Source organism: Paractinoplanes toevensis (assembly GCF_018332695.1).
GTDB lineage: Bacteria > Actinomycetota > Actinomycetes > Mycobacteriales > Micromonosporaceae > Actinoplanes > Actinoplanes toevensis.
Genome location: NZ_BOQN01000085.1, coordinates 1 through 101,808, shown reverse-complemented (window position 1 = coordinate 101,808; position 101,808 = coordinate 1). Strand labels below are relative to the sequence as shown.

The following is a 101,808-nucleotide window of genomic DNA, read 5'->3' as shown; positions in this document are numbered from 1 at the left end:
CGCCCGAGGCCGGGACGCCCGGCCGCAGTTGTGTACAGCGCGCCGCGACCCGGCGAGCAACCAGAGGTGCGCGAGGCGCTCACGTTCCGCATCCCCGGCCGATCGATGGACTTCTAAGCGCAGCCTTGCAACATTTCTGAAATCTCTTCCAAAGCATGCAAGGTGTTGCTACGGTCCTCGTCAATATGAACGTGGGGTTACGCCCGTGTCACCGGCTCCGACGCGTGGTGGCACGAGTCTCGCGCTCTTCGGCCCCGCGTCAATCCTTCGATCGAAACGCCCCCTGAGGTCGTTGGAGGAGTCCCCGTGTCCACAAAGCGTCCCTGGTGGCTCGTCGCGGCGCTGGTCGCCGTTCCCCTGCTGGTCGCGCCGGCCTTCGCGGCCTCGGCCAACACCGTGCAGGTCTTCTACCGGCCGTCGTCGGCCTGGAGCAGCGTCAACATCCACTACGCGCCGAGCGGCGGATCGTGGACCGCCGTGCCCGGCGTGGCCATGAGCGCCGCATCGTGCGCCGGCTGGTACACGAAAGACCTCGGCACCGCCGGCGGCATGCAGGCCGCCTTCACCGACGGCTCCGGCACCTGGGACAACAACTCGGGGCGCAACTACAGCGTCGGCACCGGGATCGTCACGATCACCGGTGGCGTGGTCACCGCGACCGACCCGTGCTCCGGCACCGTGGTCGACCAGCCGGCCGGGGACAACACGGCCACCGTCTTCTACCAGCCGTCGTCCGCGTGGAACAGCACCTATCTGCACTACGCGCCGACCGGTGAGGCCTGGACGACCGTGCCGGGGGTCGCCATGAACGAGGCCGCCTGCACCGGCTGGGTGAAGAGGACCGTCGTGCTGGGTGCGGCGACGACGCTCGCGGCCACGTTCAACAACGGCAGCGGCACCTGGGACAACAACTCCGGGCGCAACTACGGCCTCACCGCGGGCACCTCCAGGGTGGCCGGCGGCGTGGTCACCGCCGATGCCACCGACCCGTGCACCGCGGTGCCGGCCGACACCACCGCGCCGACCGCGCCGGGCGCGCTGACCGCCACCGTCGACCATGTCACCGTGACGCTCGGCTGGACCGCCTCCACCGATGACCGCGGGGTCACCGGCTACCAGATCACCCGTTCCGGGAGCACGGTTCTGACCAGCGGCTATGCCTCGTACATCGACGGCTCGCTCGCCGCGCGGACGGCGTACACCTATGTTGTCCGGGCCGTTGATGCCGCCGGGAACCTTTCCGCGCCCAGCGCGACCGTCTCCGTCACCACCGGGGACGCGCCGCCGCAGGCGGCCGGCGGGTCCATGCTCGGCGGGGACCCGCGCAAGGAAAGCATCTATTTCGCGATGACCGCCCGGTTCTACGACGGCGACACCTCCAACGACCGGGGTGGCAGCCAGGACCTCACGAGCGGGAACGCGGCCGGCCACGACCCGATGTTCCGCGGCGATTTCAAGGGCCTGATCGACAAGCTCGACTACATCAAGGGGCTCGGCTTCTCGGCGCTGTGGATCACCCCGGTCGTGCTGAACCGGTCGGATTACGACTACCACGGTTACCACGGCTGGGATTTCTACCGCGTCGACACCCGGCTCGAATCGCCGGGCTCGACCTATCCGGATCTGATCGAAAAGGCGCACGCCAAGGGCCTGAAAATCTTCCAGGACGTGGTCTACAACCACAGTTCCCGGTGGGGTGCGAACGGGCTGTTCGTGCCAAAGGCGTGGGGCGCCAAGGACGGACCGTGGGACTGGATGTATTCGACCAAGGCCGACGGTCGGTCCTATGACCCGATGGCCGAGTTCCACGGCACTGATCCGACGGTGACCGCCGCGCAGAATCAGATGGCCCAGGGCCGTGCCTACAACGGCGACCTGTGGAGCACCACCGAACCGGCCGGCAACACCTGCCGCAACTGGGGCACGCTCACCGGGCAGTACAACCCGCAGGGGTACGCCATTCACAACTGCCAATGGCCGTCGCCGACCTCGGGGATGTTCCCGTCGACGCTCTACCACCAGTGCTGGATCGGCAACTGGGAAGGTGAGGACGCGCGATCGTGCTGGCTGCACGAGGACCTCGCCGACTTCAACACCGAGAACCCGGTGGTCCAGAAATACCTGATCGACGCGTACAACAAGTACATCGACATGGGCGTCGACGGATTCCGGATCGACACCGCCGTGCACATCCCGCGGGTCACCTGGAACCGGCGCTTCCTGCCGGCCATGCAACAACATCTGATCCAGAAGTACGGCGCCACGAAGGCCCAGGACTTCTACGTCTTCGGTGAGGTCGCCGCGTTCGTCAACGACAAGTGGAACCGCGGGTCGGTCAACCACTCGTCGCAGTTCTTCACCTGGAAGGAGCGGAAGACCTACTCCGACGACGACGCCACGGCCGCCCTCGAACAATTCGACTACGAGAACAATTTGGGTACGGGCAATCAGCCGACCAGCAGCAACGCGTTCCTGAACGGCAACACCTACCACGCACCCGACCACAGCCAGTTCTCCGGCATGAACATCATCGACATGCGGATGCACATGAATTTCTCGGACGCGTCCAACGCCTTCTACAACGGCAAGGACTCGGACGACTCGGTGAACGACGCGACCTACAACGCGGTGTATGTCGACTCGCACGACTACGGGCCGAACAAGTCGTCGTTCCGCTACTCCGGCGGCACCGACGCGTGGGCCGAGAACATGTCGATGATGTGGACGTTCCGCGGCATCCCGACCCTCTACTACGGGTCGGAGATCGAGTTCCAGGCCGGCAAGCAGATCGACTGCGGGGCCTCCTGCCCGCTCGCCACGACCGGCCGCGCCTACTACGGCGACAGGGTCGACGGCACGGTCGCCGCCGCCGACTACGGCGTGGTGTCGAGCGCTAGCGGGGCGGTCGCCACCACGCTGGCCCAGCCGCTGGTCAAGCACCTGCAGCGGCTCAACCAGATCCGCCGGGCCATCCCCGCCCTGCAGATGGGGCAGTATTCGACCGAGGGCGTCGGCGGGAACATCGCCTACAAGCGCCGCTACACGTCCGGGTCGGTGGACAGCTTCGCGCTCGTCACGGTGTCCACCAGTGCCACCTTCAGCAAGATTCCGAACGGCACGTACACCGACGCCGTATCCGGTGACGTCAAGACCGTCACGAACGGGACGCTGACCGCATCGGTCAGCGTCAAGGGCGACATGCGGGTGTACGTGCTCGCCCTGCCCGGCAACCCGGCGCCCGGGAAGGTGGGCACCGATGGGCCGTACCTTCGCTGAGCTCCCGCCCGTACGCCCGGCTCCTCGTCCGTTGCCGTTGACCTTTGTTCTTCCGCAGCCACCCGCCTATCGTCCTTTCTCCCCCATCGCAGGTCTGGCGGCGTCCGCGCCGCCGGTCCCGCGACTGTCCCGTCCCCTATCCGGTCCCCGACCGGCGGTCCCCACGGAGGTGCCCGATGACACGAACCACCCGGCGCTGGGTCATACCTGGCGTGATGTTGCTGATGCTGGCTACCGCACTGGTCGCGATCGGGCGGCCGCATAACGCCGACGCGAAGGCCGACGCCAATCCGGGCGCCCGAGACGTCATCGTACACCTGTTCGAATGGCCGTGGGCGTCGATCGCCTCCGAGTGCACCAACGTGCTCGGGCCGAAGGGGTTCGGCGGGGTACAGGTGTCGCCGCCGCAGGAACACGTCGTGTTGCCGTCCTCCGGTTACCCGTGGTGGCAGGACTACCAGCCGGTCAGCTATCAGCTGGTCTCCCGGCGCGGTGACCGGGCGGCCTTCGCGTCGATGGTCTCCACCTGCCACGCGGCCGGCGTGAAAATCTACGTCGACGCGGTCATCAACCACATGGCGGGCGGAGCCTCGAACGGCACCGGCACCAACGGGAACACCTACAGTCACTACTCGTACCCGGCGGTCGCATACGGCAACAACGACTTCCACCACTGCGGCAAGAACGGCAACGACGACATCGTCAACTGGGCCGACCGGTGGGAGGTGCAGAACTGCGAGTTGGTCGACCTGTCCGACCTGGCCACCGAGTCGTCCTACGTGCGCAGCAAGATCGTCGGGTTCCTCAACGACCTGATCTCGCTCGGGGTCGACGGCTTCCGGGTCGACGCGGCCAAGCACATCCCCGCGTCCGACCTCTCCGCGATCTACGGCGCACTCAGCGGTACGCCGTACATCTACCAGGAGACGATCGAGGGCGGGTCGGGTGAGGTCAGCCCGACCGAGTACACCGGGCTCGGCGACGTGACCGAATTCCGCTACGGCGACGTGGTCGGCAACGCCTTCCGCGACGGCAACCTGTCCGGGCTGTCCTCGGTGGGAAGCCAGATGCTCGTCGCCTCCGGCGACGGCGTCGCCTTCATCGACAACCACGACACCCAGCGCAACGGGCGGGCCAAGCTGACCTACAAGGACGGTACGACCTACGCGCTGGCCGAGGCGTTCATGCTGGCCTATCCGTACGGCACGCCCGCGGTGATGTCGTCGTTCACGTTCTCCGACGCCGACGCCGGCCCGCCGACCGCGTCCAACGGCACCACCAGCGCGGTCAACTGCTCGTCCGGCTGGGCCTGCGAGCACCGCTGGCGCACCACCGCCAACATGGTCGCGTTCCACAACGCGGCCGCCGGGACGTCGCTGACCAACTGGTGGTCCAACGGCGGCAACCAGGCCGCGTTCGGCCGGGGCTCGAACGCCTACGCGGTCTTCAACCGGGGCGCTTCGCTGAACCGTACGTTCCAGACGTCGCTGCCAGCCGGCACCTACTGCGACGTCGCGAACGGCGACTTCAGCAACGGGACGTGCAGCGGAACCAGCTACACGGTCGGCTCGTCGGGCACCTTCACCGCGACGGTGGCCGCGAACAGCATGCTGGCCCTGCACATCAACGCCCGCACCGCCGGCGGCGCCACCACCTCCCCCGGCGCGTGCACGACGGTCGCCGTCTCCTTCGGCGTCAACGCCACCACGGTGTGGGGCGAGAACGTCTACGTGCTCGGCAACCAGGCCGCCCTCGGCAACTGGAACACGTCCGGCGGGGTGGCCCTGTCGTCGGCCTCCTACCCCGTCTGGACCGGCACGGTGAACCTGCCACCCAACACCACGATCGAATACAAGTACGTCAAGAAGAACGGTTCCGCGGTGACGTGGGAGTCCGGCGCGAACCGCACGCTGACCACCGGCTCGTCCTGCACCACGTCGGTGAGCGACACCTGGAGATAGACGCTCCCCCGCCGGGCCCGGCACACCCCGGGCCCGGCGTTGTCTACAGTCACGCGGTGAGTTCGGAACACGTGCGGGACGCGTATTCGTCCGCCTCGACGCTGTACATCGACCTGTACCGGGACTGGCAGGGCCATCCCGACGACATGGACATCATCGACCGGCACCTGTCCGGCACGGTTCTCGACGCGGGCTGCGGGCCGGGCCACTACACCGGTTACCTCCGGTCGCGCGGCGTCGACGCGAGCGGCATCGACATGGTTCCCGAGTTCATCGCACACGCCGAGGCGAACCACCCCGGCATTTCCTTCCGGCTGGGCTCGATGGACGACCTCGGCGTCCCCGACCACTCGGTCACCGGCATCCTGGCCTGGTATTCGCTGATCCACCGGCCACCGGCCGATCTGGGCGGCGTGCTGGCCGAGTTCCGGCGGGCCCTGGCACCGGGCGGAGCCCTGGTCATCGGTTTCTTCGACGGCGACCGGGTCGAACCGTTCGACCACCGGGTCGTCACCGCCTACCGCTGGCCGGTCGACGAGATGTCCCGGCAGCTGGCCACCGCCGGTTTCACCGAGGTGCAGCGAACCCAGCGCGACACCGACCGCCCCGACCGCAAGCTGGCGGCAATCGCGGCAATCGCTCTTTAGGCGATCCGCCCGCGCCGCGCTCAGACCGGCGAAGGCCGGAGATCCGCCCGGATCAGGCTGTAGACGGCCAGGTCCATGCGGCTGCCGTCGCGGGCCGGGACGACGCTGCGCTGCACCCCCTCGAAGTGAAAGCCGGCCGCGTCGGCCACCCGGCGCGACGCGGTGTTGTGCACGTCGGCCTGCAAACTGATCCGCTCGAAGGCCACGTCCCGCAGGGCCCACTCGGCGACCGCCCGGGCCGCCTCCCCGGCGTAGCCGTGGCCGCGCGCCCACGGTGCCGTCCAGTAGTGGATCTCGGCGATCCGCAACGACCACCGGACACTGAACAGCGCCACATGGCCCAGCAGGCGCCCACCGCCGCGCGGCTCCACCGCCAGCTCCGCGCCGAGGCCGTCCTGGCGCCGCTTCTCCGTGCCGTTACACCACTCGGCTGCGGTCGCCAGGTCGGCGCCGGCATAGGGATAGCCGACCGGGGCGGTACGCATGAACTGCTCATCCTGCCAAGCCGCGTGCACGTCGCCGGCATCCGACGCCGCGAACGACCGCAGACGAAGCCGCCGGGTCTCGACGTCAACCCGCGGAAACACATGATCGGCCATGCGGCGAACCTACGTGAACGGCGCGGCCCACGGCACCCGTGCGACGATCACCGGATGCCGGCTCGCCTCTGCCTCTTCCTGATCATGACGGGTGCTTCGTTGGCGGCGTGCTCGTCCGGCGGCGAGAAGGACACGCCGACGCCGGCCGGTACGGCATCGGCCGCCTCCATCGGGCCGGCGCGCGACATCGAATGCACCCAGGGCGAGGCGCACGTGCTGACCACCTTCGCCCCCGGCGCGGACGACCTGACGATCGGATCGATCAGCTGGCCGGGCCTGCTGACCTGGGCGAGCACCGACCCGGCAAGCCCGGACGGCAACCACAAGATCGGCCCGGTGGTCCGGGCGGGAAAGGTGGTCACGGTGTCCGCCGCGGACGGCGAGGCCATTCTCAGGTACGGGCAGGGCTGGGGCTATTCGCCGGCCCCGGCCGTGACCTTCCACGCCTGCGCCGACGCCGACACCGCCTACATCGGCGGCTTCCACGTGCCCGGCCGCCGCTGCGTGCCGCTGACCGTGACCGAGCCCGGCAAGCCACCGACCCGGGTCACCGTCTCGTTCTTCGCGGGCGCCTGCTGAACGGGAGCGTCCTCTGCCCTGGGCGGCCGGGGCGATCTCGGCTGGTTCGGGTTCGCGGCTTTCACGGCTCGCTACGACGGAGTCATTAGCTGGCTCAATCCCTTAGCGGCCGCCAGTTGTTGCGGCGGAGTCGTCCTGGCCGTGCTCGCGCTGCTGGTGTGGCACCTCCTCGGCCGTTCCACTCATCGCGGCCGTGATTGAACGCCGGGACCCGGCCGGCGCGGGGGATGGCGTGTGCTGCCTAGACTCCGGCTGTGCGGATCGGTCGACGGCGTCTGGGCTTTGCTGTGGCGGGGCTTGTGCTGGTTGTCGTCATCGCCCTGGCGGCGATAGCTCTACTGCGATGGAAAGCCGCCGGCGTCGCGCATTCGATCTCTCCGCCCGCGGGAGCAACCGCGCCGTCCTTCCGCACCCCGAAGTACGAACGGGATGTCGGCGACCGCGCCGCCATCATCGCCCGCCGGCTGCGCAACGATCGCGGAAGGGCGACGGTGCGCAGCTATGCGATGCCACCCGGCTCGCCTTGGATGCAGGCACAAAAGGTCGTCGCTACCCAGCTCGATCACTGGGAGCAGGTCGGCGACTGCGCCGACAACCCCGAGGCCACGATCGTCGAGTGCACCTGGCGGGAGCCGACCCGGTGGTGGCCACGCGAGGTCGCGCTCACCATGTTGCGCCTGCCGTCGGCGGGCGAGGCCCGCAGCGACCGGACCGGCGCCACCTTCGTGATCATCGGCTCCGGCGTGGGTGCGTAGTACGGCGATAGACCTGTTCCTCGACGATGTCGCCGTTGGCAGAAACGGCGTCGAGGAAGTGACGGAAGACCGGCCAAGGAAACGCACCGCGCGAGGACCGTCGTCAGGTGTCGCCACGGACGCGGAAGGAGTGGGTGCGGGTGAGGCCGATCGCGAGCACCACCGTTGTCAGGAGCGCGGTAGCGGTCAGGTACCAGCCGATGCCAAGGTGGCTGGCCGCCTCCGGCTCGATCAGGTTTCCGGCGCTGTCCATGCCGATGGCGCGTACCCGCTCGCCGGTAATCCGGATGCCGTACCAACCGACCATGCCCAGCGTGGTCAGAGCGCCGAGGATCGCCGCCCGCGCGTACTTTCTCCGGGGGAACCTCATGGTGGCCACGACAGCGGCGATCGTCAGCAGCAGCGCGCCGACGAGGATCAGGACGGGTAGCGCCGAGGCTCGATCGCCGAACATCACGAGCAGCCCGCTGCGCTCGCCACCCAACGGATTGCTTTCCCACGTCAGTCCGGCCCCGGCAGCGGCTGTCACTACCGACGCGGCAAGCGGCAACCATGATCTCCATCGCATAGCGCTCTGACGGGTGTGCGGACCGCTCGGTTCCGACCGGGATCGATTGTGGATCTAGGCGATCCGGTCGATCAGCATTTTGAGCAGTTCATCGCCGGTCACCTGCCACTTCTCGACGGTGAGCTGACCGCTGTTCTCCATCGCGACGATGCCGTGCACGCTGGACATCAGCAGCGCGCCGATCGGCCTGGCCCGCTGCGGGTCGCCGATGACGTCCGCGACGATGGCGAGGAACTGATCGTTCGTGCGCGACACCGCGGCCAGCGCGCCCGGGTGCTCGTCGTTCGGTGCGGAGAACATCAACGCGTACGTGTGCGGGCGCCGCCGGCCGACCTCCAGGAGTACGGACAGGGCCCGCTCGAGGCGCTCGGCCGGGGACGGGCGCTCGTCGGCGATCAGGTCGTCGAGCTGGTCGCCCAACGTCACCCAGCTCTCCGCCGCGACCGCGGCGAGCAGGTGCTCCTTGTCCGGGAAATGCCCGTACGGCGCGCCGCGGGACACCCCGGCACGGGCGCTCACCGCACGCAGGGTCACCGCGTCGGGGCCGCCCTCGGCGAGCAGCTCGGCCGCGGCGTCGAGCACCGTGCGGCGAGTCGCCGCCGCACTTTCCATTCTGCTGACCACACCGACAATCTACCTGACAATGTCAGCCGACTCACTTGACATTGTCACACGAGTCGCTAACGTACTTCATATGACAACGTCACATGAAGAACTGGTCCTGATCAGCGGAGCCTCCACCGGCATGGGCGCCGCCACCGCCCGCGAGCTGGCCCGGCGCGGCTACCACGTGCTCGCCGGTGTCCGGCGCGAATCCGACGCCGACGCGCTGCGCGCCACCAACCTGGAGCCGGTCATCCTCGACATCACCGACCCGGCCCAGATCGAGGCGGTCGCCGCCCGCATAGCCGGTGACCCGGCCGGGCGGCCGTTGCGGGCCGTGATCAACAACGCCGGCATCGCCATCAACGCCCCGGTCGAGCTGCTCGCGATGGCGGAGTGGCGGCACCAGTTCGAGGTCAACTTCTTCGGGCACGTCGCGGTCACCAAGGCCGTCCTGCCCGCACTGCACGCCAGCTCCGGCCGGGTGGTGAACATCAGCTCCGTCGGCGGCCGGATCGCGATGCCGACCTACGGAGCGTACGCGGGAGCGAAGTTCGCCATGGAAGCGATGAGCGACGCCCTCCGACGCGAGCTCGCCCCGCACGGCGTGCAGGTGGTGGTCGTCGAGCCCGGCGGCGTGCGCACCGAGATGACCGGCCAGGGCGTCGAACGAGCCACCGAAACCCTCGCCGCGCTGTCGCCGGCCGCCCGCGCCCGATACGGCCCGCTGCTGCAGGCGATCATCAACCACGCCACCTCGTTCACCGCGTCGGGAGTTTCCGCCGAGGCGGCCGGCCGCATCATCGCCGATGCCGCGACGACTCATCGGCCGCGCACCCGCTACACCATCGGCCGCGACGCGGCGGTCCTCACCCGCCTGGCCCGCATCCTCTCCGACCGGGTGCTCGACCGCGTCCTCGCCGCCGACCTGCGCCCGCACTTCCCGAAGGAACAGCACGCCAACACCGCTGTCTAGGCGACAAGCCAGAACGACACAGCCCGCAAGTCACCGTGCGGGCGTCAGCCCAGGAGCTCCAGGCACGACTGCATTCTGTGGGTTATAGGTCTCTGAGATGGAGCAGAGAGCGTAGACGCAGCTCTCGCCGCATCTGTGAGTTGTCGAGCGCGTCCACGATGCAGGCGAACCCGGTCCAGGTGGCACCGATGCTGTCGACCATCGCCCGGACGGTTCGCCGGCGTCCGATCCTTCCGTACCTCCACGAAGCCGACCCCGAGATGCAGGGCGACCAGGGGGCCGATGAGAGAGCCTCGCGAGTCCGGGCCGAGCACTACGGTCGGGGCGGCTTCTGGGAACAGCTGGGCCAATGCCGGTCCGAGTCGGCGCAAAAGCCTGGCGTCACGCCACCAGCCGGTGAGATCGGCGTACTGATCGCCTTGGTCTCCCCGCCAGGCAAAAGCGCTGCGAAGCCCGGCCCGAAGATCGCCTTGGCCCACCACGTCCATGATCAAAGAGTAGGTGATCAGGTGCGGCTCTTCGCCGGTGCGGTAGCTGCACTGAGCGCCGGCACGGCGCGACCGGGCGTCGCACGAGATGATCAAGGTCAGGATGATGCGGCGGCGCGTTACGGAGTTGCTGTCGTGGGATCGGAACTCCGGGCGAGTCGCCGAACAGCCCTGACGTAGCAGTCGGTGGCGTACTGCTGGATCATGCGGCTGAACGGTCCGCCGGCCCGTGCGAGCAGCGCTGCGGGGCGGCTGAACGCACGGATCTGGAATCGCACATCGCCGGTGCCGGTCTTCACGATCATGAAGGCTTCCTCGCCCTGCTCCGGGTGGCCGGGCAGGGTTCCGTAGGCGAATCCGCGGCGATCGGGCTCGTCGACGGTGTAGACGACTCGGCACGGAATGGTGAGGTGCGCCCATCGCCAGCCCGCGCGGAGCACTACGTCGATCCCCGGTGCCGGTTTGCCGCCGGCGGTGAGGACGGTGAGCCCGGCCTCCTGGTGCATGCGCCAGTCGAACAGCGCGGCAACGGCCCGTTCGAAGAGTTCCGGCCCGGCTCCGAGGCTGACATCACGGAGTACGTGGCCGTAACCGGCGGGCAACGACTCGGCCCGGGTGGCGCCCACTTCGTCATAGGTCAGCCCGGCGAAGGTCGTCGTGGCGTCGCGCCGCATCAGGTCACGGTAACCAAGTGTCCGGCTCGAAGCATCGGCCAGGCAGGTTTGAGTCAGCAGGGCGGACCGCTCCGCGAAGGCCCGGATGGGTTGCGCATGCGGTCCGTGAGTTCTTGCAGGCCGGCCTCATCGAGTTTCGGGGTGGGCCGGCCGAGCTGTGCGGGGTTGGCGAAGTGGCCCTGGACGGCTATGTCGCGAAGTATCTGAGCAGCGCTGTTTTCCGGGTGGGTGAGTTGGTCGGCAACCATCAGCCACTGCCGGGCGGCCGCGGCGGTCATGTCGTCGGGATCCTGGGCCAGGATCTCGTATACCGGCCGGGTGGATCCGGGCAGCGTGGCCACCCAGTAGCGGACGTTGACCGAGCGGTCCCGTGCGAGCAGGAGCAGGTCTTCCTCCGGGAGATCCCAGCCGTGATCGGCCATGGCGTGAACGACGGCAGCTCGCACCCGTTGGGCCGGATCGTGAACCAACTGCCGGCGTTGCTCGGCGGTGGTACCTGCGTTTTGAGCCGCCGCCGCCCGCACATCGGGCTCCGGGTCATCGAGCAGGGTTCGCAGCACGGCGGGATCGCCGATCCGTTCGGCCAGGATCCCGCGAACCTGTTTGGCCGGATCCCGGGCCAGCAGCAGGGTGATCTCGGCGGGCAAGCCCTCCTTCTGCGCAAGCACGAAACGATGGTCCTGGCCAGCCGATGCGCACACCGCACGCTGCACGCGCTGGTCGGCGGCGGGGTTCATGGTCGCCGCCCAGCGGACCTCGAACGTGCTGTCAGTCAGTAACGCGATCAGGACATCCGGGGGTGTGGCAACGTTACCGGCGATTGCCTCGCGGGTGGCGCGGTCGGAGTCGGCCGCCAGCGCTTGCAACGCCTCCGGTGGGGTATCGGGCCGAGCCGCCACAGTGCGGCGGACGTTCTTCGAGGAATCCGCGGCCAATCCGGCCAGCACAGCGGTGCCGGCGTTCGGATGCGCCGCAGCCGCCACCCTCATCCGGACCAGTTTGTGACCTGCCAAAGCTTCGATCTCTGCCACATCACCGCTCGCCGCCATGACGGAAACCCTAGACGCCATGATCACTAGCCGAGCAAAATCAGCCGACGGCGGTGCCGGTTACCGGGGTGGTGCCGTACAGGTCGGCTACCTGGACCAGGCCGGCCCAGCCGTCGTCGTAGCCGAGCAGGACGCGGGTGGCCGGGTCCGGGCCGTCGCCGTCCGCGCGTTTTACCAGGTCGCGGACCTTGGCCGCCTCGGTGGCGTTCAGTTCGACGCCGGCGGCGGTGCCGGTGGCCTGGACGGTGCCCAGCGAACCGTTCAGCACCGCGCACAGGCCGGTGCCGTTCACCTCGATGTAGTAGCTGTCGGCGTCGCACATGCCGATGAAGCGGCCGATCGTGCCGGGACGGTCGGTGGCCGGGACGACCGTGCTGATCGCGTCGTCGACGGTGTAGACCTGCACCGCGTGCGCGCCCGCGGGAAGGGGTTCGTTGCCGGCGTGGCTCAGCACGTACGCCCCGAAGGTCGCCGCCGTGGTGGCCGCGGCCGCTGCCGTGGCGGTCAGGCCGACCAGCCACCGCCGCCGGCGGCGGTGCCGGCCGCGGGCGTCGGGGGTCGTGATCGGACGGTCGAGATTCATCGTCGAGGTCATGGGCATCAACCTATGAATCGGCCGACGGCCGCTGCGTGAGTCGCCGTACTCAACATGGGCGGGTATGAATACCGGATGGACCTGCGAGTCATTCCGCTGCCCAGTTACGGTGCCGAGGACGTCGTCGTGGCCACCGGCGGGCCGTACGAGGGTCGTGTCCTCACCGGCACCGAGGACGGCACCATCTGGTGGATCGACCCGGTGAGTTCGGGGATCGGCAAGGTGGCGGGCACCGGTGGGCGGCCGCTCGGGCTGGAGCTTATGCCGGACGGGCGGCTGCTCGTCTGCGACGCCCGTCTCGGGCTGCTCGCCGTCGGGCCGGGCGGTGAGGTCGAGACGCTGGTCGACACGGTCGGCGGGCACCGCATGCGGTTCTGCAACAACGCGGCGGTGGCGCGGGATGGCACGATCTATTTCTCGGACTCGTCGACGGTTCATCCGATCGACCGCTGGAAGGCCGAGGTGGTGGAGCTGACCCGCACCGGGCGGCTGCTGCGCCGCACGCCGGACGGCGAGGTGACGGTGCTCGTGGACGGGCTCGCGTTCGCCAACGGGGTGGCGCTGGCCGCGGACGAGTCGTTCGTGGTGGTGGCCGAGACCGCCGCCCGCCGGCTGATGCGGTACCGGGTGGGCACCGGCACCACCGAGATCTTCCAGGACGATCTGCCGGGTTACCCGGACAACATCTCCACCGGCAGCGACGGGCTCATCTGGGTGACCGTCGCCAGCCCGCGTGATCCGGTGGTCGAGTGGCTGCAGCGCGGACCGCTCTGGTTACGCCGGCAGGTGACCCGCATTCCGGCGAAACTGCAGCCGGCCCCGAAACGTACGGTGCGCGTCCAGGCGTACGGAAATGATGGTCTGGTGAAAAGGGACCTCAGCCTGGCGACCGAGCGTTTCCACATGGTGACCGGCGTGCGGGAGCACGCCGGTCAGGTCTGGCTCGGCAGCCTGCACGAACCGGCCGTCGCCGTGCTCACGAACAGTGGTGGGTGACCGGCGACAGCCATTCCTTGAGCGTGGGGCCGAGGACCTTGTTGACGTCGTCGGTGGTCTTGATGCCCCGGAAGAACGCGGCGTCGGACGCCTTCTTCTGCAGGCTGTCGGCGGTCTGCTTGCCGTCCGCCTTGATCTGCGCGTCGGTGCTGTCCGCGGTGGCGGTGCGCACGGCGGTGGCGAGCGCACCCAGCTTCTGCTGGGCGTCCTTCTGGGTGGCGGTGGCCGGACCCGCCACCATCTTGCTGAGCGACTCGGCGAAAGGACCGACATTCTTGGTGTACGCCTGACCCAGCGCCTCGCAGGATTCCTTCGTCTCGGCGAGCGCGGACGGCAGCGCGGCACCACCGGGCGCGGACGCGGCCTGCGCCCCACCGGGGGTTTGCCCGGCGGCGGTGCCACAGGCCGCCATGGTGCTCAGCGCACCGCCGACCATCAGCACGAGCACGGCACGGCGCATGACGAAACCTCCTGGAAACGGGTTGAGGTCCGTAGGCTACGACGGCCACTACAGTGACGTCCATATATCTGAGCAAGATTTTGGGAGCGCTCCCAGACAAAGTCACGCCGGGGGGAGGCGCAAGCTTTAACGTTCACGTGCTTGGGTGTACGCCGTGAGCGACACCCTGCAAGGCAGTACCGCCTGGACCCGCCGCGTAGCCACCCCGCTGCGCGCCTTTCTGCGCACCGAGGCCGGCAGTGCCGGGGTGCTGCTGGCCGCCATCGTCGTCGCGATGGTCTGGGCGAACGTGGCCGACGGCTCGTACGAGAGGTTCTGGCACACCGACCTGTCGATCCACCTCGGCGACATGAGCGTCGAGCTCACCCTCCGGGAGTGGATCAACAGCGGCCTGATGACCCTGTTCTTCCTGGTCGTCGGCCTGGAGGCGCGCCGCGAGTTCGACCTGGGCGATCTGCGCGACCGGCGCCGGTTCATCCTCCCGGCGGCGGCCGGCATCACCGGCATGATCCTGCCGGTCTCCATCTTCCTGGCGGTCAACCACGGCGGTGCCGGCTCGGCCGGCTGGGGTGTGGCGATGTCCACCGACACCGCCCTGGCCCTCGGCCTGCTCGCCCTGGTCGGCAAGCGGGTCCCGGACCAGGCGCGGCTTTTCCTGGTCACCGTGTCGGTGGTCGACGACCTGGTGGCGCTGATCGTGATCGCGGTGGCCTACACCGACGAGATCAAGCCGATGCCCCTGGTCGTGGCGATCGTGCTGTTCGCGGCCACCCTGGTGATGGCCCGGCTCAAGGTGCGCACCGGCTACGCGTACGTTCCGTTCGGCATCGCCATCTGGGGTGCGATGCTGGCCAGCGGCATCGACCCGGTCGTCTCCGGCCTCGCGCTCGGCCTGACCGCGGCCGCCTACACCCCGGCCCGTGGCGATCTCGAGCAGGCCAGCGACGTGTTCCGCTCGTTCCGCGAACAGCCCACCGCCGAACTGGCCCGGTTCGCCCGGGTCAGCCTGGTCCAGACCCTCTCCCCCAACGACCGGTTGCAGCGCACCTACCAGGGGTGGAGCAGCTACCTGATCGTGCCGCTGTTCGGCATCGCCAACGCGGGCATCGCCATCGACGCGCACTTCCTGCGCCGGGCGATCACCTCCCCGGTGACGATCGGCATCTTCCTCGCGTACGTGCTGGGCAAGCCGATCGCCGTCACCGGGGTCTCCGCCCTGATCACCTGGCTGAGCCGGGGCCGGATCCGGCCCGCCGTGGGCTGGGCGTCGGTGCTGGGCACCGGCACCATCGCGGGGATCGGCTTCACCGTGTCGTTCCTGATCGCGGCGCTCGCGTTCGAGGGGCCGCTGCTGGCCGAGGCGAAGCTCGGCGTGCTCGCCGCGGCCGCCGTCGCCAGCGTGCTGACCTGGACCGAGTTCCGGATCACGTTCATGCTGCCGAAGGCGAAACGGGCGGTCGCCCTGCTCGGCGACGCCGACCAGCTGACCGACCTGATCCCCGAGGTCGACGAGGAACGCGACCACGTGCGCGGCCCGGCCGACGCGTCGGTGACGCTGGTCGAGTACGGCGACTTCCAGTGCCCGTACTGCGGCCGGGCCGAACCGATCGTCCGCGAGGTGCTGACCGACGACGACCTGCGGTTCGTGTGGCGCAACCTGCCCCTGACCGACGTGCACCCGCAGGCCCAGATGGCCGCCCAGGCCGCCGAGGCCGCCGCCTGCCAGGACAAGTTCTGGGAGATGCACGACCTCCTCCTGGCCCACCAGGACCGGCTCCGGATCATGGACCTGCTCGGTTACGCCCGGCAGCTGGGCCTCGACGAGGACCGCTTCCACACCGACATGATGGCGGCCGGCGACTCCGGCCGGATCGTCGAGGACGTGGAGTCGGCCGACCTCAGCGGCGTCTCCGGCACCCCGACCTTCTTCATCAACGGGCAGCGCCACTACGGCGCCTACGACGTGCACACCCTCAAGGAGGCGATCCGGATGGCCCGGGTCCGGGCGAAGATCGCCGCCCGGCGTCGCTAGCTCCCGGCGGTCCGCCGCCGGCTGCGTCGCTGGACACCTTTGTGGTCAGGGTCGCGAGAATCAAACCCACTTTCCGGTACGGAAGACACCGTCGCCAACCGCAACATCCCCCGACCGCCGCCACCCCGCAAGCACCGTGCCACACCAGCACGTGCCGCGACTCTCGCGCAACGACACACGCAACCAGCTCCCGCGCGGCGACACCCTGCGCTGCTCACCCATACGCCGCGCCGCTCTGCTCGGATGGCGTTTTATACATATTCGGCCCGTCGTGACGGGTCAATGCCCCGTCGTGGCGCCCCGGCATCGCAGATCTTGTGAAGTTGCTGCTCTGTCCGCACGCTAAGTCCACTAGGTCGCGCCTGGCCGGGCCGTCGTGGTCGGACATAAGCGGTATGTCGTGTTCTTCTGACCGCGGGCGGCCCACGGTGTGGAAGCGCTGCCAATCAGGCGGGACCGGCCCGGAATGCGGGACGACAACTCAGTATCCGAGAGCAACAACCACCCTGCGGGAGCACGATGACCGCTGGGATCTCGTCGACAGCACCGGGAAGCACGGCTTGTCGCCCGCGACTGTTCGTCCTGGCCGGTGGGGGCGGGCCGGGGTTGCGAGCTTGGGCCGGGCCCGCCCGCAGCGGGCGCGCGGAGGGTTAGTTGCACCGGCCGGGACCGCGTGCCACGGGAGTGCTTCGGCGCGTACGGCAAAGGTTTGATCTTCCGCGCGAAAGCGTCCCGCCCTCCGCTTCGAGGCAGGCCGGGCCGGGGTCCCGTTCTTTCTGGAATGGCGGGAACCCGAAAAGATCTCTAGCTCCCGGCGGTCCGCCGCCGGCTGCGTCGCTTGCGCCAGAGGTACGCGAGGAGCACCGTCGCCGCCAGAGCGATCGCGACCACGAGGTAGCGGCTGACCGTCGCGGCGATCTCCTCCAGGTGGTCGCCGGCGAAGTAGCCGGCGGTGGACCAGCAGCCCACCCAGACCGCCGCGCCCAGGACGTTCCAGACCACGAACCGGCCGAACGGCATCTGGGTCGAGCCCGCGACCACGCCGTTGAACTGCCGCAGCCCCTCCACGAACCGGGCGACCACCACCATCTTGGGGCCGTGCCGGGACATGAACGACTCGACGCGGTCGAGCCGGGGCGGCGTCAGGCGAACGTACCGTCCGAAGCGCAGGAGCAACGGCCGGCCGCCGCGCCGCCCGATCCAGTAACCGACGCTGTCGCCGACGGCGGCGGCGAGGAAGGCCGTCACCGCGACCACGAAGATGTTGAGGTGGCCGCGGCCGGCGTAGGCCGCGCCCGCGATGATCGCGGTCTCGCCCGGCGCCGGGATGCCGAAGCTCTCGATGAAGACGATGGTGGATATGCCGGCGTAGCCGAACCGGTCCACCGCACCGAGCAACTCCAGCATGAGCCCACCGTAGGCGCCGAACCGGCCGGTGACACAGGTCAGCGGCGGACGTCACTCAGGCCGGTTTTGTCCCGCTGAGAAGCATGGTGCGGCCGAGGACCCTGGGGTGCCGCAGCGGGAACGGCAGCGTGACCTGCTCGGCGAGCGGGGTGAACTCCTCGGTCCCGGGCGGCGGCGCGAACGACGGGTAGTACGAGCGGTCGGCGAAGGGGTCGACGAACACGAACCGGCCGCCGGGTCGCAGCACCCGCAGCGCCTCGCCGAGCGCCCCGCCGGATATCTCGTGCAGGGTCATGCAGCTGACCACGACGTCGAAGCTGTGATCCGGGAAGTCGAGGGCGGCGCCGTCCTGCTTCACGAACGTCACCTTCACCCCCTCGGCGCGGGCGTTGTCCTCACACAGCTGCCGCGAGTACTGCCAGCTCGGGCCCCACGAGTCGACGCCGGTCACGGTCGCGTCGGCCCACGCCTTGGCGATCTTGATGGACAGGCTGCCGCTGCCGCAGCCGACGTCCAGCACCCGCCCGCTGCCCGCGCGGCGGGCGATCGTCTCGTGGATGCGCCACTGCGCCCCACCGGGACCGAGGCGGTAGGCGCTGCCCAGCAGGATCACGGTGATGTAGCCGAAGACCGCCAGCGGCACCAGAAACAGCAGGAACCACGGCGAGAAGATGGCCAGCACACACCCGGCCAGACTCAGCACGGACAGCACCACGAACGGGTACAGCCGGCCGAGCCTCAACCAGGTGCGATAGTGCGGCATCCGACGAGACTAGGCGGCGGCGGTCGTGCGCGGGAACAGGCTGTCGAAAACGGCACCCCGGTCGAACTCCATCGCCTTCGCCCGGGCCCGGCGGGCCAGCTCGGCCTTCTCCTGCGGGGTCATCTCCAGGATCACCCGGTCGAGGGCCTCGGCGAGCCCGTTGATGTCGCCCGGCTCGACGATGACCGCCGCGTCGCCGACCGCCTCGCCGGTGCCGCCGGTCAGGGTGGTGACCACCGGTCCGCCGCCGGCCAGCATCTTCTCGGCGAGGGCGATGCCGAACGTCTCCACGAAGTCCGGCTCCGGCTTGGTCGGCAGCGCGTATGCGGCACAACCGCGCATGAGCAGCGTCTTCTCCTCGTCGTCGACGTCGGCCAGGAAGACGATCCGGTCGTCCTCCTTGGCCATCGCCCGCACGTGCTCCAGGGCCGGCCCGGTGCCCGCGATCACCAGTTTCACGTCGTCCCGGCACCGCATCTGCCCGTACGCGATGACCAGGTCGTAGATCCCCTTGGCCCGGGCCACCCGGGACAGGAAGAGGATGTAGCCGTCGCGCTCGAGGCCGCGGCGGGCCAGGGCGGCGTCGACCTCGGCCGGTTCCGGATCGACGAACGCGGTCGAGTCGATCGGCGGGTAGCTGACCGTGACCCGGCGGCGGCACTGCTCGGCGAACGTGGTGCCGGAGTGCGCGTCGACCTCCTCGGCCGAGGCGATGATCTCGTCGCGTGTGTACTCGGAGACCGCGACCAGCTCGTCGTTGGCCAGGAACGTCGTGAACAGCACGGTGGCCGCGCCGAAGCGGCCCTCCCGCAGGCAGGACCGGATCACGTTGGTGACGTCCGAGCCGACCGCCTTGGCGATGGTGTGCACCTGCGGCGCGAACCCGGCGGCCCGGGCCGCGGTGACCGCGTCGACGACCACGGTGGTGTGCGGCACCAGGTACATCGACAGGCAGACGGTGGGCACCGGCTCGCTGAGCAGCTCGACCAGCCGGCCGGTGAGCCCGGCCAGGTGGCGGCCGTCGGGCACCCGGTAGTCGCCGACCGGCTCGGGCCGTTCGACGGTGATGCCCGGGCTGTACGGCAGCAGCCGGTCCAGCGGCTTGAGCGGCAGACCGGCCGCTTCCAGGGTCGGAATGGGCCAGGTCAGCAGCCGGACGTCGTCGAAGCCGCGGGTGAGCGCGACCTCGGCCAGGTTTCGGGCTTCACCGGAGTGGCCGCAGATCACCGGGTCGGCCCGGACCACGATGACAAGGCGGCGGCTGGGGTGGCTCATGGGGGTCCTTGGCGGGTGTCAAGAGAGGGACGGGGGTCGGAGCTGATGGCCCCAGGTGCTGGGTTCGGGTCCCAGCTTCAGGTGCAGCCGGCCGCCCCGGTGTACGTCGGCGGCGGACAGGTGGGTGGTGTGCAGGGGTTCGCCGTTGAGGGTGGCGGACTGCACGTACTGCACGGGCGGATCACGGTCGAGGCCGTCCACGCCGATCGGGGTCTCCCGGTGTCCGGAGGTCTCGATCACGAACTCGCTGTCACCGGCCTGCAGCACGGAACGGCCGAAGGCGGGGGCGTTGATCAGGAACAGGTTCTGGCCGGCCACCGGGAACAGGCCCAGGGACGCCCACACATACCAGGAGCTGAGGCCGCCGGAGTCGTCGTTGCCCGGCAGCCCGCCCGGTCCGGTGCCGAACTGCCAGGTCAGCGCGGCCTGGACGATCTCGGCGGTCTTGTCGGGGCGGCCGGCCCAGTGGTACGACCAGGGCGCCTCCATGTCCGGCTCGTTGTTGAGGCCCTCGAAGCGGTGCAGGGCGTAACCGGCCGCCATCTCGGCCGGCTGCGGGGTCTGCCCGGGCTGCTTGACCGGGTCGGCGCCGTAGCCGAAGAACCGGTCGAGCATGCCGATGAACGCGTCGTCGCCGCCGGCCAGCGCGATCCGGGCGGCCATGTCGTGCACCAGCCGGAACGAGTAGTTCCACTTGCCGCCCTCGTAGAACTCGGAGTCCCGCAGCAGGCCGGTGGCCGGGTCGAACGCGTTGACCCACTGCCGGCCCCGGCGTTCCAGGTCGTCGGCGAGGCGGCGGTCGTTGAGCGAGCGGGCGACCCGGGCGGTGCAGTGATGGGCGTACGCGAGGTCGAGGGTGTGCGTGATCGGGTGCACGACGCCGTGCTCGAAGAAGTCCTCGCCGTACATCCGGCGCAGGTCGTCGACCATGTGCACGAGCGCCCAGGACCAGTCGATGCCGGCCCGGCCGAGCGCGTGCGCGTCGGCCAGGGCGGTGTGCGCGAGGGCGCTGGCCTGCCGGAAGAACCGGTCGGCGCCGCGGGCCATCCGGTAGCCGATCGGGAAGTTGCCCTCCTCCTCGCACACCCGGATCAGTGATTCGAGGATGTCGGTGTGCCGCTCCGGCGCGATCGCGGCCAGCAGCGGCAGCTGGGTCTTGTAGATGTCCCACATCGTGCAGACGTCGAACGCGTACGGCCCGGAGTTCGGCCAGAACGGGCTCTCGTCGTCGGCCACGCAGGGTTTGATCAGCGAGTGGTACAGCGCGGTGCCGAAGACCGTGCGCCGGGCGGTGGTGCCGCCCTCGACCTGGACCTTGCCGACGTGTTCGCGCCAGCGGGCCCGGGTGCGGGTGCGGACCACGTTGAAGGCGGGCTCGCTGTCCCGGCCGCACTCCCGTTCGAGGTTGCGCCGGGCCTGCTCGTGGCCGCGCAGCGAGAAGCCCATCCGGATCTCGACGGTCTGGCCGGCCCGGACCGAGCCCATGAAGAGCATGCCGAACGGCCGCAGCGTGGTGTGCCGGATGCTGTCGAAGTCGAGCCGGGTGCCGCCGTCGATGAGCCGCCGGTCGTACCAGAGCATCTGCCGCCAGCCGGGGGTGTCCGCCTCGATGTAGACCGACAGCGGCACGCCCTCCATCACCACGGTGCCCTGGGCCTGCCCGTACCCCATGCTCTCGACCTGGGCCCGCAGCGGCACGGTGCGGCCGAGGTCGATGGCGAGCCCGCCGCAGGACAGGTCGATCACGACCCGCGCGGAGCGGTGCTCCGGGAACGTGTAGCGGTGCACGGCGACCTTGGCGCCGACGGTGATCTCGCTGCGCACGCCGGTGTCGAGGGTGGCCGCGTAGTAGCCGGCCTCGGCGACCTCGTCGTGCAGCTCCCAGGACTCCCCCAGCGCGTCGAGCGGCTGCACCATCGGGGTCACCCGGACGTAGTTGTAGTACTTGCGGATCGCGCCGGTGCCGGACTGCTGGAAGTGGGTGAACCCGGACGCCTGGTGCCGGTCGAACATCTCCTCCGGCACGCCCTCGGTGTTCTTCGCGTACCGCCCGTAACCGGTCGGGTAGGCACCGGAGTAGGCGCACGCCGAAACCATGCCGAACGGCGAGGTGGCCCCCGGGTGAGTGTTGCCCACCTGCGGTTTCGGCCACCACCAGGTGGCGGCCAGACCATGCGCGCGGGGCAGGTCGGTCGCTGCGGAGCCGATGAACGGATCGATGTCGTCGAGGATGGCGGAACCATACCTACTGCGGGCCCCGCGACGGTTTCAAACAGATGAACTACTTGTTGATCATGTTGTCGACCAGTTCCTTCACCGTTGCCGCGAAGAGGTCGACGTCCCGGTCCGTGGTGCGCCAGTTCACGATGGCCGGGCGCAGGGCCACCTTCCCCGCATGGACGGTCGTCCCGGCCAGGAAGCGGCCGTCCGCCACGATCGCGGCGCCGAGGCGCCGGTTGAAATCATCAAGACCCTCTTCCGGTACGCCCTCCGGCCGCGCCCGGAAACACACGATGCACAGCGGCACCTCGGCGAGCCTTTCCAGCTCCGGCGACTCGTCCACGTGCCGCTTCAGTCGTTGGGCGAGGTCCAGGTGGCGCTCGACCATGGCCCGGTAGCCGTCCCGGCCGTAGGCGGCGAGCGTCGCCCAGATCGGCAGCGCCCGGGCCCGGCGCGACGATTCCGGCCCGAACGGCGCGTGCCCACCGGCCGGATCGTCCGGCGCCGGCAGGTAGGGCGCGCCCGGCATGCCGAACGCCCGGCCGAGCCGCGCCGGATCTTTGATCAGGGCAAAGCCCGACTCGTACGGGACATTGAGCCACTTGTGCGCGTCGGCGGCGATCGAGTCGGCCCGCTCGATGCCCTCGACCAGGTGCTCCGTTCGCGGCGACAGCGCGGCGAAAAGCCCGAACGCGCCGTCGACGTGCAGCCAGCAGCCGTACTCGGCGGCCAGGTCGGCCAGCGCCGCGATCGGGTCGAAATCCCCGGTGTTGACCTCCCCCGCGTTCCCGATGATCACCGCCGGCCGGCCGCCCAGTTCGTCGAGCCGGCGCCGCATCGACGCGAGATCCACCCGCCCGGTCGCGTCGGCCGGGAACGTCTCGGCGGCGTTCCGCCCGTGCCCGAGCATCTGCAGCGCCTTGCGCGCACTGGCGTGCAGGTAACCGCCGGACAGCACCGGCATGCGCGGCAGCCCGGCCAGGCCGTCACCGACGGTGTCGGCCCCGAGCCGCTCGCCCCACCACTGGGTGGCGCAGCCGAGCCCGGTGAAGTTGGCGAACGTCGCCGACGCGACCAGTGCACCACCCCAGCCCTCGGGCAGCCCGAACAGCTCCCGCAGCCAGCCGAGCGCCACCGTCTCGACCTCCGTCGCGAACGGTGACGACACCCGCCCGTAGGCGTTCTGATCGAGCAGCGAGGCCAGCCAGTCGGCGGCCAGCGCCGCCGGGGTGACCCCGCCGATGACCAGGTGGTAGAAGCGCGGGCCGGACGAGGCGGTCCCCGCGGCCGTCCCGATGTCGATCAGCCGGTCCACCGTCCCGGCCGTCCCCGCCCCGGCGTCCGGAAGCGCTCCGCCCAGCCCGGCCAGCATCCCCAGCGCGTCGTGATCCAGGACCGGCCGCCCGGCCAGCGAATCGAGGTAGCCGCCCGCCGCCGACGCCACCCGCATCAGCGCGTCACCGGCCACGGCCGCGTCGTCCAGTGGATCAGCCATCCGGGCAGCCTCCTCCGAGTCGGATGATCGGACAGTACTAAATAGACGAACGCCTACGTCTGTCCGACATCACCGTCCGTATGACTCTCCGGCCGGCCGTCGGGGGCGGCCGGTCTGGGGAGCGTGGAATGACGAATCCGGTCGAGGAACAGAAGCCCGCGTCCGGCAAGCGGGCCAGGGTGGTCAAGTGGCTGACCGTCGCGGGGGTGGTCGCGGTCATCGGGGTCTTCGCGGACGTCTCCCAGGTCTTCGGGGTGAGCGTGGTGGACGCCATGGACTACCTGCGCAAACACGGCACGGTCACGCCCACGACCGGCCCGGGCTCGTCCTCGCCGGTCAGCGCTCCGGCATCGGGGCCACCATCGGGGCCGCCGTCCGGCCCACCGTCATCCGGACCGACCGGGCCGCCGTCGTCCGGGCCGTCCGCATCCGGCAACGGGACCGGGGGTTCCGGAAGTGGCAACTCGGGCGGCGGCACCGGGAGCGGCGGCGGGCCGGGAAAACAGGGCGGCACGGTGAAGACCGGAACCTCGACGCCGCCGGTCACGGTGGCCACCACGGCCTCGGCGCGAGCGAGCATCACCGCGCCGGCCGACGGTCTCACCACCCAGCAGACCAGGGCGACGCTGTCGATCTCGGCGTCGCCGGTCACAGTGTCCGGCTGGGTCTGGTACGTCGTCGTCCAGCCCGCTCACCACACGACCTCGGACTACCTCTACCGCCTGCGCCCGGAGACCGGCACCCTGACCGTCGGCATCGGACCGGCCACCGGGGGCTCCGGCGCGACCGACGACTACCTGATCCGCCCGGCCCTGATCAGAGCCGACGCCGCCGCCGACATCGGCGGCTACCGCGATGACGTGTTCGCCCCGTCCGGCACCCGGTACTTCAACGGCATCACCGTCCACCGCGAGTCCCAATGACATGATGGAATCAGCCGCATGATCGATACGGCGCTGGTTCGCACGCTGGTGGACGCCCAGTTCCCGCAGTGGGCCGGCCTACCGCTGCGCCGGATCGAACAGGCCGGCTCGGACCACGTGATCCACCGCCTCGGCAACGAGCTCGCGGTCCGGCTGCCCCGGCACGAGGGCGCGATCGGCCAGGCCGAGAAGGAGTACGACTGGCTGCCCCGCCTCGCCCCGCACCTGCCGCTGGCGATCCCGGTGCCGGTAGCGGTAGGCCGCCCGGCGGAGGGTTATCCGTGGCCGTGGGCGGTGTCCCGCTGGCTGCCCGGCGAGACGGTCACGGTCGCCCGCTTCGGCGAGTCCACCGAGACGGCGCTGCAACTGGCCGGCTTCCTTACCGCCCTGCAGAACATCCCGGCCTCGTCGGACCTCTCGGCTGCGTCGGATCTCCTCGCTGCGCGCGATGCGTCGACACGGGCGGCCATCGCTGAGGTGGCGTCGGTGTTCGACGCGGCCGCGCTGACCCGGGTGTGGGAGGCGGCTTTGAGTGCGCCGCCGTGGGGGCGGCCGCCGGTCTGGTTCCACGGCGACTTCCACACCGGCAACCTGCTCGCCGAGGGCGGCCGGGTCAGCACGGTCATCGACTTCGGCGGTCTGGGTGCCGGCGACCCCGCCAAGGACATGATGATGGCGTTCACGCTCCTGGGGCCGGCCCCGCGCGCGACGTTTCGGGAGGCCCTGGCCGTGGACGACGCCACCTGGGCGCGCGGGCGCGGGTGGGCGCTGGCGGGCGGGCTCAACGCCTACGTCTCGTACGCCGCAATTGATGCTCGCGTCGCCGCGCAGACCACCCGCCAGATCACCCAGGCCGTTGCCGGCTGAAGGCCGGCGGTTTCAGCGGGCGAGCGCCTTCTCCAGCTCGGACTTGCTCATCGAGGAGCGGCCGGCGATGTTGCGCTTCTTCGCCTCGTTGTAGAGCTGCTCCTTGGTGCGCCCCTGCGCGCCGGTGTGCGAGCGCTTGCCACCGCGATGCCCGGACGACACGTCCTTGATCGACGACCGGCTGGCGGTCTTCGACTCCCCGGCGCGGGCCCGCTCCTTGTTCACCGTGCGCGCGGCGATCTCCTTGGCCCGCTTCTCCGAGCCGCCGCGATCCTTGACGCTGTCCTTGATGTGCTCGTACTGCCGTTCCCTCTTCGGGCTGGAACCTGCGGGCATCTCCGCCTCCCTGATCGTGGTCCGTCAGGTACGGGATTTCCCGTTCATCGCGGTCAAAAACCCCCGCCATAGCGTTGTTGACGTTATACCTTCGTCTCCGTACTATCGGCGCCGTGCAAGAACCCACCTTCCTGATCCTGACCGCGCTGGCGGCCCAGCCGCTGCACGGTTACGGCATCGTCCAAGCCGTTGCCCAACTCTCCGACGGGGAGGTGCGGCTGCGCCCGGGCACCCTCTACGGCGCACTCGACCGCCTCGACCAGCAGGGCCTGATCGCCCTCGACCGGGAGGAGCCGGTCGACGGCCGGCTCCGCCGCTACTACCGCCTCAGCGACAGCGGCACGACCGCCCTGGCCGAGCAGGTCGAGCACCTGCGCCGCCGGGCGAACGTGGCCGAGAAACAGCTCCGCCTGCGGCCCGGCTTCTCGGGCGGTGGCGCGTGAGGGCGCTACTGGCGGCCTATCCGGCCCGGCTGCGCCGCAAGCACGGCGCCGAGCTGCTCGAGACCATGGCGGAGATGGCCGGCCCCGGCGGCCGCGCGACCCGCGCCGAGAAGCGGCAACTCGTGCTCGACGGCGTCCGCGAGCGGTTCCGCCCGCCGACGCGCCGCCCGCTCGCCGTGGCCGCGGCCGTCCTGGCCCTGCTGATCGGCGGGGCGTTCGGCGCCGCCGCCGGCTCCTGGGCAGGCACCTGGGGCTACGCCGAGCTGCCCGACGTCAGCTCGGCCCTCACCCAGCCGGGCGTGATGTCGGCGACCGATCACTATCTCTACGCCGACGGCACGATCCCGGCCGGCACCGACGTCCAGACGGAAGTGGAGCTGACGAGCCACCGGCTGGCCGCCGAGGGCTGGACGACCGGCCCGATCACGGCCGGCGACGGTACGGACGGCGTACTGAAGAATGTGCATTTCGCCGCGGAGAACGCGGACGTCCGGCTGGATGTCTACGCCTACCCGGACGCCGGCGGCGCGCCGGCGATCAGCATCGCCGGCTGGCCGAGACGCCCGGCGTCGTATGTTCCGCTGACCGTCGCCGGAGCCCTGCTGGGCCTGCTGGCCGGCTGGCTGATCGGGGTCGCGTTGTCACACCGCATCCAGGCCGCCCGCCGGCCGCGGCTCAGCGCGCTGCTGACCGCGACCGGCCTGATCCTGGTGATCCCGTCGGCCGTCGGCTTCCTGGCCTCGCTGGTGCGCTACCTGACCATCGCCGACCCGCTGGGCACCGGCGAGCTGGTGCACGCCCACGGCTTCGCCTTCGGCCCCACGATCGACCTGCTCCGGGCGCTCGACCTCGGCGAGGGCTGGTATCTGACGCCGAGCGACCTCCAGCAGCTGCCGCTGTACGGTTTCGCGCTGATCGCGATCGCCGCGATCCTCGCCCGCCCGACCCGGGAGCACCGGGCCGTGGCCTGAGCTCACCGTTTGACGGCGACCCCGCCGTACATGTGGACGTGTTCGTCGGGGACCGCGCGGGCGGCCTCGTCCGGGCGCCAGTGGTTGACCAGGACCACGCCCGGATCGATCAGATCGAGGCCGCGGAAGAGGTCCTGGCACTCGGCGAGGTCGCGGGCCTTCTCGTTGATGCCCCGGGCCAGGTAGGCCGCCACGCCCTTGTTGACCTCGTCCGGCGCGCTGTCCGCGGTGACCGTCGACAGGGCCAGGACGCTGCCCGGCGGCAACGGCTCCATCAGGGTGTCGATGATGTGGTGCACGCGGTCGTCGTCGACGATGAACTGCAGGATCGCGATCAGGCTCAGGGCCACCGGGCGGGACAGGTCGAACGTCTGCCGGAACTCCGTGGAGCCGATGATCGTGGACGGGTCGTGCAGGTCGGCGTCGAGGTAGGCGGTGCGGCCCTCGGCGGCGCCGGTGAGCAGCGCGCGGGCGTGCACCAGGACGATCGGATCATTGTCGACATACATCACCCGCGACGACGGGTCCACGTCCTGCACGACCTCGTGCAGGTTGGGCGCGGTCGGCAGGCCCGCCCCGATGTCCAGGAACTGCCGGATGCCCAGCTCGGCCGCGATGAACCGGGCCTGCCGGGCCATGTAGTTGCGGTTGGCCCGCATCGAGATGGCCAGGTGCGGCCAGTCGGCGGTGATGAAGGCCGCGGCGTCCCGGTCGGCCTCGAAGTTGTCCTTGCCGCCCAGCAGGTGGTCGTAGATGCGGGCGGAGTGCGGGAGGCCGGTGTTCAGCTCGGAGGAGGACACGCTCCCACGATATCGAAGCGTGTCTTCCTCCGGGTGCCCGCAATGATCAGACGGCGCCGGCGGTGCGGGCGCCGGGTCGCAGGTAGACGGCCCAGGTGACCAGCACGCACAGGATGTAGAACGCGATGAACCCGATGTAGGCGGCGTCCGCGCTCTTGGTCTCCAGGAAGGACTGGCGGAAGGCGAGGTTCACCAGTACGCCGCCGAGAGCGCCGATCGCACCCGCGATGCCGATGACCGCGCCGGACAGGCGGCGGGCGGTCGGTTCGTCCGACGGGTGCTTGGACTTGAAGATCGCCGGGATCATCTTGTAGGTCGAGCCGTTCCCGACGCCGCTGAGGATGAACAGGGCGACGAAACCGACGATGTACAGCGGCAACGACTTCTGCTGGGCGGCCAGCAGCACGACGCCGGCGCCGACGGCCATCGCGATGAAGTTCAGGAACGTCACGCGGGCACCGCCGAGCCGGTCGGCGAGCGCACCGCCGAGCGGGCGCACCAGCGAACCCAGCAGCGGGCCGAGGAACGTCAGGTAGGCGGCCTTCACCGGGGTGGAGAACTCGGTGTGGAACTGCACCTGCAGCACCTGGCCGAACGCGAACCCGAAGCCGATGAACGAGCCGAACGTGCCGATGTACAGCAGCGACATGATCCAGGTGTGCGGTTCGCGGGTCGCGTCCCGCATGGCCCGCTTCTCGCTGCGGGCCTGGGTCAGGTTGTCCATGTAGAGCGCCGAGCACAACGCCGCCACGACGATCAGCGGGATGTAGATCCCGGCCACGATCCCGGGATGCCCGGCGCCGAAAACCGCCAGAACAAACAGACCGACCAGCTGGACAGCGGCGACCCCTAAGTTGCCGCCACCAGCGTTGATACCGAGCGCCCAGCCCTTGAGCCGGTTCGGGTAGAACGCGTTGATGTTGGTCATCGACGAGGCGAAGTTGCCACCGCCGACGCCGGCGACCGCCGCGAGGACGAGCAGCGTCGAGTAGGACACCCCCGGCTTGATCAGGAAGGCGGCCAGCACCGCCGGGATCAGCAGCAGCGAGGCACTGAAGATCGTCCAGTTACGGCCGCCGAACCGGGCCACCGCGAAGCTGTACGGGATGCGCAGCGCCGCCCCGACGAGCGTCGGCACCGCGGTGAGGAGGAATTTTCCGGCCGGGTCGATGCCGTACGCCGGGCCCAGAAAAAGAACGAGCACCGACCAGAGTGACCAGACCGAGAAGCCGATGTGTTCCGACAGGATGGAGAAGATCAGGTTTCGCCGGGCGATCGGCGCCCCCGTCGTCGCCCAGAACGCCGGATCCTCCGGGCGCCAGTCGTCGATCCAATGTCCGCGTACCGAAATCAGTGGGCGGTCAAGAGTGGCAGTCATCTCACACCTCTACAAAGAGCTGGTCGTCGTCGACGCGGACCGGATAGGAGGTGACCGGGTCCTGGCCGCTCAGTGAGCAGCCGGTGGCCAGGTCCCAGGCGTACAGGTGAAGCGGGCAGACGACCTGCTTGAGGTCGATCTGACCGTCGGCCAGCGGGCCGCCCCGGTGCGGGCAGACGGCGGACAGTGCGCGGACCGAGCCGTCGCGCAGGCGGAAGACGGCGATCATCCGGCCGTCGACGGCGAAGGTCCGGCCCTCGCCGAGCGGAATGTCGTGAACCGATCCGATGGGCTTCATGCGCGCACCGGAACCTGGGGCAGCACGGTCAGCGGCAGCGAGGTGCGGAACTGGCCGGGCGTGGCCGGCTCGGCCCGCTCCTTCCAGGGGTCCCGGTAGGCGCCGACCGCGGCATCCATCGCGGCGTCGAGCGCGGCGGCGATGCCCTCGGCGTCGTCCACCACGACCGCCCGGATCTTCTCGATGCCGACCCGCGGCACCCACGCATAGGTGCGCTCGAGCCAGTTCCCGCTCTCCCGGTAGTACTGCAGGAACCGCCCGGTCAGCACGATCACTTCCTCGGGTGAGGAGACCGTGGCGAGCAGATCGCCCTTGCGGACGTGCGCGCCGGCCGCACCGCCGACATAGATCTCCCATTTACCACCGTCAATAGCAACAACACCAAGATCTTTGACGTACGCCTCGGCGCAGTTACGCGGGCAGCCGGTGACCGCCAATTTCATCTTGCCCGGCCCTTCGATGCCCTGATAACGCTCCTCCAGCGCGATCCCGAGCGCGGTGGAATCGCCGACCCCGAACCGGCAGAAGTCCGATCCGACGCAGGTTTTCACGGTACGGAAGCTCTTGCCGTAGGCGTATCCGCTGGGCATGTCCAGGTCGGCCCAGACCTGCGGCAGCTTCTCCTTGGGAATGCCGAGCAGGTCGATCCTCTGCCCGCCGGTGAGCTTCACCATCGGCACGCCGTGCCGCTCGGCCACCTCGGCGATCCGCTTGAGGTCGGCCGGGGTGGTGACCCCGCCCTTCATCTGCGGCACCACCGAGAACGTGCCGTCGCGCTGGATGTTCGCGTGCACCCGGTCGTTGATGAAGCGGGCGTCCCGCTCGTCGACATACTCGCCGGCCCACATCATCTTCAGCAGCGACGCGAGGCCCATCTTGCTCTTGGCGTCCTCGTCCCCGCCGAGCGTGGCGAACACCGACGACACCGACTTCAACTCGTGCCGCCGGATCGCCGCCATCAGCTCGGACTTGGGCATCGGCACACCCGGCACGTAGTACGACGCCGCCGGGTCCTCCTCGACCGAGCCGCCGTTGGCCCACTCGACGATCCGCTGCACAAGAGGCTTGCAGGTGCCGCAGCCCTTGCCGGCCCGGGTGGCGTCCATGCAGCCGCTGACCGTCTTGCAGCCGCCGTCGACACACGCCTTCAGGGCACCCTTGGTGACGCCGTTGCAGTTGCAGACCTGCTCGTCGTCGGGCATGTCGTCGACGCTCTCCTCGGCGGCCGGCCCGCCCAGGTCGAACAGCAGCTCGGCCCGGTTGTCGGGCAGCGGCAGACCCTTCTCGAACGCCTTTATCAGCGCCATCGCCTTGCTGTTGTCGCCGACCAGGGTGGCGCCGACGAGCCGTCCGTCACGAATGATGACGTTCTTGTAGACGCCGCGCTTGGGCTCGGCGAACTCGAGCAGTTCGTCGTCGTCCCGCTCCGGCTGCGACAAACCCATCGAGGCGACGTCGACACCCGCCACCTTGAGCTTGGTGGACACCTGCGACCCGTGGTAAGTCGCACTAACGTTCGTCCCACCAACGTTCGTCCCACCAACGTTCGTCGCACTAACGTTCGTTCCACTAACGTTAGGGGCGCCAACGTTAGGGGCACTAACGTTGGTGGCGCAAACGTTCGTTGCCAGCACCTTTGCCTGCTCCCACAGCGGTGCCACCAGGCCATACACCTGACCACGGTGCTGGGCGCACTCCCCCACCACGTAGATGTCCTCTTCGTCCATCGCGCGCATGTGGTCGTCCACGACGATCCCCCGCTCGACGACGAGCCCGCTCACCGCGGCCACCTCGGTGTTCGGCCGGATGCCGGCGGCCACCACCACGACGTCGCAGTCGATCACCGTGCCGTCCGCGAGCTTGACCCCGGCCACCGCGTGCTTGCCGAGGATCTCGGTGGTCATGCCGTCGACCACCACGTCGATGCCGAGCTTCTGCTCGATCGTGGCCTGCAGCGTCTTGCCGGCCTGGAAGTTGAGCTGGGTGTTCATCAGGTGGCCGGCGGCGTGCACGAGGGTCACGTGGCCGAGGTGGTTCTGCAGGCCACGGGCGGCCTCGAGACCGAGCAGGCCGCCGCCGATGACGACCGCGCGCTCGTGCTCCTTCGCATAGCGGATCATGGCGCGGGTGTCGTCGAGCGTGCGGAAGACGAAGACGCCCTGGTGGTAGCCGCGGCCGGGCACGTGCGCGCCCTTGATCGGCGGGACGAACGCGGAGCTGCCGGTGGCGATGATCAGCTTGTCGTAGCCGGTCGTGCTGCCGTCCGACCCGTACACCATCCGGGCGTAGCGGTCGATGCGCTCGATCCGTACGCCGGTGTGCAGGGTGATGTCGTTCTCGGCGTACCAGGAAAGGTCGTTGAGAAAGATCCCGGCCTCGTCCTCGATGCCCGCGAGCACGTTGGACAGCATGATCCGGTTGTAGTTGCCGTAGGGTTCGTCGCCGAACATCGTGATGTCGAAGTCGCCGCCGCGGGCGAGGATCTCCTCGACGGTGCGGGCGCCGGCCATCCCGTTGCCGATGACCACGAGTCGTTGTCGCATCAGACCTCCACCAGTCCCAGGTCGACGATCACCGTTCCGGTGACGCCGGCCGGTGCGGCCAGCCACAGTTCGACGTTCGTGCCGGCCGGCAGGTCCTCGACGACGCGCAGGGACACGTGCACGTCGCTCTTGGCGCCGATCGGGAAGTAGCGCATCGGGTGCCCGTCGCGGGTCAGGACCGCGCAGACGAGTTCGGCGGCCGCGTTGCCGCCGCGGAAGTAGACAGCCTGCGCGGAGGACCCGTCGGGCACCACGTAGGACAGTTCGGGGCCGAGCGGGGCCGGCCGATCCAGGCCCTTACCCTCGAAGGGAAAGACGCCCTGCAGAAAACGCGGTGTCGAATGCACCTGTCGAACCCTCCGGTGAGCAGGGACGACGGCGTTATTAGCCGAATGCGTATCGGTCGCCGTCACACCCGAATGATTCCGGGACATTGTTTTGCGGCGTGACCGGCGCGGTTGCGCGAACGTTCGGAAAACCCTACATGCGGGCCGGGACGGTTGTGAGAAGAGCCGATTCGTAGCGGCGCACCACAAGCGACACGACGGCCGGGTCGAGCGCGAGCGGCGGGGTGACCGAGTCGGCGCCGGCCCGGTGCAGGGTGCGGTAGAACAGTCCCTCGGCGAGCAGGTAGGCGGCGATCGCGACCCGGCGCGCGCCCTGCCGGCGCAGCCCGGCGACGACGTCGGCGACCGTCGGCTCGCTGCCGGAGACGAACCCGACGTGCGCGCCCATCTGTGCGGCGAGCGCGTGGACCGAGGACCGCCACGCCGGATCCGAGGATCCGGCGGCGGCGAGAACCACCGCGTCGGCCGCCGGCAGGCGCCTGGTCAGGCTTTCGGTGAGTACGGGGTCCGGGCCGAGCGGCGCGGTGACCGGAATCCCGGTACCGGCAACGGCTTCAGCGATGTCCACCCGCACGTGGTAGCCGGCCGACAGCAGCAGCGGCACGACCACGGCGTCCCGGACGGACGGCACGACCGAGCCGATCCGGGGCTGCTGCACATCGGCGTACGACAGCCGGATGTCCAGCGACGGCCGGCTGCGGGCGACCGCGGCGACCAGGTCACGGATCTGCTTCTGGCCGGTGGCCGAGCGGGTTCCGTGGGCGACCGCGAGCAGAGTAGGCATGGCGGTTCCTCCGAAAGTACTCAGGGGGAGCCGGCGACGGTGCCGGTTACAGCGTTTCGTCGAGACGCAGGCGGTAGCCGCGCTTGATGACCGTCTCGATGTGCCGGCCGGAGCCGAGCGCGGTGCGCAGCCGGGCCACCGCCACGTCGACCGCGTGCCCGTCGTTGCCCCGCGGCAGCGACGCGATCAGCTGATCCTTCGACACCACCGCGCCGGGGCGGGCGGCCAGCGAGGCGAGGATCGACATGGCGGCGGGGGCGAGCGCGCGGGGCTCGCCGTCGATGAGGACGGCGTGGCCGCGGACCTCCAGGGTGCCGCCCGCCACCCGCAGCTTGAGCGACCGCTGCGGCAGTTCGTCGGCCACCGTCTTGATCAGCGCGCCGAGCCGGAAGCGTTCCGGCATCACCACCGGCACGTCCCGTTCGACGAGCGGGGCGGCGGTGACCGGGCCGACGCAGGCGGCCAGGGTGCCGGACCGGAACCGGTCGAGCACGCCCGGAACGTCGTCGCCGGCCAGCTGCAGGAAGGACTTGACCGCGGGCGCGCTGGTGAACGTGACCGCGTCGATCTGCCCGGCCATGACCTGGTCGACCAGGCGCCGCACCGGCGTGGTGTCCGGCGGTGGCACCCACCGGTAGACGGGCACCTCGACCACGGCGGCGCCGGCCGCGCGGAGGGCGGCCACGAACTCGGTCTGCGGCTCGCCGTGCTCCTGCACGGTGATCCGCCGGCCGGAGACACCGTCGGCGAGCAGCCGTTCGAGGACCTCCTCGGACGCCTCGGTCTTGGCCGCCCATTCCTCGCTGAGGCCGGCCGCCCGCACGGCGCCGCACGGTTTCGGGCCTCGGGCGATGATCCGGGCCCGGCCGAGCACCTCGCGCAGTTTCTCGCCCAGGCCCCAGCCCTCGGCGGCCTCGAGCCAGCCGCGGAAGCCGAAGCCGGTGGTCGCGATGACCAGGTCGGGGGCGAGCCCGATGCAGGCCGCGGTGGCCGCGTGCAGGGCATCGTCGTCGGCGAGCGGGACGATGCTGATCGCGGACGCGGTGACCACCCGGGCGCCGCGCCGTTGCAGCAGCGCGGTCATCTCGTCACGGCGCCGCTCGGCGGTCACCGCGACGGTGAAGCCGGTCAACACGCCGCCGTCAGTCATTCCGCAAGCGTTCCGACATGTGGTTTCCACCAGAGCGTTATGGGGTTTCGGCCAGGTCAACGCGCTTTCACAACCGGGTGACCACGGTTGTGAGCCTCAGTCGTCCTCAACGATCTTGCGGACCCCGGCCAGCAGCCGGAACACCTCGAGCCGGCCGTCCAGGAAACCGATGCGGTAGTCCCGGCCGAACTTCGGGTCGGTCGCCCGGCCGGTGTCCCGGTGCGCGGCCAGGCCGTCGGCACGGCCCGCCGCGTACGCCTCAAACTCCTGGTCCATCGCTCTTCTTGTCATCGAGGGCTTTACGGATCGCCGTGACGAGAGCGTCCTCGAACGCGGCCAGCTGCCCGTCGACGATGCCGACCAGGTAGTCGGCACCGGTCACCGGATCGCCGGCCCGGTCACCGTCGTGCAGGCCGGCCATGCCGTCGGCGTGCCCGGAGCCGTAGGCCACCAGTGCGTCGTCCATGCCAGCCTCCCGAGGTGCGTATCGGGAGCAAATCTGTCACGGTCGGGGGGCATCGCCCACCGGCCGATCGGGCGGTCCGAAATCCTCAAGTACGAGGTCAACCCCACATTCAGCCGAATCGGTGTGACCGCTGTCCCCCGGGCTGTCAGGCCGCCAGGAGGCCGGAACGGCGCCAGAGAGGCCGGCCCGGGCCGGCGACCAAATCAAGATCATCGAGGTACGCCACCACGCGCTCGCCCGACCAGCGCAGCGTCTCCCGGAAGTGCGGGTTGGCCATCGCCGCCCGGTATCCGTCGGACGGCCGGATGCCCACCGACTTGTAGACGTCCGGGTGGATCAGGCGGCGGCCGCACAGGTACGCGGCCCGGCCGATCACCAGCTTGTCGAAGAGCAGCCGCCCCTTGCCCGCGGTGCGCACCTGCCGGGCCAGCTCCTCCCGGGCGTAGCGGACGTGCCGGGCCTCCTCGACCACGTGGATGCGCGACACCATCCGGACCAGGGGCTGCACCCGCTCGTGCGACATGGCCTCGCGCTGCAGCGTGTCGAGGATTTCCTCGCAGATCAGGATGGCGGCGAACATGCGCGGCCCGGTGCCGGTGGCGGCGATCCACTTGCCGAGGAACTCGTTGACGCCCTCGGGCCGGTAGACCGGGGTGCCCAGGCGGTCGATCATCCGGCCGAACATGACCGAGTGCCGGCACTCGTCGGCGACCTCGGTGAGCGCGTACTGCGCGTGCGCGGCGGTCGGGTCCTGCTTGTAGTAACCGCGCAGGAGCAGCTGCATGAGGATCGTCTCGAACCAGATGCCGAGGCCGGCGATGCTGGCCACCTCGTGCCGGGTGAGCGTGATCCGCTGCTCTTCGGACAGTCCGTCCCACAGCTCGGTGCCGTAGAGGCTGCACCGCTCCGGCGGGACGAAGTAGAGGTCCGGCACGAACGGCGCGTCCCAGTCGATCTCGACCTCGGGATCGTACGAATGCTCGGCGGACGAGCGCAGCAGACGGGCGGCGGTGCGATCGCGGTCGGGGGGAGTCTCGGTGGTCATGGGGGACGCCTCCTCGGAACGGCCGATGAGTGTGATGCACTTGACGTTACCCGAAGTAACAGTTACTTCTAGTACCATGCCCCGTGAACAAGAGCCGGTCAATACCGATGGTCGTAAAGGTCGCTGGGCCGGCCATCGTGAGCAGCGCCGATCCGAGTTGACCGCGGCCGCCATCGAGGCGATCCGCGAGTTCGGCCCCGAGGTGGGCATGGACGCGATCGCCGCGCGGGCCGGGGTGAGCAAGCCGGTGCTCTACCGCTACTTCGCCGACAAGTCGGAGCTGTGGCTGGCGGTCGGGCAGGAGGCCGCGGGCATGGTGCTCGACGCGATCGTGCCGGCGGTCGCCCAGGTCCGCGAGGAGCGCGACGTCATCGCCGCGGCCATCGACGCCTACCTGGCGCACATCGCGGCCGACACGAATCTCTACCAGTTCGTCGTGCACCAGCCCGATATCCCGCGCGGCCGGGACGTGGTCGCCGACGTGGTCGACACCGTCGCGAGCGGCCTGGCCCGCATCCTCGGCGACCGGCTGCGGGCCCGCGGCCTCGACTCCGGTGCCGCGCTGCCGTGGGCCTACGGCGTGGTCGGCTACGTGCAGTCGGTCGGCGACTGGTGGCTGCGCCAGCAGCAGCCGATCAGCCGGGAGGCACTCGGCGACTACCTCACGACGTTCCTCTGGACCGGGGTGGCCGGCATCCGCCAGGCCGCCGACATCCCCGGCGGCCTGTCCGCCCACCAGGAGGAGGTGCACGGTGCCGGAAACTGACGAGTACGAGGTCGGGAACCTGCCCGACGAGGAGTACCGAGGGCCGGCCACGCTCCGGATCGGTGACGACGACCTGGCCGTGGAGATCCGGGTGTCGGCCCGGTTCGAGCCGATCGAGGGCCGCTTCCGGTGGGCCGGGCGCACCAACCCGGACGCGACGCTGCGCGAGCGGGTCGCCGGCGGGCTGCGCGAGGGGCTGCTCACGATCCCCGGCTCGGCGCGGCTGAAGGTCCGGCTCAGCGAACCCGACCCGTGGGGCGGCGTGCGACTGTCCGGCGCGGGAACGCCGCCGTGGTTTCAGTGACCGGGCGGGCGGCGCAGGTCGCGCGGGGAGGTGCCGAACCAGCGGCGCACGGCTCGGCTCAGGGCGGACTGCTCGGTCAGCCCGACTATGGCGGTGACCTGGGTGAACGGCAGATCCGTGGTGGTGATGAGGCGGTGTGCGCGCTCACGGCGTACGTCGTCGAGGATCTTGTCGAAGGTCGTGCCCGCCGCCGACAGACGGCGCTGGAGGGTGCGCGGGTGGGTCTGCAGCCGCCGGCCGACGGCGGCGATGTCGGCCGGCGCCGAGCCGAGCGATTGGGTAAGCAGCTGCCGCACCCGCTCCTCGAGGGTCTGTTCGGGCGCCGGGAAATGGGTGCGCATGTAGTCGAGCGCGACCTCGCGCAGCACCCGGTTGCCGCCCGCCACCGTCGCGTCGGCCATCGTGGCCGGCACCCGCAGCACCGCCGCGTCCTGTGCGAAGCGCACATCCGCACCGAAGAACTCGGTGTAACGGGCCACCGGCGCGAGCGGGCGATGGGTGAGGTGCACGGATCGCAGCCCGTAACGGCCGCCGGCCAGCAACACGATGATCCGGTGCAGCAGGCCGAGGCCGTTGTCGCAGATCTGCGGCGGCAGCGGGTCGAGCTCGGTGCTGGCGTACCGCAGGCCGACCACGCCGGCCCGGCCGGCCGGGTCGGGGACCTGGGCGACGGTGAGCGCCGGCGAGTGCACGAACAGGAACCGGGTGGCGCAGTCGAGCGCCTCCCCCAGCGTCGCCGAGTTCTCGATCGCGATGGCGAGCGGCCCGAGAACCGCGATGTCCTGCCGGGCGGCGAGCCGCAACCCCAGGTCGGGGCAGTTCAGCGAGGCCGCGGCGGTCTCCAGGGCGCGGCCGGCGGCGAGCGTCGGGATCACCGCGTCGTCGGTGTCGAGGGCCGCCGCGTCCACGCCGAACCGGGCCATCAGGGCCGGGCCGTCACCTCCGAGCTCGTCGATGAGGCTGGGGAGTCCACGCAGCCCGGCGGCTCTGACCATCGATCCCATGTCGCGAAAGGATAAATGAGTGTCGCGCTCAGGCAAGTCACTCGCGGGGAAAGATGGCGAGACTGGCGACATGGCCGAACATTTCGACGTTGTCATCATCGGCGCCGGCCTGTCCGGGATCGGCGCGGCGTGGCGGCTGCAGGAACAGCTGCCCGGCAAGACGTACGCGATCCTCGAGGCGCGCGACGCGATCGGCGGAACGTGGGATCTGTTCCGTTACCCCGGGGTGCGGTCGGACTCGGACATGTTCACGCTCAGCTACCCGTTCCGGCCGTGGCGCGGGGCCGAGTCGATCGCGCCCGGCGACAAGATCCGGCACTACATCGAGGAGACGGCGGCCGAGGGCGGCATCCTGCCGCACATCCGCTTCGGCACCCGGGTGGTGGCGGCCGACTGGTCCTCGCTGTTGAGCCGGTGGACCCTGCGGTTGGCCGGCGGCGCCACGATGACCTGCAATTTCGTGTACGCGTGCGCCGGCTATTACTCCTACGAGTCCGGCTATCAGCCCGATTTCCCAGGCTTGTCGGACTTTTCCGGGCAGGTGGTGCACCCGCAGTTCTGGCCGGAGGACCTGTCGTACCAGGACAAGAAGGTCGTCGTCATCGGCAGCGGCGCGACCGCCGTCACGCTCGTACCCGCCATGGCCCCCGACGCGGCGCACGTGACCATGCTGCAGCGGTCCCCCACCTACCTGACCGTCCTTCCGCCGCGCGACATCGTGGCCGACCTGGCCCGGCGGGTGCTGCCGGCCAAGGCCGCGAACCGGGTCGCCCGGGCCAAGAACCTCCTGGTCACGCAGGGCTTCTACCAGCTGGCGCGGCGGCGGCCGAAGCGGGTGCGGCAGATCCTGCGGGCCTTCGCGGTGCACGCGCTCAAGGACGCGGCCTACGTGGACGAGCATTTCAAGCCCACCTACGAGCCGTGGGACCAGCGACTCTGCGTGATTCCCGACGGTGACCTCTACCAGGTGATCAGATCCGGGAAGGCGTCGGTGGTGACCGACCACATCACGTCCTTCGAACCGGCCGGCATCCGCCTGAAGTCCGGGCGGCTGCTCGAGGCCGACGTGGTCGTCACCGCCACCGGGCTGTCGCTCATCCCGATGGGCGGCATCCAGGCCTCGATCGACGGCACGCCGATCGAGATCGGTCAGCACGCCGCCTACCGCGGCATCATGCTCAGCGGCGTGCCCAACCTCGCCTACTGCATCGGTTACGTCAACGCGTCCTGGACGCTGCGCGCCGACCTGGTCCACCGCTACGTGATGCGCCTGCTCACCCACATGGACCGGCACGGCTACGCCGTGGCCGTTCCGGACAACCCCGAGGAGCAGGGCCGTCCGTTGCTCGATCTCTCCTCCGGGTACGTGCAACGCGCGCTCGACAAGTTCCCCCGCCAGGGCAACCGCGACCCGTGGCTGGTCCGGCAGAACTACCTGCGCGACGTGCTGACCACCCCGCGCGCCGACGTCACCCGCGACATGACCTTCTCCCGTCACCCCGTCCCCTTGAAGGAGATCGCCGTATGACGCCCTACGTGTTCCGCGGTCGCACCGCCGTCCTGACCGGCGCGGCCAGCGGCATCGGCGAGCAACTCGCCTACGGTCTGGCCGGCCGGGGCAGCAACCTCGTCCTGGTCGACGTGGACGGCGAACGCCTCGCCACGGTCGCCCAGCGCCTCGGCCAGGTCCACCCGCACGTCGCCGTCGAGACGATCGTCGCCGACCTGTCCGATCGCTCGGCGGTGGACGGTGTCGCCTCGCGCGTGCTGACGTCGTACCCCTCGCTCGGTCTTCTGATCAACAACGCCGGGATCGCTCTGGGCGGGCGGTTCGACCAGGTCACCGTGGACGAGTTCGAGACCGTGATGAACGTGAACTTCCGGGCCCCGATGCTGCTCACCCATGCATTGCTGCCCGCCCTGAAGGCCGCCCCCGGCGCTCACCTGGTCAACGTGTCCAGCCTGTTCGGGCTGATCGCACCGGCCGGGCAGTCCGCCTACAGCGCCAGCAAGTTCGCGCTGCGCGGCCTGAGCCAGGCCCTGCACAGCGAACTCGCCGACGACGGCATCGGCGTCACCACGGTGCACCCCGGCGGCATCCGCACCCGCATCGCCGAAAGCGCGCTGGTCGGCACCGGCGTGCCGGCCGAGGAGGTCGAACCCAACCAGAAGGTGTTCGCCAAGCTGCTGACCTTCCCGGCCGACCGGGCCGCCCGGCAGATCCTCGACGCGGTCGGCAAGCGCAAGGCCCGGCTGCTGATCGCCTCCTCGGCGAAGGTTCCCGACCTGCTGGCCCGGCTGCTGCCGGTGGCGCACGAGCGCATCGTCCGGGCCGCCACGTCGGCGTCGGTGTCCCGCGCCCGCGCACCGCAGGGGGTGGCCCGATGAACTACGTGGACGTGCGCACCGCGCGCATCCGCTACCACGAGTCCGGCGACCCGTCCGCGCCACCGGTGGTGCTGCTGCACGGCATCGGGCGCAGCCTGGAGGACTGGGACGCCCAGCATCCCCTGCTCGACCCCGACCACCGGGTGATCAGCATCGACCTGCCCGGCTTCGGCCTGAGCCAGCGGCTTCCCGCGCCGGTCAACCTGGGATCCCTATCGGACGGGGTGTGGGCGACGCTGGACGCCCTGGGGGAGAAACGGCCGGTGCACCTGATGGGCAACAGCCTGGGCGGGGCCGTGTCCATGCAGATGCTGGTCGACGACCCCGCCCGGGTGTCCACCCTGACCCTGGTGAACAGCGCGGGCTTCGGCAAGGAGGTCACGTTCGCGCTGCGCATGCTGGCGATCCCCGGCCTCGGCCGCCGCCTGCTGAGCCGGATCGACAACATGACGGCGCCGCGGGTGGAACGCAACCTGTTCGCCGAGCGCGCCATGGTGACGCCGGAACGGGTGGCGATGGCGATCAAGGTGGCCCGGCAGCCGGACTTCGCGCCGGTCTACCTGGAGATCGCCAAGGCGCTCGGCGGCTTCCGGGGAATCGCGGCGCACTGGCGGGACGCGTTGCTGCCCCGCGTCGCGACGCACGCCAAGCCGACCCTGATCGTCTGGGGCGACCGTGACCGCATCCTGCCCGCCACTCACCTGACGGCCGCCCGCGCGGCCTTCCCGGACGCGACCTGGCACCTGTTCCCCGGCACCGGGCACATGCCCCAGATCGAGCGCCCCGAGGAGTTCAACAAGGTCGTCCGGCCGCTGCTCGCCCAGGTGCGGGCCTGAGACGTGCCCGGGACGGACCCTCACCCTCAGGTCGGATAGACGGTTCCCGGTGGGGCCGCGATCATCACCTCGCCCATCGGTCGCCAGCCCAGGGTCGCGTACAGGCGCTGACCCTCCTCGCTGGCGATCAGGATGCCCGTCTCGGCACCCTCGGTGATCGCGGCTCCGGCCAGTGCGGACATGATCACGCTCCCGAGTCCGCGGCGCCGGTGCTCGGGCACGGTGCCGATCTTGTCGGCGATCGCGTCGGTGCCGGCCAGGCCCATCGCGCCGCTCGCACCCACCGCGCCCGACTCGTCGACGACCTCGGCGGTGATCACGCCGTCCTCCACCCGGATCTCGACCCGGTAGGGGGCGGGCGGCTCGCGCCGCGGCTGCGCCCGCAGGTCGACGGTCATCAGCTGTTCCGCCCGCTTGAGCAGGACCAGCCCGGCGGCTTCGAGCGTGGCCGCGGCTCGCGACGGGTCGGCGGCCACCACGGTCAGCCAGGTGACGGCCTCCTCCTGGAGCACCAGCTTCGCCAGGCGTTCCAGATCGGCCTCGTCGGACGCGAAATACTCGACCTCGCGCCCGTTCTGCCGGCAGTGCACCCGCAGGCCACCGCCGACGTCCTCGGCGAGCGGAACCCTTCGCGCCACACCCCAGCCACGCTGCCACCGGACGACGAGCCCCCGCAGATCAGTCACCCGCCCAGTAGATCATCCGGGCTCGACGGATGAACCTCGAGCACCGCGAGCACCGCCCCGGCCGGCACGGTCATCCCTTCGGCCGCATCGATCCGCCACAGCACCCCGGAGACGTCCGCCGGGATCTCGGTGTCGACCTTGTCGGTGGCGACCTCGAGCAACGGCTCCCCCGCCTCGACCCGGTCCCCGGTCCGCTTCAACCACCGCACCACGGTCGCGTCGGGCGGCGGGTCCGCCAGCGCCGGCCATCTGACCGCGACGAGACCGTCGCGCTCCTCGAACGGGACGGGGACGTACACCGGCGGCGGGACCGTGACGGTGCCGCGCCGGCGGTAGAGCTTCCACAGGTGGACGGCGACCGCCAGGCCGAGCAAGATCGCCACCGCGCCCTTCCATTGCCGTTCGGCCCGCGAGCGGTCCTCGCCCAGGAGGGATTCGCCGGCGAGCGTCAGCCACAGGAAGGCGTAGAGGAGGCGGGACGGCCAGGACATCCGGCCGAGTCCGTCCCTGCTACGGATCGCCGACACCAGGGCGCCGACGCCGATGAGCACCATGAGGACGGGGAGGCCGACGTCCCACAGGTGCCGCATCATGCGGGGTAACCGATCGCCTCGATGTCGGCCGTCAGTTTCTCGACGGTGAGGGCTGGGTTGAGGCGCCGGACCAGGGCGTCGGTGAGTGGGGTCAGCGCGAAGATCTCGTTGACCACGTCCGGGTCGACCGGCACCCCGTAGTAGTCCTCGGCGAAGGCCCGGTAGCTCGCCGGGGTCTCGTCGAGCAGGACCGCGAACAGGTGGCCGGCGCCGTCCGGGTCGTCGCCCGGCGGGTAGACGATGTCACCGGCCCGCCAGCGGTCGTCGCCGGTCTCGCGCCACACGCACACGGTCGCGTAGAACTGGGCGCCCCAGCCGAACGCCGGCTCGTCCAACTGCGCCGCGAACGCCGGCGGCAGCGAGTCGATCAGGCCGGGCCACAACTCCTCGTCGTTGGCGGCCGGGCTCATCACCGACTCGTGGTCGTAGCCGCGCACGAACACCCCGGCCGCCCCGAACACGATGTGGTACTCGTCGCCGGAGCCGTTGTTCATCTCGGCGATCTCCTCGCCCGGCCCCCACGACGTGTTGTAACCGTAGTAGCGCTCCGCCTCGTCGGGGCTGAGGATCGCGTCGAGCATCGCGAGGGCGCGGCACCGGCGCCGCAGCGTTGCGACGTCGGGTAGTGCGCCGGCCAGATCTTGTGCACCCACGGCGCACATCCAACCTGATCAACCCCGGTTCTGTCAGACCCGAAGTCACGCCGGCAGCACGATGGTGAACCTGGTTCCCCCGTCCGGGGCCGGCCCGGCCGCGATCGTGCCGCCGTGCGCCTCGACGATCGCCTTGGTGACGGCCAGGCCGAGACCGGTGCCCTTGATCCCGGCCCGGGTGGCGTTGCTGGCCCGGAAGAAGCGGCTGAACAGGTGCGGGTACTGCTCGGCCGGGATGCCGATGCCGTTGTCGCTGATCTCGATGACGACCTCGTCGTCCCGCACGGACGCCGCCACGGTGACGGTGCCGCCGTCGGGGGTGTACTTGATCGCGTTGGAGAGGAGGTTGTCCAGCGCCTGCCGGAGCCGCTGCCCGTCGGCGTGCACGGTGAACTCGGGCTGCACCGCATCGACGACGGTCAGCCGTTTGGCGGCCGCGCTCGGCGTGTGGTTCTCGATCACGTCGCGCACCAGGCGGCCGCCGCCGATCGGGCGGGGGTCGATGCTGATGTGCCCGGCCGCCAGCCGAGCCAGATCGAGCAGGTCGTCGACGAGTCCCTGCAGGTGCAGGGTGGTGCGCTCGATGACGCCGGCGTGCCGCCGGTCGGCGTCGGCCAGCGAGACGCTGTCGATCAGTTCCTCGGTGTACGCGCGGATCACCCCGACCGGGTTGCGCAGCTCGTGGATGACCATGGCGGCGAGTTCGTCCTTCATCCGGTCCAGGGTGCGTAGCTGCTCGACCTGCAGGCGCTCCTGTTCGAGGAGCTCCTCGCGCTTGTTGGCCAGTTCCCGGCGCTCGGTCACGTCGGTGCTGAGGCCGTCGACGAGGAACGCGTCGTTCTCCCAGCGGGCCATCGCCCGGGTCCAGATCCAGCGGGTCTGGCCGTCGTAGCCGATGATGCGGCATTCGAGCTCGGCCTGGGTGCCGTCGAGCAGCTCGGCCTGGAAAGCGGTCAGCAGTTCGGCATCGTCGGGGTGCAGCCGGTCGGTGAGGGTCGGCTGCACGCCGTCCGGGACGGGACCGAACACACCGTAGGCGTTGGGGCTGCCGTAGTGCAGCCTCGGCGGGCCGTCGTTGTCCACCTCGACGGTCCACACGTAGTCGTTGACCTGCTCGACCACGCGGTTGAAGCTGCGCCGCGCGGCGGCCAGGGCCAGGGACATGTCCTCGGCCCAGCGGCGCTCGAGGAACTGCCCGAGGTGGGCGCCGACGGCGTCGAGCATACCGGCGGTGTCCGAGTCGTAGGGCAGGTCGGCGTCGGTGTAGAAGGCGAGCACGCCGAGCACCCGGCGGCCGGAGCGGACCGGTACACCGACGGCCACCCGGATACCGACCAGCTGCAGCTCGCGCCGCCCGTAGGAGACCATGTCCTCCGGCATGATGCCGGTGTTCCACCACACCTCGCCGTTGCGCGACCAGACCAGGCCGGGCAGCCCTTCCCCGATCACGAAGTCGAGCGGCTGCTCGTTGGTGAAGGCGGACAGGTCCCGGTCGCCGGGGGCGTGCGAGCTGTGCCGGACGATCCGCTTGCGGTCGTCGGTGACCTGCCAGTACTCGCCGCAGAGCCAGCCCAGCTCGTCGGTGATGGCGGCGACCGCCTGGATGCTGGCGTCGCGCGCGTTGGTGGCGTCGGAGAGGACCTGGGCGACCGCGTGCCGGGCCCGGCGCAGTTCCTCGGCCCGGTGCGCCTCGGTGATGTCCCGGGTGACCGCGACGGCGCCCAGCCGGCGCCCGTCGGGGGCGTCGATCGGCCGGGCGTTGGAGACGAGCCGGCGCCATTCGTCGTCGCGCCAGACCAGGACCTGCTCGCCCCGGACGACCTCGCCGGCCTGCGCGCGGGCCAGCGGCCCCAGGTCCATGACGGTCCGGCCGTCCGGCTTGTAGACCTTGTAGTGCTGCGACCACTCGTCCATCGGCAGGGTGGGGTCGGCGTCGCCGCCGAGCATCTGGCGGAGGCTGCGGTTGAAGAAGGTCAGCCGGCCCTCGCTGTCGCAGGCGGCGACACCGGTGTCGAGGCTGTCCAGCAGCGCCTGCAGGAACGCGGTGTCCGGTGCGAACGCGTAGTACAGCACGTCGTCGTGGTCCTGGAGCGTCATCTCGGCCGGGAACTCCTGGCCGGTGCTGCCGGCCAGGGTGACGCGAATCGGCTGGTCCCGGACACAGGGCAGATTCCGGAACTGTTCCGGCACGATCAGTTCCGCCAGCATGCGGCCGGCCGCGTCGCGTGCACTGTGGCCGAACATCCGCTCGGCGGCCGCGTTCCAGCTGAGCACCCGGCCGGACCGGTCGGTGGTGATGAAGGCATCGTGGGTGCCGCGCAGGACGGCTTCGACGCGCTGGTTGGCGGCTGTCTCCCGGGCGCAGGTGAGCCGCAGGGTGACCTCGGTCGCGGCGATCTCGGCGAGATCGCCGAGGCAGGCGAGGTCGTCCGCGGACCAGTCGCGCGGTTCACTGTCGACGGCGCACAGCGCGCCGAGCACGGAGCCGTTGGGCGCGCGCAGGGGGAAACCCGCGTACCCGAGGGCGCCGGGGTCGGCGATGTCGCGCAGTCGCGGATCGACGCGCGCGTCCACGACGATCACCGGCGCCTCGTCCTGGACCACGAAACTGCAATAGGTGTCCGCACGGTTCCCGGTCCGCGGGAAGTCGCCCGCGCCGGAGCAGCTCACCACGTACCGCTGGTCGGCGCCGATCAGCGTCACCGACGCGTGGGCACCGAGGAGACGGGCGGCAAGCGCGGTCAGGCGGTCGAGCGACGGCACCGATACCGCATCCAGCAGACCGGTGTCCCGCAGCGTCTGAAGGCGTAAATCCTCAACCGGTGACTTCACGCTCTGCGACATGCTGAAAGCTATCGGTAACCGTCGGAGGCAGTTAAGCAGAACTCGCCGGCCGTAGCAGAGCCGGGTGCAGCAGGGTTGCCGATCCGCGCCGGAACAGCTGGGCCGGCCGCCCCCGGTCCCGGATGACGGTCTCCCCGGTGGGCTCGACGAAGCCCTCGGCCGAGGTCACCTTGCGGTGGAAGTTGCGCGGGTCGAGCCGGGTGCGCCACACCGTCTCGTAGACCTCGCGCAGCTCGGCGATGGTGAACGAGGGCGGGCAGAACGCGGTGGCCAGCGGCGTGTACTCCAGTTTCGAGCGGGCCCGCTCGATGCCGTCGGCCAGGATCCGGTCGTGGTCGAAGGCCAGCCCCTCGGCCGGGACCGGCCGCCAGGAGGCCGAGGCGGCGTCACTGCCGGCCACCGGCACCGGCAGGTCGGGCAGCAGGGCCAGATAGGCGACGGCGACCACCCGGCCGCGCGGGTCGCGGGCCGGGTCGCCGTAGGTGGCCAGCTGTTCCAGATGCCCGGCCGCGGCGGAGAGGCCGGTCTCCTCGCGCAGCTCGCGCTCGGCCGCGGCGAACAGGTCTTCCGCCGGCAGCACGAACCCGCCGGGCAGGGCCCACCGGCCGAGGAACGGCGGTATGCCCCGCCGGATCAGCAGCACCTGCAGCGCCTGCTGCCGGATGGTGAGCAGGACCAGGTCGACGGCGACCATTGACGTCATGTTGACGATAATAGCCGAGACCCTTTATCGTCAGTGTGACGACAACGATGGAAGGACGGCCACGATGGCTGACGTGACACGGCGCCTGAACATGCGGCACCTGCGGGCGGCCCCCACCAGCTGGGTCAGTCACACCCGGGGCGGCCGGCTGCGCCGGCAGGGCACCGGCCTCTCGTTCTGGTACCGGCCGCTCACCGCGGTCCTGTCCGAGGTGCCGGTCGACGACCGGGAGCTGCCGCTGCTGTTCCACGCCCGCACCGAGGACTTCGCCGACGTGACCGTGCAGGCCACCGTCACCTACCGGTTCAGCGACCCGGCCGCCGCCGCGACCCGGCTCGACTTCTCCATCGACCCGTACCGGGGCCGCTGGCAGGGGCAGCCGCTCGACCAGGTGGCGACGCTGCTCGCCGAGCTGGCCCAGCAGCCGGCCCTCGACCTGCTCGCCCGGGTTCCCCTGGCCGAGGCGCTGACCACCGGCATCGCCGCGGTCCGCGCCGGGGTCACCGACGCCCTGGCCGCCGACCCGCGCCTGACCGAGACCGGCGTGACCGTGGTCAGCGCCCGGGTGGTGGCGCTGCGGCCCGAGCCCGACCTGGAGCGGGCCCTGCAGACGCCGACCCGCGAGCAGGTGCAGCGCGAGGCCGACCGGGCGACCTACGCCCGCCGGGCCGACGCCGTGCAGCAGGAACGGGCGATCGCCGAGAACGAGCTGCAGAGCAAGATCGAGCTGGCCAAGCGCGAGCAGAACCTGGTCGAGCAGCGCGGTGCGAACGCTCGCCGCCGCGCCGAACTCGACGCCGAGTCGCAGCTGGTCGCGGCGAAGGGCCAGGCCGAGCAGGCGCGCACGACGGCGGCGGCCGAGGCCGACGCGACCCGGGCCCGCGACGACGCCCGCGCGGCCGGTGCCCGCGTGGTGGGCCTGGCCGAGGCCGAGGCCGAAGCCGCCCGGCTGGCCGCCTACCGGGACCTGCCGCCGGCCGTCCTGCAGGCCCTCGCGCTCAAGGAGCTGGCCGGTCAGCTGCCGCAGATCGGCGAGGTCACGGTCACTCCCGACCTGCTCAGCAAGCTGGTAGGGCGGCTCGGATGAGCACGCTGACCCCGCGGGTGGTCGTGGTGACGCGCCGCAGCGAGCTCGAGGAGCTGCTCGCCCGGCACGGCACCCGCGGCGCCGCGGCCTACTTCCTGCGTCAGCGCGGCCGCGATCTCGACGAGGTGACCGCCCGGCACGAGGCGCTGCGGCGGGCGATGACCGAGGTGAGTGCGGCCGTCCCGGCCGAGTGGCGGCGCGGCCACGTCGAACGCGCCGACCTGCCGCGCTTCCTCTTCGCCCCGGAGGACGTGGTGATCGCGATCGGCCCGGACGGCCTGGTGGCCAATGTCGCGAAATATCTGGACGGTCAGCCGGTCATCGGCGTCGACCCCGAGCCGGGCCGCAACGCCGGGGTGCTGGTCCGGCACCGCGCGGCCGACGTGCCGCAACTGCTGCGCCGCACCCGGGAGGCGCAGGCCCGCACGATGGTCGTCGCACGACTCGACGACGGCCAGGAGCTCTACGGCCTCAACGAGATCTATGTCGGACACGCGAGCCATCAGTCGGCCCGCTATGTGATCCGCACCCCGCAGGGTGCCACCGAACGCCAGTCCTCCTCCGGGCTGATCGCCGGCACCGGCACCGGCGCCACCGGCTGGTGCGCCTCGATCGCGCGGGAACGCGCCGCCGCTCCCCCGGCCCCGTCCCCGGCCGAACCCGTTCTGTGCTGGTTCGTCCGGGAGGCCTGGCCCTCCCCCGCCACCGGCGTGACCTGCGACGCCGGCCTACTGAAAGGCGACGAGGAATTGGAGATAACCAGCGAATCGGAACGGCTGGTGATTTTCGCCGACGGCCTGGAGAACGACGCCATCGAGCTTTCCTGGGGGCAGAAGCTGCGCGTCGGCGTCGCGGCCCGGCGACTCCACCTCCTTTGAAACGTACGGGCATGGAAAGTCCCGCGGTTCTCCCGGCGAGCTGAGCGGGTGGCCGGCGCCGTAGCGCCGCCATCGCGTGGGGCGCGGCAACACCTCACGCGAGAGCGGCCTGGCGGCCGCAACCGAACGCTCAGCTCGCCCGGAGAACCACGGGACTTTCCATGCCCGTACTTTTAGCGGTGCCCGGCCACCCGGACGCGGAAGTTGAGCGATGGGCCCGGGGTCGGCGTGGTTTTCATCTTGAGGTCGTAACCGGGCGGGTCGAGGCGCAGGTCGAGCCGGTGGAACAGGCGGGCCGTGGTGACCAGCATCTGCACGTCGGCGAGGGTTTTGCCGAGGCAGACGTGCTGGCCGCGGCCGTAGGGCGAATAGGCGCCGGCCCGCAGGTGCTCGGCGCGCGGCTTTTCGTAGCGGTCGATGTCGAAGCGTTCCGGGTCGGGGAAGAACTCGTCGAGGAAATGCGGCACGGTGGTGCCGATGTAGAGGGTCTCGCCGGCGGCGATCCGGTGGCCCTGGAAGGTGAAGTCGCGGGTGGCCGTGCGCATCTGCACCACGGCGATCGGATAGAGCCGCATGGTCTCCATGAGGGCGCCGCGAATGGCCGGGATGCCGCGCAGGTCCTTCTCGGTGATGCTGCCTTTCGCGAACAGTTCGTCGGCCTCGGCCCGCACCCGTTCCAGCACGTCAGGGTGCTTGAGAACGGCGTAGACGAAGGCCGACATGGTGTTCGCGACGGTGTCCAGGCCGGCCACGTAGGGGCCGGTCACGCTGATCATCAGATCGGAGTCGGGCATTGCCTCCGGTCGTTCCCGGTGGGCCCGCAAGAGGTCGTCGATGAGCACCGCCGGCTTCGCACCGGCTCCGGCCCGCGACCGATCGTCGATCATTTTCCGGCTGAGCTCGAGAACCCGGGTCTTCGCCCGCCGATAACGCGGATCGCGCAGCAGGACCCGCGGCCGGGACCGGGTGACCAGCACATTGAGCAGGTACATGGTGGCGATCCGGATGTCGTTGACGTATTCCGGCCGGGACGCCCCGGTGAGCAACTCGCCGAGCTGATCGGTGACCAGATATTGCATCGACCGCAGCACCGGAACGCTTCCGCCGGCCGGCCAGGACCGTTCGATGTTGCGATCGGTGATCGCGACGACCTCGTCGAGCCGGTCGGCGATCGCCTCCCGCGAATAGCCGCGGCGCATGATGTCGCGCAGTTCCTTGTGGCTCGCCCCGTCCTCACCGGGCAGCGTGCGGGTGGCGCCGTATTCGTCGACCAGACCGCGGAAGAACTCCTTCGAACGCAGGCTGTCGCGGCCCTCCTTGGTGCCCAGGAATTCGGCCGCCTCGGCGCCGGCGAGAACCGCGTGCTCGCGCCCGAGCATCCGCACCCGGAACACCGCGCCGTGCTCGCGATAGCAGTCCACGAAGAACCGGGCCGGATTCCTCGCCATCCGCAGGGCATTGCCCAGCACGGGAAGCCCACGCACCAGCGGGGTTCGCACACTCTCGGCCGTCACGTGACCGATCGTATTTACCGCGGTGACTTTGCGCGACCCCTCAGCGGGACGCGAGCCAGTCGGCGGCCCGGCGTTTCGACGCCCGGGAGAGCCAGGCGTCCTGGACGATCTCGGCGAGCTCGGCCCGGCTCAGCTCGCCGATCCGGGCGGCGCGCAGCAGCACCGACGGGTGGCCGTCGAAATGCGGGGTGGTGAAGAACGGCGTGGCCGGGTCCTGGACCAGGGCCTGCTTATCGTTTTCGGACTCCACCCAGAAGACGATCACGTCCGTGTACCGCTCGCCGGTGTCCGGGTCGACCGCGTCCGGCCGCGGCGTCCGGAAGAACACGAACGACTTGCGGCCGACCTGGTAGATCGGGTTCTCGTCGCCGCCGTACTCCACCGTGACGTGCGGCATCGCCTGGGCCAGCTCGTGCACGTCCTCGACCCTCGCGCGGTCCGCCATCCGCCGAGCTTACGGCGGGGCGGTGCGGTCCGGGGTCAGGGTCGCGGTGGTGACCGCGGTGAGCGCGCCGGACGCGCCGGTCCAGGTCAGCGACGCCTGGTACATCGACTGGAGCAGGGCGTGGTCGGTGGCCCGGATCTCCAGCTCGCCCTTGATCCCGCCGAACCGCAGCCCCTCCAGGAAGGTGACCATCGCGTCCGGATCGTCCGGCGCGATCTGCATCGCCTCGACCATCAGCTGGCCGGCGGTGAAGCCCTCGACGTGACCGGTGTCGGTGCGCCCCGCCCAGACCCGGTTGCGCAGCACGTTGTAGAGGGCGCCGCCGACCGCCCGGTCGACGTAGCCGGTGGCGAACCGCATCGAGCCGACCAGGCTCGGCGGGAAGGCCGGCCAGGTGCTGCGCGCCCCGAGCACGGCGACGATCGGCAGCCCGGCCGGGACGCCGCGCATCAGCCTGCGGTTCGGCACCGGCCAGTCCAGGAACAGCACGTCCGGCCGGGTGCGGGCGATCCAGGCCGGGTCGCGCACGGTGCCGGCCGCGCCGAGCACCCGCGCGGCCGTGTTGTCCGGCCCGTAGACGACGACCCGGGCGCCGGCCGGGATGAGCGTGCGGGCCGCGGCGAGGTCCTGGTAGGTCTGCCGGCCGGTGCGGAACGTGTAACGGTTGAGGCCGGTCAGCCGGTCGTCGGGCGCGTTGGCCAGGAAGACGGCCCGGTTGCGTTCGGCGACCGCGGCGATCCGCAACGCCGACGCCGAGGTGGTGCCGCCGGCGATCAGCCGGATGCCCCGGCGGTTGAGCTCCTCGGCCGCGGCCGCCGCCCTGTCCGGGTCGCTCCGGTCGTCCATCCAGGTGACCATGATGGTGCGCGAGCCGATCAGGCCGGTGTAGTTCGTCGAGTACAGCAGGCTGGCCCGCAGCGCCTGCTCGAAGCGGCCGCCCTCGGCGGTGAAGACACCCTTGCGGGACCGGATCACCCCGATGTTGAGCGGGGTGGACGCGCTCGCGCCACCGGTCAGCGGGTCGGCGACCGGGCCGCACCCGGCGACGGCGGCCGCGAACGCGGCTCCGAGGACACCACGGCGGGTGAGGGTAAGGGCTCTCATCGCGGCCCGAAAGGTACCGCACACCGGCAACGCGGCCGGTATGTGGGGCGCGCACATGTGCGGTGGGTCGCGAAGGCTCGTAAGTTCAGCGATATGACGACGGCACATGTGGTCGACCTCGACCTGTCCGGAAAGACCGCCCTGGTCACCGGGGGCGGCAGCGGCATCGGCCAGGCCTGCGCGCGGCGCCTGGCCGACGCCGGGGCGAAGGTCGTCGTGGTGGACCTCCGGCCCGGTGAGAACACCATCGTGACCGATCTGAGCGACCTGTCGGCGATCGCCGGCCTGCCCGCCGAGGTGGACGTGCTGGTCAACAACGCGGGGTTGCAGGTCGTGTCGCCGCTGACCGAGTTCCCCGACGACCGGTTCGCGCTGATCCAGAAGGTGATGGTCGAGGCGCCCTACCGACTGGTGAAGCACGTCCTGCCGCACATGTACGCCAGCGGCTGGGGCCGGATCATCAACATCTCGTCGGTGCACGGCCTGATCGCCTCGCCGTACAAATCTGCTTATGTCACGGCAAAGCATGGGCTGGAGGGTCTGTCGAAGGTGACGGCTCTCGAAGGCGCGCCGCACGGGGTCACCTCCAACTGCATCTGCCCCGCGTTCGTGCGCACGCCCCTGGTCGACAAGCAGATCGCCGACCAGGCCGCGATCCACGGCATCGAGGAGTCCGAGGTCGTGGAGAAGATCCTGCTGGAACGGGCGGCCATCAAGCGCCTCATCGAGCCGGCCGAGGTCGCCGAGCTGCTCGCCTACCTCTGCACCCCACCCGCCGCGCTGATCACCGGTTCCTCGATCACCATCGACGGCGGCTGGACGGCGCACTAGTTTGGCGATCGTGCTCAGCCCGCTCGAATACCTCGACCTGCTGGCCCGCGAGGCCGCGCCGGTCGAGTTCGAGCGCCCGCTGCTGGCCGCCCGGCAGGCCGGTGCCGCCGCCGACGATCTCGCCGAACTGGAGGAGATCAAACTCGCCGCGCTGCGGGTGCGGGCGCTGCTGGCGCGGCGCCGGCGCCGCGAGGAGGAGCTCTCCGCGCTGTACGACACCGCGGGCGACCTCGCCGGGCTGCGCGATCTGGACGCGGTGCTGCGGGCCATCGTGCACCGGGCGCGCACCCTGCTCGGCGCGGACGTCTCCTACCTGACCCTGGACGACCCGGGGCGCGGCGACACCTACATGCGGATCACCGACGGCTCGGTGGCGGCCAGCTTCCAGACCCTGCGGCTGCCGGCCGGGGCCGGGCTGGGCGGCCTGGTCGCGGTGTCCGGGACCCCCTACGCGACCGCGAACTACGGCCAGGACCCGCGCTTCCGGCACACGACGGAAATCGATTCGGGCGTACGGGACGAAGGTCTCGTCGCCATCCTCGGCGTACCCCTGAGACTGGGGTCCGCCGTGATCGGCGTGCTGTTCGCGGCCGACCGCACCGAGCGGCCGTTCGCCCGCGAGGAGGTGGCCCTGCTCGGTTCGCTGGCCGCGCACGCGGCGGTGGCCATCGACACCGCCCGCCTGCTCACCGAGACCCAGGCCGCCCTGGCCGAACTGTCCGCCGCGAACACGGTGATCCAGGCGCACAGCGCGTCGGTGGAGCGGGCCGCCGCCGCCCACGACCGGATGACCGCCCTGGTGCTGCGCGGCGGCGGCGTCGAGGACGTGGCCGCCGACCTGGTCGACGTGCTCGGCGGCGCCCTGCTGGTGCTGGACGCGGCCGGCCGCGAACTGGCCGTGGCGAAGTCCCCGACCTGGTCCGGCGGCCTGCCCGAGCTGGACGCCACCGACATGGCCGAGGCGGTCGCGGCGTCCCGGGGTGCCGGCCGCAGCGTCCAGCGCGGCGACGCCTACGTGGCGGCGGTGGTGGCCGGCGCCGACAACCTGGGCGCCCTGGTCTTCCACCCCGCCGAGCCGCTGGCCGGCGCCGACCAGCGCATCCTCGAACGGGCCGCGCAGATCACCGCGCTGCTGCTGCTGTTCCGCCGCACCGTCGCCGAGGCCGAGGGCCAGGTCCGCGGTGAACTCCTGGACGATCTGATCGGCCGCCCGATCCGCGACGAACAGGCGCTGCGCTCCCGGGCCCGCCGCCTGGGCGTCGACCTGGACACCCCGCACGTGGTGGTGGCTGCCGCCGACCGGGCCGAGGGCGGCCTGCGGCAGCGGGCGGTGTCCTGGGCGCGCACGTTCGCCGCCGCCCGCTCCGGCCTGGCGGTCGGCAAGGACGGCCGGGTGGCCCTGATCCTGCCCGGCACCGACCCGGCCGCCGCGGCCCGTACGGTGGCGAAGGAACTGTCCCGGGCGCTGGGCCGCCCGGTGACCGCCGGTGCGGCCGGCCCGGCCGCCGCCCCCGCCGCGATCGCCCCCGCCTACCGCGAGGCGGACGCCTGCGCGACGGCGCTGATCGCCCTGGGCCGGGTCGGCGACGGCGCGAGCAACACCGAGCTCGGCTACGTCGGCCTGCTGCTGGGCGACCGCCGCGACGTGCCCGCGTTCCTGCGCTCGGCGATCGGCCCGGTCGTGGACTACGACACCCGCCGCGGAACCGCCCTGCTGAAGACCCTGGAGGCCTACTTCGGCGCCGGCGGCAGCCTGGCCCGCGCCGCCGAGACCCTGCACGTGCACGTCAACACGGTGACCCAGCGCCTGGACCGGATCGCCAACCTCCTAGGCCCCGACTGGCAGTCCCCGGCCCGCGCCCTGGACCTGCAACTGGCCCTGCGCCTGCATCGTCTGGCTCAGGATCAGCGTTGACGCTCGCCGGTATGTGGATGAGGGCCATAGGTGCGGACCGGAATTGTTCATAGGGTGGCGGGGTGGAGGAATTCGATGTTGCGGTGACCGGCGGCAACCTGCGGGTCGTGGCCTGGCCCGGGGACGGGCCGACGGTCATCGCGGCGCACGGGATCACCGCCAACGCGCTGTCGTGGGCGGCGGTGGCCCGGGCGCTGGACGGAGGCGTACGGCTGATTGCTCCTGATCTTCGGGGGCGCGCCGGCAGTGCGGGAATCGCCGGGCCGTTCGGGATGGCCGCGCATGCGGCCGATCTGATCGCGGTGGCGGATCATCTCGGGCTCGAGCGGGTGGCGCTGGCCGGGCATTCCATGGGCGGGTTCGTGGTGACCGAGACCGCTCAGCGGTATCCGGCGCGGGTCTCGTCGGGGCTGCTCGTCGACGGCGGGCTGCCGTTGCCGGTGCCGCCGGGGATCGACGTCGACACCGCGCTGCACGCGACGATCGGGCCGGCCATGCGGCGGCTGTCGATGACCTTCGGGTCGGCGGACGAGTATCTCGACTTTTTCCGGGCCAATCCGGCGCTCGGGAAGTACTGGTCTGCCGACGTATCCGAATATGTCCGGCGGGACTTCACCGGGACCGGCTCGTCGTGCGTGCTCGACGCCGTCCGGGCGGATGCCCGCGACATGCTGACCGCGCCGGCCCCGGCCGGGTTTCCGCTGCTCGGGGCGCCTCGTGGGCTGCAGGACGAGGAGGGCGGGATGTACCCTTCGGCGGTGCTCGAGGCGGCCGGGGCCGAGATCGTTCCGGACGTCAACCACTACACGATCCTGCTCGGTAAGGGGGCCGAAGTGGTGGCCGATCGGATCCGTTCAATCCTAGATTAAATCCGCTTTTTGTGGTATATTGTGGACAGTGCCGCATTATCTTTGCCGGCATGTCGGATTCCTCCGCGCGGGTTCGCGCGTTCCTTCACGCCTTCGGCTGCGCCAGTCTCCAGCCCGAGCAACTCGGCGCCTGCTTCGCCGACCAGTTCCTGTCCGCCGACGCCGACGGCCCCCGCTCGGTGACCCGCGAGGCCTTCCTGCGCGCCCTCCCCCGCCGGGCCGCCGTGTTCGCCGACGCCGGTTACGGCCCGACGGTGCTCACCGCGCTGACCGAGACCCGCCTCGACGACCACTACGTGCTGGTCCGCACCGAATGGTCGGCGCTGCGCCCGGCCGGCGGCGACCCGCTCCCGCTGGCCTCGTCGTTCCTGCTGCACGACGACGGCGACAACCTGCGCATCGTCCTCTATCTGAACCACGACGGCCTACATTGAGTATTCGCACTCATTCGCCGGCGTGAGCGGCCCGCAAGGATGACCGCCATGGACATCAATCCGCAGCCGAAAGTCACGACCGCGTTCTACGCCCAGGCGGCCGCCTCGTTCGTCATTTCGCTGTTCGCCCTCGCGGCGGGCATCTTCTATCTGCCGGTCGGCGGCTGGATCCGCGCCTTCCTGGCGGTCGGCCTGCTCTACGTCGTCACATCGAGCTTCACGCTGGCCAAGTGCGTCCGCGACTCGCAGGAGGTCGGCACCGTCGTGCGCCGGGTCGACCAGGCCCGCATCGACAAACTGATCAGCGAGCACAACCCGTTCAAGGACCCGGCCGGCGTGTAGCGGCCGGCCTCTTCGGTCAGGCGTACTTCTTGACGGTCGCGTCCCAGCCGGTGACCTCGGCGGCCGGGCGCGCGGGCGGGCCCACGTAGTCGGCGGACGGGCGGATGAGTTTGCCGAGGCGCTTCTGTTCGAGGATGTGGGCGCTCCAGCCGGCCGTCCGCGCGCAGGTGAACATGGACGCGAACATGTCCGACGGAACCTGGGCGAAATCGAGCACGACCGCCGCCCAGTACTCCACGTTGGTCTCCAGGACCCGGTCGGGCTTGCGTTCGCGCAGCTCGGCCAGCGCGGCCTTCTCCAGCTCCAGAGCCACCTCGTAGCGCGGGGCGCCCAACTCCTTCGCCGCGGCGCGCAGGATCGCGGCGCGCGGGTCCTCCGCCCGGTAGACCGCATGACCGAAACCCATCAGGCGTTTGCCGCCGTCCAGGATGCTCTTCACGTAGGCCCTCGGGTCGGCGCCGCGCTCCACGTCCTCGATCATGCTGAGCGCCCGGGCCGGCGCGCCGCCGTGCAGCGGGCCGGACAACGCCGCCACCGCGGCGGACATGCACGCCGGTACGTCCGCGCCGGTGCTGGCCACGACCCGGGCGGTGAAGGTCGACGCGTTCATGCCGTGCTCGGCGGCACAGACCCAGTAGCGGTCGATCGCGGCCACGTGCCGCGGGTCGGGGTCGCCCTGCCAGCGGAGCATGAACCGCTCGGTCGCGTTACGGCCGCCGTCGACGATGCGCTGCGGCACGGCCGGCCGGTGGGTGCCGCGGGCCGACTGGGCCACGTACGACAGGGTCATCACCGAAACCCGGGCCAGGTCGTCGCGGGCCTGCGCGTGGTCGATGTCGATGAGGGGGCGCATGCCCCAGTACGGGGCGAGCAGGGACACCGCCGCCTGCACGTCGACGCGGGTGTCGCCGGAGTGCACGGGGATCGGGAACGGCTCGGCGGGCAGCAGGCCCTGGGTCAGGTCGCCATCGGCGAGCAAACCCCACACCTCGGCGAAGGTGATCTTTCCGGCGAGCTCACGGACGTCCACGCCGCGGTATCGCAGTGCGCCGCCGTCGCGGTCCGGTTCCGCGATCTCGGTGTCGAACGCGACGACACCGGCCAGTCCTGGGTTGACAGTCAACATGACATCAACATGTTCCGCGTACATATTGATGTCAACATTGATTCAATCAATATGAGAGCATCTCCACATGCCCTCCGAGCCCCACCTGATGACCACCGAGCAGGTCGCCGACCGTCTCGGCATCAAGCCCGCGTCCGTTTATGCCTACGTCAGCCGGGGCCTGCTCAGGAGCCGGCGCAACGCCGACGGCAAGGGCAGCCTCTTCGAAAAACCGGATGTCGACGCGTTCGTGGCGAGCCGCAAACGCCCGACGACGCCCGGCATCCAGACCGGCATCACGCTCATCCGGGACGGAAATCTCTACTACCGCGGCCACGACGCCTGTGTGCTGGCCCGCACGGCGAGCTTCGAAGCGGTCGCCGCCCTGCTCTGGGCCGGCGATCTCGAACGCACCGAGTTCGTGCCCAACGCGGAGCTGCGCGATCTGGCCGCGCGGGTGACGATGCAGCTGCCCGCGGCGGCCCGCACCACCGACCGGCTCCGGGTGGTCGTCGCGGCGGCCGCCGCGGCCGATCCACTCCGCTTCGACACCAGCCCCACGGCCGTGATGACAACCGGCCGCACCATGCTGGCGACGATGGTCGCGGCCCTCCCCCTCGCCGCGAACCCCACCGACTGCCGCACCCTCCGCGATGCCGGGGCCGGGGCCGGGGCGGACTCTCCGGAGCCGAGCATCGCCGAACTCCTGTGGCATCGGCTGACCCCGGAGACGCCCGGCAGCACCGGGTACCACCTGCTCAACGCCGCCCTGGTCCTGCTGGCCGATCACGACATCGCCGCCTCCACCCTGGCCGCGCGGGTGGCCGCGTCGACGCGGGCCCACCCCTACGCCGTGGTCAGCGCCGGCCTGGCCGCCCTCGACGGCCCGCTGCACGGCGCTGCGAGCGGCCTGGCCCACGCGATGGTGGCCGATGCGATCGCGTCGAAGGACCCGGTCGGCACGATCACCGGCCGGCAGCGCTCGGGCACCCCGGTCCCGGGTTTCGGCCACCCGCTCTACCCTGACGGCGACCCACGCGCGACCGCCCTCCTGCGGATGATCGCCGACGGCCCGGTGCGTGACACGGCCGAGCGCATGATCGACGCGATGCGCACCCGGGCCGGCATCCACCCGAACATCGACTTCGCGCTGGCCACTCTGACCCTCACCCACAACATGCCGGCCGACGCCGGCGAGACAATCTTCGCGGTCGGCCGCACGGCAGGATGGCTGGCCCACGCCTTGGAGGAGTACGCGGACAAGCCGAGCCGCTTCCGCCCGACCGGCCAGTACGCGGGCCGCAAGCCCACGCCCGACCGAGAGCAAGGCTAGAAATCTGCCGGGGCGACCCGCGATCTTGGAGAGTTGCCGTTCGGAGCCGACGCGAATTCCACAAGATCGCGGGTCGGCGGGCGGGCGGGGCCGCGGACGGCGGGCCGAGGGCGGCGGACGATTCGGGACGCGGGAGTGCCTAGAAGGGCTGGGCGCCCGTGCCGACCACGCGGAACGGGACTGTCTGCTCCAGGACTCGGGGCTGCTCGGTCTCGGCGCCGCAGAGCAGGACCACCGGCTGGCGGGGCAGGCCCGAGTCGCGGTCGGGCATCCAGCCGATCACCAGCCAGGTCTGGTTGCCGGGCTCCGTGATGTAGAGCGGGTAGTTCTGCGGGATCACAGGGCCGACGCTACAAGACCGTGATCCACGGGAGCGGCGGTTTGCCGTTCTGGCAAGGAAACTCGGCGCCCGTGGAAACGCCCCGCATCCTGGAGGCATGAGTGACGAGGAAGCTTGGGACGCCCGCTACCGCGAGGAAAACCGGATCTGGAGCGGCAACCCGAACGTGCAGCTGGTGTCCGAGATCGGCGATCTGCCGCCGGGGCGGGCGCTCGATCTGGGCTGCGGTGAGGGCGCCGACGCGGTCTGGCTGGCCGGCAACGGCTGGCGGGTCACCGCGGTCGACATCTCGGGCGTGGCGCTGCGGCGGGCCGCCGAGCACGCCGCCGCGGCGGGTGTGACGGTTGATTTTCGGCGGCACAACCTGGCGGAGACGTTCCCGGACGGCGAGTTCGACCTGGTGTCGGCGCAGTTCCTGCACTTCTGGGCGGAGTTCGACCGGGAGAAGATCCTGCGCCGGGCCGCGGCGGCGGTGAGCCCGGGCGGGGTGCTGCTGATCGAAGGGCACATGGATCACGGGCCGTTCCGGCATGACGGCGGGGAGGGCCACCAGGAGATCCACTTTCCCACGCCCGACGAGCTGATCACGGCGCTCGACCTGGGTGACGGGTGGGAGGTGCTGACCGCGGTGATTCACCCGCGGCAGCAGAAAGGCCCGGACGGCGACATGATCGAACGCACCGACAGCACCGTCAAACTGCGACGGAAAGCGCCGACAACCGCCTAACCGGCGCGGCGGCGGGCCCGGCGGGCCGCGAGCTCGTCGCCCGCCGCCGGCTCCTGGGCCGACGCACCGGTGCCCACCGGGGTGGGGCCGGCGGCCGGCTCGGCCGGCAGGTGCGACAGGGAACCCTGGATCTCCTTGAAGGCGCCGCCGATGGCGATGCCGAACACGCCCTGACCGCCCTGCAGCAGATCGACGACCTCCTCCGGCGAACGGCACTCGTAGACCGTGGTGCCGTCGGAGATGAGCGTGATGCCGGCGAGGTCTTCGACGCCGCGCGAGCGCAGGGTCTCGATGGCGCGGCGGATGTTCTGCAGGGAGACGCCGGCGTCGAGCAGGCGCTTGACGACCTTGAGAACGACCAGGTCGCGGAACGAGTAGAGGCGCTGGGTGCCGGAGCCGGACGCGTCCCGCACGCTCGGGACGACCAGCGTGGTGCGTGCCCAGTAGTCGAGCTGGCGGTAGCTGATGCCCACCGCCTGGCAGGCCGTCACGCCTCGATAGCCAACCGTTCCGTCCTCGCCGACGAGTGGGCCCTCTTCCGGCTGCTCGTGCACGCGACTACCTCCCCGCTGCGCGGTGCCGCTTCACCTGGACTTCACGAGCGTATATCTCAGCGGTCGCCGAAACAGTCAGGTAATGCGGCGACACGCCGCGTACGGAGGAAGTGATCAGCCGGCGAAGTCTTCGGGGCGGACCTGGTCGAGGAACTCGCGGAACTTCTCGACCTCGTCCTCCTGCTCGTCGGGGATGACGATACCGGCCTCGGTCAGCACCTGGTCGGCGCAGCGGATCGGCGCGCCGACGCGCAGCGCCAGGGCGATCGAGTCGCTCGGCCGGGCGGACACCCGCAGGTCCTCCCCGATCAGCAGATCGGCGTAGAAGACGTTGTCCTTCAGCTCGGTGATCTCCACGGCCCGCAGGGGTGCCTGCAGGGCCGCGAGGATGTCCCGGAGGAGATCGTGGGTGAGTGGCCGGGCCGGTTTCACGCCCTGCTGCTCGTACGCGATGGCCGTCGCCTCCACGGCGCCGATCCAGATCGGAAGATACCGATCACCGTCGACCTCCCGCAGCAGGACGATCGGCTGGTTGCTCGGCAGCTCCACCCGAACCCCGACCACGCTCAGCTCGCGCACCGCCCGCCTCCGTGTGTCGTTGTTTTACCCGTCGCCGCCATCGCACGGCCCCCCATATCCTGCACGGTACACGCCTTCCAGGCGCCCGCCGGAACGGCTCAGCGGCCGAGTTCCCCGCGTAGTCCGGCGCGCACCAGCGCCGCGTGCAGCTTCTGCGACAACGCCTGCAGGTCGCGTGCGGTCTCGCCGGCCCGGGCCTTCGCGGCCGGGTCGCTCTGCCGCACCAGCGGCGCCAGAAGCTGTGTGAACAGGCCAACCTCGCGGTCGGCCGCGGCCCGGAACGCCCGCAGGTGGCGCGCCTCCAGACCGTAGTGGGTCAGCCCGACGACGGCCTCGACGATCAGCACGGCGTCACCGTCGTACCATCCCGGCGGTTTCGCCGTCACGAGACCGATCTGCTCGAGTTCGTCGAGCAGCGCCGGGGAGACCCCAGTGCGTTCGATCACATCCTCCCGGGGGACCCGGGCGTCGGACGGATCGGCCGCTTTCTCGCTGCCCACCGCGACCAGCGCCGGTCGCGCCGGGGCGCTCGGCTCCTCGTCCATCCGGTCGAGCTGCTCGCGGATCACCCGCAGCGGGAGGTACTGGTCCCGCTGCGCGGTCAGCACGAAGCGCAGCCGCGCCACGTCGTTCCACGAGTACTTGCGGTAGCCGGAGGCGGTGCGCTCGGGATCGACCAGCCCTTCCGCCTCCAGGAACCGCAATTTCGAGATCGTCGTGTCCGGGAACTCGGTGCGCAGATGGGCCAGCACCTCCCCGATGCTCATCAGCGCAGCCTCGCGCTGACCCGCAGAGCGTGGCCCTGGGTCGCGTGCGGCCGCCCCCGACGCGTTCACGATCAGCTACCCTCGCCCTCCGGCCGCGGGCCGGCGATGAACACCAGGCGGAACTTGCCGATCTGCACCTCGTCCCCATTGCTCAGGGTCGCCGCCTCGACCCGCTCACGGTTCACATAAGTGCCGTTGAGCGAGCCGACGTCGCGCACCGTGAAGGTGCCGCCGTCGCGGTGGAATTCGGCGTGCCTGCGGGAAACCGTCACGTCGTCCAGGAAGATGTCGCTGTCGGGGTGCCGGCCGCTGGTGGTCACGTCGTGGTCCAGCAGGAACCGGGCGCCCGCGTTGGGGCCCCGGCGCACGACCAGCAGCGCCATCCCCGGCGGGAGCGAACCGGACATCCGGCTCGGCACCACGTCGGTGTCGGGACCCTCCAGCACCTCATCGAGCGCACCGAGGTTCAGCGTGGACGTGACGTCGAGTGGGGGAAACTCGTCGTCTGGGCGCGTCATCGGACCACCTCACGGATCAGTTGGTCGTCGCCAGGCGGCACGGGCAAAGATCCCCCGCCGCAGCCGTCAGGCCCGGACGCACGACTATCGGTCTTCAATTTCATGGCTTTCCAGAAATGCAAATGCGAGCCTAGTCAGCGCCAATATCAGCGGGCAACCGGACGCGCGGCTAGCTGTCCGTCAAAGATTGATAAGCGGCCGCGTCCAGCAACTGCCCGATCGACGCCGGATCGTCCGGTGCGATCTCGACGAGCCAGCCCGCGGCGTACGGCTCCGCGTTGATCAGCTCGGGCTCGTCGGCCAGCGAGGCGTTCTTCGACACGACGGTGCCGGCGATCGGCGCGTAGATCTCGGAGACGCTCTTGGTCGACTCGATCTCGCCGAGCGAATCGCCGGCCGCGACCGCCGTGCCCTCCTCGGGCAACTGCACGAAGACGATGTCACCGAGCGCGTCCTGCGCGTAGTGGGTGATGCCCACCCGCACGGGCCCGCTGCCGTCACCGGACACCCACTCGTGTTCCGCCGTGTACCGCAGGTCCTCAGGAATCACGCATCTCTCCCGTAGTCTCACCGAACCGGCCGGCCCTCATGAGGCGGGCCGCGCGTACTGCAAAGTCTTGGCCTGGCGCACCGCGGTCACCTCGACCTCGGCTTGCTGTTCCATCGTCACGCTACCGCCGTTGCTGTTCACCGACGCGACCACCCCGCCCGGGATCTGCAGCGCGGTCTGCATAGTCTGGGGCGATCCGATCACCGACAGGGTGTAGGGGGCGCTGAGCCGCGCGTTGTCCGCGATGATCCCGCCACCCTCCGCGTCGACGAAGTAGCTGGACGCGACGATCCGGACGCTCTGACCGTTGGATCCGCCCAGTTGCAGCACCTCGCCGCCGGCCCCGCGCAGCTCCTGCACCGCGTTGAGGATCGCCGATGCCTTCACCTTGTCCATGGTGATCACCAGGCCCGGCCCGCGCCCGGGCAGGGTGCCGGCCAGCAGGCCCAGCTCGTCGGCGCGCTTCTCGGCCTCGGCGAGTGCCGCCTGCCGGCCGGCCACGCCCGAGCTCAGTTGCCGCTGGCTGGTCTCCAGGGCACTGATCTGGCTCTGCAACCGGCTGTCGCTGGCGTCGAGGTCGGACAGGATCCGCACCAGGTCCTCCTGGCGCATGGTGGCCAGCCCCTGGTCACCGTCGTTGCTGCGCAACTGCACGACGAGCGTGAAGCCGAACAGCGCCAGCAGCACCAGGATCAGCGTGCCGGCCGAGGTGAGCCGGCGCGGCGCTGCCGCTTTCGCGGCCGCCGGTGCTTCCGGCGCGGCCTCCGCCTGCGCTTCCTCCTCCGGTACGGCCGGATCAACCGCTTCCGGTACGGGCTCCGCACCCGGCCCCGTGGCACTCGGCGCGGGCGCTTCCGTCTCCACCGTCACCGGTTCGAGTGACATCGGGATCCGCCGGGTCGGCCCGTCGAGATCACGCCCGGATTCCGGCGAGGTCGCGGGCTCGCCGCCGGCCGGCCGGTCGTCGGCCGGGGCCGGCGCGGATGGCCGGTCGTCGGCCGGGGCCGGCGCGGGTGGCCGGTCGTCGGCCGGGGCCGGCGCGGGTGGCCGGGCCAGCGGGGCGGTCACCTCGTCGTCGGGGGCCGTGAACGGCGGTCTCGTCGTCGGGACCGTCGCCTCATCACGGGACGGGGTGCTTTGCACCCGGTTCGCCTCTGCGGAGGGGCTGTTGCTTTCGGGGGCGGCGTCGCCCGTACCCGGATCGGGATTTTCGGCGTGCGGAGGCCGCCGCCCGGCGGTGGGCAGGTCGCGGGCCTGGTTTTGATCTTCGGTCATGATCAGGCCCGGAAGAGGTGGCGGCGGATGGCGGCGACGTTGCCGAAGATGCGCACGCCAAGGACCACGACGACGCCGGTGGAGAGCTGGCCGCCCACGCCGAGTTGATCGCCGAGATAGACGATCAGGGCGGCGACCAGCACGTTCGAGATGAACGAGACGACGAACTGTTTGTCGTCGAAGATCCCGTCGAGTTTGGCGCGCACCCCGCCGAACACCGCGTCGAGCGCCGCGACCACGGCGATGGGCAGATAGGGCAACAGGGGAGCCGGCACGCTCGGGTGGAAAACGATGCCCAGGACGACACCGGCGACGAGGGCGAGTACGGCGATCATCGGCCGCCTTCCGATGCTTCCGGGCCGGCCGACACCGAGCCCGAGGGGAACGAGGAGCCCGAGGGAGCGGGCGGAGGGGTGGACGGCACGGCCACCCGCAGTTTCAGTTCGGTGGCCGCGGCCAGCGTGACGTCCTTGGCCGTGCGGGCCGAGTAGGACATGCCGTACTTGGCCACCAGCTGCTTGAAGAAGTGCCCCGCGTAGCCGTCCTCGAAGTCCTTGCCGAGGTCGTCGGGGCCGATCGCGATCACCTCGTACGGCGAGCTCACCGGCCGGAAGTCGACCAGGATCGCCTCGCCCGCCTGCCGGATCGTGGAGGTCGCGGTGAGGCGCTGGCCGTTGATCGTGATCGCCTCGGCGCCCAGCGACCAGAGCGCGTTGGTGGCCAGTTGCAGGTCGGTGTCCTTGACCCGGGCCACGGTGTTGCGCTCGCCGGTCACCGCGTTGATCGGGGTGGGGCCGTCGACCAGGGTGACCTTGGCGCCCGAGCCCTTGACGGCGGCGAGACCGGTGGCCGCCTCGAGGTCGCGCAGTTTCGCGACGGTGGCCCCGCCCAGTTCGCGTTCGCGCAGCTCGTTGACCTCGTCGCTGAGCCCGTCGGCCTTCTCCTGGAGCTGGACCGTCTCTTCGCGGCGCTTCTGCACCTGGTCGATCAGGGTGGCGCGGGCCTTGGTGCGGGCCGGCTCGTCGGCGATGGTCTGCTGGTAGGCGACGACCAGCAGGAAGCCCAGGGCGACCAGCGTGACAGCCAGGAACCCGGTGGTCAGATGCTTGCGGGGGCCGGTGGGGCTGCCTTCGACGGCCTTGCGGGCCGCGGCGGCGGCGTAACCGGGGTCGAGCGGGTTGCGGAACAGCTCGGTGAGGAAGTCGGGGGTGAAGACGCGCTTCGGCGGGGTCTCGTCGGGCGTCGGGGACGTCATCCGGTGGCCGCCGTGGGCTGGACCCGGTCGGCGCGCAGCAACTGGGCGATCTGGGTCAGGTAGAGGGCGGCGGCCGCCCAGTACAGGCCGAGCGCCCACCACGCGAGACCCCAGCCGATCGGGGTGGCCCACGACGACGTGGCGTCGACCGCGTGCGCGAGCAGCAGGATCGGGAACGCGCCGAGCAGCACGAACGTGCCGGTCTTGCCGACGTAGTGCACGGGCAGCGCGCCGGAGTGGCCGTGCCGGCGCAGCACCAGCAGCGCGACTCCCATGACCACCTCGCGCAGCAGCAGCGCGCCGGTCAGCCACCAGGGGACGACGCCGCGGATGGTGAAGCCGATCAGCGTGGCCAGGATGTAGAGCCGGTCGGCGAACGGGTCGAGCAGCTCGCCGAGGCGGCTCACCGAGTTCATCCGGCGGGCGACGAAGCCGTCGACCCAGTCGGTGGTGCCGCCGACGGCCAGCACGATCAGGGCGGCCACGTCGTGCTGCGGGCCGAGCAGCAGATAGAGGAAGAGCGGCACACCCAGCAACCGGATGAAGCTGATCACATTGGGGATCGTCCAGATCCGGTTGGAGGCGGTGATGGACGGCGCAGGCTGCTGCGACATCGCGACTTCCTCTCCCCCTCCGGAGCCGGCGCAGGCCTGGGCTCCGGGCAAGCTTGCCCCCGACCGGTTCACGGTCACTCGCCGAGCCACTATAACCAGCCTTCACCCTGCGGCCCGTCACCCGTCGCGTGCCGCACAGCGTGTCCGCCGTCCTAGGAACCTAGTTCATCGGCGTCCCCGGCGTGCGCGCACGTAGTCGTCCACCACGTAGCGGCCCAACTCCTCGGCGTCCGGACTGAACACCCGGCCGCCGTTGCGCTCGGCCACCCGGCCCACGAACCGTTGCAGGCCCGGATCTTCACCCAGCATGAAGAAGTTGAGCGTGGCGCCGTACCGGGTCAGATGATCGACCTCGTGGATCGTCGCGCGGATGGTCTCCGGCAGCGGGGGCCACCAGAAGTACGACTCGCCGTCCTCCAGGTGCGCGGTCGGCTCGCCGTCGGTCACCACCATCACCACCGGCTCGGCCCCCGGGTGCCGGCGCAGGTGCCGGCCGGCCAGGTTGAGCGCGTGCTGGAGGTTGGTGCCCTTCTCGGCGGTGGGGTCGATCGCCGCGAGCTGCCCCTGGGACAGCACCGAGGCGTACTTGCCGAACCCGATGATCTGCAGCGAGTCCTGCGGGAACTGGGTCGCGACCAGGTGCGACAGGGCGAGCGCGGTCTGTTTCATCGGGCCCCAGCGGCCGTCCGCGAACATCGAGTAGGACAGGTCGACGCACAGCGCGACCACGGCCGACGCCCGGTGCTCGGTCTCGGCCACCTCGAAATCGTCGGGCGTCAGCCGCACCGGCAGGGTCGCGGTGCCGCCCGACGACGCTCGCCGGCGGACCGCGTTGCCGATGGTGCGGACCACGTCGAGCGGTTGCTCGTCGCCGTACTCCCAGCGCCGGGACGAGCCGATCAGGTCGCCCGCCGCGCCGGCGTCGCGCAGGTCGTGCTGGCCCTGCCGCTTGCCGGACAGCTCGTCGAAGACCTTGGCCAGGGCGGTGCGGCCGAGCCGGCGCAGCGCCTTGGGCGACAGCGTGAGCCCCTCCTCGTCGCGGCTCACCCAGCCCTGCCGGGAGAGCTCCCGTTCGAGGTCGCGCAGCCGCCGCACGTCGTCGGCGGCGCCCCGGCCGAGCTGCCGCTCCACCATCTCCACGTCGATGTCGTCCAGGGTCGCCCCCGGATGCTCCTGGTTCAGCTGCTCCAGCAGCTCGTCCAGGTCGCCGATCTCGCCGAGGGCCGCGGCCGCGTCACCGTAGCCGAGGTCGTTCGGGCCGCGCACGCGCTCCCCGCGCCCCCAGTTGAGCTGGGGTCGCAGCGCACGCAGGTTGTCGGTCATCTCGGCGAGCTGACCGCGCAGCGGCCCGTCGCCGAGTGCCTGGTCCATCAGCCGGGAGAGTTCCTCCTGCTGCTGCGGCGAGAGCGACCGCATCAGCCGCTCGGCCGCCGCCGCCCGCCGGGCGAGCGAGTCGATCAGCTCCTCGACGTTGGCCGGATTTTCCGGGAAGAACTGGCCGTGCTTGGACATGAACTGCTGAAAAGCGTCGCTGGTGTCCTCGCCCCGGGCGTGTCGCCGCAGGAGGTTGTTGAGGTCCTCGACCATTTCCGAGACACCGTCGAAATTGCCGTTCTCCAGGGCCTGCTTCATCCCGGCGAACCGCTGCTCGACGACCTCGCGCTTCAAGCCGTCGAGAATCTGCTGGTAGAGGCCACGCGCTTCGTCAGAAGTCCAATTATATTCTGACAATTCCTCGACGGCCCGCGACGTCGACCGGGGCAGGTTGTCCAGCACCGCCTCGGCGAACCGCGCGTCGTCGTCCGCCGAGGCCCGCAGTGCGTCCCGCTCGGCCGCGAGCGCCTGGTCGAGAAGCTGCTGCGCCCGGGTCACCGCCCCGTCGAGATTGCCCCGCCGCATGGCCTGCCGCCGCATCCGGCGGGCCCGGTCGCGCAGCTCGTCGAGCCCGCGCCCGTCCTGCGGCCCGCGCCGGACCAGTTCGCGGAGCACGTCGCGCAGGCTGTCGCCGGCGAGCACCCGTTCACCCACCTCGTCGACGGCCGCGCGCACGTCGTAGGGCGGCGCGAGCGGATCGGGCCCGTCGCGCCACGCACCGTACCGAAAACGATTCCCCGCCACGCTGTCAGCTCCCGTAGAGAGTGCGTCCGTCGTCGGTGAGTTCCTTGGCGAGCCGCCGGGTCAGGTGCAGCCCCTCCAGCACGAACTCGATGCCCGACGCCGCCTGCCCCGGGCTCGGCGCGTCGCCGAGACCGAGCCGGTCGAGCACCTTGGCCAGCCCCGGAACCGTGCCGATCTGCCCCAGCAGCTCCTCGGCCGAGACGAGGTCGCCGGTCTCGACGATGGCCCCCTCGGCGACCAGGTCGGTGAACCCGGACAGGTCGAGCCCGCCCAGCCGGTCGCGGAACGTCTCGGCCGTGGCGACCCGCAGCAGGTGAGCGAGGACCTCGGTCTCCCGCCCCTCCTCACCGCTCTCGAACTCGACCTTGCCCCGCAGGGTGGAGGTGACCGAGGCGGTGTCGCAGACCCGGGCCACCGCTTCGCGCTCGCCGCGCAGCCCGGCCCGGCGCAGCGCGGAGGCGGCCACGGTCTCGGCGGCCGCGATCGCGAACCGCGCCGAGATGCCCGACCGCGAGTCGACCGACGGCGACTCCCGCACCGCCCGCGTGTAGCGCGCCAGCACGTCGACCAGGTGGTCGGGAACGGCCGCGACCAGCCCCGCCTCCTGCCGGATCAGCGCCGTCTCGAGCGCGAGATCGACCGGGTAGTGGGTGCGGATCTCGGCGCCGAACCGGTCCTTGAGCGGGGTGATGATCCGCCCGCGGTTCGTATAGTCCTCCGGGTTGGCCGACGCCACCAGCAGCAGGTCCAGCGGCAGCCGCAGCTGGTAGCCGCGCACCTGGATGTCGCGCTCCTCCAGCACGTTGAGCAGCGACACCTGGATGCGCTCGGCCAGGTCGGGAAGCTCGTTGACCGCGAAGATGCCCCGGTTGGTGCGCGGCACCAGACCGAAGTGGATGGTCTCCGGGTCGCCGAGGGCCCGCCCCTCGGCCACCTTGATCGGGTCGACGTCACCGATCAGGTCACCCACGCTGGTGTCGGGGGTGGCGAGCTTCTCCCCGTAACGCTCCGAGCGGTGCAGCCACGACACCGGCAGCAGATCGCCGGTCTCCGAGGCCAGCCGCCGGGAGGCCGGCGTGATCGGCGCATAGGGGTGCTCGTGCAGCTCGGAGCCGGTGATGAACGGGGTCCACTCGTCGAGCAGGTCGATCAGCCCGCGGATGAGCCGGGTCTTGCCCTGCCCCCGCTCCCCCAGCAACACCATGTCGTGCCCGGCCAGCAGCGCCCGCTCGACCTCCGGAAGCACCGTGTCGTCATAACCGACGATGCCCGGGAACCGCGGCGCCCCCGCCCGCAGCCGCTCCAGCAGATTGGCCCGCAGCTCTTCCTTGACCGTCCGGTATTCATGCCCCGCGGCGCGCAGCTCCCCCACCGTGCGGGGCAGGTCAGCGGGCGGCACGGGCGTGATCGCGATAACAGCGTCTGTCACGGCAGGAACGCTACTCCGCCGAACGGACACTTCAATGAGATCAACGTGGCACCCATTTCGGGAATAAACCCGCGGCCGCGAAGGCTGACCGCCATTGCCGCGCATTTCATAAGTACGGGCATCCACGGTCCCGCCGAGCAGCGCGAGCAACCTGCCAGTCCCGCGCGTGCCGCGCGTCTCGCGCGAGCGACCGCCGCTCCGCGCGTGCCGCCCGCCAGTCCCGCGCGCCGCCCGACCACCCGCCCGTCCCGCGCGGGCGACCGGCGGAATCCCGCCAATCCCGCTGTGACCGATGTCCGACTGGCGCGAGCGTCGCCGATACGGGCAGGCTGAGCGTATGGCGGAAATCTTGCGATACGCGGCGTTCACCGACGACCCGAAGGGCGGAAACCCGGCCGGCGTCGTGCTCGACGCGACGGGTCTCGGTGACGACGAGATGCTCGCCATCGCGGCCGAGGTCGGCTATTCGGAGACCGCGTTCCGGGTCTCGGCCGATGGCGACCGACACCGGGTCCGCTACTTCGCGCCACTGGCCGAGATTCCGTTCTGCGGGCACGCGACCGTGGCCACCGCGGTCGCGCTGGGGCCGGGCGAGCACGTCTTCGTCACCAACGCCGGCGAGGTGCCGGTGAGCGTCGACGACGCCGGCCGGGCCACCCTGACCAGTGTGCCGGCCACCGTCGCCGACCTGCCCGGCGACGACCTCACCGCCCTGCTGGCCGCGCTGCGCTGGAACGACTTCGACCTCGACGAGTCGCTGCCGCCCCGGGTCGCCTACGCCGGCGCGTACCACCCGATCCTCGCCGTCGGCAGCCGGCAGCGCCTCGCCGACCTGGACTACGACGAGCCGGCGTTGAAGGCATTGATGACGGACCGCGGCTGGACGACGGTGCAGCTGGTGTTCCGCGCGACCGACGACACGTTCGACGTGCGCGACCCGTTCCCGATCGGCGGCGTCTACGAGGACCCGGCCACCGGCGCGGCCGCCGCCGCGTTCGGCGCCTACCTGCGCGAACTGTGGATCGCCGCGGACGACGACACCGTGCTGCTGCGCCAGGGCGACGACATGGGCCGCCCCAGCCGGATCACCGTGCAGCTGGTGGCGGGCGAGCCCGGCGTGCGGGTCAGCGGAACCGCGGTCCCCATCACCGGCTGACCCGGCCGGGGCCATATCATTCTGGGCGATATGAGCGCCACGATGATCGGCCGGGAACTTGCCGCAGGCCACGGCGACCGCGTTCTCTTCTCGGGGCTCGATCTGGTGGTCGCCCCGGGCGACGTGATCGGCCTCGTCGGGGTGAACGGGGCCGGCAAGACGACGCTGCTGCGCACGCTGGCCGGACTCGTACCCCCCGAAGGCGGCACCGTCACGCTGAGCCCGCCCACCGCCAATGTCGGCTATCTCCCGCAGGAGCGGGAGCGACGCGCCGGCGAGAGTGTGCGCGACTTCCTCGCCCGCCGCACCGGGGTCGGTCCGGCCCAGGAGGCCATGGACGCGGCCGCGGAACGGCTGGCCACCGAGGCGGCCGGCGCCGACGACGAGTACGCGGTGGCCCTCGAGCGGTGGCTCGACCTCGGCGGCGCCGACCTGGACGAACGCGCCGTGCAGGTGGCCGGGGAACTCGGGCTGACCGTGGCCCTCGACCATCCGATGACGGCGCTTTCCGGTGGCCAGGCGGCCCGGGCCGGCATGGCGTCGTTGCTGCTCAGCCGGTACGACATCTTCCTGCTCGACGAGCCGACCAACGACCTCGACCTGGACGGGCTGGGCCGGCTCGAGGAGTTCGTTCGTGGGCTGCGGGCCGGCACCGTGCTGGTCAGCCACGATCGCGAGTTCCTCACCCGTACGGTGACCGAGGTCCTTGAATTGGATCTTGCGCAGCAGCAGGTCAACCTGTTCGGCGGCGGCTACGGCGCCTACCTGGAGGAACGCGAGCGGGCCCGGCGGCACGCGCGGGAGCAGTTCGACGAGTACGCCGGGAAGAAGGAGGACCTCCTCGAACGGGCCCGCATGCAGCGCGCCTGGATGGAGAAGGGGGTCCGCAACGCGCGCCGCAAGGTCCCGGACAACGACAAGATCGGCAAGCACCTCCGCGGCGAGAGCAGCGAGAAACAGGCCGCCAAGGCCCGCCAGACGGAACGGCTGATCGAGCGGCTCGACGTGGTCGAGGAACCCCGCAAGGAGTGGGAACTGCGGATGGAGATCGCCGCCGCGCCGCGAGCCGGTGCGGTGGTGGCGACGCTGCGCGAGGCGGTGGTGCGCCGCGGCGACTTCACCCTCGGGCCGGTCACCCTGCAGATCGACTGGGCCGACCGGGTCGCGATCACCGGGGCGAACGGGTCCGGGAAGTCGACGCTGCTGGCGGCGATGCTCGGGCGCCTTCCCCTCGACAGCGGGACGGCGAGTCTCGGGCCGGGCGTGGTGGTCGGCGAGATCGACCAGGCGCGCGGACTGTTCCTCGGTGACCAGTCGCTGATGACGGCGTTCGGGGCGGAGGTCCCGGAGATGCCCGACGCGGACGTGCGGACGCTGCTGGCCAAGTTCGGGTTGCGGGCGGCGCACGTGCCCCGCCCGGCCGCCTCCCTCTCCCCGGGCGAGCGCACCCGGGCCGCGCTCGCGCTGCTGCAGGCCCGCGGGGTCAACCTGCTGGTCCTCGACGAACCCACCAACCACCTCGACCTGGCCGCCATCGAACAGCTCGAGTCGGCCCTGTCCTCCTACACCGGCACCCTGCTGCTGGTCACCCACGACCGGCGGATGCTCGACGCGGTCGAGACCGACCGGCATCTCGAGGTCGCCGACGGGAAGGTGACCGGCTGATGCACGTCGGCCACGACGAGGCCCGGGACACGTTCCTGGCCCAGCTGTCCGCGTTCGAGGTTGCGGTCCGCGACCTGGGCTCGCGGCAGCTCCTGGCCCCCAGCCGCTGTCTCGGCTGGACGGTGGGTGACCTGATCGTCCACGTGCACCTGGCCCTGCAGGAGATGCTGCTCGGCCTGGTCAGCCCGACCGACGCGGCGGCCGACTCGGACGCGGCCCGGTACTGGCAGGCGCCCACCCCGGGCGATGATGACGACCTCGACGGCCTGCGGTTCGTGCAGCGGCTCGGCGCGGCCTACCGCCGGCCGTCCGGGGCGGTCACGCATCTGCTGCCCACGGTGGCCGGGGTCCGCTCCGCGACGACCGCCCTGCGGCCCGGCCGGGTCCGGTTCCAGGGTCAGGTGCTCACCACCGGCGACTTCCTGGCGACCTGGGCCGTCGAGCTGGCCGTCCACCACCTCGACCTGCTCCGGGACGACGACCCGCCGGTCCCGGCGGCGCTGCGGCTCGCCCGGCTGACCGTGGAGGCCCTGGTCGGCGGCGCCTTCCCGGCGGACTGGACGGATGCGACGGTGGCGCTGCTCGGCACCGGCCGGGTGCGCCCCGACGCCGCGCAGATCGAAGCCGCGCCGCTGGCCCGGGAACTTCCGGTGCTCACCTGACCGCGGCCGGGCCCTTCAGCGGCGGCCCGCGGTCAGCGCGACCAGGAACTGTCCGCCGCCCGCGTCGACGCTCGCCGTCACCGGCAGGCCGGGCACCAGCCGGGAGAACCGGTCGACCAGCCAGTCGGCCGCCTCCTGAGCGTCCTTCTTGCTCGGGCACCGGGCCACCAGCTCGCGGCCGCCCTTGCGTTCGAGGCGGTCGGCGACCGCGATGAGCGGGGCCGGCTCCACCACGTGCAGGCGGTCCGGCCAGGCGATGACCACCTTGACCGCGCCCTTGCGGGTGTTGCAGGCGCGGTGCGCGAGCCGCTCGGCCACCTTGGCCTTCTTGTCGGCGGTGCGGCTGTCGACGCTCGGGCCACGCGGATCGTTCACCGACATGTCGGCGTCGACCGGCTCGTCGCACACCCAGCATCGCCAGGCGTCCCGCTTCGCCACATCATCAAGAAGACTCATCCGAGAAAAATAGCCTCTCGCCGACCGGTTCCGCCCTGATGGCGCAACTTCTGGCAACTGCTTGCCGCCGGACGGCATCTCCGGCGTGGAATGACGGACATGGACCACGATCTGGCCTCCCGGGCCACCAGCCATATCGCCCATCAACTGGCCGGGGTCGGCCGTCTCGGCGTTGCCTTCTCCGGCGGGGTCGACTCGTCGGTGCTGCTGGCGCTGGCCGCGCGGGCGCTGGGCGCCGACCGGGTGGTCGCCATCCTCGGGGTGTCGCCGAGCCTGGCCGCCGACGAACGGGCCGCGGCGCACGACGTGGCCCGGCAGGTGGGGGTGCCGCTGGCCGAGGTCGAGACGCACGAGGGTGCCCGCGCGGCGTACCGGGCGAACGGTCCGGACCGGTGCTTCCACTGCAAGGACGAGCTGTTCACCCGGATCGACGCGGCGGTCGCGGTGGCGCACGGGCTGGACGCGATCGCGTACGGGGAGAACGCCGACGACGTGCGCCGGACCGACCGGCCGGGGGCGCGGGCAGCGGCCGAGCACCGGGTGCTGACGCCGCTGGCGACCGCCGGGTTGACGAAGGCGGACGTGCGGGCGGTGGCCCGGGCGTTCGGTCTGGCCAGCGCCGACAAACCGGCCGCGCCCTGCCTGGCCTCCCGGATCCCGCATTTCTCGACGGTCAGCCCGGAAAAGCTGAGCCAGGTGGAACGCGCGGAGGCGGCGCTGCGCCGGCTGGGATTCGCCGACTTACGCGTACGCCATCACGGCCCCGTCGCCCGCCTCGAACTCCCGGTCGACGACCTGGTGCGGGCGGCCGGTGATCCGTTGCGCTCCGAGGTGCGGGCGGCGGTGCTCGCGGCCGGTTTCCGGTTCGTTGCCCTGGATCTGGCCGGCATCCAGTCCGGCGCGTTCACCCGGGATGCCTCGTGACCGACCTCGAGTCCTACGCCGACCTGGATCTGGGCCGCTCGGAGCGGCGCGGCTACCCGGAGGCGGTCTACTGCGCCGGCAAGACACTCGAGCAGGTGGCCGGGATCGCCGCCGCGGTGCGGTCCCGGCCGGACGTGGTCACGCTCTTCACCCGGGCGTCGCCGGCGCACGCGGAGGCGGTGCTCGGGGCCCTGCCGGACGCCTTCCACGACCCGGCGGCGGGCCTGCTGGCCTGGCCGGCGCCGGTCCCCGCCCCGCGCGGCGGGCTCGTGGTGGTCGTAGCGGCCGGCACGTCCGACCTACCGGTCGCCCGCGAGTCGATGCTGACGGCCCGATATCTGGGCCGCGAGACCCGGCTGGTGGTCGACGTGGGCGTGGCCGGCCTGCACCGGATCGTGTCCCACCTGGAGATGCTGCGCCGCGCCCGGGTGGTTGTGGTGGTGGCCGGGATGGACGGCGCCCTGCCCGGCGTGGTGGCCGGCCTGATCGCCGCACCGGTGGTGGCGGTGCCGACGTCGGTGGGCTACGGCGCCGCGTTCGAGGGTCTGGCCGCGTTGCTCACCATGCTGAACGCCTGCGCACCGGGGGTGGCCGTGGTCAACATCGACAACGGCTACGGGGCCGGTCACCTGGCCGCCCAGATCGCCGCGCCGTGACCGGCCGGCGGCTGTGGATCGACGCGTCCGCAGGCGTGGCCGGGGACATGCTGCTCGGCGCGCTCCTGGACGCGGGCGCGAGCCTCGACGCGGTGCGGGCCGCGGTGGCCACGGTGGCCGGCGGGGCGGTGGAGATCGGGACGCACGAGGTGAGCCGGGCCGGGCTTCGCGCGCTCAAGGCCGAGGTCACCATGGCCGAGATCGACTCCCCCGAACGCACCTGGCGCGATGTGCACGCACTGCTGGCGGCCGCCGGCCTGCCCGACCCGGTCCGGGCGGCCGCCGTGGCGACGTTCCGGCGGCTGGCCGAGGCGGAGGCGCGGGTGCACGGCATCTCCCCCGACGAGGTGCACTTCCACGAGGTCGGCGCCCTCGACGCGATCGCCGACGTGGTCGGCTGCTGCGCGGCCCTGGCCGACCTGGGGGTCACCGTCGTCTCGGCCGGTCCGGTGGCGCTCGGCTCGGGCAGTGTCCGCGCCCACCACGGCCGCCTGCCGGTGCCGGTGCCCGCGGTCGCCGAGCTCGCCCGGGGCTGGCAGGCCTCGGCCGGCGGTGATGGTGAACTGGCGACCCCGACCGGGATGGCGCTCGTGCGGTCGCTGGCCGGCACCTGCGAGCCGCTGCCGCCGATGACCCTCGACGCGGTCGGGGTGGGCGCCGGGACCCGCGACCCGGCGGACCGCGCGAACGTGGTCCGCGTCTTCCTCGGCGAGCCGAGCCGGGAGCCGAGCCGGGAGCCGGACGAGGAGCTGCTGCTCCTGGAGTGCAATGTCGACGATCTCGATCCCCGGCTCTGGCCCGGCGTGCTGGCCGGCCTGCTCGAGCTCGGCGCGGCCGATGCCTGGCTGACGCCGATCCTGATGAAGAAGGGGCGGCCCGCGCACACCCTGAGCGTGCTCGGCCGGCCCGGCCTCGGGCCCGCGCTGCGGGATCGGATCTTCCGGGACACCAGCACCCTCGGCATCCGGCACAGCCCGCGCGGCCGGGTCGCGCTGGAGCGGGCCTTCGTCCGGGTGCCGGTGGGCGACGACACCGTCGCGGTGAAGATCGCCCACCGCGACGGTGTGCTGCTGCAGGTCATGCCCGAGTTCGAGGACATCGCCGAACTGGCCCGCCGCTCCGGCCGGCCGGAGCGGCTCGTCCTGCACGACGCGATCGCCGCGGCGGCCGCGGCCGGCCTGGTCGTGGGCCGGTCAGCCGAGGGCTTTGACCAGGTCGGTGTCGTCGGCCAGGTCGGGGGCCAGCAGCGCCAGCACGTCCCGTGGTGAGCCGGCCCGCTCCTGGTAGGGCGCCGCGCCCGCGTCCGAGACCGGGGCGCCCACGCCGCGCAGGTGGTCGATCCAGGCGGTCAGGATGCGGATCGCGCCGGCCGGCAGGCGGCCCGCGGCCCGCTCGCCGCGCAGAACCGGGAGCACCCGGATCGGCAGTTTCTGGGAGCCGTCGGCGGCGATCTGGGCGAGGGTGTGCCGGATCCGCGGGTTGGCGAAGCGGACCAGCAGCGCCGCCCGGTAGTCCACGAGTTCGGCCGCGGGCAGCGGGACGTGCCGGGCGGCCTCGTCCCACCACTCGTCCAGCCGGCGGCGGCACGACGGGTCGGCCACCGCCTCGGCGACCGTGGTGTGCCCGCGCGCGCTCCCGGCGTACGCCAGAAGGGAATGTCCGCCGTTGAGCAGGAGGAGTTTGCGGGTCTCGTGCGGGGTCACGTCGGCCACGAAGCGGGCGCCGGCCGCCTCCCAGGCCGGCCGGCCGGCCGGGAAGTCACCGCTGAGGACCCATTCGGTGAAGGGTTCGGTCACCACCGGGACGGCGTCGTCCCAGCCGAGCGCGGCCACCGCGCGTACGTCGTCGGGCGTGGTCCGGGGGGTGATCCGGTCGACCATCGTGCTGGGGAACGTGACGTTCGCGTCGATCCAGCCGGCCAGCCCGGGGTCGGCGAGGGCGGCCAGTTCGCGGACCACCCGGGCGGTCGCCTCGCCGTTGCCGGGCAGGTTGTCGCAGGAGACCACCGCCACCGGACCGGCACCGGCGTCGCGTCGGGCCGCGAGACCGGCCACGAGCCGGCCGGGCACGGTCGACGGCCGGCCGGACGACGACCGCAGTGCCGACACGTCGGCGTTCACCTCCGGGTCGGCCAGATCGAGACCGCCGTCCCGGCCGCGCCGGTAGCCCGCCTCGGTGACCGTCAGGGTGACGACGGCAACCGCCGGCCGGGCCAGATGGTCGCGCCACGCCGCCAGGTCGGAGCCGGCGAAGGCCGAGGTGACGGCGCTCTGCACCGATGTCTCGTCGGCCGAGGGCCCGCGCACGACCAGCGTGTAGCGCCCCTGCTGCCGGTTCAGGGCCTCGGCCAGCGCCGCCGAGCGGCCGGTGAACGCCGCGATCCCCCAGTCGCCCGGTGCGGCGCCGGTGTACCAGGCCTGGTGGGCCCGGAAGAAGCCGCCCAGGCCCAGATGCACGATCCGCACCGCCCTCACAGCTTGAACACCGCCCGCGGCTGGCTCACGACCAGGGAGGTCAGCGTGTCCATCGCCTCATCCTCGTCGAGCCGGTGCTCGGCCACGAGCGAAGCCAGGAATCCGGCGTCGAGGCGGCGGGACATGTCATGCCGGGCCGGGATCGAGCAGAACGCCCGGGTGTCGTCGATGAAGCCGGACAGCTTGCCGAACCCGGCGATCTCGGTGACCGCCCGCTGGTAGTTCCGGATCTCGGCGGGATTGTCGAGGAACCACCACGGCGCGCCCGCGTACACCGACGGGTAGAAGCCGGCCAGCGGGGCGATCTCGCGGCTGTAGACGGTGGGGTCGACGGTGAACAGCACCAGGTGGAAGCCGAGGTGGGTACCGAACCGTTCGAGCAGCGGCCGCAGGGCCCGGGTGTACTCGACCGCGACCGGGATGTCGTGGCCGGTGTCCGGGCCGAAGCGGGCCGCGGTCGCCGGGTGGTGGTTGCGCCAGATCCCCGGGTGCAGGGTCATCACCAGGCCGTCGTCGCAGGACATCCGGGCCATCTCGAAGGTCATGTGCCGGCGGAACGCGGTCGCCTCGGCCGGCGTGACCGTGCCGGCCAGCGCCGAGCGGTAGATCCGTACCGCGTCGGCCTCGGCGAGGGGCTCGGTTCCGGCGTCGAAGTGCCCGTGGTCGGCGGACACCGCGCCGTTCTCGATGAAATAGCGGCGCCGGTCCTGCAGGGCGGAGAGGTAGCCGGCGTAGGAGTCGGTGTCCCCGCCCAGCTCCTTCACGAGCGCCGGCCAGCCCGGGCGGCCCACCTCGAGGTAGCGGTCGGGCCGGAACGTCGGGGCGACGACCGTGCCGACCGCCGGATCATCCCGCAGGGCACGGTGCGCGGAGAGGTCGTCGGCCGGGTCGTCGGTGGTGGCCAGGAAGGAGATCCCGAACCGCGACAGCAATGCCCGGGGCCGATGACTCGGCTGCGCGAGCTGCTCCGCGATCCGGTCGTACAGCGCGTCCGCGTTCTCCGCCGAGGGCCGCGACGTGATCCCGAAGACCGCGGCGAACGAGCTGTCGAACCAGTACCGCACCGGCGTGCCCCGCAACAGGTGCCAGTGCGAGCACAGCAGCCGCCAGGCCGCCCGCGCCCGGTCCTCCGGCAACGGCCCCTCCCCCACCCCGAGCGCCTCGAGCGGCACCCCACCCGCGTGCAGCAACCGGGTCACGTAGTGATCGGGCTGCACGAACAGCGACGTCGGATCGGCGAACGGGGTGTCGTCGCGCAGGATCTTCGGGTCGACGTGCCCGTGCGGGCTGACGATCGGCAGCTCGCGGACGGTCTCGTAGAGACGGCGGGCGAGGGAGCGCACTCCCGGATCGGCGGGCAGCAGCCGATCGGGGTGCGGCGTCAGGGCGGCCATGCGCCCGAGCCTCGACGCGCGTCTCGCCCGGTGGCAAGCGGTTGCCACCTGTTGCCTCGGCCGCCGGGCAACAACTGGCAACTCGTTGCGTCCGGCGTGGAGCTGGGGAAACCATCGCGTAACAGTGATGCGGGTCACTCCGTACCGGCATCGGCGCAAAGGAGACCCATGCTCAACCGGAAGATACGGACGGCGGCGGCCCTGGCCGGCGTGACGGTGCTGACCGCGGCCCTGACCGCCTGCGGTGGCGACGACGACAGCGGTGGCGGTGGCGGTGCGGGCAAGACCCTGAACGTCCTGATCGGCGCCAACACCCAGTTCCCCGAACAGTTCGCGGCCTGGCAGAAGTCGATCAGCGACAAGTTCAAGGCGGCGACCGGCGCGACGGTCAAGTTCGAGACGTTCGCCAGCGCCAACGACGAGCTCACCAAGATCCAGACCTCGGTGGTGTCCGGCTCCGGGCCGGACGTCTACGCGGTCGGCACCACGTTCACCCCGACCGCCTACTCGACCGGCGCCTTCGTGAAGATGGGCGACGACGAGTGGAAGAAGATCGGCGGCAAGGAGAAATTCAACCCGGCCACCCTGGGCATCTCCGGGCCGGACGACAACAACCAGGTCGGCATCCCGTGGGTCAGCCGGCCGTTCGTGATGGCGTACAACACCGAGCTGCTGAAGGCGGCCGGCATCGCCAAGCCGGCGACCACCTGGGACGAGCTGACCCAGCAGGCCAAGCAGCTGACCAAGGGCGACCAGTACGGGCTGGCGATCGCGTACAAGGACAACTTCGACCCGTGGAAGTTCGCCTGGGGCATGTCGGTGCAGGCGGGCAACCCGCTGGTCGACGGCAAGACGGCGAAACTGCAGGACCCGGCCGTGCAGAAGGCGTTCTCGACGTACTTCGGCTGGCTCGCCACCGACAAGGTGGTCGACCCCGCCGCCGTCGGCTGGACCAACCCGCAGGCGCTGGCCGCGTTCGCCAAGGGCAAGACCGGCTACTTCCTGCTGACCACGACCACCGCCACCAACTCGCTGGAACAGGGCGCGGTGAAGGGCAAGTGGGCGTTCGCCCTGCTGCCGACCGTCCCGCCCGGCGCCACCAGCCGGCCCGCGAACGGCGTCGAGGCCGCCAGCATCCTCTCCGGTGACAACCTTCTGGTCGCCGACTACTCCAAGAACAAGGACCTGGCTTTCGAGTACGTCAAGCTGGTCACCGATCCCGAGGTGCAGCTCGACTACTACCAGAAGTTCGGCAACCTGCCGGCCAACGCCTCCGCCCTGCAGTCACTGGCGTCCGACCAGCGGCTGGCCCCGGTCACCGAGGCCGCGCAGAAGTCGGTGGCGACCCCGTTCACCGGCGCCTGGGGCGACATCCAGCTGGCGCTGACCAACGTGGCCGTGCAGACACTGCCCGACCTGACCAAGGGACCGATCAGCACCGCGCAGATCGACACCCGGCTCGCCGCCGCCCAGAAGTCCGCCCAGTCCGCGCTGGACCGGGCCAAGTAGATGACCACCCTGATCCGGCCGCCGGACAAGACGGCGCCGAAACAGCAGCGCCGCCGGGGCGTGACCGAGCGACAGCGTCCGCTGTGGCTGCTCACGCCCGGCGGGGTGCTGATGATCCTGATCGTCCTGATCCCGCTGGCGCTCGCCCTGTGGATCTCGCTGATCGACCTCGACCAGTACTCGTTGCGCCGCTGGATCGAGGCGCCGTTCATCGGCTTCGCCAACTACACCGAGTCGTTCAGCTCCGGCCTGCTGCACTCGATCTGGATCAGCGTCTCGTTCGCGGTACTGTCCACGGTCGCCACCGTGCCGATCGGGATCGCCGCCGCGCTGGTCACCCAGAACGCGTACCGCGGGCGGGGTCTGGTGCGGGCGATCTTCCTGATCCCGTACGTGCTGCCGTCGTTCGTGGTCTCCACGGTCTGGCGCACGATGCTCCAGCCGGACGGGATCGTCAACAAGGTCCTCGGCGACGGCAGCACGCTGTGGCTGAGCGGTCCCCGGGCGTACTGGACGCTGGTGCTGGTGGAGATCTGGGCGGCCTGGCCGTTCATCTACCTGATGGCGCTGGCCGGCCTGCAGTCGGTCGACCACGAGGTGCACGAGGCGTCCGCGGTCGACGGCGCCACCTGGTGGCCGAAGCTGTACAAGGTGATCCTGCCGTACCTGCGCGGGCCGGTGCTGCTGGCCTGCCTGCTCGCCACGCTCAACCACATCAACAACTTCACGCTGCCGTTCGTGCTGTTCGGGGCGCCCGCGCCGGACAACGTCAACGTCATGCCGATGCTCGTCTACGTGACCAGCTTCCAGAGCCTGCGGTTCGGGCTCAGCGCGGCGATGGCCGTGGTGTCGCTGATCCTGGTCGCCATCCCGCTCTTCATCTACCTGCGCGCGGTCCGCCTGGACGTCCACGACGAAGGAGGCCGGCGATGAGTGCCTCGGCCGAAGCCCAGCGGCTGCTGCCCCGGCCGCTGCTGGTCGTCCTGACCGCGCTGCTCTGCGCGATCGTGCTGGTCCCGGTGCTGTACATCGTGCTGGCCTCGCTGAACAGCGACGTCGGCGTGGCGTCCGGCGAGTTCTGGCCCAGCTCGTTCAGCCTGCACAGCTACTCCCGGATCTGGACCACCGCCGACCTGTCCAACGGCATCCTGAACAGCCTGATCGTCTGCGGGGTGACCGCGGTGGCGTCCGCGTTGCTCGGCACCACCACCGCGTACGTGCTGGTCCGTTACAGCTTCCGCGGCCGGCTGACGATCCTGCGCGGGCTGGTCGGGTTGCAGAGCATCCCGGGCACCCTCATGCTGCTCCCGGTGTTCGTGCTGTTCTCGTCGGCCGGCAACTACCTGGGCCTGACCGTGGTGGGCACCCGCTGGGGGCTGTTCGTGGCGTACCTGACGTTCGCCCTGCCGTTCTCGACCTGGGTGATGGTCACCTACCTGCGCGGCCTGCCCCGCGAGCTGGAGGAGGCGGCGCGCACCGAGGGCGCCTCCACGCTGGTGATCCTGCGGCGGATCATCTTCCCGCTGAGCCTGCCGGCCATCGTCGTCTCCGGCATCTTCGCCTTCCTGCTCGGCTGGAACGACGTCCTGTTCGCGACGGTGCTGACCCGGCCCGAGACGCACACCGCCGCGGTCGCGCTGTCCATCTTCGGGTCCGCGCAGGAGGGCGGCGCGCTGCCGGTGTACTCGCAGATGATGGCGGCCTCCCTGGTCTGCGCCGCGCCGGTGGTCATCCTCTACCTGATCTTCCAGCGCTATCTGGTGGGCGGCCTGACGGCGGGCGGGGTCAAGTGACCCGGGTCGCGGTGATCGGGTGCGGGACGGTGTCGGTGGTGCACCTCGCGGCGATCGAGACGATCGGCGCCGAGCTGGTCGGGGTGTGCGACATCGACCCGGCCCGCGCCCCGGGCGGCTATCGCGACCACCGGGCGATGCTCGACGAGCTGCGGCCGGACGTGGTGCACATCTGCACGCCGCACGACCAGCACGTGCCGGTCGCGATCGACGCTCTCGAGCGGGGCGCGCACGTGCTGCTCGAGAAACCGGTCGCGCACACCGTCGAGGAGGCCGAGCGGCTGGTCGCCGCGGCCAAGGCGTTCCCCGACCGCAAGATCGGCGTCTGCCTGCAGAACCGGTACAACGCCACCTCGATCGCCGCCCGGGAACATCTCCGGGACAGTCCACCGAGAAGCGGCTCGGCGACCGTGCTGTGGCATCGCGACCCGAGCTACTACCGGGACAGTCCGTGGCGCGGCCGCCGCGAGCGCAGCGGGGGCGGAGTCCTGATCAATCAGGCCATCCACACCCTGGACCTCCTGCAGTGGCTGCTCGGCGACGTCGAGAGCGTCGCGAGCCACACCGGCCGCTACGGCGACTTCCCCGGCATCGACGTCGAGGACACCGCCCACGCGCTGCTCGGACACGCCGGCGGGGCGCGCAGCGTCTTCTTCGCCACGGTCACCAACGCGACCGACTCCCCGGTGACCATCGAGATCGTCACCGATGAGACGACCCTGCTGATCCGGGGCGACCTGACCGTCACCCACGCCGGCGGCCGCACCGAGGTGACCGCCGAACGCCGGGCCGGGACCGCCGGACGCAACTACTGGGGCGTCTCGCACGAGCTGCTGATCGCCGATTTCTACCGGTCGCTCGGCAGCCCGGAACCGTTCTGGATCGGCCCCGAGGAGGCGCTGCGATCCCAGCGGATCGTCGACCAGATCTACTGTCACCACAGCTGAAGGGCGCCGCCGATGTGGACTCTCTCCGGATTCGCCGACGAGATCTCCCCCGATCTCACCGAGCAGTGCGAGGTCGCCAGCAGTCTGGGCCTCAAGTACATCGAGGTGCGCAGCGCCTGGGACGTCAACATTCTCGACCTGTCCCCGGTGCAACTCGCCGAGATGAAGAAGACCCTTTCCGCGTACGGGCTGAAGGTATCCAGCATCGGCTCGCCGATCGGCAAGATCTTCATCGACGAGGACTTCGCGCCGCACCTGGAGCGGATGCGGCACGCCGCCGAGGTCGCCGCCGAGCTGGACGCCCCCTACATCCGGATCTTCTCGTTCTTCCTGCGGCCCGGCGATGATCCGGCCGCGCATCGGGCCGAGGTGATCGACCGGATGCGGGCGCTGGTCCGGGTGGCCGAGGAGGCCGACCTGATCCTGCTGCACGAGAACGAGAAGCAGATCTACGGCGACGTGCCGGAGCGCTGCCTCGACCTGGTCCGCTCGGTCGGCTCGCCCTATCTGCGGCTGGCCTGGGACCCGGCGAACTTCGTGCAGGTCGGGGTGCGTCCCTTCACCGACGGCTACCCGGCGCTGCGCCCGCACGTCGAGTACATCCAGATCAAGGACGCGCACGCCGCCGACGGGACGGTGGTGCCGGCCGGGCAGGGCGACGGCGAGGTCGCCGCCACCATCCGGGCGCTGCGCCACGACGGCTTCGACGGCTTCTTCTCACTCGAACCGCACCTCGCCCTGGGCCACGCCGCCGGCGGTTTCTCCGGCCCCGACCTGTTCCGCACCGCCTGGAAGGCCTTCACCGACCTTCTGAAGACCGAGGAGATTGAGTACGCGTGAGCACAGCACCCAAATTCGCACTGGTCGGCGCGGGCGTGATCGGGAAGCACCACGGTCTGGTGATGAGCCGGCTCGCCGATCGCCTCGAGCTCGTCGCGGTCGCCGACGTCGACCTCGACCGAGCGACAGCGCTCGCCGCCGAACGCGGCGGCCGCGCCTACGACTCGCTCGGCGCGGTGCTGGCCGCCGAACAGGTCGACGTCGTCGTGGTCTGCACGCCGACCGGCCTGCACGGCGAGGTCGCCGTCGAGGCCCTCGAGGCCGGCAAGAACGTGATCGTGGAGAAGCCCGCCGAGATCACCGTGGCCCGCACCGACGAGATCATCCGCGCCCGGCAGAAGGCCGGCACCCTGGTCACCGTCATCTCGCAGCATCGGTTCGACCCGGCCACCGAGAAGGTGCTGGCCGCGATCGAGGCCGGCGAGCTCGGCCGGCTCACCTCCGGCATCGCGTCGATCGACTGGTGGCGCGGGCAGAGCTACTACGACTCCGGCGGCTGGCGCGGCACCTGGGAGCTCGACGGCGGCGGCGCCCTGATGAACCAGGGCGTGCACACCGTCGACCTGCTGATCGCCGCGCTCGGCCGGCCGGTCGAGGTGTTCGCCTACACCGGCACCCTCGCGCACGAGCGGATCGAGGTCGAGGACGTGGCGGCCGGGGTGGTGAAATTCGCGTCGGGCGCGCTCGGCGTGCTGCACGCCACCACCGCCGCCTATCCGGGGCTCAGCGCCCGCCTCCAGGTTCACGGCGACCGCGGCTCGGCCGTCATCGACAACGACGAGATGGCGTTCTTCTCGGCGACCCCGGCCGGCGAGGCGATCTCCGACCGGCTGATGGGCACCACCCAGGCCGTCTCCGGTGGTGGCGACACCACCGCGTCGAGCGACCCGGGGATGCTCTCGGACGCCCACCGGCTGCAGTACCTCAACTTCCTCGGAGCGCTGGACGGCACCGAGAAGCTGCGCGTCGACCTGGAGACCAACCGGCAGTCGGTCGCGGTCATCACCGCCGCGTACGAGTCGGCCCGCACCGGACGGCCGGTGGCGCTGTGAGCCGGATAGCCGCCAATCCGATTCCGTACTGGGCCTCGGCCGGCAAGACGCGCGCGGTCTTCGACGAGGCGTTCCGCGACTTCCAGGAGATCGGCTTCACCGCGGTCAAGGCGGACGTGCCGGACGACATGACCGCCGCCGACTACCGCGCCTGGATCAACGGGTACGGGCTGCAACCGTCGCTGAGCCTGTTCAACTCCCCGTTCGACGAGACCGTCACCCTGGACGCGGAGATCGAACGGGCCAAACGGTTCGCGGCCGCGCAGGTGGAACTCGGCCTCGACCGTACGATGATCTCCTCGATGGCCCGGCCGGAACGCCTGGCCGAACCGGCCGTCGGCGCCGGTTTCGACGAGGGCCGGCTGGCCCGCGCGATCGAGATGTGCGGCGAGGTCTGCCGGGTGTTGCAGGCCGAAGGGCTGCGGCCGCTGCACCACTCGCACATCGGCGGCATCTTCGAGACCGAGCCCGAGATCGTGCGGCTGCTCGACGACCTCGGGCCGGACGTGATCGGCTTCGGGCCGGACACCGGGCACCTGCGCTGGGCCGGCATCGAGCCGGCCGGGTTCATCCGCCGGTACGCGTCCCGGCTCGGCGGCATCCACCTCAAGGACTGCTTCCCCGATTACCTGGGAAAGACCGGCCGCAGCTATCACGAGACCACGGCGTCCAAGCGGTTATGGGCCGAACCCGGCCTCGGCGTGGTCGACTTCGACGCCGTGCTCGACGCGATCCCCGCCGGCTACGACGGTGACTACATGATCGAGGTGGACGAGCCGAGCGTCGCGTCGAAGCGGGAATCGCACCTCATGTCGTTCGCCTGGGCGACCGAGGCCCTGGCCGGCCGGGTCGCGACCTAGCTGACCTGGCGCGACCGCCGGGCGGTCGAGCCGCGCACGACCAGGCGCACCGGTAGCACCAGCGGATCGCCGCTGGGCTGCGCGCCTTGGGCGACCGCGATGCAGTTCTGGACGCCGGTGAAGCCCATCCGGTAGAGCGGCGAGGCGATCGTGGTGAGCTGCGGTTCGACCAGCTCGTCGAAGATGATGTTGTCGAAGCCGATCACGCTGACCTGGCTCGGCACGTCGATGCCGAGCCGGCGCAGCCCCTTCACGATGCCGATCGCGAGCTGATCGTTGTACGCCTGCACGGCCGTCGACTCGAGCTCGGCGACCCGCAGCGCGGCGCTGATCCCGGCCAGCACGGTCGGCTCGCACGGCCCGACCCGGCGCGCCTCCAGCCGCAGCTCGGCCGCGACCTTGCGGACGGCCCGCCAGCGCACACCGTCGGACCAGCTCGCCTCCGGCCCGGCCACGTACGTGATCCGTTCGTGCCCCAGCTTGGCGAGGTGCTCGACCGCCCGCCGGATGCCCCGCTCGGCGTCGTTGAGCACACAGTTCGCCTCCGGGATGCTGCGGTTGAGCAGCACCACCGCCTTCTGCTTGGCCACCATGCGCAGGGCCGAGTCGGTCATCCGCGAGCTGGCGATGACGAGACCGTCGACCTGGTCGAGCTCCTGCTCGATCGTCTGCCGCTCCACCTTCGGCGACTCGTTGGTGTGCGACAGGATCAGCTGGTAACCGGCCTCCCGCGCGGCTTCGTACGCGCCCTTGATGATGTCGCCGTAGAACGGATTGGTGACGTCGGCGACCACGAGCGCGATGGCGTGCCGCACCGCCCGGTCGGCCGGCTGCCCGGCCGACCCCGATCGATAGCCCAGCCGCTCCGCCGCCCGGAACACCCGCTGGGCGGTCTCCGCGTTGACCCGCCCCGGCCGCGCGTAGGCCCGCGACACCGTGGAGGCGGCCACCCCGGCTTCGCGCGCCACGTCGTAAATCGTCGGGCGGCTCATGTCGAGCATGTTAATTGCCTGGCCACGCCGGAGACAGCCCCGCGTGGATCAGTCCCTCAGCGCTGGGCCAGGATCACGCGAAGGACCGCGAGCAGGAGGAACCGGTGCGCGCGGCGTTCCTCCATTGGGCACGGATCGCATCGGCCGGCTCATCGTCCGCCTTGATCGGCTGCGCGGCATTCTGAGATCTGCCGTGTCAAGTGGCGGCGCCGTCGGTGCGATCGAGCTCGAACAAGCGGAATTGGCCGTTGTGATGGTCTCGAATGTTGCCTTCAGTCCGCAGGACGGCACTCTCCACTGCTCGCCACACCAGCCGAGCGTCTTCGTCCAGGGCGCCTACGTCGATACCGATCATTCGCCCTCGGTAGGAGACGGACCGGCAGATCTGCTCGAACAACGCGTAGTAGACCGCCACGGAATTGTCGAGATCTGCCACCGCGAACTCGATCATCCAGATCTGCCGACGCGCGTAGTGATCGGGCCATAGCCGCTCGAAGTATTGCGGCGAGACAAGAGGCATGGCGTCCAGATCGTTGGTGAGCGCGGCCATGCCGAGGGGGCGCCCGTCGGGACCCAAGCAAAGCAGCTTTTCAATGCGCTCATCCCGCATGACCTCGTCGAACTCCGAGCGGTACATGAGGGAGCGCTGGATTCGTAACGAATTGAATCCGACGGTGCGATTGAAGTACAGATCCCATAGATCTTCGAGCAGGTGATCGTCGTTGATGCGGTTCATCGGCTTGAGGACGGTGCCGGTCGCGTCCGCAGCCAGGACCTCCTCGGACAACAACCACTCCTCCGGCAGCTCGACGCCGAGGCTCTCCAGGAGCTTCGGATAGCCGTTCAACCGGTACAGATCGACACAGTGCCATTTGCTCAGACTCTGCGGGATCTCGCACGGCTTCAAACGCACCGGAATGATGAAGGCGCGACCTTCCGGTTGCTCATCGGCCACGTCGAGCGCCCGCCGGAGTTCTTTCTGGACGTAGCCGGTCTTGGAGACCGAATTTTTCGACAGGCAGACAAGAACGAACCTCGAACGCCGGATCGCCTTGGTGATCTCCTCGTCCCAGTTCTGCCCGCCGACAAGATCCACATCGTCCAGCCAGCAATTGACGCCGTCGTGGGTCAGGTTCTGATGGAGGCCTCTGACCACATCCTTGTCGTCGGAGGCGTGGCAGAGGAAGACGAGATCCTTGTCCGACATAGTCATAGGCCCTCCTGACCGCACCCCGGCCATGGTATTCCCGGCGGGTGCCGCTCGGGGGATCTGCGCGCGGCACGGCCCGCCGCCCGCGTCGCCGTCGAGGTCGGCTTCACGATCGGGTCCACTTCACCCATCACTTCGAACGCCACGTTTCGACCACACCGCCCGGTATGCGAACAGCGGCACCGTCCGGCCGAAGGATTCCCGAGTGGGAGCGCTCCCCATACAGTGATGGCAATCTATGGTTCGGGGGCAGAGCACAATGAACCGTTCCGCGGCCGGCGTCGCACGATCCTCCACCTACCGCATGCTGGCCGCCCTGTTGGTGACGGCCGCCGCGCTCGTCTGGGCCGGCTCGGCACAGGGCCGCACCCCGGTGGTGCAGACCTTCACCCAGTTGCCGCCGGGTCCCTGGCAGGTCAACCAGCCGGCCACCGTTGCCGGTGACATCCTGACGCTCGGACCGTACGGATCGGTGGGCCTGTTCGACGGCGCGCCGAGCGACTGGTCGGGCACCGCCGACAACAATCTGGGCTGGACGGTCGAGGCGCGGATGCGCCTGGACCGATCGGTGAACGAGGGCTGCCTGCCCAACGACCCGGCCCACCTCTGGGCCGGTGACCACCTCACGGTCATCCACGTGACCTTCGCCCGCGGTCAGGTCTGCCTGACCTATCCCGAAGTGGTCGTCCATCCGATGGACACGCAGAGTGCCTTCCACACTTACAAGCTTGAGGTACGCCGGGAACGGGTCAAGCTGTCCGTCGACGGCCGGGTCGTCATCGACCACACCCTGACCTGGGCCGGTGGCGGGACACCGGCGCTGATGGCGGAAAGCCTCACCGGAACGTCGCACTGGCAGTACCTCCGTTACGACACCACACCCGCGCTGCCCCGGTGCACGATGCTGGGGACGCCCGGGCCGGACCGCCTGGTGGGCGGGCCCGGTCCCGAGGTGATCTGCGGCGGCGACGGCGCGGACGAGCTGATCGGCGGTGGTGGCGACGACGTGCTGATCGGTGGCCTGGGCGCCGACGTGCTCAGCGGCGGCCGGGGCCGGGACACGCTGGTCGGCGGGGACGGCGACGACGTGCTCGACGGCGGCACGCAGGACGACACCCTGTACGGCGGCAGCGGCAAGGACCGGTTCCCGGCTCTGCCCGGAACCGACGGCCGGGACGTTCTGTCGGGCGGCTTCGGAACCGACACCGCCGACTACCGCGCCCGCACCACGCCGCTCACGGTCACCCTCGACGGACAGGCCGACGACGGCGCCGACGGCGAGGGCGACCAGGTCGGCAGGTACCGGTGGGACGGCGTGTTCCCGGGCGAGGAATCCGACATCGAGTCGGTGCTCGGTGGCAGCGCGGCGGACACGTTGATCGGCGACAACGTCGCCAACTCGCTGACCGGCGGCCCCGGGGTGGACGTCCTGCGCGGACAGGACGGTCAGGATGTCCTCGACGCCGTGGACGGGGCGCCCGGCGACCTCGCCGACGGCGGTCTCTCCGTGGACGTCTGCACCGGGGATCCGGGCGACGGCCTCGCGTCGTGCAACGAACCGCGGTGCCTGCCGCCGACGTCGATGACGATGCCACCGGCCCCGACCGCCACACCCGGTCCGACCGCGCCGGCACCGCAGGCCGCCCCACCGGCGCCCGCCCGGAACACCAGCCCGCCGACCAGCCCCACCCCGCCGCCGAACGGCACGCCGTCCGGCACGTTGTCGCCGAGCCCGACACCGTCCTGCTCGCTACACCCGTTCCAAGCTGAGGAGGGATCATGAAGCGCCTGGTCAGGTTCGTCGTGATGGCAGCGTTGGCGGTGGGGCTCGCCGGTCCGGTGAGTCCCGGTGCCGCGGCGGCGTCGGGGCATCATCGGTTCACGGCGCTGGTCTTCTCGAAGACGGCGGCGTTCCGGCACGACTCGATCCCGGCCGGGGTGGCCGCGATCCAGCAGCTCGGCGCCCGGCACCACTTCCGGGTCGACGCCACCGAGGACGCCGCGGCGTTCACCGACGCGAACCTCGCCCGGTACGACGTCGTGGTGTGGCTGAGCACCACGGGCGACGTGCTGAACGACGCGCAGCAGGCCGCCTTCGAGCGCTACATCCGGGCCGGCGGCGGATATGCGGGCATCCACGCCGCATCCGACACCGAGTACGACTGGGCCTGGTACGGCGGCCTGGTCGGGGCGTACTTCCGCGACCACCCCGGCTCGGTGAGCCCGCAGTTCCAGGTCGCCACGGTGAAGGTCCTCGGCCGCGACACCGCCGCGACCCGGCCGCTGCCGCGCCGCTGGGAGCGCGAGGAGGAGTGGTACAACTTCCGCACCAACCCCCGCGACACCGTACGGGTCCTGGCCGAGGTGGACGAACGGACGTACGACCCGCGCGGCTACAGCCTCCCCGGCGGCTCGCCCGGGATGGGCCCGCACCACCCGATCTCCTGGTGCCAGCCGTACGACGGTGGCCGTGTGTTCTACACCGCGATGGGTCACAAGGCCGAGTACTACTCCGATCCGCTGCTGCTGTCCCATCTTCTCGGCGGGATCCGGATGGCGGCCGGCGTGGCACCGTTCCACTGCGGCCGCCCGGACTGAACCGCCGCTCAGCAGCCACCGTTGCAGGCCAGGACGCGAAGCCGGTCGAGGGCGTCGTGCCACTGGTTCGAGTCCCCGGCGAAGGGGCCGCGGCTCGAGTACTGCCAGAAGGACCAGGTGGGCGCCCCCGCCGGCAGAGCGCCGGGCAGCGTCCTGCCGTCGGCCGACCAGCCACCACCACGCCCGACGAAGAAGTCGGCCTGCGCCGAGCCGCTCGACCGGTTCGGAAGAGCGAAGTGGTGCGCCCCGCGGATCATGCTGACCCGGTACGAGCCGTTGTACTGCTGCGCGAAGTAGGGTTCTGCACTTCGGAACGCGCGCGCGTCGGGCCGGCCCTGAGGTGCGTAACGCCGCGTGACGGCTCACGGCCGCCCGCCGCGCACGGCCGGCAGCAGATGAGTACGCGCGCCAAGCAGCGATATTAGGCTGACGAGGTGGGCTGGGAGCTGGCGCAGGTCAACGTCGCCCGGCTGCGTTCGCCGCTCGACGCACCGGAGATGGCCGGTTTCGTGGCCGCGATCGACCCGGTACTGCGGATGGCGGAGCAGAGCGACGGTTTCCTGTGGCGATACGCCGACGGACACGGTCGGAACGTCACTGTCCGGGCCGAGGGAGACAACACAATGGTGGTCAACCTGTCGGTCTGGAGTTCGTATGAGGCCTTGCACGGATTCACGTACCGCAGCGCCCATGGTGCCTTTATTCGGCAGCGAAACAACTGGTTCGTCCCGATGCAGGAGCCTTCGACAGCCCTGTGGTGGGTGACGACCGGAATACGACCCACCCTCGACGAGGCATTACGGCGTTTGGTGGTCTTACGCCGCTACGGCCCATCACCTCGCGCGTTCGGTGTCCGCCGCCGCTACCAGCCGGACGGTACGCCAACGCGATCGTCACGCCGCTGATCACGCCGGCTCACTATCCGGGCCCGGCTAACACGAGCTCCAGCGAACTGACCGGAAAACGGCAGTCGTCCAGGCCGACTCGACGCGCATGGACAGCGGCATGACCGGATGCCGGCACTACAGTAAGCTCCGCGCCGTGAAGTCGACGGTGTCGGTAACGCAGGTGCGTCATATCGCTGCGGCCCCGGCCACAGTCTGGTACGTCGTCACGACGCCGCAAATGTACGAGCGACTGGATCCTCGGTGTCACCTGGAGTCGACAACGGGTAACGGCGAGGTCGGGTCGCAGTACGTCTTCACCGTTCGTGCCGGTCTCGCGCGGGCACGGCTTCACTATGTGATCCGCGAAGCGACCCCGGAAGCGCGATGGATGGCCGAGGTCGATCGTGCGGGCAGGCATGCCGGCGTCCAACGTGCCGAACTGCTGCCGGACACGGCAGGCACCCTGCTGCGGTGGACCGTGGATATGCCGACCGGCCGTTTGACCCGTCGCCTGGTGACCGCATCGTGCCGGCGCGAGCTGAACAAGTGGCTCACCACCGTCGACCATTACTCGCGATCCATACAGGGCAGCACCGCCTGAGCGCGACGACCGCCCCTCAGTTCCGGCAGTAACTGACGATCCTACGAGCGGCCAACGCGCCGGACAGCGGCACGAGAGTGCGTTGCTCAGTTGATAAGGGCACACTGCCAGCGTGGATACGCAGGGAGCTTGGTTCTCGATCCGGTGCCTCTTCCGGCTTCATGCCGAAGCGCCTGCGACGTATGAGGAGCGGGTAACGCTCTGGCGTGCCTCATCGCCCGCTGAGGCAGTGACCTTGGCCGAGGCTGAGGCCGGCGAGTACGCCGCCGACGTAGCCGGCGAATACCTTGGCCTGGCGCAGGTCTACGCCCTGACCGACGAGCCCGGCCATGGCGCCGAGCTGTTCTCCCTGCTCCGCGAGAGCCCACTCCAGCCGGCCGCGTACCTCGATGCGTTCTTCGATACCGGCGATGAGCGCCGAGGCGCCCCCATCGAAACCTCCGAGGGTTGAGCGACATCCGGCTGTACAGCGGTCTCGTGTCGCGAGCGATGTCCGAAGTCGGTGTTGATCGCCCGCTCGATGGCGTGGCGCCGGGCGATCAGCGCCGCCTTGAACCTGTGCAGATCGCTGCGCCGCGCCGCCAGTGATGGGGCTCCATCGCGATACGCGGCGCGCTGAACTTCGAGTAGGTGACGGAAACGCTCCGCGTCGGTGGGCTGCGCGGTGACGTCTGTGCTGGTCATGATCGTGGTCCTCAGCTGTTGGTGAGGGCGGCGAGGGATTGCGCGAGCTGACGGCGGCCCAGCGAGCCCATGAGCCGGACGATCCGGCGGCGCGGCAGGAACTTGCTGGCCAGGGCGAGCGGGCGGCCGTTGGTGATCACCGACGGCGGCGCGGATCGGCGGTCGAGCGTGTCGAGGGCGACGGCCACGACGTCGGCGGGGGTGGCGCGCTTCGCGCCGTAGTCGGCGGACTGGCTGCCGGCGGCGTCGAAGAACTCGGTCTGCATCGCGCCGGGGCACACGGCCAGGACGCGCAGGCCGGTGCCGTGGGTCTCCTCCCACAGCGATTCGGTGAAGCTGAGGACGAACGCCTTGGTGGCGCCGTAGACACCCATGTACGGGGTCGGCTGGAAGCCCAGCAGGCTCGCGACGTTGATCAGGACGCCGGTGTCGGCGGCGGCCAGCGGGCCGAGGTAGGCGCGGCTGAGGTCGACCAGCGCACTGATGTTCAGCGCGATCATGCTTTGCAGGCGCTCGGGATCTTCGTCGGTGAACGCGTTGTGGGTGCCGAAGCCGGCGTTGTTGACCAATCCGGTGGCGTAGATGCCGCGGGACTCGATCTCGGCGCGCAGGGTGCGGCCGGCGTCGGGCTGGCCGAGGTCGCGGGCGACAACGGTCACCGTGACACCGTGCGCGCGGGTGAGTTCGGCGGCCAGGCTGTGCAGCCGGTCCGCGCGGCGGGCGACCAGCACGAGGTCCGCGCCGCGGCGGGCCAGTTGGCGGGCGAACTCGGCGCCGAGGCCGGAGCTGGCGCCGGTGATGATGACGGTCTGGCGGTGGTAATCAACTTTGCTCATGGCATTCACTCTACGCACGCTATTGCACTGGGTGCAATAGCGTGCATGGTGTGAGCTGGCGTACCGTCGGTGCATGCCTCAGAAGCTGACACCCCTTCGCGAGCAGACCCGCTCGGTGGTCCGCTCGCTGCTCGCCCGGACCGCTATCGATCTCTTCGCCGCCAAGGGATTCGACAACACGACCCTCGACGAGGTCGCCGCCGCAGCTGGCATCTCCCGGCGAACCCTGTTCAACTACTTCCGCAACAAAGAAGACCTCGCCCTCAGTAGCCTGTCCGAACAAGGCGACCTGATCGCCGCACGGCTTGCCGAGCGCCCGGCCGACGAGGATTGCTGGGCGGCGTTGCGCGCGGCGTTCCAGGTGCTCGAGGAGATCGACATGACGCCCGAGGGGCGCCTCGAGTTCATCACGCTGCTGTTCGGCAACGACTCACTGCGCGCCGGGCACGCCGAGAAACAGGCCCGCTGGCAAGACCTGTTCGCACCGCTGATCGAGCCGCGACTGCCCGCCTCCGACCGCCGCACCCTGCAAGCACGCGCTATCGCCGCCGCAGCGATCACCTGCCTGCAGGCAGCCAACGAAGAGTGGGTGCGCCTGGGCGGAAAGGTCGACCTGTTAGACCTCTACGACACGGCCGTACAGGCCATCCGCCGCCCCACCTGAAACCAGCCGCAACTAGCTTCCATCACGCGACGACCCGTCCGAAAGCGTCCGAACCATGACGAGGACGCATTCTCCGTCTGCTGCTCATCGGCGGTGTTGTGCTGGGCGGGTCCGGCGAGTCGGGTGTGGTGAGCGTCCTGACGCCGTTTGCTGGCCGGGGCCCAGTGTCGTGATCGCAGACCGGTTCAACCCGACGACGTTCTTCCAGACCGTCGAGGTCGCGCGGCCGACGTTCTTCAGCACGGTCACGACGATCTACAGCATGCTGGCGGCGCTGCCCGACGACATGCAGCCGGACACGTCGAGTCCTCGCTTCGCGATCTGCGGCGCCGGGACCGCGTCGGCCGAGCTGCTGACCCGCTTCGAGGACCGGTACGGCGTCCCGATCGTCGAGGGCTATGGCCTGTCGGAAGGGCACCTGCGGCTCAACGCTCAACCCGATCGGTGGCCCCCCGCAAGGCCGGCACGGCGGGGGTTCCATGCCCCGGGCAGGAGGACCGCGATCGACCCCGCGCAAGGACCGACCATATGGAGGTATCGCGAAGTCGAGTGCACTCTCATCGGCATGACCGCGTGCCGGGCCAGATCTCGGCGTGAGCTGACTGCCTACTTCGATCTCGGGCCAACGGGCCGTATCCGCGACCGGCCGGATTCAGCTGAGTTGGGGGTGGCGCGGGCCGCCGAGTTTGACGGAGATCACGTCCACCAGCGTGCGGTAGGCGGTGCCGTCCGACGATGGCGGGTCGTCCTCGCCGGCTTCGGCGGCGGTCTCGTCCGCGATGAAGGCCGATTCGGTCAGCTGGACGAGCAGGTCGGTCCAGCGCAGGCCGGTCAGGGTCATCCGGGCGCGGGTCGGTACGGCGTCGCTGCCTGCGCGCAGCAGGCGTTGCTGGTGGCCGGACAAGCTGATGGTGTACGTGCGGTCGGGACGCAGGCCGAGCTCCTGCAACGCATCCAGGCTGACCTCGCCCAAGCCGCGGTAGTCGACGGCGTCCGCGGAGACGGTGAACTCGCACCAGGGTGACCAGCCGATCTCGTCGTCGTCCAGCCTGCTGGGCCAGGCCGTACTGCCGGCGAGTTCCGCGGTGTCATCAACCCGGGCCCGCCAGCGGTAGCTCCCGCCCGGCGCGAGATCGCCCGGACCGAACTCGAGCACCGGGGAACCGGACGAGTCGACGGACTCGCTGCCGTCGAGCCGCTGCCGCTCGTAGATGACGGCCTCGCCTGATGTCGCCGTCGCCGACACGCTGGTCAGGGTGGTCCCGGTCACGGGCCGCCCGGCGCCGTTGACGCACCCCGCGTGACCCACGGTCATCACCGGGATCGGTGCCGGCTTGGGCGGGATCCGCCTCAGGTCCAGCGCGGTGCCGTCCGGCCACTGGCAGGCCACCGCGACCGACACGTTCGGCACGTTGCGATACTTGTCGACGATCTCTTGCGCCCTTCTCTGGCAGTCGGCGAGCAGGGCTGCGTCGTCGCGCGGTCCGGCCGGCGTGGCCTCGGAGCCGGCTCCGGCCAGCACGATCACGAGGGCGACGGCCATGGCCGGCCAGCGCAACCCGGTGCGCCTGCGCCGCGCTCCAGTCACTCGCCACCTCCGCCTGTGCCGTGACACCTCATCGGCTGCCCGGCGCCGGGCCTGACGAATCTACCCGGGCCTTGATCACCCCACTCGGCAAGATCATTTCCCGGTGGCCCCGGGCAGCGCAACCGTCACCACGGCAGAGTCGACCCGCACACGCACCGACCGATCATCGACGTAACGGCCCGCCCCTGGCCGGCACACGATCGGCGGCATATGAGGGCGCCGGCTTCCGGTGTCGGCAACTGGCCCGAGCTTGCTAGGAGGCGGCCAGCAGGGCGGCGGAGTCTGCTCCGCGGCGATGAACGGGAAGACGTTCACGGGGTCTTCTTTGCGAGCAAAGCCGTCGGGGTATCTCACGAGAGCGCCCTCCCACGTTGTCCTGACGGTGCCGCCCTGAACAATGGGCGGCGGCCCCGCCGTACAAGGAAAGGTCTTGATCATGGGTTGGAACACCTCGGTGCTTTTCCGTCAGGACGTGACGGCGGACGAGGCTGTGGACGACCTCGCCATCACAGATTTCAGCGGCGAACTAGTCGGAGCCGACCAGGCTACAAGCGCCCTCAAGCCCGACGCCCTCTATGCCGCCGAGTCGGATGGCTGGGTGCAGGTCTGGAACCCGATGATGGATGTGGTCATGGGCTGGGAGCCGACCGACCCGGCCAACGCTTTGGTGGTCTTCTTCAGCAGCGTTTCGAGCACATACGGCTTCACGCTGTTCACGAATGGGGAACGCACCCGGCATTACGTCTACGCCGACGGTGTGGCCGTCGAGGACGAAGGAACGCCGCTGCCGGTCGAGGCCGATATTGCCCTGCCGTCCTGGGGCCCAGACGAGGACTTCCTCTGGTCGATCATCACGGCAGTCACCGGTCTCCGGTACGACGAAGAGCTGCAGTACCGCGTCTACCCGGTGTGACGGACCATCGCTGGCCATCGCTCACGACCAGCGGCAGATCCGTGCACCAAACAACGTTGCGGCAGCATGTTCTGGACTTATCGCGAGGTGATCGTTCTAGTACTGGTCAAACGGTCTGCCAGGCCCGGGCGTACGGCCCTTGCGACCGGGTTCGCGCGGTGCTCGGCACAGCGGTGTGCTTCTTCCTGCGCCGACGGTTACCGCAGGCTCCGTCAGGGAATCTTAGGGAGATGAGTACCTATCCTGATCCGGCCTGGCACGGCGACGTCTACCCCTCTGAAGAGGAGATCGATCCGTCCGGCACCGACGGCCCGGTCGGGGCGTACGCCAGCCGGCCCGGCCCACTACCGTCCTCCGCGCCTGGATCGCCGCCCATCCCCGGACCGGCAGGCCGGGTCGCCACCACCGCTAATTCGATTGTCAGCCGGCGCTCGGACGGATCGATTGAGGTGGTCACCGACCTCGATGGTGACGGCATCGCCGACGTGGTGCAGCTCGACCTCGACGGTGACGGGGTGCCCGAACTCACCTACCTCGACACAGACCGCGACGGGCAGCTCGACACCGTGCTGCGCACCCCGAACCACTGACAGCACGGTGCTGCGCCGGCCCGTTTCCGGACCGCACACGCTGCCGCAGTTCATCGCGCCCGGACTGGTGACGGCCCAGACCGGTGACGGCTCTACTGTCGCAGCGACCTCAGCGGCGGCTGAGTGCGGGAGAGCGCTGATCTCGCAGCGTCGAGGTGCTCCTACCCAGATCCCGCCACGAAAACCGACGGGCAACGCGCCACCAGCACGCGAGTACGCTCCGCATTTTGTCTGCGGCAGATCCGTACATCTGCGCCAGAGACATCACTGGGGAAGTACGAGAAGATTTATTGCTGGCGGAGGATCTGTAGAGATGCACCGCCCAACCAGCATGCCGCTGACTACGCCAAGCAATAGGAGCCCGAGCGCGCCGTACGAGATCAATCGTGCTCGGTCCTCGTAGCTACCCCGGCGCACCATCGACGCCAGGAATCGAACGTACGCGACCGCCGCAGCGAGGACCAACAGCAAGGCAGGGACAATTGCCGGAAGCAACGACTCCGCCACTCCGTAGGCGCGTGACTGACCTTCAACGGCAGAGACGCTGAGGAACGCGACAGCGGCCACGCACACTCCGCCGAGACCGTACAGGAGAAACCGAGCGGCCACCCGCACTCTTGACAGAGCAACTGAAGTCACACCTTCAAGTAGAGCACCTCACAAGATCAGGTTGAATCACCGAAAGCGGCGGGCAGCTCGGCCTTTCGGGTACCCAGCAACCGCTTCAGCCATCTACGCCCCGGTGCCCGGCGCATCGTCGACTCAGAGATTCCATCCGAGATGACCGAATATCCGCTCTGCGGCACGGGGGGGGCGCACAGACGACGCCTGGGCCCGGTGTCACACCGCGTACCGTGCACCTGGGACTGGCGCGCGCGGTCGGCGGCAGAACAATGCGCTGGACGTCAGTGTCAGAAAAGAGGAAGGCAGCCGCTCTTTTCCGATATCTCGGTCGTCAGGAATGGTCGGCGTCATTACTCTCGGCAGAGTGTCGGAGACCGTCTCATACCGCCGCCGCTCCGCACGAGTGATCCTTCTCGACCGCGACCAGCGGGTTCTCCTGCTGAAGTTCCTCTTCGATCCGACGGACGGCCGAGGGAGACATGGGTGGGTGACCCCGGGCGGTGGTGTGGATGCTGGCGAACCGCTCCAGGAAGCGGCCGCTCGCGAACTTCGCGAAGAGATCGGCCTCGTCGTCAGCCCCGGCCTGCTCGGGCAACCCGTGGCCTACAGCTGCGGATACGCCGATGTCGGCTGGGCGCGCGGCACCTTCCGGGATGACTTCTTCGTCTACCGTCTCGACGCCCACGACGTCGACACCACCGGCATGGAAGCCCTCGAACGCCAACACCACGCCGGACACCGCTGGTGGACGTTGGACGAGCTAACCGACAGCACGGACGTCATCTACCCCTTCGGGCTGGTATCCCTGCTGGACCAGATCCGCACCGGAGGTACCCCGCTGCAGGCAATGCAGTTGCCCGCGCACCACTGACCGGCCAAACCAGAGCTACCCGCCGACGCACCGAGTCCGAGCTGCCCCCGGATGCGTGGCAAATGCTCAGTGCGTTTTCCGAGCGTATGGCATCCCTTGCGGTTCGCGACCACAGCCAGCCGGAACTCCGCGCGGGTCTGATTGCAGCGCAGCTCGCGTTCGTCTTGACCGATGACATCCCAGAGCTGCTTCCGGCGATAAGCTTGCTCTACCGTGCGTCGGACATGATTGGTGCTGACCCGATCCGTGAGTTCCTTGCGGTGGCCGAGCTTGCGGGGAACCCTCCGGATAGTTCTCTCGCACGGTTTCTTCAGCGTAGTCCTGAGAAAAAACGGATCGAACGCATGGGTTTCGCGGAAAGTTTGATGAGGTGGGTTTCAGATTCCGGTATGTCAGGCTGACCACTAACTAACTACGCGGCATTGAGTTTGACCCGGCCCCCGGGGAGGGGCAGTGCTGAGCCCTCTGCCCGCCCGGGGAGGGGCAGTGCTTGGCCCGCCGAGGAGACGCCTGACAGATTGTGTATTTTAAATGCGCCTAATGCCCGCGCCTCCGAACCGAAGGTCCGAAGGCGCGGGCATTAGGCCGTGACTAACTTTTGTTAGTCCTGTTTGCCCGATCATCGGTCGTCGATTCGCCATTGCTGGCCCCAGCCGTCCTGTTTGTTGCACTCCTCCAAGTGAAGGCTGTTGTCTGCACGCAGCGCGGGTTCCGTGTCCTTCCCGTCGTCCGGGGCCGGCCGAGCGAGGCAATACGCGCCATCAAGCCCGGAATAGTGCACGTGCCAATATCGAGACTTCTTACCGGGACCCCAGTCATCGAATCCCCATGCCGGAGCGGACTCGCAGCGGTCCAGGACCGGCTTCCGGTCACGCAAGGGACCGTCCGCTGTCACGGCGAGGCACATTTGCTCTCCGGAGTAGGTAGTTCTGAACATCAACTTCCAGTCTGTCGGTTTGCCAGTAGGAATCGCGACGAGCTCCTGTTTCCAACCAGGCTCACAGCTGGCGCGGCCCACACTCGCTCCGACCCCGTAAGAATCGCCCAGCACCTGGACGCAAGGCGTCCCAAATGTGCTGATCAGTTGTCCAAAATTGCCTTCGCCGAGCAGTGCTCCTGGATAGATGTCGGGCGAGCCCCGGTCGATCAGGATCGCGCTCGCAGCCGCCCCGCCGAGAACAACGGCCCCCGCTGCTGCCGCCAGCACCACCCGGCGTCGCCGGAAGACGGCCCGAGTATCGCGCGGAACGACGGGTGGGGGATCGCCGGTCGCGGCGGCAAGCCGGTTCAAGAACTGCTGGTCCGGCAGCTGGCCCTTGGTCGCGTCGAAATGTTGAGCGTGCAGCAGGCCGAAGTACTCGGTGCCGACGACCAGCACCGGCAAGACAGGTATCTCACGCTCGAGAGCCAGCGTCACTTCGTTGCCGACCCATGTCGACTTCTTCGCCTCGGGAGAGACGACGACCACCATGGCCGCAGCACCCTCCACCTTCGCGCGGATCTCGTTCTGCCATCGCGCTCCGGTTTCGAGTCCCGAGTCGGCCCAAACCTGCAAGCCAGCTCGACGGATGTGGTCGATAAGGCGTCGCGTGTAGGCGTCGTCCTTACGGCTGTAGCTTACGAATGCATACCCGTTCACCGGTCTGATTCAACAAGCATGACGGCATGGTCGCTAGCGAGTGTCAGGACGCGGACGGTTGCAGAATTACCCTTCCTGCAGCGCCTTCGGTGTCGTTCTCCAGCCCCGGTGCCGTCGACGGACCGGCTGACCATCCGACCCGACCCCGCACTTCTGGGCCTCCGCGCAGCCGTCGGCGATCTAGCTCGCGACGAACCGGCAGGTGAAACTGCTGCCCCAGCACTTCGGCAGTTCGCGTCGCTTGGATGACTGGACGACGACGTCGACGACCGGGCGACCTCGGGCATGCGCCGATTGCTGCTGGACGCATGGCACTCACCCGGACGCTCTCGTCGGTATCGCACTCCCGCCTCGTACTCTTGATCGCGCCGGCGAGCGTTGTACCCGCAACCGCTCGCCGGCCCTCCCCACCAAAAGCTGCCGCCCGTCACGTCTACTACCTCGGGACCGAGCATTATCGGCGGCAAATGAGGACGTTCTATTCGTACCCGGTTGCGGCCCGAACGATCTCGGCGAACAAGCGCCAGGAGGCTTGCTCTTGATCAGCCTGCGGCGCTTGGACGACACGGGCGTCGGTGACCGCCGACAGTCCGTCGAAGAAGCGGTCCAGGGTGCCGTTTTCCCATTCGACCCCTCCTGTCGACTGGAAGTCAGCCAGCACAGCCAAGAGGAAGCGGGCAAAGTCATCGCGCGTCTCGACGTTGCTCGGGTCAACGTCGGTGGCCCGTCCAGTTTCGTAGCTCACTGCACCATGGTGCACGACATTGTCGGCGACTACATGTCCATCGAGCCCGCGCCCCTATCTGCGGCAGAACAATGCGCCGGACCTAGGTGTCAGAAGACGACGGCAGCCGCTCTTTCCGATATTTCGGTCGTCAGGAATGGTCGGCGTCATTACCATCGGCGGAGTGTCGGAGACCGTTTCATACCGCCGCCGCTCCGCACGCATGATTCTTCTCGACCACGACCAGCGGGTTCTCCTGCTGAAGTTCCTCTTCGATCCGACGGACGGCCGAAGGGGACATGGCTGGGTGACCCCGGGCGGCGGTGTGGATGCCGGCGAACCGCTCCAGCAAGCAGCCGCTCGCGAACTTCGCGAAGAGATCGGCCTCATCGTCAGCCCCCACCTGCTCGGGCAACCCGTGGCCTACAGCTGCGGATACGCCGATGTCGGCTGGGCGCGCGGCACCTTCCGGGATGACTTCTTCGTCTACCGTCTCGACGCCCACGACGTCGACACCACCGGCATGGAAGCCCTCGAACGCCAACACCACGCCGGACACCGCTGGTGGACGTTGGACGAGCTAACCGACAGCACGGACGTCATCTACCCCTTCGGGCTGGTATCCCTGCTGGATCAGATCCGTACCGAAGGTACCCCGCAGAAGGCAGTGCAGCTGCCCTGGCACCACTGACCGACCAAAACAGAACGACCCGCCGACGCGGTCCTGCCCTGAGCAGCCAGTACGAATCCCTGAACGGGTGGCGACACAAACCGCCGAGCATAACCCTCGGTAGCGAACTGATCGCGACAGATCCGGATGTGGGGTTCGGAACAGAGCGACAGCGCTGTCGCCCGGATCATCCTGAAAGC

General features: G+C 70.4%; 105 protein-coding genes and 2 pseudogenes. 52 read left to right on the top strand and 55 right to left on the bottom strand.

Annotated features, from left to right (window positions below; all coding sequences use genetic code 11):
• Positions 1–306: 306 nt before the first annotated feature.
• The 3 genes from Ato02nite_RS32750 (at position 307) to Ato02nite_RS32740 (ending at position 5,884) form a co-directional block, all read left to right on the top strand.
• On the top strand, positions 307–3,276 hold the full coding sequence (locus Ato02nite_RS32750) for a carbohydrate binding domain-containing protein (RefSeq protein WP_213010539.1): 2,970 nt from the start codon (positions 307–309) through the stop codon (positions 3,274–3,276).
• A 176-nt stretch (positions 3,277–3,452) separates the two neighbouring features.
• Complete coding sequence (locus tag Ato02nite_RS32745) at positions 3,453–5,237, top strand: carbohydrate-binding module family 20 domain-containing protein (protein WP_213010538.1); 1,785 nt, start codon at positions 3,453–3,455, stop codon at positions 5,235–5,237.
• 56 nt (positions 5,238–5,293) lie between these two features.
• A complete protein-coding gene (locus tag Ato02nite_RS32740) occupies positions 5,294–5,884 on the top strand; it encodes a class I SAM-dependent methyltransferase (RefSeq protein WP_246607703.1) in 591 nt (196 codons plus the stop codon).
• Positions 5,885–5,904: 20 nt separating this feature from the next.
• Here Ato02nite_RS32740 and Ato02nite_RS32735 read toward each other — a convergent pair whose 3' ends face one another.
• Entirely contained in the window at positions 5,905–6,483 is a 579-nt protein-coding gene (locus tag Ato02nite_RS32735; protein WP_213010537.1) for a GNAT family N-acetyltransferase, read from the bottom strand.
• A gap of 54 nt (positions 6,484–6,537) precedes the next feature.
• On the opposite strand from Ato02nite_RS32735, the gene Ato02nite_RS32730 reads away from it, so the two are divergent.
• A complete protein-coding gene (locus tag Ato02nite_RS32730; RefSeq protein ID WP_213010536.1) occupies positions 6,538–7,062 on the top strand; it encodes a hypothetical protein in 525 nt (174 codons plus the stop codon).
• A gap of 299 nt (positions 7,063–7,361) precedes the next feature.
• Entirely contained in the window at positions 7,362–7,817 is a 456-nt protein-coding gene (locus Ato02nite_RS32725) for a hypothetical protein (protein WP_213010535.1), read from the top strand.
• A gap of 103 nt (positions 7,818–7,920) precedes the next feature.
• On the opposite strand, the gene Ato02nite_RS32720 is transcribed toward Ato02nite_RS32725, so the two are convergent.
• Together Ato02nite_RS32720 and Ato02nite_RS32715 are read right to left on the bottom strand one after the other, a co-directional pair.
• Complete coding sequence (locus Ato02nite_RS32720) at positions 7,921–8,367, bottom strand: hypothetical protein (protein WP_213010534.1); 447 nt, start codon at positions 8,365–8,367, stop codon at positions 7,921–7,923.
• 72 nt (positions 8,368–8,439) lie between these two features.
• On the bottom strand, positions 8,440–9,009 hold the full coding sequence (locus Ato02nite_RS32715) for a TetR/AcrR family transcriptional regulator (protein WP_246607701.1): 570 nt from the start codon (positions 9,007–9,009) through the stop codon (positions 8,440–8,442).
• A 70-nt stretch (positions 9,010–9,079) separates the two neighbouring features.
• Here Ato02nite_RS32715 and Ato02nite_RS32710 point away from each other — a divergent pair, with 70 nt between their 5' ends.
• A complete protein-coding gene (locus Ato02nite_RS32710) occupies positions 9,080–9,964 on the top strand; it encodes an SDR family oxidoreductase (protein ID WP_213010533.1) in 885 nt (294 codons plus the stop codon).
• A gap of 607 nt (positions 9,965–10,571) precedes the next feature.
• On the opposite strand, the gene Ato02nite_RS32705 is transcribed toward Ato02nite_RS32710, so the two are convergent.
• From Ato02nite_RS32705 to Ato02nite_RS32695, 3 genes are read right to left on the bottom strand one after another with little or no spacing between them, the layout of a single operon-like run.
• Positions 10,572–11,126 (bottom strand): DUF1990 domain-containing protein, encoded by a 555-nt coding sequence (locus tag Ato02nite_RS32705; RefSeq protein WP_213010532.1) that lies wholly within the window; start codon positions 11,124–11,126, stop codon positions 10,572–10,574.
• Positions 11,127–11,179: 53 nt separating this feature from the next.
• The gene (locus Ato02nite_RS32700; protein ID WP_213010531.1) at positions 11,180–12,175 is read right to left on the bottom strand and encodes a hypothetical protein; all 996 of its coding nucleotides are present in this window, start codon (positions 12,173–12,175) and stop codon (positions 11,180–11,182) included.
• 40 nt (positions 12,176–12,215) lie between these two features.
• Positions 12,216–12,770 carry a hypothetical protein gene (locus tag Ato02nite_RS32695; protein ID WP_213010530.1) on the bottom strand — a complete coding sequence of 185 codons (555 nt, stop codon included), beginning with the start codon at positions 12,768–12,770 and terminating at the stop codon, positions 12,216–12,218.
• A 75-nt stretch (positions 12,771–12,845) separates the two neighbouring features.
• On the opposite strand from Ato02nite_RS32695, the gene Ato02nite_RS32690 reads away from it, so the two are divergent.
• The gene (locus Ato02nite_RS32690; RefSeq protein ID WP_246607699.1) at positions 12,846–13,766 is read left to right on the top strand and encodes an SMP-30/gluconolactonase/LRE family protein; all 921 of its coding nucleotides are present in this window, start codon (positions 12,846–12,848) and stop codon (positions 13,764–13,766) included.
• Here Ato02nite_RS32690 and Ato02nite_RS32685 read toward each other — a convergent pair.
• Positions 13,747–14,226, bottom strand: a complete 480-nt coding sequence (locus Ato02nite_RS32685) for a hypothetical protein (RefSeq protein WP_213010528.1) — start codon at positions 14,224–14,226, stop codon at positions 13,747–13,749. The genes Ato02nite_RS32690 and Ato02nite_RS32685 overlap by 20 nt on opposite strands.
• Before the next feature lie 154 nt (positions 14,227–14,380).
• Here Ato02nite_RS32685 and nhaA point away from each other — a divergent pair, with 154 nt between their 5' ends.
• Positions 14,381–16,258 (top strand): Na+/H+ antiporter NhaA, encoded by a 1,878-nt coding sequence (gene nhaA / locus Ato02nite_RS32680; protein WP_246607697.1) that lies wholly within the window; start codon positions 14,381–14,383, stop codon positions 16,256–16,258.
• Positions 16,259–17,062: 804 nt separating this feature from the next.
• Here the strand turns inward: nhaA and Ato02nite_RS32675 are convergent.
• From Ato02nite_RS32675 to Ato02nite_RS32655, 5 genes are all read right to left on the bottom strand, one after another.
• On the bottom strand, positions 17,063–17,665 hold the full coding sequence (locus Ato02nite_RS32675; protein ID WP_246607695.1) for a DedA family protein: 603 nt from the start codon (positions 17,663–17,665) through the stop codon (positions 17,063–17,065).
• 55 nt (positions 17,666–17,720) lie between these two features.
• Complete coding sequence (locus tag Ato02nite_RS32670; RefSeq protein ID WP_213010527.1) at positions 17,721–18,428, bottom strand: class I SAM-dependent methyltransferase; 708 nt, start codon at positions 18,426–18,428, stop codon at positions 17,721–17,723.
• 9 nt (positions 18,429–18,437) lie between these two features.
• Positions 18,438–19,703 carry a glycosyltransferase gene (locus Ato02nite_RS32665; protein WP_213010526.1) on the bottom strand — a complete coding sequence of 422 codons (1,266 nt, stop codon included), beginning with the start codon at positions 19,701–19,703 and terminating at the stop codon, positions 18,438–18,440.
• A gap of 18 nt (positions 19,704–19,721) precedes the next feature.
• Entirely contained in the window at positions 19,722–21,911 is a 2,190-nt protein-coding gene (locus tag Ato02nite_RS32660) for a GH92 family glycosyl hydrolase (RefSeq protein WP_213010543.1), read from the bottom strand.
• A 73-nt stretch (positions 21,912–21,984) separates the two neighbouring features.
• Positions 21,985–23,418, bottom strand: coding sequence for a pyridoxal phosphate-dependent decarboxylase family protein (locus Ato02nite_RS32655; RefSeq protein WP_213010525.1), 1,434 nt, complete (start codon positions 23,416–23,418; stop codon positions 21,985–21,987).
• A gap of 128 nt (positions 23,419–23,546) precedes the next feature.
• Between Ato02nite_RS32655 and Ato02nite_RS32650 the strand changes: the two genes are divergently transcribed.
• The gene (locus Ato02nite_RS32650; RefSeq protein WP_213010524.1) at positions 23,547–24,341 is read left to right on the top strand and encodes a hypothetical protein; all 795 of its coding nucleotides are present in this window, start codon (positions 23,547–23,549) and stop codon (positions 24,339–24,341) included.
• Positions 24,342–24,359: 18 nt separating this feature from the next.
• A complete protein-coding gene (locus Ato02nite_RS32645; RefSeq protein WP_246607694.1) occupies positions 24,360–25,208 on the top strand; it encodes an aminoglycoside phosphotransferase family protein in 849 nt (282 codons plus the stop codon).
• A gap of 12 nt (positions 25,209–25,220) precedes the next feature.
• Here the strand turns inward: Ato02nite_RS32645 and Ato02nite_RS32640 are convergent, their stop codons facing one another.
• On the bottom strand, positions 25,221–25,544 hold the full coding sequence (locus Ato02nite_RS32640) for a plasmid stabilization protein (RefSeq protein WP_213010523.1): 324 nt from the start codon (positions 25,542–25,544) through the stop codon (positions 25,221–25,223).
• Positions 25,545–25,657: 113 nt separating this feature from the next.
• Here Ato02nite_RS32640 and Ato02nite_RS32635 point away from each other — a divergent pair, with 113 nt between their 5' ends.
• Together Ato02nite_RS32635 and Ato02nite_RS32630 are read left to right on the top strand one after the other, a co-directional pair.
• Complete coding sequence (locus Ato02nite_RS32635) at positions 25,658–25,987, top strand: PadR family transcriptional regulator (protein ID WP_213010522.1); 330 nt, start codon at positions 25,658–25,660, stop codon at positions 25,985–25,987.
• Positions 25,984–26,958, top strand: a complete 975-nt coding sequence (locus tag Ato02nite_RS32630; protein WP_213010521.1) for a hypothetical protein — start codon at positions 25,984–25,986, stop codon at positions 26,956–26,958. The genes Ato02nite_RS32635 and Ato02nite_RS32630 overlap by 4 nt, the downstream gene beginning before the upstream one ends.
• Before the next feature lie 2 nt (positions 26,959–26,960).
• Here Ato02nite_RS32630 and Ato02nite_RS32625 read toward each other — a convergent pair whose 3' ends face one another.
• The 10 genes from Ato02nite_RS32625 to Ato02nite_RS32580 form a co-directional block, all read right to left on the bottom strand.
• Complete coding sequence (locus tag Ato02nite_RS32625; RefSeq protein WP_213010520.1) at positions 26,961–27,758, bottom strand: SAM-dependent methyltransferase; 798 nt, start codon at positions 27,756–27,758, stop codon at positions 26,961–26,963.
• Between the two features lie 46 nt (positions 27,759–27,804).
• Positions 27,805–29,136 (bottom strand): nitrate/nitrite transporter, encoded by a 1,332-nt coding sequence (locus Ato02nite_RS32620; RefSeq protein WP_213010519.1) that lies wholly within the window; start codon positions 29,134–29,136, stop codon positions 27,805–27,807.
• Between the two features lies 1 nt (position 29,137).
• A complete protein-coding gene (locus Ato02nite_RS32615; protein WP_213010518.1) occupies positions 29,138–29,434 on the bottom strand; it encodes a Rieske (2Fe-2S) protein in 297 nt (98 codons plus the stop codon).
• A complete protein-coding gene (locus Ato02nite_RS32610) occupies positions 29,431–31,977 on the bottom strand; it encodes an FAD-dependent oxidoreductase (protein WP_213010517.1) in 2,547 nt (848 codons plus the stop codon). Before Ato02nite_RS32610 ends, Ato02nite_RS32615 begins: the two co-directional genes overlap by 4 nt.
• A complete protein-coding gene (locus tag Ato02nite_RS32605; RefSeq protein ID WP_213010516.1) occupies positions 31,977–32,324 on the bottom strand; it encodes a molybdopterin oxidoreductase in 348 nt (115 codons plus the stop codon). Before Ato02nite_RS32605 ends, Ato02nite_RS32610 begins: the two co-directional genes overlap by 1 nt.
• A 133-nt stretch (positions 32,325–32,457) precedes the next feature.
• Positions 32,458–33,108 (bottom strand): sirohydrochlorin chelatase, encoded by a 651-nt coding sequence (locus Ato02nite_RS32600; protein ID WP_213010515.1) that lies wholly within the window; start codon positions 33,106–33,108, stop codon positions 32,458–32,460.
• A gap of 46 nt (positions 33,109–33,154) precedes the next feature.
• Positions 33,155–34,258, bottom strand: coding sequence for a uroporphyrinogen-III synthase (locus Ato02nite_RS32595; RefSeq protein ID WP_213010514.1), 1,104 nt, complete (start codon positions 34,256–34,258; stop codon positions 33,155–33,157).
• Between the two features lie 96 nt (positions 34,259–34,354).
• Complete coding sequence (locus Ato02nite_RS32590; protein WP_213010513.1) at positions 34,355–34,534, bottom strand: hypothetical protein; 180 nt, start codon at positions 34,532–34,534, stop codon at positions 34,355–34,357.
• Positions 34,518–34,724: a hypothetical protein gene (locus tag Ato02nite_RS32585; protein ID WP_213010512.1), complete on the bottom strand. Its 207-nt coding sequence runs from the start codon at positions 34,722–34,724 to the stop codon at positions 34,518–34,520. Before Ato02nite_RS32585 ends, Ato02nite_RS32590 begins: the two co-directional genes overlap by 17 nt.
• Positions 34,725–34,869: 145 nt before the next feature.
• Positions 34,870–35,769 carry an AurF N-oxygenase family protein gene (locus tag Ato02nite_RS32580; protein WP_213010511.1) on the bottom strand — a complete coding sequence of 300 codons (900 nt, stop codon included), beginning with the start codon at positions 35,767–35,769 and terminating at the stop codon, positions 34,870–34,872.
• Between the two features lie 76 nt (positions 35,770–35,845).
• Between Ato02nite_RS32580 and Ato02nite_RS32575 the strand changes: the two genes are divergently transcribed.
• Both Ato02nite_RS32575 and Ato02nite_RS32570 read left to right on the top strand, forming a co-directional pair.
• Positions 35,846–36,535, top strand: a complete 690-nt coding sequence (locus tag Ato02nite_RS32575; RefSeq protein ID WP_213010510.1) for a TetR/AcrR family transcriptional regulator — start codon at positions 35,846–35,848, stop codon at positions 36,533–36,535.
• Positions 36,522–36,839 (top strand): DUF4873 domain-containing protein, encoded by a 318-nt coding sequence (locus Ato02nite_RS32570; protein ID WP_213010509.1) that lies wholly within the window; start codon positions 36,522–36,524, stop codon positions 36,837–36,839. Before Ato02nite_RS32575 ends, Ato02nite_RS32570 begins: the two co-directional genes overlap by 14 nt.
• Here Ato02nite_RS32570 and Ato02nite_RS32565 read toward each other — a convergent pair.
• Entirely contained in the window at positions 36,833–37,843 is a 1,011-nt protein-coding gene (locus Ato02nite_RS32565; RefSeq protein ID WP_213010508.1) for an AraC family transcriptional regulator, read from the bottom strand. The two genes, Ato02nite_RS32570 and Ato02nite_RS32565, sit on opposite strands and share 7 nt — an antisense overlap.
• A gap of 70 nt (positions 37,844–37,913) precedes the next feature.
• Here Ato02nite_RS32565 and Ato02nite_RS32560 point away from each other — a divergent pair, with 70 nt between their 5' ends.
• The 3 genes from Ato02nite_RS32560 to Ato02nite_RS32550 are packed head-to-tail and all read left to right on the top strand — an operon-like array spanning position 37,914 to position 41,067.
• Positions 37,914–39,371, top strand: a complete 1,458-nt coding sequence (locus Ato02nite_RS32560) for a flavin-containing monooxygenase (protein WP_213010507.1) — start codon at positions 37,914–37,916, stop codon at positions 39,369–39,371.
• Complete coding sequence (locus tag Ato02nite_RS32555) at positions 39,368–40,231, top strand: SDR family NAD(P)-dependent oxidoreductase (RefSeq protein ID WP_213010506.1); 864 nt, start codon at positions 39,368–39,370, stop codon at positions 40,229–40,231. Before Ato02nite_RS32560 ends, Ato02nite_RS32555 begins: the two co-directional genes overlap by 4 nt.
• Complete coding sequence (locus tag Ato02nite_RS32550) at positions 40,228–41,067, top strand: alpha/beta fold hydrolase (RefSeq protein WP_213010505.1); 840 nt, start codon at positions 40,228–40,230, stop codon at positions 41,065–41,067. The genes Ato02nite_RS32555 and Ato02nite_RS32550 overlap by 4 nt, the downstream gene beginning before the upstream one ends.
• A gap of 26 nt (positions 41,068–41,093) precedes the next feature.
• Here Ato02nite_RS32550 and Ato02nite_RS32545 read toward each other — a convergent pair whose 3' ends face one another.
• From Ato02nite_RS32545 to Ato02nite_RS32525, 5 genes are read right to left on the bottom strand one after another with little or no spacing between them, the layout of a single operon-like run.
• Positions 41,094–41,753 (bottom strand): GNAT family N-acetyltransferase, encoded by a 660-nt coding sequence (locus Ato02nite_RS32545; protein ID WP_213010504.1) that lies wholly within the window; start codon positions 41,751–41,753, stop codon positions 41,094–41,096.
• On the bottom strand, positions 41,750–42,346 hold the full coding sequence (locus tag Ato02nite_RS53345; protein WP_438873088.1) for a lipoyl domain-containing protein: 597 nt from the start codon (positions 42,344–42,346) through the stop codon (positions 41,750–41,752). The genes Ato02nite_RS32545 and Ato02nite_RS53345 overlap by 4 nt, the downstream gene beginning before the upstream one ends.
• Entirely contained in the window at positions 42,343–43,008 is a 666-nt protein-coding gene (locus tag Ato02nite_RS32535; protein ID WP_213010503.1) for a hypothetical protein, read from the bottom strand. Before Ato02nite_RS32535 ends, Ato02nite_RS53345 begins: the two co-directional genes overlap by 4 nt.
• A gap of 36 nt (positions 43,009–43,044) precedes the next feature.
• A complete protein-coding gene (locus tag Ato02nite_RS32530) occupies positions 43,045–45,831 on the bottom strand; it encodes a PAS domain-containing sensor histidine kinase (RefSeq protein ID WP_213010502.1) in 2,787 nt (928 codons plus the stop codon).
• 43 nt (positions 45,832–45,874) lie between these two features.
• Positions 45,875–46,546: an NUDIX hydrolase gene (locus Ato02nite_RS32525; RefSeq protein WP_213010501.1), complete on the bottom strand. Its 672-nt coding sequence runs from the start codon at positions 46,544–46,546 to the stop codon at positions 45,875–45,877.
• A 64-nt stretch (positions 46,547–46,610) separates the two neighbouring features.
• On the opposite strand from Ato02nite_RS32525, the gene Ato02nite_RS32520 reads away from it, so the two are divergent.
• Positions 46,611–47,633: an SPFH domain-containing protein gene (locus tag Ato02nite_RS32520; RefSeq protein WP_213010500.1), complete on the top strand. Its 1,023-nt coding sequence runs from the start codon at positions 46,611–46,613 to the stop codon at positions 47,631–47,633.
• Complete coding sequence (locus tag Ato02nite_RS32515) at positions 47,630–48,511, top strand: diacylglycerol kinase catalytic domain-containing protein (protein WP_213010499.1); 882 nt, start codon at positions 47,630–47,632, stop codon at positions 48,509–48,511. The genes Ato02nite_RS32520 and Ato02nite_RS32515 overlap by 4 nt, the downstream gene beginning before the upstream one ends.
• A 173-nt stretch (positions 48,512–48,684) precedes the next feature.
• Here Ato02nite_RS32515 and Ato02nite_RS32510 read toward each other — a convergent pair whose 3' ends face one another.
• From Ato02nite_RS32510 to Ato02nite_RS32500, 3 genes are read right to left on the bottom strand one after another with little or no spacing between them, the layout of a single operon-like run.
• A complete protein-coding gene (locus Ato02nite_RS32510) occupies positions 48,685–50,025 on the bottom strand; it encodes a cytochrome P450 (RefSeq protein WP_213010498.1) in 1,341 nt (446 codons plus the stop codon).
• A gap of 40 nt (positions 50,026–50,065) precedes the next feature.
• On the bottom strand, positions 50,066–50,470 hold the full coding sequence (locus Ato02nite_RS32505) for an MmcQ/YjbR family DNA-binding protein (protein ID WP_213010497.1): 405 nt from the start codon (positions 50,468–50,470) through the stop codon (positions 50,066–50,068).
• Between the two features lie 9 nt (positions 50,471–50,479).
• Complete coding sequence (locus Ato02nite_RS32500) at positions 50,480–51,574, bottom strand: ABC transporter substrate-binding protein (protein WP_213010496.1); 1,095 nt, start codon at positions 51,572–51,574, stop codon at positions 50,480–50,482.
• 93 nt (positions 51,575–51,667) lie between these two features.
• Here Ato02nite_RS32500 and Ato02nite_RS32495 point away from each other — a divergent pair, with 93 nt between their 5' ends.
• The 5 genes from Ato02nite_RS32495 (at position 51,668) to Ato02nite_RS32475 (ending at position 55,965) form a co-directional block, all read left to right on the top strand.
• Entirely contained in the window at positions 51,668–52,405 is a 738-nt protein-coding gene (locus tag Ato02nite_RS32495) for an SDR family oxidoreductase (protein WP_213010495.1), read from the top strand.
• A gap of 1 nt (position 52,406) precedes the next feature.
• Entirely contained in the window at positions 52,407–54,320 is a 1,914-nt protein-coding gene (locus tag Ato02nite_RS32490; RefSeq protein ID WP_213010494.1) for a helix-turn-helix domain-containing protein, read from the top strand.
• 62 nt (positions 54,321–54,382) lie between these two features.
• Complete coding sequence (locus tag Ato02nite_RS32485) at positions 54,383–55,189, top strand: alpha/beta fold hydrolase (RefSeq protein ID WP_213010493.1); 807 nt, start codon at positions 54,383–54,385, stop codon at positions 55,187–55,189.
• A 50-nt stretch (positions 55,190–55,239) separates the two neighbouring features.
• On the top strand, positions 55,240–55,623 hold the full coding sequence (locus Ato02nite_RS32480) for a hypothetical protein (protein WP_213010492.1): 384 nt from the start codon (positions 55,240–55,242) through the stop codon (positions 55,621–55,623).
• Between the two features lie 48 nt (positions 55,624–55,671).
• The gene (locus Ato02nite_RS32475) at positions 55,672–55,965 is read left to right on the top strand and encodes a YiaA/YiaB family inner membrane protein (RefSeq protein WP_203813622.1); all 294 of its coding nucleotides are present in this window, start codon (positions 55,672–55,674) and stop codon (positions 55,963–55,965) included.
• Positions 55,966–55,981: 16 nt separating this feature from the next.
• Here Ato02nite_RS32475 and Ato02nite_RS32470 read toward each other — a convergent pair whose 3' ends face one another.
• Positions 55,982–57,091 carry a citrate synthase 2 gene (locus Ato02nite_RS32470; protein WP_213010491.1) on the bottom strand — a complete coding sequence of 370 codons (1,110 nt, stop codon included), beginning with the start codon at positions 57,089–57,091 and terminating at the stop codon, positions 55,982–55,984.
• A gap of 67 nt (positions 57,092–57,158) precedes the next feature.
• Between Ato02nite_RS32470 and Ato02nite_RS32465 the strand changes: the two genes are divergently transcribed.
• A complete protein-coding gene (locus Ato02nite_RS32465) occupies positions 57,159–58,403 on the top strand; it encodes a citrate synthase family protein (protein ID WP_213010490.1) in 1,245 nt (414 codons plus the stop codon).
• A gap of 139 nt (positions 58,404–58,542) precedes the next feature.
• On the opposite strand, the gene Ato02nite_RS32460 is transcribed toward Ato02nite_RS32465, so the two are convergent.
• A complete protein-coding gene (locus Ato02nite_RS32460; protein ID WP_213010489.1) occupies positions 58,543–58,743 on the bottom strand; it encodes a hypothetical protein in 201 nt (66 codons plus the stop codon).
• A gap of 97 nt (positions 58,744–58,840) precedes the next feature.
• Between Ato02nite_RS32460 and Ato02nite_RS32455 the strand changes: the two genes are divergently transcribed.
• Positions 58,841–59,470, top strand: coding sequence for a class I SAM-dependent methyltransferase (locus tag Ato02nite_RS32455; RefSeq protein WP_213010488.1), 630 nt, complete (start codon positions 58,841–58,843; stop codon positions 59,468–59,470).
• Here the strand turns inward: Ato02nite_RS32455 and Ato02nite_RS32450 are convergent.
• The 11 genes from Ato02nite_RS32450 to Ato02nite_RS32400 form a co-directional block, all read right to left on the bottom strand.
• On the bottom strand, positions 59,467–60,024 hold the full coding sequence (locus Ato02nite_RS32450) for a MerR family transcriptional regulator (protein WP_213010487.1): 558 nt from the start codon (positions 60,022–60,024) through the stop codon (positions 59,467–59,469). The genes Ato02nite_RS32455 and Ato02nite_RS32450 overlap by 4 nt on opposite strands.
• A gap of 114 nt (positions 60,025–60,138) precedes the next feature.
• A complete protein-coding gene (locus tag Ato02nite_RS32445; RefSeq protein WP_020514441.1) occupies positions 60,139–60,603 on the bottom strand; it encodes a bifunctional nuclease family protein in 465 nt (154 codons plus the stop codon).
• A gap of 98 nt (positions 60,604–60,701) precedes the next feature.
• Positions 60,702–61,370, bottom strand: a complete 669-nt coding sequence (gene ftsR / locus Ato02nite_RS32440) for a transcriptional regulator FtsR (protein ID WP_213010486.1) — start codon at positions 61,368–61,370, stop codon at positions 60,702–60,704.
• 71 nt (positions 61,371–61,441) lie between these two features.
• Entirely contained in the window at positions 61,442–61,888 is a 447-nt protein-coding gene (gene odhI / locus Ato02nite_RS32435; RefSeq protein ID WP_202994510.1) for an oxoglutarate dehydrogenase inhibitor Odhl, read from the bottom strand.
• Positions 61,889–62,057: 169 nt separating this feature from the next.
• Positions 62,058–62,438 (bottom strand): glycine cleavage system protein GcvH, encoded by a 381-nt coding sequence (gcvH, locus tag Ato02nite_RS32430; RefSeq protein WP_213010485.1) that lies wholly within the window; start codon positions 62,436–62,438, stop codon positions 62,058–62,060.
• A gap of 36 nt (positions 62,439–62,474) precedes the next feature.
• On the bottom strand, positions 62,475–63,713 hold the full coding sequence (locus tag Ato02nite_RS51965; protein WP_246607690.1) for a DUF881 domain-containing protein: 1,239 nt from the start codon (positions 63,711–63,713) through the stop codon (positions 62,475–62,477).
• Positions 63,714–63,715: 2 nt separating this feature from the next.
• Positions 63,716–64,048: a small basic family protein gene (locus Ato02nite_RS32420; protein ID WP_213010484.1), complete on the bottom strand. Its 333-nt coding sequence runs from the start codon at positions 64,046–64,048 to the stop codon at positions 63,716–63,718.
• Positions 64,045–64,968 (bottom strand): DUF881 domain-containing protein, encoded by a 924-nt coding sequence (locus Ato02nite_RS32415; RefSeq protein WP_213010483.1) that lies wholly within the window; start codon positions 64,966–64,968, stop codon positions 64,045–64,047. Before Ato02nite_RS32415 ends, Ato02nite_RS32420 begins: the two co-directional genes overlap by 4 nt.
• Entirely contained in the window at positions 64,965–65,582 is a 618-nt protein-coding gene (clsA, locus tag Ato02nite_RS32410) for a cardiolipin synthase ClsA (RefSeq protein WP_213010482.1), read from the bottom strand. Before clsA ends, Ato02nite_RS32415 begins: the two co-directional genes overlap by 4 nt.
• A gap of 165 nt (positions 65,583–65,747) precedes the next feature.
• Positions 65,748–67,700, bottom strand: a complete 1,953-nt coding sequence (locus tag Ato02nite_RS32405; RefSeq protein ID WP_213010481.1) for a vWA domain-containing protein — start codon at positions 67,698–67,700, stop codon at positions 65,748–65,750.
• A gap of 4 nt (positions 67,701–67,704) precedes the next feature.
• Complete coding sequence (locus Ato02nite_RS32400) at positions 67,705–69,129, bottom strand: sigma 54-interacting transcriptional regulator (protein WP_213010480.1); 1,425 nt, start codon at positions 69,127–69,129, stop codon at positions 67,705–67,707.
• A gap of 337 nt (positions 69,130–69,466) precedes the next feature.
• Here Ato02nite_RS32400 and Ato02nite_RS32395 point away from each other — a divergent pair, with 337 nt between their 5' ends.
• The 3 genes from Ato02nite_RS32395 to Ato02nite_RS32385 are packed head-to-tail and all read left to right on the top strand — an operon-like array spanning position 69,467 to position 72,612.
• On the top strand, positions 69,467–70,285 hold the full coding sequence (locus Ato02nite_RS32395; protein WP_213010479.1) for a PhzF family phenazine biosynthesis protein: 819 nt from the start codon (positions 69,467–69,469) through the stop codon (positions 70,283–70,285).
• 30 nt (positions 70,286–70,315) lie between these two features.
• Positions 70,316–71,950, top strand: a complete 1,635-nt coding sequence (locus Ato02nite_RS32390; RefSeq protein ID WP_213010478.1) for an ABC-F family ATP-binding cassette domain-containing protein — start codon at positions 70,316–70,318, stop codon at positions 71,948–71,950.
• Positions 71,950–72,612: a maleylpyruvate isomerase N-terminal domain-containing protein gene (locus tag Ato02nite_RS32385; RefSeq protein ID WP_213010477.1), complete on the top strand. Its 663-nt coding sequence runs from the start codon at positions 71,950–71,952 to the stop codon at positions 72,610–72,612. Before Ato02nite_RS32390 ends, Ato02nite_RS32385 begins: the two co-directional genes overlap by 1 nt.
• Positions 72,613–72,627: 15 nt before the next feature.
• Here the strand turns inward: Ato02nite_RS32385 and Ato02nite_RS32380 are convergent, their stop codons facing one another.
• Positions 72,628–73,068: a hypothetical protein gene (locus tag Ato02nite_RS32380; protein ID WP_213010476.1), complete on the bottom strand. Its 441-nt coding sequence runs from the start codon at positions 73,066–73,068 to the stop codon at positions 72,628–72,630.
• Between the two features lie 99 nt (positions 73,069–73,167).
• Between Ato02nite_RS32380 and larE the strand changes: the two genes are divergently transcribed.
• Genes larE through larC form a run of 3 tightly spaced genes read left to right on the top strand, consistent with a single transcriptional unit; the run spans position 73,168 to position 75,916 of the window.
• On the top strand, positions 73,168–73,992 hold the full coding sequence (gene larE, locus Ato02nite_RS32375; RefSeq protein WP_213010475.1) for an ATP-dependent sacrificial sulfur transferase LarE: 825 nt from the start codon (positions 73,168–73,170) through the stop codon (positions 73,990–73,992).
• Positions 73,989–74,648 carry a nickel pincer cofactor biosynthesis protein LarB gene (gene larB / locus Ato02nite_RS32370; protein ID WP_213010474.1) on the top strand — a complete coding sequence of 220 codons (660 nt, stop codon included), beginning with the start codon at positions 73,989–73,991 and terminating at the stop codon, positions 74,646–74,648. The genes larE and larB overlap by 4 nt, the downstream gene beginning before the upstream one ends.
• Positions 74,645–75,916, top strand: a complete 1,272-nt coding sequence (gene larC / locus Ato02nite_RS32365; RefSeq protein ID WP_213010473.1) for a nickel pincer cofactor biosynthesis protein LarC — start codon at positions 74,645–74,647, stop codon at positions 75,914–75,916. Before larB ends, larC begins: the two co-directional genes overlap by 4 nt.
• Here the strand turns inward: larC and Ato02nite_RS32360 are convergent.
• Both Ato02nite_RS32360 and uxaC read right to left on the bottom strand, forming a co-directional pair.
• Complete coding sequence (locus Ato02nite_RS32360) at positions 75,842–77,113, bottom strand: mannitol dehydrogenase family protein (RefSeq protein ID WP_213010472.1); 1,272 nt, start codon at positions 77,111–77,113, stop codon at positions 75,842–75,844. The genes larC and Ato02nite_RS32360 overlap by 75 nt on opposite strands.
• A gap of 5 nt (positions 77,114–77,118) precedes the next feature.
• Positions 77,119–78,516: a glucuronate isomerase gene (gene uxaC / locus Ato02nite_RS32355; RefSeq protein ID WP_213010471.1), complete on the bottom strand. Its 1,398-nt coding sequence runs from the start codon at positions 78,514–78,516 to the stop codon at positions 77,119–77,121.
• Positions 78,517–78,684: 168 nt separating this feature from the next.
• Here uxaC and Ato02nite_RS32350 point away from each other — a divergent pair, with 168 nt between their 5' ends.
• The 7 genes from Ato02nite_RS32350 to Ato02nite_RS32320 are packed head-to-tail and all read left to right on the top strand — an operon-like array spanning position 78,685 to position 85,517.
• Positions 78,685–80,025 carry an ABC transporter substrate-binding protein gene (locus tag Ato02nite_RS32350; protein ID WP_213010470.1) on the top strand — a complete coding sequence of 447 codons (1,341 nt, stop codon included), beginning with the start codon at positions 78,685–78,687 and terminating at the stop codon, positions 80,023–80,025.
• Positions 80,026–80,958 carry a carbohydrate ABC transporter permease gene (locus Ato02nite_RS32345; protein ID WP_213010469.1) on the top strand — a complete coding sequence of 311 codons (933 nt, stop codon included), beginning with the start codon at positions 80,026–80,028 and terminating at the stop codon, positions 80,956–80,958.
• Positions 80,955–81,818 (top strand): carbohydrate ABC transporter permease, encoded by an 864-nt coding sequence (locus tag Ato02nite_RS32340; RefSeq protein ID WP_213010468.1) that lies wholly within the window; start codon positions 80,955–80,957, stop codon positions 81,816–81,818. The genes Ato02nite_RS32345 and Ato02nite_RS32340 overlap by 4 nt, the downstream gene beginning before the upstream one ends.
• On the top strand, positions 81,815–82,765 hold the full coding sequence (locus Ato02nite_RS32335; protein ID WP_213010467.1) for a Gfo/Idh/MocA family protein: 951 nt from the start codon (positions 81,815–81,817) through the stop codon (positions 82,763–82,765). The genes Ato02nite_RS32340 and Ato02nite_RS32335 overlap by 4 nt, the downstream gene beginning before the upstream one ends.
• 12 nt (positions 82,766–82,777) lie before the next feature.
• A complete protein-coding gene (locus tag Ato02nite_RS32330) occupies positions 82,778–83,605 on the top strand; it encodes a sugar phosphate isomerase/epimerase family protein (protein ID WP_213010466.1) in 828 nt (275 codons plus the stop codon).
• A complete protein-coding gene (locus Ato02nite_RS32325) occupies positions 83,602–84,657 on the top strand; it encodes a Gfo/Idh/MocA family protein (RefSeq protein WP_213010465.1) in 1,056 nt (351 codons plus the stop codon). Before Ato02nite_RS32330 ends, Ato02nite_RS32325 begins: the two co-directional genes overlap by 4 nt.
• Positions 84,654–85,517, top strand: a complete 864-nt coding sequence (locus Ato02nite_RS32320; RefSeq protein WP_213010464.1) for a sugar phosphate isomerase/epimerase family protein — start codon at positions 84,654–84,656, stop codon at positions 85,515–85,517. Before Ato02nite_RS32325 ends, Ato02nite_RS32320 begins: the two co-directional genes overlap by 4 nt.
• Here Ato02nite_RS32320 and Ato02nite_RS32315 read toward each other — a convergent pair.
• Together Ato02nite_RS32315 and Ato02nite_RS32310 are read right to left on the bottom strand one after the other, a co-directional pair.
• Positions 85,514–86,509 carry a LacI family DNA-binding transcriptional regulator gene (locus Ato02nite_RS32315; RefSeq protein WP_213010463.1) on the bottom strand — a complete coding sequence of 332 codons (996 nt, stop codon included), beginning with the start codon at positions 86,507–86,509 and terminating at the stop codon, positions 85,514–85,516. The genes Ato02nite_RS32320 and Ato02nite_RS32315 overlap by 4 nt on opposite strands.
• A gap of 196 nt (positions 86,510–86,705) precedes the next feature.
• Complete coding sequence (locus tag Ato02nite_RS32310; RefSeq protein ID WP_213010462.1) at positions 86,706–87,716, bottom strand: toll/interleukin-1 receptor domain-containing protein; 1,011 nt, start codon at positions 87,714–87,716, stop codon at positions 86,706–86,708.
• Between the two features lie 262 nt (positions 87,717–87,978).
• On the opposite strand from Ato02nite_RS32310, the gene Ato02nite_RS52635 reads away from it, so the two are divergent.
• Both Ato02nite_RS52635 and Ato02nite_RS32300 read left to right on the top strand, forming a co-directional pair.
• Complete coding sequence (locus tag Ato02nite_RS52635) at positions 87,979–89,502, top strand: calcium-binding protein (RefSeq protein ID WP_281419852.1); 1,524 nt, start codon at positions 87,979–87,981, stop codon at positions 89,500–89,502.
• Entirely contained in the window at positions 89,499–90,317 is an 819-nt protein-coding gene (locus Ato02nite_RS32300; protein WP_213010460.1) for a ThuA domain-containing protein, read from the top strand. Before Ato02nite_RS52635 ends, Ato02nite_RS32300 begins: the two co-directional genes overlap by 4 nt.
• A gap of 8 nt (positions 90,318–90,325) precedes the next feature.
• Here Ato02nite_RS32300 and Ato02nite_RS32295 read toward each other — a convergent pair.
• Positions 90,326–90,607: pseudogene (locus Ato02nite_RS32295) on the bottom strand (GH25 family lysozyme); the annotation flags it as partial.
• Between the two features lie 144 nt (positions 90,608–90,751).
• On the opposite strand from Ato02nite_RS32295, the gene Ato02nite_RS32290 reads away from it, so the two are divergent.
• From Ato02nite_RS32290 to Ato02nite_RS32275, 4 genes are all read left to right on the top strand, one after another.
• Positions 90,752–91,222, top strand: a complete 471-nt coding sequence (locus Ato02nite_RS32290) for a DUF3291 domain-containing protein (RefSeq protein WP_213010459.1) — start codon at positions 90,752–90,754, stop codon at positions 91,220–91,222.
• Between the two features lie 136 nt (positions 91,223–91,358).
• Positions 91,359–91,805, top strand: a complete 447-nt coding sequence (locus Ato02nite_RS32285; protein ID WP_213010458.1) for an SRPBCC family protein — start codon at positions 91,359–91,361, stop codon at positions 91,803–91,805.
• 235 nt (positions 91,806–92,040) lie between these two features.
• Positions 92,041–92,256 carry a hypothetical protein gene (locus Ato02nite_RS32280; RefSeq protein ID WP_213010457.1) on the top strand — a complete coding sequence of 72 codons (216 nt, stop codon included), beginning with the start codon at positions 92,041–92,043 and terminating at the stop codon, positions 92,254–92,256.
• Positions 92,253–92,393, top strand: coding sequence for a hypothetical protein (locus tag Ato02nite_RS32275; RefSeq protein WP_213010456.1), 141 nt, complete (start codon positions 92,253–92,255; stop codon positions 92,391–92,393). Before Ato02nite_RS32280 ends, Ato02nite_RS32275 begins: the two co-directional genes overlap by 4 nt.
• Positions 92,394–92,500: 107 nt before the next feature.
• Here the strand turns inward: Ato02nite_RS32275 and Ato02nite_RS32270 are convergent, their stop codons facing one another.
• Positions 92,501–93,325: an SDR family NAD(P)-dependent oxidoreductase gene (locus Ato02nite_RS32270; RefSeq protein ID WP_246607688.1), complete on the bottom strand. Its 825-nt coding sequence runs from the start codon at positions 93,323–93,325 to the stop codon at positions 92,501–92,503.
• 73 nt (positions 93,326–93,398) lie between these two features.
• On the opposite strand from Ato02nite_RS32270, the gene Ato02nite_RS32265 reads away from it, so the two are divergent.
• Together Ato02nite_RS32265 and Ato02nite_RS53095 are read left to right on the top strand one after the other, a co-directional pair.
• Positions 93,399–93,989 carry a TetR family transcriptional regulator gene (locus Ato02nite_RS32265; RefSeq protein ID WP_213010454.1) on the top strand — a complete coding sequence of 197 codons (591 nt, stop codon included), beginning with the start codon at positions 93,399–93,401 and terminating at the stop codon, positions 93,987–93,989.
• 55 nt (positions 93,990–94,044) lie between these two features.
• A pseudogene (locus Ato02nite_RS53095) lies at positions 94,045–94,482 on the top strand (AMP-binding protein); the annotation flags it as partial.
• 159 nt (positions 94,483–94,641) lie between these two features.
• Here the strand turns inward: Ato02nite_RS53095 and Ato02nite_RS51955 are convergent.
• Positions 94,642–95,532, bottom strand: coding sequence for a hypothetical protein (locus Ato02nite_RS51955; RefSeq protein WP_246607686.1), 891 nt, complete (start codon positions 95,530–95,532; stop codon positions 94,642–94,644).
• A 481-nt stretch (positions 95,533–96,013) separates the two neighbouring features.
• Here Ato02nite_RS51955 and Ato02nite_RS32255 point away from each other — a divergent pair, with 481 nt between their 5' ends.
• The 4 genes from Ato02nite_RS32255 to Ato02nite_RS32240 all read left to right on the top strand — a co-directional run bounded on the left by Ato02nite_RS32255 (position 96,014) and on the right by Ato02nite_RS32240 (position 98,976).
• Positions 96,014–96,490 carry a hypothetical protein gene (locus Ato02nite_RS32255; RefSeq protein ID WP_213010452.1) on the top strand — a complete coding sequence of 159 codons (477 nt, stop codon included), beginning with the start codon at positions 96,014–96,016 and terminating at the stop codon, positions 96,488–96,490.
• 230 nt (positions 96,491–96,720) lie between these two features.
• A complete protein-coding gene (locus Ato02nite_RS32250) occupies positions 96,721–97,080 on the top strand; it encodes a hypothetical protein (RefSeq protein ID WP_213010451.1) in 360 nt (119 codons plus the stop codon).
• A gap of 988 nt (positions 97,081–98,068) precedes the next feature.
• Complete coding sequence (locus Ato02nite_RS32245; RefSeq protein ID WP_213010450.1) at positions 98,069–98,575, top strand: NUDIX hydrolase; 507 nt, start codon at positions 98,069–98,071, stop codon at positions 98,573–98,575.
• Positions 98,576–98,637: 62 nt separating this feature from the next.
• Positions 98,638–98,976: a hypothetical protein gene (locus Ato02nite_RS32240; RefSeq protein WP_213010449.1), complete on the top strand. Its 339-nt coding sequence runs from the start codon at positions 98,638–98,640 to the stop codon at positions 98,974–98,976.
• Positions 98,977–99,194: 218 nt separating this feature from the next.
• Here Ato02nite_RS32240 and Ato02nite_RS32235 read toward each other — a convergent pair whose 3' ends face one another.
• Positions 99,195–100,214, bottom strand: a complete 1,020-nt coding sequence (locus Ato02nite_RS32235) for a toll/interleukin-1 receptor domain-containing protein (RefSeq protein ID WP_213010448.1) — start codon at positions 100,212–100,214, stop codon at positions 99,195–99,197.
• A 478-nt stretch (positions 100,215–100,692) separates the two neighbouring features.
• Positions 100,693–100,959: a DUF7660 family protein gene (locus Ato02nite_RS32230; RefSeq protein ID WP_213010447.1), complete on the bottom strand. Its 267-nt coding sequence runs from the start codon at positions 100,957–100,959 to the stop codon at positions 100,693–100,695.
• A 163-nt stretch (positions 100,960–101,122) separates the two neighbouring features.
• Here Ato02nite_RS32230 and Ato02nite_RS32225 point away from each other — a divergent pair, with 163 nt between their 5' ends.
• Complete coding sequence (locus tag Ato02nite_RS32225; RefSeq protein WP_213010446.1) at positions 101,123–101,629, top strand: NUDIX hydrolase; 507 nt, start codon at positions 101,123–101,125, stop codon at positions 101,627–101,629.
• The last annotated feature ends 179 nt before the right edge of the window (positions 101,630–101,808 follow it).

What these genes read in the sequence shown, in the direction of transcription:
- Ato02nite_RS32745 (WP_213010538.1), top strand. Translation starts at nt 3,453, where the DNA reads ATGACACGAACCACCCGGCGCTGGGTCATACCTGGCGTGATGTTGCTG.
- Ato02nite_RS32735 (WP_213010537.1), bottom strand. Translation starts at nt 6,483, where the DNA reads ATGGCCGATCATGTGTTTCCGCGGGTTGACGTCGAGACCCGGCGGCTT.
- Ato02nite_RS32730 (WP_213010536.1), top strand. Translation starts at nt 6,538, where the DNA reads ATGCCGGCTCGCCTCTGCCTCTTCCTGATCATGACGGGTGCTTCGTTG.
- Ato02nite_RS32710 (WP_213010533.1), top strand. Translation starts at nt 9,080, where the DNA reads ATGACAACGTCACATGAAGAACTGGTCCTGATCAGCGGAGCCTCCACC.
- Ato02nite_RS32705 (WP_213010532.1), bottom strand. Translation starts at nt 11,126, where the DNA reads ATGCGGCGCGACGCCACGACGACCTTCGCCGGGCTGACCTATGACGAA.
- Ato02nite_RS32700 (WP_213010531.1), bottom strand. Translation starts at nt 12,175, where the DNA reads ATGGCGGCGAGCGGTGATGTGGCAGAGATCGAAGCTTTGGCAGGTCAC.
- Ato02nite_RS32695 (WP_213010530.1), bottom strand. Translation starts at nt 12,770, where the DNA reads ATGACCTCGACGATGAATCTCGACCGTCCGATCACGACCCCCGACGCC.
- Ato02nite_RS32690 (WP_246607699.1), top strand. Translation starts at nt 12,846, where the DNA reads ATGGACCTGCGAGTCATTCCGCTGCCCAGTTACGGTGCCGAGGACGTC.
- Ato02nite_RS32685 (WP_213010528.1), bottom strand. Translation starts at nt 14,226, where the DNA reads ATGCGCCGTGCCGTGCTCGTGCTGATGGTCGGCGGTGCGCTGAGCACC.
- Ato02nite_RS32675 (WP_246607695.1), bottom strand. Translation starts at nt 17,665, where the DNA reads ATGCTGGAGTTGCTCGGTGCGGTGGACCGGTTCGGCTACGCCGGCATA.
- Ato02nite_RS32670 (WP_213010527.1), bottom strand. Translation starts at nt 18,428, where the DNA reads ATGCCGCACTATCGCACCTGGTTGAGGCTCGGCCGGCTGTACCCGTTC.
- Ato02nite_RS32665 (WP_213010526.1), bottom strand. Translation starts at nt 19,703, where the DNA reads ATGAGCCACCCCAGCCGCCGCCTTGTCATCGTGGTCCGGGCCGACCCG.
- Ato02nite_RS32655 (WP_213010525.1), bottom strand. Translation starts at nt 23,418, where the DNA reads ATGGCTGATCCACTGGACGACGCGGCCGTGGCCGGTGACGCGCTGATG.
- Ato02nite_RS32650 (WP_213010524.1), top strand. Translation starts at nt 23,547, where the DNA reads ATGACGAATCCGGTCGAGGAACAGAAGCCCGCGTCCGGCAAGCGGGCC.
- Ato02nite_RS32645 (WP_246607694.1), top strand. Translation starts at nt 24,360, where the DNA reads ATGATCGATACGGCGCTGGTTCGCACGCTGGTGGACGCCCAGTTCCCG.
- Ato02nite_RS32640 (WP_213010523.1), bottom strand. Translation starts at nt 25,544, where the DNA reads ATGCCCGCAGGTTCCAGCCCGAAGAGGGAACGGCAGTACGAGCACATC.
- Ato02nite_RS32620 (WP_213010519.1), bottom strand. Translation starts at nt 29,136, where the DNA reads ATGACTGCCACTCTTGACCGCCCACTGATTTCGGTACGCGGACATTGG.
- Ato02nite_RS32615 (WP_213010518.1), bottom strand. Translation starts at nt 29,434, where the DNA reads ATGAAGCCCATCGGATCGGTTCACGACATTCCGCTCGGCGAGGGCCGG.
- Ato02nite_RS32610 (WP_213010517.1), bottom strand. Translation starts at nt 31,977, where the DNA reads ATGCGACAACGACTCGTGGTCATCGGCAACGGGATGGCCGGCGCCCGC.
- Ato02nite_RS32600 (WP_213010515.1), bottom strand. Translation starts at nt 33,108, where the DNA reads ATGCCTACTCTGCTCGCGGTCGCCCACGGAACCCGCTCGGCCACCGGC.
- Ato02nite_RS32595 (WP_213010514.1), bottom strand. Translation starts at nt 34,258, where the DNA reads ATGACTGACGGCGGCGTGTTGACCGGCTTCACCGTCGCGGTGACCGCC.
- Ato02nite_RS32590 (WP_213010513.1), bottom strand. Translation starts at nt 34,534, where the DNA reads ATGGACCAGGAGTTTGAGGCGTACGCGGCGGGCCGTGCCGACGGCCTG.
- Ato02nite_RS32585 (WP_213010512.1), bottom strand. Translation starts at nt 34,724, where the DNA reads ATGGACGACGCACTGGTGGCCTACGGCTCCGGGCACGCCGACGGCATG.
- Ato02nite_RS32580 (WP_213010511.1), bottom strand. Translation starts at nt 35,769, where the DNA reads ATGACCACCGAGACTCCCCCCGACCGCGATCGCACCGCCGCCCGTCTG.
- Ato02nite_RS32575 (WP_213010510.1), top strand. Translation starts at nt 35,846, where the DNA reads ATGCCCCGTGAACAAGAGCCGGTCAATACCGATGGTCGTAAAGGTCGC.
- Ato02nite_RS32565 (WP_213010508.1), bottom strand. Translation starts at nt 37,843, where the DNA reads ATGGGATCGATGGTCAGAGCCGCCGGGCTGCGTGGACTCCCCAGCCTC.
- Ato02nite_RS32560 (WP_213010507.1), top strand. Translation starts at nt 37,914, where the DNA reads ATGGCCGAACATTTCGACGTTGTCATCATCGGCGCCGGCCTGTCCGGG.
- Ato02nite_RS32555 (WP_213010506.1), top strand. Translation starts at nt 39,368, where the DNA reads ATGACGCCCTACGTGTTCCGCGGTCGCACCGCCGTCCTGACCGGCGCG.
- Ato02nite_RS32550 (WP_213010505.1), top strand. Translation starts at nt 40,228, where the DNA reads ATGAACTACGTGGACGTGCGCACCGCGCGCATCCGCTACCACGAGTCC.
- Ato02nite_RS53345 (WP_438873088.1), bottom strand. Translation starts at nt 42,346, where the DNA reads ATGATGCGGCACCTGTGGGACGTCGGCCTCCCCGTCCTCATGGTGCTC.
- Ato02nite_RS32535 (WP_213010503.1), bottom strand. Translation starts at nt 43,008, where the DNA reads ATGTGCGCCGTGGGTGCACAAGATCTGGCCGGCGCACTACCCGACGTC.
- Ato02nite_RS32525 (WP_213010501.1), bottom strand. Translation starts at nt 46,546, where the DNA reads ATGACGTCAATGGTCGCCGTCGACCTGGTCCTGCTCACCATCCGGCAG.
- Ato02nite_RS32520 (WP_213010500.1), top strand. Translation starts at nt 46,611, where the DNA reads ATGGCTGACGTGACACGGCGCCTGAACATGCGGCACCTGCGGGCGGCC.
- Ato02nite_RS32515 (WP_213010499.1), top strand. Translation starts at nt 47,630, where the DNA reads ATGAGCACGCTGACCCCGCGGGTGGTCGTGGTGACGCGCCGCAGCGAG.
- Ato02nite_RS32505 (WP_213010497.1), bottom strand. Translation starts at nt 50,470, where the DNA reads ATGGCGGACCGCGCGAGGGTCGAGGACGTGCACGAGCTGGCCCAGGCG.
- Ato02nite_RS32500 (WP_213010496.1), bottom strand. Translation starts at nt 51,574, where the DNA reads ATGAGAGCCCTTACCCTCACCCGCCGTGGTGTCCTCGGAGCCGCGTTC.
- Ato02nite_RS32495 (WP_213010495.1), top strand. Translation starts at nt 51,668, where the DNA reads ATGACGACGGCACATGTGGTCGACCTCGACCTGTCCGGAAAGACCGCC.
- Ato02nite_RS32480 (WP_213010492.1), top strand. Translation starts at nt 55,240, where the DNA reads ATGTCGGATTCCTCCGCGCGGGTTCGCGCGTTCCTTCACGCCTTCGGC.
- Ato02nite_RS32475 (WP_203813622.1), top strand. Translation starts at nt 55,672, where the DNA reads ATGGACATCAATCCGCAGCCGAAAGTCACGACCGCGTTCTACGCCCAG.
- Ato02nite_RS32470 (WP_213010491.1), bottom strand. Translation starts at nt 57,091, where the DNA reads ATGTTGACTGTCAACCCAGGACTGGCCGGTGTCGTCGCGTTCGACACC.
- Ato02nite_RS32465 (WP_213010490.1), top strand. Translation starts at nt 57,159, where the DNA reads ATGCCCTCCGAGCCCCACCTGATGACCACCGAGCAGGTCGCCGACCGT.
- Ato02nite_RS32455 (WP_213010488.1), top strand. Translation starts at nt 58,841, where the DNA reads ATGAGTGACGAGGAAGCTTGGGACGCCCGCTACCGCGAGGAAAACCGG.
- ftsR (WP_213010486.1), bottom strand. Translation starts at nt 61,370, where the DNA reads ATGAGCATCGGGGAGGTGCTGGCCCATCTGCGCACCGAGTTCCCGGAC.
- odhI (WP_202994510.1), bottom strand. Translation starts at nt 61,888, where the DNA reads ATGACGCGCCCAGACGACGAGTTTCCCCCACTCGACGTCACGTCCACG.
- Ato02nite_RS51965 (WP_246607690.1), bottom strand. Translation starts at nt 63,713, where the DNA reads ATGACCGAAGATCAAAACCAGGCCCGCGACCTGCCCACCGCCGGGCGG.
- Ato02nite_RS32420 (WP_213010484.1), bottom strand. Translation starts at nt 64,048, where the DNA reads ATGATCGCCGTACTCGCCCTCGTCGCCGGTGTCGTCCTGGGCATCGTT.
- Ato02nite_RS32415 (WP_213010483.1), bottom strand. Translation starts at nt 64,968, where the DNA reads ATGACGTCCCCGACGCCCGACGAGACCCCGCCGAAGCGCGTCTTCACC.
- clsA (WP_213010482.1), bottom strand. Translation starts at nt 65,582, where the DNA reads ATGTCGCAGCAGCCTGCGCCGTCCATCACCGCCTCCAACCGGATCTGG.
- Ato02nite_RS32395 (WP_213010479.1), top strand. Translation starts at nt 69,467, where the DNA reads ATGGCGGAAATCTTGCGATACGCGGCGTTCACCGACGACCCGAAGGGC.
- Ato02nite_RS32390 (WP_213010478.1), top strand. Translation starts at nt 70,316, where the DNA reads ATGAGCGCCACGATGATCGGCCGGGAACTTGCCGCAGGCCACGGCGAC.
- Ato02nite_RS32385 (WP_213010477.1), top strand. Translation starts at nt 71,950, where the DNA reads ATGCACGTCGGCCACGACGAGGCCCGGGACACGTTCCTGGCCCAGCTG.
- Ato02nite_RS32380 (WP_213010476.1), bottom strand. Translation starts at nt 73,068, where the DNA reads ATGAGTCTTCTTGATGATGTGGCGAAGCGGGACGCCTGGCGATGCTGG.
- larE (WP_213010475.1), top strand. Translation starts at nt 73,168, where the DNA reads ATGGACCACGATCTGGCCTCCCGGGCCACCAGCCATATCGCCCATCAA.
- uxaC (WP_213010471.1), bottom strand. Translation starts at nt 78,516, where the DNA reads ATGGCCGCCCTGACGCCGCACCCCGATCGGCTGCTGCCCGCCGATCCG.
- Ato02nite_RS32350 (WP_213010470.1), top strand. Translation starts at nt 78,685, where the DNA reads ATGCTCAACCGGAAGATACGGACGGCGGCGGCCCTGGCCGGCGTGACG.
- Ato02nite_RS32345 (WP_213010469.1), top strand. Translation starts at nt 80,026, where the DNA reads ATGACCACCCTGATCCGGCCGCCGGACAAGACGGCGCCGAAACAGCAG.
- Ato02nite_RS32340 (WP_213010468.1), top strand. Translation starts at nt 80,955, where the DNA reads ATGAGTGCCTCGGCCGAAGCCCAGCGGCTGCTGCCCCGGCCGCTGCTG.
- Ato02nite_RS32330 (WP_213010466.1), top strand. Translation starts at nt 82,778, where the DNA reads ATGTGGACTCTCTCCGGATTCGCCGACGAGATCTCCCCCGATCTCACC.
- Ato02nite_RS32315 (WP_213010463.1), bottom strand. Translation starts at nt 86,509, where the DNA reads ATGAGCCGCCCGACGATTTACGACGTGGCGCGCGAAGCCGGGGTGGCC.
- Ato02nite_RS32310 (WP_213010462.1), bottom strand. Translation starts at nt 87,716, where the DNA reads ATGTCGGACAAGGATCTCGTCTTCCTCTGCCACGCCTCCGACGACAAG.
- Ato02nite_RS52635 (WP_281419852.1), top strand. Translation starts at nt 87,979, where the DNA reads ATGAACCGTTCCGCGGCCGGCGTCGCACGATCCTCCACCTACCGCATG.
- Ato02nite_RS32300 (WP_213010460.1), top strand. Translation starts at nt 89,499, where the DNA reads ATGAAGCGCCTGGTCAGGTTCGTCGTGATGGCAGCGTTGGCGGTGGGG.
- Ato02nite_RS32270 (WP_246607688.1), bottom strand. Translation starts at nt 93,325, where the DNA reads ATGAGCAAAGTTGATTACCACCGCCAGACCGTCATCATCACCGGCGCC.
- Ato02nite_RS32265 (WP_213010454.1), top strand. Translation starts at nt 93,399, where the DNA reads ATGCCTCAGAAGCTGACACCCCTTCGCGAGCAGACCCGCTCGGTGGTC.
- Ato02nite_RS51955 (WP_246607686.1), bottom strand. Translation starts at nt 95,532, where the DNA reads ATGGCCGTCGCCCTCGTGATCGTGCTGGCCGGAGCCGGCTCCGAGGCC.
- Ato02nite_RS32255 (WP_213010452.1), top strand. Translation starts at nt 96,014, where the DNA reads ATGGGTTGGAACACCTCGGTGCTTTTCCGTCAGGACGTGACGGCGGAC.
- Ato02nite_RS32250 (WP_213010451.1), top strand. Translation starts at nt 96,721, where the DNA reads ATGAGTACCTATCCTGATCCGGCCTGGCACGGCGACGTCTACCCCTCT.
- Ato02nite_RS32240 (WP_213010449.1), top strand. Translation starts at nt 98,638, where the DNA reads ATGCTCAGTGCGTTTTCCGAGCGTATGGCATCCCTTGCGGTTCGCGAC.